Consider the following 114,311-nt stretch of genomic DNA (forward strand, 5'->3'; position numbering starts at 1 on the left):
CAGCCGCCCGGCTGCCGGTTCGCAATATTGAAATCTCAAATAAATCATCCACTTGTCGATTTGTCGGCCGAGTCGTGGCGGAGGGGGTGGGGCGGCCGGTGATCAATTGCTCAGCAACTGTTCCAATGCTGAGCAGATCGTGCACGGGCAACACGGGAGCGTCGGGCCTGATTCAGGCGGAGTGCTGAATTACGCGGGAAAATGGACGTGCCGGGGGCGGCGTGGCGGCGAAAATGCCTTCCGGTCAGCGGTTTGCGTGGCCGACCCAAGGCCGGCGCGGCGCCTTAGCTTACAAAACCGCGTTTGCGCTTCTTGTTATTGGCTGAGGCCGCCACTTCGCTCGGGGCCAGGGCCAGGGCCAGGGCCAGACCCTGGGCATTCATTTCGGCGAGGATTTCCGATTCGCTGCTGCCCGACTCCAGGGCGGCGGCGCGGACTGGCGCAAAGCCATCGGTGTTGGCGTCGAAATGGATCGAACAATCCTTCTGTGCGCCGCACATCACCGACTTGGCCAGCTGCCCGACAAAGTCCATCTCGTAGGGTGTGGTCATCAAGGGAATGCTGATGTGGGTTCCCGCCAGTTGCTCGGGGCTGCCCCAGATCATGCGGACCAGCGTCGGCAGGCGACGGTCGATCCGGCTGGCCACTTCGGTAGCCCGTAGCTCGATGCCCTGAGTCGGGGCATGAATCAGCAAACACTGAACGCTGAGCGTGGTCGGCGCGTACCAGCAGGCCCAGCGCGGGCCATCAGCCAGGGGATTGTCGATATTGGCAAAACTGAAGTTTGAGACAGCGAGTGCTGCGAACAGCAGCAACGAACGAACAACGTGGCGAACGACGCGCATGCGTAACCCCGGCAATCCCGCTGTCGTGGGGTGAAGCCAGGGCTTCTCCCGGTAGACCGGTGACTTTGCGAACCCGCCTTTCGGTCGGGTGTGCCTTTTTCGGATTTGAGCGAGTTCAAGTCGGCGCTTGAACTCATTCTCCCTTATGGTGTTTTGCTATTCCAAAACACTATGGTTACGATTTTTGCAACAAAGTTGATCTGCGTCAATGTTTCATTGGCGATATGTCGATGCTCTGGCTTGACTTTTACTTCGCAAGGCGGTCGAGCTCCGGTTACGTGAGCAGCTGATGCTGAACGAGATAGACACCTGCCCCGGCAAAATAGCCGACCAGGGCCAGTCCGCTGATCTTGCGGACGTACCAGAAGAAATGGATTTTCTCGAGCCCCATGGCGGCGACGCCGGCGGCCGAGCCGATGATCAGGATGGAACCGCCGGTGCCGGCGCAATAGGCCAGGAACTCCCAGAGAAAATGGTCGGGTGGGAAGTCGGTCAGGCTGTACATGCCCATCGAGGCGGCGACCAGGGGCACGTTGTCGACGATGGCGCTGACCATGCCGATGATCAGCACGATGACGTCCTGTCGCCCGACGGTCTGGTCGAGCCACTGGGCGAGTGCGGTCAGGATATGCGTATGTTCCAGCGTCGCCACCGAGAGCAGGATGCCGACGAAGAAGACCAGGGAACTCATGTCTATTTTGCTCAGGGCATGGGCCAGCGTGAGGTGCTGCTTGAACTCGTCTTCCTTGTGGCGATGCACCAGATCGCCGACCAGCCAGAGGATGCCCAGGCCGAACAGGATGCCCATGAAAGGCGGCAGATGGGTGATCGTCTTGAAGGCGGGTACGGCCACCAGGATGCCCAGGCCCATGAAGAACATCAGATTGCGTTCGAATTCGGTGGTGCGCAAACCATGGTCGTCGTCGACTAGTTCCGGCGATTCCACCTGGCGGCCGCGCAAGGCGTAGGCCGTAATGCCCAAGGGTACGATCAGGCTGACCAGGGACGGCAGGATAACGCCCTTGATGATGGCCAGCGCCGTGATCTGGCCGCCAATCCACAGCATCGTCGTCGTCACGTCACCGATCGGCGACCAGGCGCCGCCCGAATTGGCCGCGATGACGATGATGCCTGCGAAGAACAGGCGATCGTCGTGCTTGGCGAGGAGCTTGCGCATCAGCGAGATCATCACGATCGTGGTGGTCAGGTTGTCGAGCAGGGCGCTGAGGAAGAAGGTGACGAAACCAACCAGCCACATCAGCGACGACAGATTCGCCGTCCGGATGCGCTTGGTGATCACTTCGAAGCCGTTGTGAGCATCGACCACCTCGACGATGGTCATCGCCCCCATCAGGAAGAAGACGATCTGGGCCGTGCCCATCAGGGATTCGCCGAGTTGCTCACCGACGAGGTGGTGATCACCCATCGCCAAAGCATAGATGGTCCACAGCAGGCCAGCACCTAAAAGTGCCGATGCCGATTTGTTGATCTTTAGTGGGTGTTCCAGCGCAATCGCGGCGTAGGCGATGACGAAGACGACAACAATCGCAGTGAGCATTTCGACAACCTTTGGCAGGGCGGGTGACAGGGGGCGGACGCGTCGCGAGCGTCGGCAATTGCTGGCCGTGCTCGCGCCGGGCGCATACAGTAGCGCAGTCGGCGAGTAAAATAAATTCGATTTATTTCATTTAATCATGCGTTTTTCTCGATGAATTTGGCGGCCCATGAACCACAAGCATCTGTTCTATTTCTGGAAGGTGGCCAAGGCCGGCAGCGTGGCGCGTGCTGCCGAGGCGATCAATGTCACACCGCAGACCCTGAGCGGCCAGATCGGCTTGCTCGAAGCCAGTCTGGGAACGGAGCTGTTCGCGCGCCAGGGACGCTCCATCGTCCTTACCGAGGCGGGGAAGATGGCCCTCGAATACGCCGACGAACTTTTCGCCCTGAGCGCCGAGCTGGAGGTGATGATCAAGCATCATCCCAAGGGCCGGCCGGCGGAATTCCGGGTCGGCGTTTCGGATGCGGTGCCGAAATCCCTGGCCTGCCGCCTGTTGCAGCCGGCCATCCACGGCGAGCATTCGACCCGCATCGTCTGCCGCGAATGGCAACTCGACCGCCTGCTGGCGCAATTGGCCATCCATCAGCTCGATATGGTGATTTCGGATGGACCCATCCCGCCTTCGTTCAGCGTGCGGGCGTACAACCATCGCCTGCTCGAGTCGGACTTGACCTTTCTCGCCGCCAAGCGCCTGTTGGCCGACAACCCGGCGCCCTTTCCGGCCTGCCTGAATGTGCTGCCGGTGCTGCTGCCGGGCGAGGATTCCGCCCTGCGCGCCGCGCTGCAACCCTGGCTCGAAAGAAAACGTATCCGCGCCCGGGTGGTCGGCGAGTTCGATGATACGGCCCTGATGGCGGCCTTCGGCCAGGCCGGGGTCGGGGTCTTTCCGGTCCCCTCGATCGCGGTCGAGGAATTTCTTGCGGCCGGCGAATTGGCGGTGGTCGGGCGGATCGACGAGGTTCAGGTCAGCTATTTCGCCATCTCCGTCGAGCGTCGGCTAACCCACCCCTGCGTGCTGGCCGTCACGCAGTCGGCCCAGCGCATGGGCTTGTCGGCCGCCGGCTAGTTTCCCCCGGACACCGAGAAGTCATGCACCACGATGCCTTCCGCGCGCGCCACCTTTTCTTTCTCCCACGGTTTTTCGCGCAGGGCGCGAGTCGTGTCGGCAAAGCCGGCGGCCCGGCGTTCGGCTACCCGGCCGGCCTCGAACTCGATGTCTTTGGTGTGATCCTCGCCGGACAGGCGCGGCGCCTGGAGGTAGACCAGATGAAAAACGCTGCCGCAACCCAGGCGGGCCAGCTCGCGGAGCGGCGACTGGGGCTTCAGTTCGGCCAGTTCGTAGCTAAGCAGGTTCACGGCATGACGCAACTGGTGCAGTTCACTCTCGATCGCAATCAGCGAATCGGCCCGGCTCGCATACTGGATCTCCTTGCTGCGTCGCAGGACGTCGCGCAGCGTCTGTGGCGCCTGGTCGTCCTGCTGCCACAGCGTCGCGAACAGGCATAGCGAATGGATACGCGGCTGACGCAGAATCCATTCGAGCGGGGTATTGGAATAGATGCCGCCATCCCAATACAGGCGGCCGTCGATTTCGACCGGCGGAAAGGCCGGGGGCAGGGCGCCGCTGGCCAGGATGTGCTCGGGGCCGAGGCGGCACTGATGGGAATCGAAATAGTGGAGCCGGGCGCTCTCGATATCGACCGCGCCGACCGCGAGGCGCACCGGCGATCCGGCAAGGTAGTCGAAATCGACCAATTCGCACAGCGTCTCGCGCAGCGGGGTGACATCGTAGAAACTGGCTTCGCCGGGGGCGGTGGCCAGCCCGAAGGCGAAGCCGGCGTTGGCGCGTGGCAGAAAAAAGCCGGCCAGGCCGAAGGTCATGGTCTGCAGGCTGCGCAGCGTGCTGCCGAAACCGTCGCCCAACGTCAGGCAGCTTTCGGGTAGCGACCAGGCGGCGGCAAGGCCGGATTCCGGGCGCGACATGCGGTCCCAGAATTCGGCGAGGCGGGCGCGGCGCGTTTGCGGTGGGTTGCCGGCGATCAGCGCGGCGTTGATTGCGCCGATCGAGGTGCCGACAACCCAGTCCGGCTTCCGGCCGCTCTCCTCAAGCGCCTCGAAGACCCCCGCCTGGTAGGCGCCGAGCGCGCCACCGCCCTGAAAAACGAGGATCGTGCGTTGTGGTTCGACGATGCGGGCGGTCTTGTGGGCGGCAGGCATGGCGTTCTCCGGAGCAATGCCGGGTAGACCGGCCTTCGGCCGAGCGGTGCCGTCAATTTTTCGCTAGTGCCGGAATTTGCCATTCTTGCCACCCCGGCAGGGTGGCGGGCGGCGGACGGGAACTTGCATCGGCTGCCAACGGTCTGCACAGAATCGACTCGGCTTCCATCGGGGCGCCGGACCTTCCGGGAGAAGGGCATGAACGAGCGCTTGCAGAAAGCACCAGCCTGCCATGACACGTAGCGCCTTCCTGCGCTTCGCGGCGGGCACGGTTGCGGCACTGGCGCTAGGCGGGGGCGCCGGGCAGGCTGCGGCCGGCGCAATGAAAGCGATGCAGCGGCGGGCGATTCCGGCCAGCGGCGAGTTGCTGCCGGTGATCGGCCTCGGTACCTATCAGGGCTTCGACGCGGCGCCTGGCAGCGAGGAATACGGCCGCCTGCCCGCCGTGCTGCGCACGCTGTTCGCCGCCGGCGGAGCGGTGGTCGACAGCTCGCCGATGTATGGCCTGGCCGAAGCCGTCACCGGCGAACTGATTGCCGCCAATGGCAACCGGCGCAAGGCCTTCGTCGCAACCAAGGTATGGACGCGCGGGCAGAACGAAGGCGTGCGGCAGATGGAGCAGTCGCTGCGCCTCTTGCGCGCCGAGCCGCTCGACCTGATGCAGGTGCACAACCTGGTCGACTGGCGCACCCAGCTCGCCACGCTGCGCGACTGGAAGGCGGCCGGGCGCATCCGCTACCTCGGCGTCACCCACTACCACGCCGGCGCCTACCCCGAACTGGCCGCGGTAATGCGGGCCGAGCGCCTGGATTTTTTGCAGATCAACTATTCCCTCGATGAGCGCGAAGCCGAACGGCTGATCCTGCCGCTCGCCGCCGAGCGCGGCATGGCGGTGCTGATCAATCGCCCGTTCGGCGGCGGCGGGCTGTTGCGTCGCCTGCGCGAGCGGCCGCTACCGGTCTGGGCGGGCGAGATCGAGGCCGCCAGTTGGGCGCAGCTGCTGCTCAAGTTCGTGCTCAGCCAGCCGGCGGTGACCTGCGCCATCCCCGGCACCGGTCGCCCCGAGCACATGGCCGACAACGCCGGCGCCGGCCGCGGCCGCATTCCCGACGCCGCCTTCTGGCGCCACCACCCCGAGTTGTTCGATCTCTGAGGAGCGCCCGATGCCAGTTTCCGCCTTTGCTCCCCGGCGCCGCGCCCTGCTGGTCGCCACGCTGTCGCTCGCCGTGCCCGGCTTTGCCCATGGCCAGAAGGCCGGCCTGAAGATCGGCATCATCGGCACTGGCCGTATCGGCGGCGCGCTGGCCGAACACTGGGCGCGGGCCGGGCATGAACTGACCATCTCCTCGCGCCATCCCGAGGAACTGCGCCCGCTCGCCGAGCGCCTCGGCCCCCACGTGCGCGTCGGCACGCCGGCCGAGGCCGCCGTCTTCGGCGAGGTGCTGCTGATCGCCGTGCCCTACGGCGCCTTGCCGCAGATCGGGCGCGACTACGCGGCGCAGATGCGCGGCAAGGTCGTGCTCGAAACCGGCAATCCCTTCCCCGGGCGCGACGGCGAAATCGCCGAACCGGCGCGCGCCAAGGGCACCGGCCTCGCCTCGGCAGAATACCTGCCCGGTGTGCGCCTGGTCCGCGCCTTCTCGTCGGTGCCGCATACGGCCGTGCAGGGCGAGGCCTACCGGCCCGGCGAACGGGTCGGCATTCCGCTGGCGGCCGACGATCCGAGCGCGCTGGCGGTGGCCGAGCGCCTGGTCCGCGATGCCGGCTTCGAGCCGGTGGTGGTCGGCAGTCTCGCTCGGGCCCGCGACTTCGATGTTGGCAGCGCGGTGTTCGGCCGTGCGCTGACGGCGACCGAACTGCGCCAGGCGCTGGGCCTGGGCCGTTGAGCTAGCCATGAAGCCCCCCTCGTCGTTCCCGCGCCGCCACCTGCTCCAGGCCGGCCTCGCCCTCGGTGCTGGCGCGCTACTGCCGCCGGCACAGGCCGAATCGCCGCTGCTCACCCGACCGGTGCCGTCCACCGGGGTGCGCCTGCCGATCGTCGGTATCGGCACCAACCGCTTCAGTTCCGGCGTTCCGACCTATTTCGCCCGCCTGCGCGACACCCTGACCGCCTTCGCCAAACTGGGCGGCAAGGTCGTCGACACGGCGCCGGCCTACGGGGATTCGGAAAGTGTCATTGGCGCCATCCTCGGCGAGACCGGATTGCGCGAGCAGCTTTTTTTGGCCACCAAGGTCGGCCGGGAAAGCGCCGCCGACGGCCGCGAAAGCCTGGCCCAGTCCTTCGCCGCGCTGCGCAGCCGGCGCCTCGATCTCGTGCAATTGCACAGCCTGCGCGGCGTCGAGTCCGTGCTGCCGGTGCTGCGCGAACAGCAGGCGGCGGGCCACATCGGCCATCTTGGCATCACCACTTCGACCGCCAGCCAGTATGCCGAGATGGAAGCGGTCATGCGCCGCGAGCGGCTCGACTTCATCCAGGTCGATTACGCGGTCGGCAACCGCGGCGCTGCCGAGCGCCTGTTGCCGCTGGCCGCTGAGCGCGGCATGGCGGTGCTGGTCAATCTGCCCTTCGGGCGCGGCGCGCAGTTTCGCGCCGTCGGCTCGCGGCCGCTGCCGGAGTGGGCGGCCGAGATCGACTGCCGTTCGTGGGCGCAGGTCTTTCTCAAATACGTGCTGTCTCATCCGGCGGTTACTTGCGCCATTCCCGGCAGCACCCAGGTCGTCCATGTCGCCGACAACCTCGGTGCGGCGCGCGGCCGGCTGCCCGACGCGGCGTTGCGCCAGACCATTGCGCGCTATTTCGACGCCATCGCGGACGGCTGAACGGTGTTCGCCACGCTGTTCGCGCGGCTGGTTCCGGTGCGCTCCGGCGAGACAGTGCCAATGCTGCTCGCCACAGCCTACGGTTTCGCCATCCTGTTCGCCTATTACCTGTTGCGCCCGGTGCGTGACGAGATCGGCGCCGCCGACCGCGGCAACCTGCAACTGCTGTGGACGGCGGTGTTTCTCGTCATGCTGCTCGCCGTGCCGCTCTATTCGGCGGCCGTCTCCCGGCTCCGGCGCGGCGTCTTCATCCCGCTCGCCAACCGCTTCTTCGCCGCCCACCTGATTCTCTTCTACCTGGCGCTGGTCATGTTGCCGGAATCAGCCCGGCCCTGGATCGACCGCGTCTTCTACGTCTGGGTCAGCGTCTTCGCACTGTTCGTGGTCACCGTGTTCTGGGGGCTGGTGGTCGACCTGTTCCGCGACGAGCAGGGGCGGCGGCTGTTTGGCTTCATCACCGTCGGTTCCTCGCTCGGCGGCATCGTCGGCTCGGCGACCACGGCGCTGCTGGCACAGCAGATGCCGGTCTTCCTGCTCCTGCTGCTCGCCGTCCTGCCGCTCGAGGTGGCAGGACGGCTGGGGCGGGCTCTCGACCAGCAAGCCGCAGCGGCACCGGCCACGCTCAACCGCGAACCCGAGGCGCGCATCGGCGGCAGCGCCTGGAGCGGCATCGGCCCGGTGTTCGCCTCGCCTGTGCTGCGCAATATCGCGCTGTGGATCCTGCTCATGACCTTCGCCTCGACCATCCTCTATTTCGTGCAGTCGCACCTGGTCGGCGAGGCGATCACCGACCGCGCCGCGCGCCGGGCCTTCCTGGCGCGTATCGATCTCGTCGTCAATGTTGTCACCATCGTCACCCAGGCCCTGCTCACCGCCCGCATCCTGGCCTGGATCGGTATCGGGGCGACGCTTGCCGTGCTGCCGGCGGTGGCGGCGCTCGGCTTCATTGCGCTGGGCAGTGCCCCGGCCACGATGGCCTTGAGCGCGCTGCTCGTCGTCCGCGTGCTCTACGACAGCAGCCGCCATGCCCTGGCCAAGCCGGCCCGTGAAGTGCTGTTCACCAGGCTCAGCCGCGAGCAGCGTTACAAGTCCAAGGCCTTCATCGACGCCGCCGTCTATCGCGGCGGCGATCTGCTCAGTGGCTGGCTCTACGCCGGCTTCGCCGCCCTCGGCCTGAGTACTGCGGCTATCGCCCTGGCCGCGGCGCCGGTGGCGGTGCTCTGGGCCTTGCTCGGCTGGCGCCTGGGGCGGGGCGAGGCGGAACGTCGGGAATGATCTGATCGTTTTTGCGGCTGCCCGGTCTACGCATTGAAGACGGTCGCCGGCAAGCTGGATTCGACCGGATATATCGGATATAAATGGCATAGATTTTCTGCATTCCCCGGCAGTTTTCCCGCGCAGTCACTGATTAAGGCCTCCAGAGCGATGTCAGACAGTCCCAGGATCACCATGGATCAACTCCGGATCGGACTGTATGTCTTCCTTGATCTGAGCTGGTTTCAGCATCCGTTCGCGTTCAGCCATTTCAAGATCAAGTCCGAGGAGCAAATCGCCACGATCCGTGGCCTCGGCTTGAAGAGCGTGCGTTACAACCCGGCGATGAGTGACAACGATCCGCCGCCGGCAGAGGCATCGGGGCAAGCGGCGACGCAGCCCGTCGCCGAACCGGCGTCGGATTTCGTCGCGCAGGCCCTGGCCGCCAAGCGCGCGATGATGGAGCGGATCAGGGTCCAGCGCGAGGCGGCGGCGCGGATCGAGAATGCCTTCATCAATACCGCCAAGACGGTCCGCGACGTCGAGAAGAACCTGTTCACCCAGCCGGCCGAAACAGTGCGCCAGGCATCGAAACTGGTCAGCCAGATCGCCGAATCGATCCTCTGCGCGCCGGAACTCGCCATCCATGTCATGGGCGACAAGATGGGCGGCGAGGAACTGTATTTCCATTCCCTGAACGTCACCACGCTGGCGATGATGATGGCCCGCGACATTCAGCTACCGGCCGAGGTCGTCGGCACGCTGGGCATGGGGGCGCTGTTTCACGACATCGGGCGCAAGGAGATTCCGAACCGGATTCTGCTGAAGACCGAGCCGCTAACCCAGGCCGAACGCCATCTCTACGAAATGCATTGCCAGTACGGGGTCGAGATCGGCCAGCGCCTGCAGTTCGCTCCACCGGTCCTGAGCATCATCCGCGAGCACCACGAACTGTTCGACGGCAGCGGTTATCCGCAGAAACTCAAGGGCGAGTCGATCGGCCTGCTGTCGCGCATCGTCGCCCTGACCAACCACTACGACGAGCTGTGCAACCCGCCCAATATCACCGATGCCCTGACCCCGCACGAGGCGTTGTCGCTGATGTTCGCCAGGCTGCGCAACAAGTTCGATCCCAAGCTGTTGCAGGTGTTCATCCGTTGCCTCGGCGTCTACCCGCCGGGCACGATCGTCCAGCTCTCGAACGGGGTGATCGGCATGATTGCCACGGTCAATACCGCCAAGCCAATGAAGCCGATGGTCGTCATCTACGACGCCGAAATCCCCAAGGAGGAGGCGATCCTGGTCGATCTCGAACGCGAAACCGACCTCAACATCGCCAAGGCCATCCGTCCGGCGCAGGTGCCGGGGGAAATCTACAACTATCTCAGCCCGCGCAAACGGGTCAGCTACTATTTCGATGCCGGCCAGCCCGGGCAGGCAAAGGCGACCCCATGAGCAGTCTGGAACGACTGATGCTCGACCACAGCCCGAGCATGATGCTGCTGGTCGAACCGCAGGACTTGCGCATCGTCATGGCCAACCGCGGCGCCTGCCAGACCCTGGGCTACGCCGAAGAAGCGCTGCTGGCGATGACCATCACCGAGATCGAAAGCTCGCTGCAGGATGTTTTCTACTGGGAGGACGTGCGTAACGGCCAGTATCAGGACATCGACAGCCAGGAAGGACTCTATCAGTGCGCCGATGCGTCGCTGCTGACCGTCACCAAGTCGGTCCGCGTCGTCGACCACGACGGGGCGCCGCTGTTGCTGGTGCAGGCGCGCGATACAGCCAACGAGCGCCAGGTCGAGGATGCGCTCGAGCAGACGCTGTCGCAACTGCGGGCGACGCTCGAATCGACCGGCAACGGCATCCTGGTGATCGACTGGCAGGGCAAGATCGCCAGCATGAACCGGCTGTTCAGCACGATGTGGAACATCCCCGAAGACCTGCTGCTCGCCCGCGACGATGCGGCGATCCGCGAGCTGATGATCGCCCAGGTCGAGGAACCCGAGGCCTGCCGGACGCGCCTGCAGGCGATTGTCGTCAGCATCGAGACCGAGGAGTTGTTCCGGCTCAAGGATGGTCGCGTCTTCGAATGCAAATCGCGCCCGCAATACCTCGGCGAGCACATCGTCGGCCGCGTCTTCGGCTACAACGACATCACCGACCGCACTCGGGCCGAGGAGGCGCTGCGCGATTCGCGCGACAAGCTCGAGGAGCGGGTGCGCGAGCGCACCGCCGACCTGGAGGACGCCAACGCTAGCCTGCTCGCCGAAAAACAGCGCCAGGCAGAGCTGATCAGGAAGCTCGAAGAGGCCCAGAACCAGTTGCTGCAGTCGGAAAAAATGGCCTCGATCGGCCAGTTGGCGGCGGGCGTGGCGCACGAGATCAACAATCCGGTCGGTTTCGTGAATTCCAACCTCGGTACCCTGCAGCGCTACGTCAATAACATGCTGATGCTGCTGGCGGCCTACGAACAGCTGGAAGAGTCGATTCTGGACGATCTGCTGATCGACATCCGGCAATTGAAGAAGGATGTCGACGCCTCGTACATGCGCGAAGACGTCGGCGTCCTGCTCACCGAGTCGCTCGACGGCTTGCAGCGCGTGCGGCGCATCGTTCAGGACCTCAAGGATTTCTCCCACGTTGACAATGCCGAGCTTGAGCGGGTCAAGCTGGAAACCGGGCTGGAAAGCACGCTCAATGTCGTGTGGAACGAACTCAAGTACAAGGCCAAGGTCGTCAAGGAATTCGGCGATACCCCGCAGATCGAATGCTTCCCCTCGCAACTCAACCAGGTCTTCATGAACCTGCTGATCAATGCCGCGCATTCCATCGAGGATCACGGCCAGATCACCATCCGCACCGGCCACGACGAGGAGAACGTCTGGGTCGAGGTCGAGGATACCGGCAAGGGCATCGCGCCCGAACACCTCGGCCGGATCTTCGAGCCCTTCTTCACCACCAAGCCGGTCGGCAAGGGCACCGGGCTTGGGCTGTCGCTCTCCTACGGGATCGTCAACAAACATCACGGGCGCATCGAAGTGACGAGCGAGGTCGGCCGGGGTTCGGCGTTCCGGGTGGTGCTGCCGCGCGGCCCGGCCGGCGAATCGCAGGGCGCCGCTTAGTACCACGACGACAAAGGCTGGCACTAGCGGGGGGTGGCCTAGGCGCTCCGATTCGCGACGAGTATCATGTTCGAACGCGCGGCGCCGCCCGCCGTCATCGAACAACCGCCTGGGGTCGCCTTTTTCACATGAACGCAACGAAGCATCTTCTCGACTGGAACGACTATCTCAAGACCGGTATCGACATCGTCGATCAGCAGCACCGGGGGCTGGTCGATCTGGCCAACGAAACGGCCGCCAAACTGAGCTCGGGCGATGGTCTGAGCGTCGACGAGATGCGCACCCTGCTCGGCTTCCTGACCGATTACGCGGCTACCCATTTCAGCACCGAAGAAGCCTTGATGGCGCTCAGCGGCATCGACGAGGAACACGTCGTCCATCATCGCCAGTCGCATGCCAACTTCCTGAACCAGGTCAATACCATGGTCGACGAACTGGGCGGCGGCGAATTGACCGGCGAGCAACTCATGGAGTTTCTCGGCAACTGGCTGATCTACCACATGCTGGGCGAGGATCAACGGCTGTCCCGCCTGCTGCGCAACGAGCCGGCCGGCGCCGCCGAAACGGGGGCGAGGGCGCCGCCAAGCTGCCGCCGCTGCCCGCGCAGGAGGCCGCCAACCGCTCGCTGGCCAAGCTCTATGCCTTCATGGCCGAGCGCAACCAGCAACTGCAGGCTACCGAACAGGCCCAGCGCACGCGCAGCAACCAGATGACCGAACTGGTCGCCGAACAGACCGCCGAACTGGCCGCCAGCGAAGAACGTTTCCGCGCCCTGTTCCACAACGGCATGCTGCCGATCATCATCAGCCGCCTCGAAGCCGACCTCAGGCCCGGTCCGATCATCGACGCCAACCCCGCCGCCTGCCAGTTGCTGGGTTACGAGGCGGCGGAACTGCTCAGCCGTTCGCCGCTCGATCTGGTCGCTCCCGACGAGGTTGCCCGTTTTCCGATGCTGATCAGCGAGTTGCTGGTGACCGGGAAGTTCGAATGCGAAATGACCCACGTCACCAAGGCCGGGCAGCACCTGACCACCCAGATGAGCATGGCGCAGTTCGTCATCCATGGCGAGCCGGTCGCGATGTCGGTCATCCAGAACCTTCCCAGCAACCGGGCCGCCGAACTGGCTCAGGGCGACATCCAGCGCCAGGCCAGACGCCTGGCCGAGATCCGCAGCGGTTTTCTCTCCGGCGCCGGCCCACAAGCCGGTCTGGCGCGTGACGCGGCGACTGGCCAGCCGGCCGGCACGACCGGTGAACCCATGGCGCCGGCCCAGATTGCCGCCTTCATTGCCGGGCACGATCTGTTCAACGAGGTCGCGCCCAGGGACCTGGCGCAACTCGTTGCCGCTACCGGCGCCCGGCGTCTGCAGAAGGGCGAAATTCTCTTCGAGAAAGGCGCCCGGCCGGCCGGCATTTTCCTGGTCGCCAGCGGGCATATCCTGCTCGCCGTGTCGTCGCCGCAAGGCGGCAAGAAGGTGCTCGGCATCTTCGGGGGGGGGCAGAGCATCGGTGAGGCCGAAGTCGTCATGGATAGCCCCTATCCCTATTTCGCCGAGTCGGTCGATGATTCCGAAGTCCTGGAAGTGGGGCAGGGTGCCCTGCTGGCGCTGCTCGACAAGGACAAGAAGTTTGCCCGCCGGCTGATGAACTGCCTCGGGGCGCGCCAGCACGACCTGGTGTACAGCGTCGAATCCTATACGCTGCGCACCGGCGCCGAGCGGGTCATCGGCTACCTGCTCCAGCACGCCAAGATCCAGGCCAGTGGACGCCTGATCGTCGAACTGCCGGCGACCAAACAGCTGATCGCTTCGCTGCTCCACATCACGCCGGAAACCCTGTCGCGCATCTTCCGCGACCTCAGCGAAGCCGGCCTGATCCAGGCCAGAACCCGGCACATCCAGATTCCGGATATCGACCGCCTGATTGCCTACGAGGTCTGATTGGCGATCTCGGAAGGGCGCAAAAACAAAAAGCCGGCTGGAATGCCGGCTTTTTGCTGTGCTGTCATCGGCACCCGTGCCGATTTTCCTGAGTGGATACGGAGAAATCAGTCCAGGTAATAACCGACACCGAGCAGGCTGTTTTCGACGCGCTGGATAAAGGAGCGCTTGCGCTCGACGGCATTGGTGACCGGATTGCGCCAGACGTAGTCGACGACGCCCGTGCCCTTGTTCCTGGCCTGGTCGATCATTTCCTGAATCAGTGCGCGGCCTTCGACATCGTGAAGATTGCGGGCGTCGGTGCCGGTCCAGGCCGGATTGACGCCATGTGCCTCAAATAGTCCGCTGTCGAGATTGACCGCAAAAACGTAGAGGTCGTCATGCACGAAAGCGCCCCTGGTGTCGTTGAAAGCCTTGTTGGCGTTGCTCATGCCGTTCTTGATGGCGAAGGCGACGGCCTCGCCGAGCAGTTTCTGGGCATCCATCGCCGTGGCGTGCGGCGAGTAGTAGCCGACGCCGAGGATGTAGTCACCTTGACGGTGCAGCCAGGCGGTCTTGGGCTCGACATGGTTGGTCTTGCGATTGAGCCAGACGTAGCGGATGCGCGCCTCGGTCTGCTTGTCGGTGACCGCGATCATGTGGCGGAAGAGCGGCGTGCCGGCGGCATCGACGCTGTCGAGGACGTTGAGGCCTACCAGCGAGTCGGGGCGGCGCCGTTGGCGACATAGGTGCCCTTGCGATCGATCACGTAAACATAGAGGTCTTTCCTGACGAAAGGCCCCTTGGTGTTGCTGAAGGCAGCCCAGGACTTCTCGGGGCCGTTGGCTTGCAGATACTTCACGGCCTGGTCGAACAGGACGCGGGCTTCGCGCGGGGTGGCACGGTCACCGGCCAGGGCCGTACCGCAACAGACGGCCAGCAGCAGGCTGGCGAAGTACGCGGCCAGGCGGGCGGCGAGGGAAGGTTTGCTCATACTCGGAAACTCCGGAAGGTTGGGCCGGTCAGCAGCATACGTTGCATGCTTACTTCAGCGACAGGATCCAGGAAACCAGCTGGCGGGTATCGGCCGGGCTGATGGCGACGGCGTTGGGCGGCATGGCGAGGCCGGATACGCGGTTCTTCCAGTGGCTGGAGTAGGGGTTGGAGCCTTCCTGGACGACGCGGGTCAGGAATTCGGTGGCGCCTGGCTTGCCGCGGTACTGATTGGCAACATCGATCCAGGCCGGGCCGATCGGCTTCAAGCCGTCGGGCCCCGGCTTGTCCTTTTCGATGCCGTGGCAGGTCGTGCAGCCGCTGGCGAGGGCCAGCTTCTTCATATCGGCGTCAGTTTTGGCGTCGGCCATGGCCGCGGGGCTGAGAACGAGGCTGGCCAGCAGCGCTGCGGCGAGTTTGTGGTGACGGAACATGACGGTTTTCCTTGTTGGTATTGAATGAAACGGACGTGCTGATGCAGTCGATTCCGTCATCCCCGCCTGCGCGGGGATGACGGAAACTCTAGCTTAGCTGCCCTTGTGCAGCTTGAACACCCACACGGAACCGCCCTGTTCGAGGAAGTTCACGCGCTTGGCGACGTCGCCGCCCCAGAGCGGCACGGCGCCGCCCCAGCCGGTCGTGACGGCGATCATCTGCTCGCCATCCTGCTCCCAGCTGACTGGCGGTGCAACGATGCCAGTACCGGTCTGGAAGGACCACAGTTCCTTGCCGGTCTTGGCATCGACGCCCTTCAGGTAGCCTTCCGGCGTGCCGTAGAAGACGATGCCGCCGGCCGTGGTCAGGACTCCACCCCACAACGGAGCGTAGTTCTTGTTTTCCCAGACGATCTTGCCGGTGGCTGGGTCGACCGCACGCAGCACGCCGATGTGGTCTTCGTTCAGCGCCTTGATCGTGAAGCCGGCGCCGAGGTAAGCCGCCCCCTTCTTGTAGGACACCGGTTCGTTCCAGATATCCATCGACCACTCGTTGGCCGGCACGTAGAAGAGGCCGGTCTGCGGGCTGTAGGCCATTTGCTGCTGGTTCTTGCCGCCGAGGAAGGATGGGGCCGAGAAGACGACCTTGCCCTTCTTGCCATCGGCGCCCTGCGTCGGGTCGCCCGGGCGGCCCTCTTCGATGTAGTTCGGACGGCCGGTTTCCATGTTGTAGCCGGTGGCCCAGGTGATCTTCTTGACGAAGGGGAAGACGTTGAGCAGCTTGCCGTTGGTCCGGTCATTGACGAAGAAGAAGCCGTTGCGGTCGGCCTTGCCACCGGCCTTGATCAGCTTGCCGGACTTCGGATCCTTGTAATCGAAGGAAACGAATTCGTTGACGCCGTCGAAGTCCCAGCCGTCGTGCGGGGTGTTCTGGTAGTGCCAGGCGATCTTGCCGGTATCGGCGTCGATGGCCACGGTGGAGGACGAGAACAGGTTGTCGCCGGGGCGCAGGTGGCTGTTCCACGGCGCCGGGTTGCCGGTGCCGGCGAAGATCAGGTTGGTTTCCGGATCGTAGGTGGCGCCATTCCAGGTCGCTGCACCGCCGGTCTTCCAGAGGTCGCCGGACCAGGTGGCGTTGAGCGTGCCGGAGATGCCGTTTTCGATTTCCTTGCCGTCCTGGTAGGTGTAACCCATGTGGCCTTCGACGGTCGGACGCGTCCAGACCAGCTTGCCGGTCATCGGGTCGCGGGCGTCGATGCGGCCGACGGCGCCGAATTCACCGCCCGAGATGCCGGTGATCAGCTTACCCTTGGCAATGATCGGAGCGGCAGTCGCGGAGTAGCCGGCAGCGTAGTCGCCGAGCTTTTCCTTCCAGACCACCTTGCCGCTGTCCTTGTTGAGCGCGACTAGTTGGGCGTCGAGGGTGGCGAAAATGACCAGGTTGCCGTACAGCGCGGCGCCACGGTTGATCACGTCGCAGCAGGGCATGATGCCGTCGGGCAGGCGATGCTCGTACTTCCACAGTTTCTTGCCGGTCTTGACGTCGATCGCGAACAGGCGGCTGTAGGAGGCGGTGACGAACATCTTGCCGTCGGCAATCACCGGCTGCGATTCCTGGCCGCGCTGCTTCTCGCCGCCGAAGGACATCGACCAGGCGGGCACCAGGTTCTTGATGGTCTTGGTATTGATCTGGGTGGACGGGCTGAAACGCTGGCCCTGGGTACCGAGGCCGAAGCTGACGACGTCGCCGGTGGTCTTGGCGTCATTGAGGATGTCAGCGTCGGTGACATCCCTGGCCAGGGCCGGGCTGCCGGCAAAGGCCGCGGCGACGAGCAGGGCAAGGCCGAGCGCGCGTCGCTGGGGAGGGGTATGACTGTGCATGGATTGTCTCCTTGTGTATGCATGGGCTCCAGGGCCACGACCAGCATGGCGGCTGGCCCGGGCGCAAGGAACGGATCGACCCGGCGGCCACCTTCCATTCCCTGAATCGGCCCCCGGCAATAGAAGCGGTTTGCAAGGGCTGTGCCATGAACGCCGGGAACGGCCAACAGCCGCGATGGGCCTCGCCGCTGGGGCTTTCGCCGGATTTGCCCGAGCTGTGCAGCGTTCACCGGCTGCCTGCTGCAAATGAACACAGTTGCTCCAAAGTTGCACAACCCGGTTGCTGAAATTGCCCGCCGGATTTGTGCAATCCCCGGTTTTTCCCGCCGGGAAGGGCGTTTGCGGCGGCGCCCCGGCTTTGGCACGGCGCTTGCGAACATTCCCTGCAAACAGCTCACACAAGAGCGACTGGAGAGACGAGACATGAAATTCCCGATGACCATCGCTGCGATTGCCCTGGCCGCCCTGATGGCGCCGGCCGACGCGGCAGCGTTACGGGAAAGTGGCGACCCGCTGGCCTCGGCGCGCTGGGGCGAGATGGAAAAAGCTTTCCTGGGCGGGGCGCCGATGCTCTTCGATCCGCGCGTCAAGGTAATCGCCCCGGCCACCGCCGAGAACCCGATGCAGGTCCCGGTCACCGTCGATGCCACGGCCCTGGGCAAGGTGGTCGAGGTGGTCGTTTTCGCCGACTTCAATCCCATTGTTCAGGTGCTGCGTTTCTTCCCCGAGACCGCCCCGGCCTTCCTCGGCTTTCGCGTCAAGCTGCAGCAGTCGACCCCGGTCCGCGCCGCGGTGCGCACGGTCGATGGCGTCTGGCATGTCGGCGGCACCTGGGTGGACACCGTCGGTGGCGGGTGTACGGCGCCGACCGGCAGCGCCGCCGCCAAGGACTGGCAACAGCGGCTCAACGTGGTCAGCGGCCGGCAATGGACGGCCGGCCCTAACGCCGGCCGCGTCCGCCTGCGCATCGAACATCCGATGGATACCGGCCTGGTCGCCGGCACCCCGGCCTTCCACCTCGAAGAGATCGAACTGGCCGACGCCGCCGGTCAGCGCCTGATGCGCGTTCAGACCTACGAGCCGGTCAGCGAGAACCCAGTATTCACCTTGAACCTGGAGAGCGTCGCCGGGCCGCTCGAAGCCAGTGGCCACGACAACAACGGCAACCGTTTCAAGGCCCGGATCGCGCCATGAATTACTTGGTGGTTCTCCTCCTCTGCGGCCTGGCCGGGTCGGTGCTGGCAGCCGACTTCGACTATCGCCTGCAGCCGCAGGCCGTTGCCGAAGACGTCCACGCCTTCATCGGCAAGAGCGAGGACTTCACCACCAGCAACGGTGGCAACATCGTCAACACCGGCTTCATCGTCGCCCCGGGCGGTCTGGTCGTCATCGATAGCGGCCCATCGCTGCGCTACGGCGAGCAGATGCGCCGCGCCATGGCCGCGGTCAGCGAACGGGCGCCGGCCCTGGTCATCAACACCCATCATCACCCCGATCACTTTCTCGGCAACCAGGCCTTCGCCGGCGTCCCGCTCGCTGCCTTGCCGGCCACCATGCAGGGCATCGCCAGCGAAGGCAACGCCTTCGCTGAGAACCTCTATCGCCTGAGCGGCGACTGGATGAAGGGCACCGAAGTGCTCGCCCCGACCCGGGTGCTGGCCGCCGGCACCAGCGAGATCGCCGGCCGCAAGTTGCGCCTGATCGCCCTCGACGGCCACACCGGTGCCGATCTTGCCGTCTACGACGAGGCCAGCGGCGTACTCTTTGCCGGCGACCTCGTCTTCAACGGTCGCGCCCCGACTACGCCGCATGCCGATATCGGGCACTGGCTGGCGGCGCTCGATCAACTCGAAGCGATCACCCGCGAAGCCGGCTTCACGGCGCTGGTCCCCGGACATGGCGCGGTCGCCCGGGACGCCGCCCCGATCCGCCAGACACGGGCCTGGCTGAACTGGCTGACCGGCGCCCTGCGCCAGGCGGCGCGCGACGGCCTCGACATGAACGAGGTGCTGGCCCGTCCGCTGCCGGCCGAATTCGCCCAACTGGCAGTGGCGGCCAGCGAATACCGGCGCTCGGTCGGCCACCTCTTCCCGGCGGCCGAGCAGGAAGCGCTGGGAGTGCCGAAATGACCACGGCCGCGCTGCGCTGGTACTGCGTTCCGCGCGTCATCGACCGGCGTTTCGCCAAGCTGCTTGGCCTGTCGCTGGCCCTGCACGGCACACTGTTCGTCGCCACTGCCTGGCAGCGCCCGGCGGTGCGGCCCGAGTTGCCGCCGATCGTCGCCACGCTGCGCCTGATCGCCAGCCCCGAATCCAGACCGTCTGCCGCCGTCGCCCCGGCGCCCACGGCAGTGGTCCCCGAGAAGGTCCGGCAGCCTGAAGTGCGTCGGGAGAAGCGGTTGTCTCCCCGCGCGCAGGAGGTTGCCGGGCCGGCCAATCCGCCGGCCCCGGCCGTTGCCGATGCGCTGCCGGCCGCAGTGCCGGCGGTCGCTGCGCCAGCGCCGTCCACGCCAGTCGCCGCAGCGGTACAGCAAGCGCCGGCCGCCGATCTGCTCGCCGCTTACCGCCAGCGCCTGACTGAACTGCTCGCCGGCCAGCGCGAATATCCGCGCATCGCCGCCTTGCGCGGCTGGGAAGGCGAAGTCCGGCTGCGTCTGCGGGTGGCACGCAAGGGCAATCTGGTTGGCGTCGTGCTCGACCGTTCGAGTGGCTTCGAGGTCCTCGACCAGCACGCGCTGGCCATGCTGGCCGGCCTCGGCAGCCTGCCGCCGCTGCCCGAAGGCCTCGAGGGCAGCGAAATCCAGATCGTCGTTCCGGTCAGTTACAAACTCAATAAAACAACATGAAGAGACAACAGATGTTCCTCCGCTCGCCGCGCCGCCTGCTCGCCCTGGCCCTGAGCGCCGCCTGCGCCCCGGCCTCCGCCGCCGACAAGGTGATTCAGACCGAGACCATCGAAGTGGTGGGCAACTCGCCGCTGGCCGGCATCGGCATTCCGCGCCAGCAGGTGCCGGCCAACGTCCAGTCGGTCAGCGAACGCCAGCTTGAGGAGCAGGAAAGCCTGAACCTGCCGGAATTCATGGTTCGCCAGCTGCCCAGCGTCAATATCAACGAGGTCCAGGGCAACCCCTTCCAGCAGGACGTCAATTACCGCGGCTTCACCGCCTCGCCGCTGCTCGGCACGGCGCAGGGCCTCTCGGTCTACCTCGACGGCGTACGCATCAACGAACCCTTCGGCGACACCGTGAACTGGGATCTGCTGCCCCATTCGGCGATCGCCGGCATGGAGCTGGTGCCCGGTTCCAACCCGGTCTTCGGCCTGAACACCCTGGGTGGCGCGCTGGCAATCCGGACCAAGAGCGGTTTCAGCCATCCCGGCAGCAAATTCGAGCTGTCCGGCGGCAGTTTCGGGCGCAGCAATGTCGAAGTGGAGCATGGCGGCACGGCCGGCACGCTGGGCTGGTACGTTGCCGCAGACTGGTTCAACGAAGACGGCTGGCGCGATTACTCCAAGTCCGAGGCCAAACAGTTGTTCGGCAAGTTGTCGCACAAGAGCGCCGCCGGCGAGGCCGACCTGACGTTAACTCGCGCCGTGACCAAGATGACCGGCAACGGCCTGCTGCCGCTGTCGATGTTCGCGGCCCGCCGCGAGCAGATCTTCACCCACCCCGACCAGACGCGCAACGACCTGACGCAGTTGGCGCTCAGCGGCCGCCTCTGGCTCAGCGACACGCAAAGCCTCTCCGCCAATGTCTATCACCGGCGCAGCAAGACGCGCACCCTGAACGGCGACGCCAACGACGAGTTCGAGGACGGCCCCTTCGACGGTGTCTCGAACCACGAGTCCGGCGCCAACAATCGCACCCGCACCCGGCAGCAGGGCAGCGGCGCCGCGCTGCAATGGAACCTCAACACCGAACGCCAGCAGCTGACGGTCGGCACCTCGCTCGACTACGCCCGGATGCGCTTCACCCAGACCCAGGAAATCGGCGTCATCGACGCGACACGCGGCGTCTCCGAACTTGGTCCGGTCGAGGAAGAGAACGCCGTGCGTGGCACGACCCGCACGGCCAGTTTCTTCGTCACCGATACCGTGGCCCTGACCCCGAAGCTGCACCTGACCGGCGCCGCCCGCTACAACATGAGCCGGGTCACGACCCACGACGAGCTCAACCCCAACCCGCCCAACCTCGACGGCGACCATAGCTACAAGAAGCTAAACCCGGCCCTCGGCCTGACCTGGCAGCTCGCGCCGGCACTCAACGCCTATGCCGGTTTCAGCCAGGGCAACCGGGTGCCGACGCCGATCGAGCTGGGCTGCGCCGACCCGGCCAATCCCTGCACCCTGCCCAATGCGATGGCCGCCGACCCCTTCCTCAAGCAGGTCGTCGCCCGGACCCTGGAAGCCGGCCTGCGCGGCAAACTGGCCGGCGATATCGGCTGGAATGCCGGGGTCTATCGCACGGAGTCTGCCGACGACATCCTGTTCGTTGGCACTTCGACCAGCGCCGGCTACTTCACCAACTTCGGCAAGACCCAGCGCCAGGGGCTGGAACTCGGCCTCAACGGCCAGCTACGGCGCGTCGACTGGTTCGCCAACTACAGCTACCTGCACGCCACCTTCCAGTCCGCCGCCTGCCTGCTCGCCGAGAACAACAGCTCGCGCGGCACCGCAGCCGAATGCACGGCCAACGGTCAGGACGACGAAATTCTGGTCGGCAAGGGCGATCGCCTGCCCGGCCTGCCAACACATAGCTTGAAGCTCGGCCTTGGCTGGCGGGCGACCGACTGGCTGCGGCTGGGCGGCGACGTCCAGGCCTTCTCCGGCCAGTACGCCCGTGGCAACGAAAACAACCAGCACCAGTCGGGCACCGTGACCGACGCCTTCGGTACTACCCGGACCTTCGACGGCCCGGGCAAGACCGCCGGCTACGCCATCCTGAATCTCAATGCCGAGGCCAAACTGGGCGCCGGCTGGCAGGTCTTTGCCCGGGTCAACAACGTCTTCGATAAGCGCTACGCTACGGCCGCCGCGCTCGCCGAAAACCCGTTCAATGCCGGCGGCAGCTTCCAGAGCGATTCCGGCGACTGGCGGCGCGAAACCTTCGTCGCTCCCGGCGCGCCCCGTGCCGCCTGGATCGGCGTCCGCTACGCCTTCGGCAAATGAACGCCCCAATGAACGCCCGGCTCAGCCTCCATACCCGCATCAGCCTCGTGCTGACCGGCCTCGCCGCCAGCCTGTTGCTGGTCCTCGGCGGCGTCTGGTTGCACGGTGCCCGGCAGGGCATCCACGAGGAAGTCGAGGCGGCGAGCCGGGTGTCCGAGCAGTGGCTCAAGGCCCTGGGCGGCGAGCTGAAAGACGCGCCGGCCGAACGGCTGCTTGCCGTCGTCCGCCCGCTCGGCCGCATTCGCGCCAACGAACTGCAGGTCATCGCAGCCGACGGCGGCCTGCTCTATACATCGCCGCCGCCGACCTACAAGGCCGGGCGTAGCGTGCCGGCCTGGTTCACCGCGTTGCTGCGGCCCGAGTTCGTGCCCCGCACGCTGGTCGTCGGCGAGCTGCAACTGGTGCTCCAGCCCGATCCCTCGCGCGCCCTGATCGACGCCTGGGACGACCTGGTCGCCATGGCCGGCTGGGCGCTGGCCCTGCTCGGAGTGCTCTTCGTGGCCACCCGCCAGGCGCTGGCACTGGCCCTGCGCCCACTCGGCCAGGTCATGCTGGCCCTGGACCGCACCGGCAGCGGCCGTTTCGACACCCGCCTGCCGGCCTTCGCAACGCCGGAACTGGGGCGCCTGTCGCGCGCTTTCAACGGCATGGCGGACCGCTTGCGGGCGGCGGTCGACGATAACGTCCGCCTCGACACCGAGCGCGAAGTCGCCCACCGCATGCAGGCCCGGCTTGAGGACGAGCGCCGGCTGATCGCCCGCGAACTGCATGACGAACTGGCCCAAGGCATTACCGCCGTCCGTGCCCTGGCCGGTGCCATCGTCCAGCGCACGGCCGAACAGCCGGCGCTGTACAGCCCGGCGCAAAGCATCGTCGCCGTCACCGGCGAAATGCAGGAAGGCGTCAAGGCCATCCTGCATCGCCTGCGCCCACTGCCCGGCGCCAGCTTCGGAGCTGCGCTGGAACGCCTGCTCACCGCCTGGCGTCTGCAGCACGAAGAGATTGACCTGCAGGCCACGCTGGCCTTCGGCGCGGCGCCGGTGGCCGACGAACTGGCCCAGGCCGCAATCCGCATCATCCAGGAAGGGCTGACCAACGTCGTCCGCCATGCCGGTGCCAGCCGGGTCGAACTGGCCCTCGGCCGCTGCGCCGATGCCCTGCAAATAACCTTGAGCGACAACGGCCGCGGCCGCGACGGCCGGCCCTCGGCCCAGGCCGGCAGCGGCCTCGGTCTGGCCGGCATGGCCGAGCGCGTCGCCGCGCTGGGCGGCCATCTCGAATTCACCACCCCGGCCGGCGGCGGTTTCTGCCTGTCCGCCCGCCTGCCGGAATCCACCACCATGGAGGAACTCTCATGAACCAAGCACTGCACGGCGTCCGCGTCCTGCTCGCCGACGACCACGCCATCGTCCGCCTCGGTTTTCGCCTGCTGCTCGAAGGTGCGGGGGCGGTCGTCGTCGGCGAGGCCGATACTGGCGAAAGCGCCATCCGCCTCTACGCCGAAACGACGCCCGACCTCGTCGTCATGGATGTCTCGATGCCCGGCATCGGCGGCCTGGCGGCGCTCGAACGCCTGCTCGTCTGGGAAGCCAAGGCCCGGGTGCTGATGCTCTCGGCGCATCACGACGACATCGTGCCGGTGCGCGCCCTGCGCCTCGGGGCCAGCGGCTACCTGTGCAAGCGCGCCGCACCCGAGGAATTCCTGCGCGCCGTCGGGCAGGTCGCCGGTGGCCGCCGCTACCTCGATCCAGAACTGGCGCAGACCGTCGCCCTGGCCCAGCTCTCCGGCTCGGCCCAGCCGGTCGAGACGCTGACCGAGAAGGAACTCGCCGTCTTTCTGAAGCTGGCCGAAGGCCGTTCTGTCAATGACGTGGCGGCCGACTTCTGCCTCAGCCCGAGCACCGTCGGCACCCATCTCTATCACATCAAGCAAAAACTCAATGTCCAGAACGCCGCCGAACTGACCCTGGTCGCCGTGCGCAACGGACTGCTCGAGGTCTGATTGATACCCGATCCGCTTTTCCCTATCCGCCAGCCGCGCTATGCCCGGCAGATGGCGGTCGGCGACGGTCACCTGGTGTATGTCGAGGAATGCGTCGCCGACTACGGCCTGCCCGTGCTCTTCCTGCACGGCGGCCCAGGCAGTGGCTGCTCGCCGGTCCAGCGCCGGCTGTTCGATCCGCAGCGCTTCCACGCGGTGCTCTTCGACCAGCGCGGCTGCGGCCGCAGCAAACCGCTCGGCAGCCTGCGCGCCAATACCACGGCGCATCTGGTGACCGACCTCGAATACCTGCGCGAAGCCCTCGGCATTCCGGCCTGGATCGTTTTCGGCGGCTCCTGGGGCAGCCTGCTGGCGCTGACTTACGCCCAGCTCTACCCGGAGCGCGTGCTCGGCCTGGTGCTGCGCGGCATCTTTCTCGGCTCGGCTGAGGAAATCCGCGCCTACGTGCAGGGCGGCAACGGTGTGCCGCCGGAGGCCTGGCAAGCTTTTGCCGAGGCCATGCCGGCCGGTGAACGCGGCGATCTGCTGGCGGCCTACACCCGCCGTATCCTCGGCGACGACCTGCTGGTCGCAACGGCGGCCGCCCATGCCTGGCTGGATTACGAACGGGCCCAGATGGGCGAAGCGCCGCTCACCGCAGCGCCCGACGCCGTGCAACTGGCCAAGGCGCGGATCCAGCTGCACTACCTGAGCAATCACTGCTTTTTGAACCCCGGTCAGCTGCTGGCCGGCGTCGACCGCCTGCGCCACATCCCCGCCACCATCGTGCAAGGCATGGCCGACCCGGTCTGCCCGCCGCATATCGCCGAAAAACTGCACCGTGCCTGGCCGGAAGCGACCTGGATGCCGGTCGCCGGCGCCGGCCACGGCGGCCTGAGCCCCCCGATCGCCAAGGCCTGCATCAAGGCCCTGGGCTGGGTGGCGGAGTGCGTGGAGGGGTAGGGTTGGCGGGGGGCGAGCTTGCCTCCCGCCCGGCGCAGTGCGGTTGCCGTCGGACGGCAACCGCGTCACGGCTTACTTCAGCTTGACGGCCTGAATGTCGGTCTTGGCCTTGGCGCCGAAGCCGACAGTGCGGACCCACGAGACATGGTGGCCGCGGGTCGTAATGCTGTCGTCGTGCACCGCGAAGCCGACGCTGTAGACGCCGCCTTCCTTGAACGCCTTGTCGTCGTCGTTGGCAAGGTTCAGCGGGCGGGTCAGCAGCACCGTCCAGGTGCCGTCCTTCCACACCCCGACGGCCTTGTTGTCGGCAGCCGAACCGGTTACATCGCCCGGTTGCAGGTAGTAACGCGGCACCATGTCGCCTTCCTTCCAGCCGGCGTTGGGATCGAAGGGCACCGCATTGCCGCCCTTGACCAGGTAATTGGCCTGCCGCCTGAGCTGGTTGGCAGTGACTTCCTTGCTGCCGAACTTGGCGGCGTCGAACATGTATTTGGGCTGCTTGGTCTTGTCGTCCATGTTCGAGGCGAAGGGGTTCTTGCCGGCGTCGAAATTGCGCCAGTGGAGTACCCAGCCGTCGTCCGCCATATTGATCGGATTGCTGCGGTTGGCGCGCCACTGAATCAGGTCGGCAAAGCCGCCCTCGGCCTTGATCTTGGCAAGCTCATCGAGCGACTTACCGGTCTTCCAGTCGGAAGGGTCGTTGCGCGAGGCGGGCAGGTACTTGCGCACGTCGGCCTTGCCGTAGGCTTTCATCGCCTCGTTGGCGGCGACTTCGTCCTTGGTCGCGACCTTGCGCGAATCGCGCTCGCCGTCGTGGCAGGTCAGCCAGCAGCCTTGTTGCGCGAACATCGGCACCTTGCCGTCGTCGATCATCATTGACAGGCGATCCTCGTAGATCGCCGGCTGCTTCCCTTGCTGGATGGGCGCGTCGAGGCGCGGCGCGCCCCAGGCCTTCCATTCCTTGCCGTCGAAACGGTAGTAGGGGTACTCGGTGCCCGGTTCCGGCGCCTGGGTCTTCCACTGGAAGCGAAAGTAGGCGTTCTCGGCATCGTAGGCGGCCTGCACCTGGAGTTCGACAAAACCGTTCTTGGCACGCACCGGCATCGGTTCCAGCGGATTGGCCTTGACCAGCTTGGCGCCGAGGTCCTTCTCGTTATCCTCTTCATCGTGGCAGGTAGTGCAGGCGTCGCCGCGGATGACCTCCTTCGAGGCTCCTTTGTGTTCGGCGCTGCGCAGCCATTCGTAAGTCGACTGGCCGGGATAGAAGAGCGGCACTTTGACGACGGGAACTTTGGGCCAGTTTATCTTGGCCGGATCGGCGGCCAGCGCCGGCATCACGGCGAATGTCGCCGCGCAAAGGATGCTTGTTTTTAGTTTCATGATGGACGTCCCTCCTGATCGGGATTGAAGACTGGAAACTCGACGGGGTAGCACACCTGCATGGTTTGAGCTGTGCGGCATGTATCCCGTTCAGGTAGAAGATACTACGCTCCCGGAATGGATACAGGCTGATCCGCTTCAAGCAAGGCGCAAGAATCGCCGCTGGTTCCCCTGACTGCGCGGAGTTGAGCATAGGCCCGGTACTATGTATGTGCGGTGGGCTGCATAATGCTTGATCCAAGCTTCCACTATCGTTTCCAGTGATCCATCCGCCGACCATCGTCCTCGCCACCCTCAACGCCAAATATATCCATGCCTCGCTCGGCCTGCGCTGCCTGCTGGCCAACATGTGCGAGCTGCGCGGACGGACCGCGCTGCGCGAATTCACCATTGCCCGCCCGGCGCAGGAAGTGGCCGATGAACTGCTGCTGACGCTGGGTGCCCCGACGGCCGGCCCGCAGATCCTCGGCTTCGGCGTCTATATCTGGAATGTGGTGCAGACGACCGCCGTGCTCCGCCTGCTGCGGGCGGAGCGGCCCGAGATCAAGGTAGTGCTGGGCGGCCCGGAAGTCAGCCACGAGGTCGATCAACAGGAAATCATCGGGCTGGCCGACCATGTGATTACCGGCTGGGGCGACCTGAGCTTCGCCAAACTGTGCCGCGCGTTGCTCGCTGGCCCCCGGCCGCTGAGCAAGGTGATTGCCGGCGAGCAGCCGCCGCTTGACCAGCTGGCGCTGCCCTATGACGAATATTCCGACGCCGACCTGGCGCACCGCCTGCTCTATGTCGAGGCTTCGCGCGGCTGCCCGTTCAAGTGCGAGTTCTGCCTCAGTGCTCTCGACAAGACCGCCTGGGCCTTCGACCTGGAGCGCTTCCTGGCCGCGATGGATGGTCTCTACCGGCGCGGGGCGCGTAATTTCAAGTTTGTCGATCGCACCTTCAACCTCAAGATCGACGTCTCACTGCGCATCCTGCAGTTCTTCCTCGACCGCCTGAGCGACGAGCTGTTTCTGCATTTCGAGGTCGTGCCCGACCATCTGCCGGAGCGCCTCAAAGCGATGATCGTGCAGTTCCCGCCCGGCGTGCTGCAGTTCGAGATCGGCATCCAGAGCTTCAATGCCGAGGTCCAGCAACGCATCTCGCGGCGCCAGGACAACCAGAAAGCCGAGGCCAACCTGCGCTGGCTGGTGGAGCACGCCAATGCCCACCTGCACACCGACCTGATCTTCGGCCTGCCTGGCGAAACGCTGGCCAGCTTCGCCGCCGGCTTCGACCGCCTCTATCGTCTGGGGCCACACGAGATCCAGCTCGGTATCCTGAAGCGCCTGCGCGGCACGCCGATCGCCCGCCACAGCCTCGACCACGGCATGGTCTACGACCCGGCGCCGCCCTACACGGTGCGCCAGACCGCCGTCGTCGATGCCGCGACCATGCAATGTTTCGCCCGCTTTGCCCGCTACTGGGACCTGCTGGCCAATTCGGGCCGCTTCCCACAGACGCTGCCGCTGCTGCTCGACGAAGGATCGTCGCCTTTCCAGGCCTTCCTGGCCTTCGCCGACTGGCTGTGGCAGACCACCGCCAGGACCAGCGGCCTGAGCCCGGAAGCGCTGGTCGATGCGCTGTTCGAATATCTGACCCGGCACTGCGCCTTGCCGTATCCGCAGGTCACCGCCGCCTTGCTCGCCGACTACGTGGCGAGCGGCGCACGCGGCAGCCCGGCGGCCCTGCGCGGACGCCTGCCGCCCCGGGAATCGCCCAAACCTTCGCCAAGACAACTGGCGCAACGCCAGGCGCAGCATCGGGCGGCCTGAGATGATGTGCGGGTGAGCCCGTATATCTTGGGGAATAGGAATGGGGTCAGAATCGGCCCTGCCAAGAATTAGACGAAAACCGATCCGTGCCCATCGCGCAACCCGATATGCAGATTCACCATGAAAAGAGCCGGACTTAGCCTGATCGGGCTCACCGATCGTGAGCACGAAGTCATGTTGCTGGCGATCGAGGGGCTGAACAACAAGGGAATCGCCACCCGCCTGGGGATCAGCCATCGTACGGTTGAAACCCACAAGGCGCGCGTCCTGAGCAAAATGGGCGTCGATACCGTCGTCGACCTGATCCGCAGCGTCGATGCCAGTCGCAAGGCCGATGCCGAAGCGCTCTCCGACCTCTACGAAAACGCCCCCTGCGGGTATCACTCGCTGGGTCTGGACGGCACCATCCTGAAAATCAACGATACCGAGCTGCGCTGGCTCGGCTATCAGCGCAGCGAGCTGGTCGGCTGCCGGAAAATGTCCGAGTTGCTGACCCCGGCCAGTGCCGAGATTTTCGCCGTCAATTTTCCGAAGTACATCGAACAGGGCAAGTTGAACGATCAGTACCTGGAGTTCGTGCGCAAGGACGGCTCGGTATTTCCGGTCCTGGTCAATGCCACGGCCGTGACGGATGGCCAGGGGCGCTTCCTGATGAGCCGCTCGATGGTCATCGATCTCACCGAGGCAACCCTTGCCCGGCAGCAGGAAAAGGAACTGAACGAGGTCAAGGAGCTTTACCGCACCGTTGTCGAGGATCAGACCGAAGTCATCTGCCGGCTACGTGCCGACGGCACTTTTGTATTCGTGAACGACGTCTATCTTCGTTTCTTCGGCAAGGACAGAAGCGAACTGATCGGCAAGAAGTGGCACCCGATGGCACATCACGACGATATTGCCCACATCGAGACCCAGTTGCGCCTGCTGACGCCCGAAAATCCCGTCGTGACCATCGAGAACCGCGTCTATTCTGGCAGCGGTGAACTGCGCTGGATGCAGTTCGTCAACCGGGCCTTCTACGACGATGGCGCCCTGCGCGAAATCCAGTGTGTCGGCCGCGATATTACCGAGCGCAAGGCCGCCGAGCTGGAACTGGAACGCTACAAGACCGGTCTCGAGAAACTGGTCGAAGCCCGGACGGCGGCCCTGGCCTTCGCCAAGGAGGCGGCCGAGGTGGCCAACCGGACGAAGGGCGTTTTCCTGTCCAACATCAGTCACGAACTGCGCACACCGATGGCCGGCATCATTGGCATGACCGGGCTGGCGATACGACGGGCCACCGACCCCAAGCAGATCGACCACCTCAACAAGGTGATGTTTTCGGCGCAGGAATTGCTGGCGATGATCGACAACATCCTCGAGATTTCGCGCAGCGAATCCGAACAGCTCGCGCTCGACAACAGCCGTTTCACGCTCGACGATTTCCTGTGTCACGCCGCTTGTGCCGCGAGCCGGAATGCGCAGCAGAAGGGCCTGGTGCTGCACTTCGACATCCCGCCCGAGCTCGCCAGAATGAAACTGCTCGGCGACCGCCAGCGCATCGAGCTGATCCTCGGCGCCCTGGTCGACAATGCCATCAGGTTCACCAGCCAGGGTTCGGTGACGGTCAGCGTCGCGATCGCCGAAAGAATGAGCGAAGGCCTGCTGCTGCGTTTTGAGGTCAAGGATACCGGCATCGGCATTTCCGCCGCCGATCAGAAACGCCTGTTTACCGCTTTCGAGCAGGTCGACGATTCGGCCACCCGCAGCAATCGCGGGGTGGGCCTGGGTCTGGCGCTCAGCAAGCGCTTCGCCCGGGCGATGGGTGGCGATCTGGGGGTGGCCAGCGAGGCCGGCGCCGGCAGCGCCTTCTGGTTTACCGCAAGGCTCGGCGTGATTGCCTGAGGCGGGCGGGCAGTCGGCGGCAAGGCCGCCTATGCCGCGGCGCGCCATCCGGTGATGACCAGGGTGATACCGCCCAGCACGGCGAGCGAGGCCAGCACCAGGCGCAGCATCGGGCCTGACGGCCTCGCCCACCAACGGCGGTGAGCCGGCCTTTGCAGCCGCCATCGTTTTTTGTGGCGGGAAGGCCGGCGATAGGGATTTATACCTATCGCCATGCACCTTTCTTCCAATTTCGCTCCGGTCGCGCGCCGCCTAAGCTGAGTCCGTCATCAAACAACGGAGCTTGGCATGAACGCTCATCCTGATCTTTCCCGGCGTGCTTTCTTCGGCGTCCTGCCCGCAGTCACCGCCGGCCTGGCGATGCCGGCCCGGGCCGCCGACGAGGACGGGCCGCATTGGTCGATGCTGGTCGATACCCGCCGCTGCATCGCCTGCCAGGCCTGCATCATGGCCTGCGCCATGGAAAACGTCTCGCCCGAGGGGCAGTTCCGCACCGTGGTCGCGACCTATGCGGTGACCGGCGCCGAGGGCAAGACCGGCCTCGCCGTGCTGCCCCGCCTGTGCAATCACTGCGAACAGCCGCCGTGCATTCCCGTCTGCCCGGTCGGTGCCACCTTCAAGCGCGCCGACGGCATCGTGCTGGTCGATGGCGAGCGCTGCGTCGGCTGCGCCTATTGCGTCCAGGCCTGTCCCTACGATGCGCGGTTCATCAATCACCACACTGGCAAGGCCGACAAGTGCACCTTCTGCAGCCACCGTCTCGAAGCCGGGCTGCTGCCCGCCTGCGTCGAGACCTGTGTCGGCGGCGCCCGCATTTTTGGCGACATCAACGATCCGGGCAGCGAGATCAGCCGCCGCCTGAAGGCCGCCGAAGGCCAGACCCAAGTCCTCAAGCCGGAAGCCGGTACGACCCCCCGCGTTTTCTACATCGGCCTCGACGCGCAGCTGAACGGCCGGGTCGATGGCGCAGCCGCCGCCGACATGATGTGGCGTCCGGACCTTCAAGGAGGATGAACATGTACACGAGCGTTGAAGTCCTGGGCTTTGCCCGGGAAGCGTCCTGGTTGCCCTGGGCCGTCCAGTACTTTTTCCTGATCGGCATTTCGGTTGCCGCCTTTTCCCTTTCCCTGCCCGGTCTCGTCTGGCGGCTGCCCGAGTGGCGCGGCGTCTCCCGGCGGGCCTTGCTCGCCGCCCTGGTCTGCGGCCTGGCGGCGCCGGTGGCTTTGCTCGCCGACCTGCATCAGCCGGGGCGTTTCCTCAATTTCTACCTGCATCCCAATCTCGGCTCCTGGATGGCCTGGGGCTCGTTCTTCATTCCGCTCTATCTGCTCGGCCTGGGTCTCTACGCCTGGCTCTGCCTGCGGCCGCAACTGGCTGTGCTGGCCGGGCGCGGCGACAAGCTTGCCGCCGCCTATCGCGTGCTGGCCTACGGCGGCCACGACAACCCCGGGGCGATCCGCGCGGCGGCCGTGCTCGCCGGCATCGGTGGCGTTCTGGTCATGCTTTATACCGGCATGGAAGTGATGGTGGTACAGGCCCGTCCGCTCTGGCACAGCCCGTTGCTGCCCTTGCTCTTCCTGATGACGGCGCTGACCGGCGGCATCGGCCTGACCAGCTTGTTCGAGGCGCTGACCGGCCAGCGGGCGGCGGCGCCCCTGCTCAATCGCTGGCTCGAGCGGGGCCAGTGGGCGACCTTGCTGCTCCTTGCCGCCTGGCTGGGGCTGGGCGTTAGCGGCCTGTCGGCGAGCGCGGCCGACGCCCTGGCGGCGATGCAGGCTTCGTTCGGCTGGCTGGTGACCGGGGCCTGGCTGTTCGCCAGCAGCCTGCTCACCCTGTGGCTGGCCCGTAGCCGGCGCGATTCCCTGCTCCTGCCGGCGCTGTTCGCCCTGCATGGCGCCTGGCTGGTGCGCTGGGTCGTCTTCATCGGCGGCCAGAACCTGCCCAAGATGGGCAGCGCCAGCCACGCCTACTTCCTGACCCTGACTCCGGACAGCCTGCTCGGCATCATCGGCATGGCCGGCCTGTGTCTCACCATCTATATCGCCCTGACCAGCGTCATCCCCTGGGATGAGCCGGCCGAAGCCTGAGGAATACGATCATGAAAATCAGCAAACGTCGTCAAGTTCTCGCCCTCGGCGGCCTGACCGCCTTCGCCGTCGGTTATTCCGAAACGGCCGGCCGCATGGTCGGCAAGCTCTTCGGCAAGGATGCCCCCAGGCACCAGACCGCCGGCGACGCCCCGGCCCCGGAATTCCGCATCGACCGCCAAGGGCGGCTCGAGGTCAATCAGGCCCAGCAGGTCAGCTATACGACCTGCCTCGGCTGCACCACGATGTGCGGCGTCCGCGTCCGCATCGACCGGGCTTCCGGCAAGGTGCTGCGGGTGGCGGGCAATCCTTACAGCCCGCTGTCCACCGACCCGCATCTGCCGATGAAGGCCAGCGTCCGCGAGAGTTTCGTCGCCATCTCGGCCCATAACGGCAAGGGGCTGGATGGCCGCTCCACGGCCTGCGGCCGCGGCAACGCCGTCGCCCAGCAGATCGACTCGCCATATCGCGTACTGACCCCGCTCAAGCGCGTCGGTCCGCGCAACGGCGGGCAATGGGCGCCGATCTCCTTCGAGCAGCTGGTCAAGGAAGTGGTGGCGGGCGGCAACCTGTTCGGCGAAGGCAACGTCGAAGGCTTGGGCAGCCTGCGCGACCTGAAGACGCCGATCGACAGCGCGCAGCCGGCGCTCGGGCCGCGGGTCAACCAGGTGGCGGTGCTCTCCAGCGTCAATGACGGGCGCGAGAACTTCGCCCGCCGCTTCTTCCAGAAAGCCTACGGTACGCTGAACTTCATCGGCCACGGTTCCTACTGCGGCGGCTCCTACCGCTCCGGTTCCGGCGCCATGTTCGGTGACATGAAGGCGATGCCGCACTGCAAGCCGGATTTCGCCAATGCCGAGTTCGTCCTTTTCGTCGGCACTGCCCCGGGCCAGGCCGGCAATCCCTTCAAGCGCCAGGGCACGCTGGTCGCCAAGGCGCGCACACAAGGCAAACTATCCTACGTCGTGGTCGACCCAGTGCTGACCCATGCCGACAACCGGGCCAGCGGCGACCGTGGCCGCTGGTTGCCGATCCGTCCCGGCACCGACGGGGCGCTGGCCATGGCGATCATCCGCTGGCTGTTCGAGAACGAGCGTTTCGATGCGCATTTCCTGGGCTTTCCCAATGCGGAACTGGCCAAACAGAACGGCGAACCGTCGTTCTCCAATGCCAGCCACCTGGTCGTCGTCGAGCCGCAACACCCGCGCGAACGGCGCTTCCTGCGCGCCTCCGATCTTGGCGCCGAGCTGTCCGAAGAGCAGCGTTACAAGGAAGGCGACGCCTTCGTTTGTCTTGATGATTCAGGCAAGCCGGTATTGAGCAGCCTGGCAACGGGCCCGGCCCAATTGCTGGTCGACACCGTGCTCGCCGTCGGCGGCAAGGAGGTGCGGGTCAAATCGTCGCTGCAACTGCTGCGCGACGAGGCCATGCGCCTCGACCTGCCCGCCTATGCCGCAGCCTGTGGCATCCCAGCTGAGACCCTGGCCGCCCTGGCCAAGGAGCTGGCGTCGCACGGCAAGCGCGCCTCGGTCATCGCCCACGGCGGCATGATGAGCGGCAGCGGCTTCTACAACGCCTACGCGCTGATGAGCATCAACGCCCTGCTCGGCAATATCAACTGGAAGGGCGGCTTCGTCGCCAACGGCGGCGGCTTCAAGGACAACGGCGAGGGGCCGCGCTACAACCTCGACGCCTTCCCCGGCATGGTCAAGCCTTCCGGCACGCCGCTCGGGCGCAATGTGCCCTACGAGAAAACCGCCGAATTCGCCGCCAAGAAAGCCGAAGGCAAGCCCTATCCGGCAGCGGCACCGTGGTTCCCGAATGCCCCGGGGCTGACCACCGAACTGCTGCCCGGCGGCATCAACGGCTATCCCTACGCCTTGAAGGCGCTGATCCTCTGGTCGTCCAACCCGCTCTACGGGGTAACCGGCCTGCGCCAAAAGATCGCCAAGGATCTGGCCGATCCGCAGAAACTGCCCTTGATCATTTCGGTCGATCCCTTCATCAACGAGAGCAATGCCTACGCCGACTACATCGTTCCCGATTCCCTGATGTACGAAAGCTGGGGCTGGGTGGCGGCCTGGAACGGCGTGCCGACCAAGGCGATGAGCGCCCGCTGGCCGGTCATCGAGCCCAAGGCCGAGAAAGGGCCGGACGGGCGCGCGATCGGCATGGAAACCTTCTTCATCGCCCTGGCCAAGGCCATGCAGCTGCCAGGCTTCGGCGCCGGGGCGATCAGCGACCCGGAAGGCAACAGCTACGCCCTGGATGCCCCCGAGGACTGGTATCTGCGCGGTGGCGCCAATATCGCCTGGCTGGGCAAGGAGCCGGTGGCCGATGCCAGCGAGGAGGACATCATTCTCTCCGGCGTCGAACGCATCCGCCCGCTGCTCGAAAAGACGCTGAAGCCGGAAGAGGTGGCCAAGGTGGCTTTCCTGCTCAGTCGCGGCGGCCGCTACCAGCCGGGCAAGGATGCCTACGACGAGGACAATCCGGAGTGGATGCGCAACCCGATGAAGGCCATGGCGCACCTCTGGAACGAAAATGTCGGGACCGCCAAAAACAGTCTGAGCGGCAAGCGCTTCAGCGGCTGCGCGAGCTGGGTCGAGCCGTCGTTCGCCGACGGGACGCCGGTGCGCCAGCACTATCCGGCCGAGCAGTGGCCGATGCAACTGGTCAGCTACAAGTCGGCACTGCAGAACCCATACTCGATCGGAGCGACCCGCCTGCTCGCCCTGCATCCGGAAAACCCCGTATTGATCCACCCCGACGATGCCCAGCGCCTGCATCTGGCCATGGGCGACCTGACCGAGATCACGACGCCGGCCGGCAGCCTCAAGGCCAGGGTCATGGTCCATCCCGGGATCACGCCGGGTGTGGCGGCCTTTGAGCATGGCTTCGGCCATCGCGAACTGGGCGCCCGCTCCCATCGCATCGGCGACCAACGGCAGCCGGAGAACGAGCGTCTGGCCGCCGGCGTCAATCTCAACGACATCGGCCTGCTCGACCCGACCCGACCGGACCGGGCGCCCTGGGTCGATGCCGTCTCCGGTGCCGCCGTGCGCAATGGCTTGCCGGCGAAGATCCGCCGGGCTTGAGCCGCTAGTCCAGTGCCGCCGGATCGGCCCGCAGCATCAGGCGGGCCAGTTCGGCGGCCGAGGAGATGCCGGCTTTTTCCATGATGTGCTGACGGTGGATGTGTACCGTCTTCTCGCTGATGCCGAGCGCCGCCGCGATCAGCTTGTTGGGCTGGCCGAGCGCGATCAGCCGGGCGGCTTCCTTTTCCCTGGGTGACAGCGCGGTGAGCAGGGCGAGGGCGGCATCGCGCCGCTGCGTTTCTTCGAGCGCCTCGGCGCTGCGCCGGATGGCCGCAGACACGGCGTCAAGCAGCATCTGATCCTTAAATGGCTTTTCGATAAAGTCGCTGGCTCCGGATTTCATTGCCTGGACCGCCATCGAGACATCGGCGTGGCCGGTCATGAACAGGATCGGCATGAGTACGCCGCGTTCGCGCAGCACCTGCTGCAATTCCAGGCCGCTCATCGCCGGCATGCGGATGTCGAGCAGCAGGCAAGAAGGCCGGGTCGGCACCGCGGCGACCTCGAGGAATTCCTCGGCCGAGGCGTAGAGCTGGACCTTCCAGCCGACCGAGTCGAGCAGGAAGCGCAGCGAGCGGCGCAGGGCAGCATCGTCGTCAACGACATGGACCAGGCATTCTTCAGGTGGATGGTTCATGGCAGGGGAGGGAGAAAGAAAAGCGCATGCCCGGGCCGTCGCGGTTGGGCTCTGCCCAGAGCCGGCCGCCGTGGGCTTCGATGATGGTCTTGCAGATCGGCAGGCCGAGGCCCAGGCCGTCGGGCTTGGTGGTGAAGAAGGGTTCGAACAGATGCGTCAGTTGGGTAGCGTCGAGGCCGCTGCCGCGGTCGATGACGTGAAGGTGAACCCGGTTTTCGGCCGCCTCGACGACGATCCTGATGCTTTGGCGCTCGGGAGGCAGGTTGCGGCCGGCATCGATGGCATTCTTGATCAGGTTGAGCAGGACCTGCTGGATCTGCGGGCATCGGCCAGTACCGCGCAGTGGGCGGACAGCCGGTTGTCGATAAGCACCTCCGGCGGGTGGGCCAGCATGCCAACGATCAGATGCCGGGCCTCTTCGGCAATCGCCGGCAGATCGACCGGATTGCGCACGGCAGCACGCTTCTTGACGAAATGGCGGATGCGCTGGACGATTCCGCCGGCCCGTTCGGCCTCGCTGACGATCTCGCTGCAGGCTTCGCTGATCGCCTCCGGGGTCAGTCGGTCGCTGTCCTGGCGACGCAGCACGCTACGCGCGTAGTTGCCGATCGTGGTCAGTGGCTGATTCAGTTCGTGGGCCAGGTTGCCCGACAACTCGCCGAGTACCGACAGCCGCGACAGGTGTTCCATCTGTTCCTGGCTCTGGCGTATTCTCGACTCGGCCTGCTCGCGGGCATCCAGGGACTCGCGCAACTCCGCGGTCCGCCGCTGCACCAGATGCTCGACGCGCACGGTATGGATGATCCAGGCGATCAGTACCGCCAGCATGCCGAGCAGCCAGGGCCAGAAGCGTCGCGCCAGCCCTTCCGGCGTGATGTCGCGCAGGTAGGCATAGGGCCCGATGCGCAATTCCCGATAAAGATCGTGCACCGGCTGATAGTCGGCCGGCACCGTCCAGTTCAGGCTGTCGTCGGCGTCGGTCATCGCGAGCAGGGCGCGGGCGACCTGCTTGGCGAGCACCGGGTCGGTCTGCCGGGTAACGGCGATCGGCCAGTTCGGATAGAGCGGGGTGGACAGGGCGCAGGGCAGGGCTTTGTCCGGGAGTGCCGAAAGGACGCGGAAATCGCTCAGCCGGAGTTCGCCCCGGGCCGCCATCTGTTCGGCCAGGCAGGCGCGGACGATGCCGGCATCGACTTCCCCTTTTTGCACTGCTTCGACGATGCGCGTCATCGGCAGGCCGATGAAACGGAGTTCCTCGAGATCGGCTTCCGGTTCGACCCCGCGACGCAGCATCTCCCGTGCCGCCAGCAGGTAGCCACCGAAGGCCTCCGGGGCGACCGCGGCCACCCGTTTGCCGGCGAGGTCTGAGAGTTCGTTGAGGTCGCTGCGGTCGGCGCGGGCCAGGACCACCGAACCCAGCGCCTTGAGCGCCGGCGTGCCCGGCGACTCCAGGGTGGCGATTCGACTGAGACCGAACTCCGCCTCCATGGCGATGTAATAGCCCGGGTTGGTGATCACCAGATCGATGCGATGGCCGGCGATGGCTTTGCGCAGGCCTTCGGCGTCGTGGTTCTCGAGGCGGAAATGGTGTTCGGGCAGCGCCTTGTTAAGGTAGCGGACCAGCGGTGTCCAGTCGGAAATTGCGGCGCGCTCGCCCTGGTAGGCAAAGACGCCGATCGCCACGTCGTTCGCCATGGCATCCCCGGCCCACGGGACAAACAGCGGGGCCAGGCCGACAAGCAGTCTGAGGGGCAGGCGTCTGCGAACGGCGACGTAATTCATCCGCAGAGTATACCGATGCACCCCCCGCTTCATTCACCTGGTTTGGCGTGCTAATGCCCGGCGGAGGCGGCGCGGGCCGCCATCCGCCGGATAGGTTACCCGGGCTTGCGGGCGATCAGGCCGATCAGGGCGGAACGCCCCTGGTGGGCGTTGCCCTCGGCAATATCTTCTTCGTAGGTGACGAGTTCCTCGATCTGCCAGTCGGTAAACTCGGTGCGGAGAATTTCCTCGGTGTACAGATTCTCTACCGCGGACGGGCCACCGGTGCCGTAGTCGAGCTGTTTCGGCGTGTAGCCCTGAAGCAGGATGCGTCCGCCCGGGGCGGTGACTTTCTTCATCACTTCGAACTGCCGCGAGCGCCATTCCGGGGCCACGAACTGGATGAAGATGCCGAATACCCAGTCGAAGGCGTCGTGCAGTTCGGGTGCGGGCCAGCCCGGCGCCAGCATGTCGGCCTGGATGAAGTTGACCTCGACCTTGCGTCCGGTAGCCAGGCGGCGGGCCTTTTCCAGGGCGATGGCGGAGATTTCGATTGCCGTTACTTCCAGGCCTTGTTCGGCCAGCCAGACCGAGTTTCTGCCCTCGCCGTCGGCAACGGAAAGGGCTGTTCGTCCGGTCTGCAGAAGTTCCTGGCGATGTGCGAGAAACCGGTTCGGTTCCGTTCCAAACAGATAGCCGTCACCCGCATCCCGGTAACGATTGCTCCAGAAAGTTTCCTGATTCATTGGGTTTTCTTCCTCTTTTGAGGGTGTTGTTGAGCGTTCGGATGGCATGGCATTGGCTCCACGATGCTATCCACCAAATAGACATGGATACATAAGCTGCGTTCAAAAACCCGGTTTTGCGCCTGGCGCTGGGAATCGATTTGATCATCGTGAGGGCAGGCATCAATGACGCACTGCCTCCATCAACATAGTAGACCAATTGAAAAATCGCGAAGAAAGCTTGGCGTTGTGGAGCGTGGCACAGGCTGGCGTTTTCGCGAGAATCGCCGGCCATGAACGCTCGGCGCCGACGGCGACCGGCCAGGCATGGGGTACTGGCCGGCGGCCTTGTCGTTTAAACTAAGGCCATGATTTCCACCCCCCTATGGTTTTTGCTGGTCGGCGGACTGCTATTGTTCATGGCGCTGACCAACTCCCGTCTCAAGTCCTTGCCGGTCACCTCGGCCATCATCTATCTCGCCGTCGGCCTCGTGGTCGGGCCGACCGTACTCAACGTCTTCCACTTCAACCCGCTCAAGCAGTCGGCCCTGCTCGAAGTGCTGACCGAGGTCGCGGTGCTGATCTCGCTGTTCTCGGCCGGCGTCAAGATGCCCGCCCCGATCGTTTTCAAGCGCTGGCGCACGCCGGTTCTGCTCGCCACGGTGTCGATGGCGGCCAGCGTCGGATTGGTCGCCGCCTTCGCCTACTACCTGCTCGAGATGCCGCTCGGCGCCTGCGTTCTGCTCGGCGCCATCGTCGCGCCGACCGACCCGGTGCTCGCCACCGACGTCCAGATCCGCCATCCCGGCGATCAGGACGAACTGCGTTTCGCGCTGACCTGCGAAGCCGGCATGAACGACGGCAGCGCCTTTCCCTTCGTGATGCTCGGCATGGGCCTGCTCGGCCTGCATGAAATCGGCGAAACCGGTGTCCGTTGGGTCCTGGTTGATGTCCTATGGGCGACGCTGGCCGGCATTGCCGTGGGCGTGGTCAGTGGCACCCTGCTGGCGCGGCTGACCTGGAAAATCCGCGGCGAACAGAAAGGCCGCGAACTGATGGACGACTTCCTCGGCCTCGGGCTGATTGGCGTTGTCTACGGCATCTGCGTATTGATCGATGCCTGGGGTTTCCTGGCGGTCTTCTTTGCCGCCGTCGCGCTCCACCAGACGGAACTCAAGCTGGCTGGCCTGGTCAGGAAAGTCCCGGAGGCAGCGCCGGTGGTGACCCGGCCGGAAGTCCTGGCCGAGCCGCCAGCCCTGGTCAGCGAAGGCTCGCTGGTCTTCAAGGAGCACCTGGAACGCCTCTCGGAAGTGCTGCTCATCCTGCTTGTCGGCGGCATGCTGTTCGTCGACTCGTGGAGCTGGCGCGCCGTTGGCTTCGCCGCCTTCCTCTTCGTGGTCGTGCGCCCGCTTAGCGTCCTGCTCGGCATGGTCGGCAGCGGCGCCTCCTGGCGCATGCGCGGCCTGATCGGCTGGTTCGGCGTGCGCGGCATCGGCTCGCTGTACTACCTGATGTACGTCATCCAGCACGGCCTGCCCGAAGCCCTGTCGCTGCAACTGATCCAGCTGACGTTAGTGGTCGTCACGCTATCGATCCTGGCCCACGGCGCCAGCGTCAAACCGATGATGAACGTCTTCTGGCGGCGCAAGCACCGGGACTAGCCGGGCGAGCCGGGATTTACTGGCTGTTGCTGGAAGCCGCGGGCTGGGCCGAGCGGATGGTCTTCAGCATTGTCGACAGCCACTCGCTGCTGGCGACGGGATCGGCGTTGGTGCATTTGACCAGATAGGGCTTGCCGCTGAAGCTGCTGCTCGTTGCCCCCCGTTCGATGAACTGTTCGGTGCTGGCGACCGCGTTCTTTCGTTCCAGATACTCAAGCTTGCTCAGCAGGTGCGCCTTGGCTTCGCGCGCGCTGTGCCACGCACCGTTACGATTGAACTCGCAGGCGGATTTCTCGAGGATCGAGAGCAGGGCATCGATTTCGGTACGAACCGACGGTGTAACAGGGGCTGCGCTGGCCAGCGAAATGAACAGCAGCGATTGAACAGCGATCAGGAATGTGGAAATGATCAGTCGCATGGAAGGACTATCCATCGGTTTTGACGAAGAGGGGGCGGCGCCATGACGGGGGAAGCTCAGTGCTCTCGCCATGAACTGAACGGATAGGATGGCTATCACTGCCTAGTCGCCGCCCCCACCACCATCACCGCCTCCGCCGCCGCAGTCACCACCCGCGCTGCCATCACCGGTAGCGCAGTCACCGGCGGAATAGCTACCCAGCCCGGCGCCGATGCTGCAGTCGGCTGAATAGTCACCCGCGCGCCGACCCTGCCGGGACTCTCTGGAAAACTGGATGGCCAGTATCGCGCCGAGGAATGGAAGCAGCCAGATCAGGAACAGTTGCGGCCACTTCTGGCGGGCGTCATACAACGGGCTGCGATAGAGTGACAGCGTCGCATGGGCGTTCAGGGCAAACACGAGGACGAGGGCGACGAGAAGGAAAGTGCTCATGGATAAACTGGGGTAGTTATCATTTTGCAGCTTGGCTAGCCAAATCGGTCTTTGTGGCGGTGTTTTGATTGACACTCGCCTTCAGGTGACCGATTCTGAACCGAAATTGCCGGTGCTGCTCTAATCTTTGTCGTCGAAAAAACAATAGCAGCGGGCAAGGAAAGCCGAATGGGCGGACAAGACGGCTAGTCTGTGGAGACAAGGATGGGATCAAGCAAGCAAATTCGCACGGCGCAGTCATGTGCCGGCGAACCGCGTCAGGCGGTTAGTGAACTGCATGCCGGAATAGCGCAGGACGACATGGCAGTGGTGGTCTTCTTCTGTTCAAGCAGCTATGACCGCGATAGCTTGGCGGAGGAAATGAATCGTCAATTCCCTGGCGTCCAGGTCGTCGGGTGCACTACTGCCGGAGAAATCGGACCGCTCGGCTACCGCGAGCAGGGGCTGGTTGGCGCCAGTTTTCCGGCCGCGACGTGCTCCGCGGTCAGCGGCTACATCGACCATCTGCAACAGTTCGAGATCAAACGGGGCATGCTCCTCGCCCACGCGCTGCTCGGGCAGCTGGAGAGCACGGCGCCGGCGGCCTGTCCCGACAACACGTTTGCCTTCCTGTTGATCGATGGCTTGTCCCAACGCGAAGAGCCGGTGGCCCACGCCTTGCAGAATGCGCTGGGCGACATCAGCCTGTTCGGCGGCTCGGCCGGCGACGATCTTCGCCTGGAAAGCACCTGGGTGTTCCATGACGGAGCTTTTCATAGCGACAGCGCGGTATTGCTGCTGATCAGCACCGAACTGCCATTCCGGATCTTCAAGACCCAGCATTTCGTCAGTGAAAGCGAACGCCTGGTGGTGACGGCCGCCGATGCCAGCCGGCGCCTGGTCAAGGAAATAAATTGCCTGCCGGCCGCCGACGAGTACGCGCGGATTGTCGGGACGACGGCGGGCTTGCTCGACCCGACGCGCTTTGCCGCCCGGCCGGTTGTGGTGGCGATCGATGGCACCGATTACGTGCGCTCGATCCAGAAAGCCAATGCCGACGGCAGCCTGACCTTCTACTGCGCCATCGAGGAGGGACTGGTCCTGCGGGTGGTGCGCGGCGTCGACCTGCTCGGGAATCTGGAGGAGACCTTTGCCACGTTGCGCGCCGAGATCGGCCCGCTGCAATTCGTCTTCGCCTGCGATTGCATCCTGCGCAATCTGGAAGTCACGCAGGCCGGCGTCAAGCAGGCGGTGGGGCGAATCTTTCGCGACAACAATGCCATCGGTTTCAGCACCTATGGCGAGCAGTTCCACGGCGTACATGTCAATCAGACTCTGAGCGGCATCGCCATCGCCCATGTCGAGACCAGCGATGCCTGAGGAAACCTGCCTATCGCCGGCTCCCGCCGAGGTTGAGGCGCTGCAGGCAGAAGTCGCTCGCCACAAGAAAATCATCGAGATATTGATGGACCATGCCGAGCAGCGCAGGAGCACGCGCAGCTCGGATTTCGGCCTGTTCCAGACCGCGGTGATGCTGGAAGACCAGATCCGCGAACGGACCAGGGAACTGGAAGCCGCGCTGCACGAGAACGAGAAGATCAACCGCAAGCTGCAGCACACCCAGGCCCAGATGGCGGGCGAGATCGAACAGCGCAAGCTGGCGCATGAAGCACTTGAACGCGAGAAGGAAGAACAGAAAGTACTGATCGCCAAACTGGAGCAGGCCACCAATCAGCTCGTCCAGTCGGAAAAGCTGGCCTCGCTGGGCAGCCTGGTGGCGGGCGTGGCGCACGAGCTGAACACGCCGCTCGGCAATTCCCTGATGGTGGCCTCGGCCATGGCTGGCCGGATCGACGAGTTCGCCCAACTGCTGGCCGAGGGGACGCTACGCAAGCAGGCGCTGCTCGATTTCGTCGAGTACTGTCGTAACGCCGCCACCCTGCTGCAAAGAAATTCGCAGCGGGCAGCCGGTCTGATCGGCAACTTCAAGGCGGTTGCCGTCGATCAGACCAGCATGCGCCGCCGCCGTTTCGATCTGCGCCAGGCCATCGACGAGGTGTTATCCACCCTGCAACCGAAACTCAAGTACACCGGACATCGCCTGGAAATCGATGTGCCAGCCGGTATCGTCCTTGACAGCTATCCGGGGCCGATCGAGCAGATCATCACCAACCTGCTCGCCAATTCCTTGCAGCACGGATTTGAAGGCATCGCCGCCGGCACCATCCGGATCGGAGCGGAAGCGGTCGCCGACGGGCAGGTCACCCTGCGCTATGCCGACGATGGCATCGGGATCGGTGCCGCCGACGCCAGGAAGGTCTTCGACCCATTTTTCACCACCAAGCTGGGCAGCGGCGGCAGTGGACTGGGGCTGTATATCGTCTATAACCTGACCACCGCCGTGCTGGGCGGCAGCATCACGCTGTCGACTGCGCCGGGCCAGGGCGTTCTGTTCGAGTTGTTGCTGCCACTGGTCGCGCCGGACAACCCGCTGGCCGAAGAGGAAAGCTATGCTGCTTGACGACGAGATCATCGACTTCGTAACCGACGAAGCGCCGCCCGCCGAACCGCCTGAAAACGACGAGGTGTGGAAACTGCTGATCGTCGATGACGACGAGGAAGTCCATGAGGCGACGCTCTTTGCCCTGCAAGGCATCCGCCTGTGCGGCCGCCGGCTGCAACTGATCCATGCGCACAGCGCCGCTGAGGCCGCCGCCATCATGGGGCACGAGGCGGAAATTGCCGTGCTCTTGCTCGATGTCGTGATGGAAAGCCCCGATGCCGGCCTGCGGCTGATCAAGCGTATCCGCCAGGACCTGCAGCGCACCGAGGTGCGCATCGTGCTGCGTACCGGCCAGCCGGGACAAGCGCCGGAACTCGAAGTGATCCGCGACTACGACATCAACGATTACAAGACCAAGGCCGAACTGACCCATACCCGGCTGATCACCACCCTGATCGCCGCCATCCGTTCCTATGAGCAATTGCAAGCCCTCAACGACAACCAGCGGGGGCTGGAAATAATCGTCAGCGGTGCCGCCGACCTGATGCAGGCGGCAACGCTGGGCGCTTTCGCCAAACAGGCCCTGGCCCAGATCACCACCTTGCTCCGCCTGCCCGGCGACGGACTGCTCTGCGCCGAGAAAGGCGGCCCGCTGGCGGCCGCCGCCTCGGAGGAGGTCTATATCGTCGCCGCCACCGGCAACCTGGCCACCTACAGCGGACGGCGACTCGATCAGTTGGGCGAACCGGAGATCGCCGCCACCCTCAAGGAATGCATCAATCGCCAACGTCATTCCTTCGGCCATCACCATATCGCGCTCTACCTGCGCGAACGCAACCAGGAGGCCATCCTCTTCGTGCGCAGCAACAAGGTACTGACGACGGTCGAGCGCCAACTGGCCGAGGTTTTTGCCGCCAATGTCGCCACCTGCTTCGGCAACGTTAGGTTGGTCGAACGTCTCAACTTCATCGCCTACCACGATCCCCTGACCGGCCTGGCCAACCGCGCCCGCTTTCTCTCCGATCTCGGCACCGCCGGGGTGCTGGCCAAGCCCGGCCAGGTGGTCTGCCTGCTCGACGTCATCCATTTCACCGACATCAACAATGCCCTCGGCCAAGAAGTTGGCGACCGGCTGTTGATCGCTATCGCCCGCCGCCTGAGCTACGCCTGCCGCGACTGCCGCTTGGCCCATATCGGTGCCGACCGCTTCGGCCTGCTCGGCGACGAGGCACAACTGGCACCGGAACGCATGCTGGCCTTGATGGCCGAACCCTTCGCGGCCGGCGAACATCAGCTCCAGGTCGACGTCAATCTCGGCTATTGCCGGATCACCGGCGGCGAGGCCGGCGGCACCCTGTTCAAGCACGCCGACATGGCACTGACCCAGGCCCGCCTCAGCCCGAATGTGCGACATATTCATTTCGCCCCGGACATGGAAGCCCAGACGCACTGGCGCCTCGATGTGATCCGCCGCCTGCGCCACGACTTCCAGGCCGGCCAACTGGAGGTCTGGTACCAGCCGCAAGTCTCGCTGGCCGATGGGAGCCTGGTCGGCCTCGAGGCGCTGGCTCGCTGGCCGGGCGATGGAGCCTTCGTTCACCCGCCCGCGGTCTTCATCAAGCTCGCCGAGGATGCCGGGCTGATCGTCGATATCGGTGCCTGGGTCCTCGAGCGCAGTTGCGACACCTATCGTAGTTTGCTCGATGCCGGCCATGCGCCGCACCATATTGCCGTCAACGTCAGCATGCCGCAGTTTCGCCAGCCCGACTTTCCGGCACGGGTGATGGCTACCCTGGCTGCGCACGGCATGCTGGCCACGGCCCTGGAACTGGAAATTACCGAAAGCCTGCTGCTCGACGAGCCCGCTGTCGTCCTCCTCAATCTGGAAACGTTGCGCCAGGCCGGCGTGCTGATCAGCATCGACGACTTCGGTACGGGTTACTCCTCGCTCAGCTATCTGCGCCAACTGCCGATCGACTGCCTGAAGATCGACCGCTCCTTCGTTGTTGAAATCGATAACGGCAAGGGGGATCTGTTCGCCCAAACCATCGTTGAACTGGCCCAAAAACTGGGCATCGAGACAGTTGCCGAAGGCGTCGAAACGCAGGCCCAAGTCGATCGGCTACGCGAACTCGGCTGTGACACCGTGCAGGGCTTCCTCTATGCCTATCCGATGCCGGCCGGCGAACTGGCGCAATGGTGTGCCGGCCGAGGCGTTCCCGGCAGCATGCTCAATTGAGAAAACGGCACTCGCCAGATCGGTAACTGGCAGGGGCAGAACGATGGCGCTGCCGCTACGGAAACCTCAGGGTTTGTCTCTTATTGTCTTGTCCTTGCAACGGCCAAACCTATCACCCGTCGATCAGGACAAACCGCATTCTTGGTTTCCGCTATTGCTCCACAAACATCAACTGATCGCGTCGACGATCCGGATTCACCCGGCGATCGGCATTAAGTCTTCGTTCCGCCTGCCCGATGCGCGGGCCGCTATTCACATCTCGCCGATCGATTCGGCGGCGACCGTGGTAATTGCGTTGCTCCGGGTAATGATCAGGGAAAAGTTGCGTTTCGGATACACATTCGGAGGCCTTGGCATTCCTTATGGCTTTCCCAAACTGGTCCAACGCGTATTCGGCGATGGCGGCGGCTCTCCCTTCCCCACCTTTCAGATATGAGATCGTGGTCAGTGCCTCGAGCAAAATCCTTAGACCTTTGTTGTCGGGGGGCGCTGGTTCGGTCATTTTTTTCCTCGCTTCCCACTCACTGGAGTCATCGGCATCAAATCCGCGTGTGCCTGCAACAAAGAGGTTCATGCAAACCGTCGTCGCCGGCATGACTACGAACCGGGTTCGCTTGATCGCATTTTTCTCCGCAATAACCGACAGCTTGCGATGCCCTCAATTGCCGATCAAGTTGCGCCCGAAGCCGGTTCTAAACATAGAGCAAACAGGATGCCCGCGCCCGCAAAGCCACTTGGATCAAGAATCGGCGGTTCTGGCAAATCCATCTATGTAAATGTTTTCGACATCTTTTTGGGGCAGATGCGAGCGGGTCTGACAGAGCTGGTCCCGTTAGAAACCGTGGACCGACCATGCTTTCCCGTCATTCTATTCACCCAGCAACACGCCAGACTCCAGCTCCTACCCGGTACGTCTGTGTCAATCACCGCCCCAAACTCCGTCGCGAAGCGTTTGTCACCCAGCACAAAATTGCCATTGTTGGTCCGATGGGCGCTGAGACGAGAAACGTACTCATGCAGGCGCCTGATCTGAATTTTGGTGATTTAAGCGACCACAGGCTTGCCGGTCCATGTGCTGAGTTTGGCAGCAACGATTGAGGCATTGATCTGGCTGTTTGTATGGCCCACGTGGATGGATTTCATTATGCCAAGCGACAAAACAACCGAATACCGCCCCATGCCCGCATCATCCGTTGAGTTCAATTGCTGGTGAATCAGGATGTGGCGGACCTGGTCATAAGGCGCAATTTTCGAATGAAGGCCGGAGATAGTACGATGTCCACGATCCAGAATTAACACCCTGTCGCTTCCGCGAACTGTGAGTTCATTTTCGGACTCGTGGATGATTTCAATTTCGTCCACTCCGGAATCAGGCTCTGAGTGATTGCCGACTAGCGATGTGAGTCCTTCGAGCCCGTGGCGCCCAAAACGGAAAAATCCATACGCAAGCAGCAAGCATATGATTGAACTGATTTTTGAATAAATGCCAATGACGATCGCAAGCGCAATCAAGAATCCGGTAGCCAAGTAACTGAGCGCTCTGGGCATCTAAGCTTATTTGCTCACAGGCACGAACAATCCGCCAAGCTCTTCTGCCGCCGTTGGACTTACCCACTGAATGGTGTTCCACATGAGCGGATTACGGTCCCGGTCGCGGTTATAGAGTAGGTTTCCATGTGCCAGCCGCCATCCGACAAGGCGAATGCCGTCGAGGGGAAGGTCCTGCCCTCCCGTCGGCGCACCATGATCCTTGATCAGTTGCCTTGCCATCTGACCATGAGACCACCAGGGAACGTCGATTTTTATGTTTGAGAGATGCCCGTCGAGAAAAAAGAAAGCGACCCGCAGCGCCCGAACCCCGGCGTAAGAACCAATGTTTGAGTAACAAACATGATTGCCCAATGAAAGCGCAGAGGAATTGTCTTCGCATGACAAAGGGACATCCGGCAGGCGGCGAATAACTTCCGCCTTCGTCATTTTTTCCGAGAAATCTTCCAAACGAACCACCATATCTGGGCCGCGTCGGTAGAGAAGCGGATTGATGTTGTCTTCGAAGAGAGTCCAGTTAAATGCGAGAAAAACTGAGATGCCGAGTAATGCGGCAAGGGCGACGGTTTTTAGTATTTTCATAATTGGATGCTGGATCAAATTACGGGAAATTGAGATTGGCTACGATTATTTCCATTGTCATTCTTGGCTTCTTAAAAAACTGTGGTTTGTCCCCTATTATTTTCGGGTTTTCATGTCCAACGGGCTAGGTGCTGCTGTCATCTTGCGAGCGCTATCAAGCCCGCAGCTATTGCTGCAACAGCTCCACTTCCCAATATTGGGACGATTACATACCGAAACCACCATTTTGCGCCGGTGTTATCGTCGGCTCGGATAGGTTTGCTCTCTTTCGATAGTGGTTGTTTGTAGATGTCCTCCAAACACTTCCTATAGGTAGCGAGTATTTGACTTACGGCCTTTCTATACGTAGATAGGTAGTCCGTGTCCGGAACGACTGAAATCGAGCAAGTGACGAATAGACCAGGCTCGGATTGGTCGATGTTGGATTGAGTCGCGCCGTCGACAAGATGAAGCAAGGCATCGCGGTAGCGTTCGGCAAAATTGTGGAGATTGATTGGAAGGTGCCAATCGACATAGTCGAAGCAAAGAACAATGATGAGTTCTGATTGGTCATTGGCCTTCTTTATTTCGGCAAAGTTAACATGACGAAACTCTGACTTTGGATATTGGATGTTTATTGAGATGCCGTTTGGCAGATCAGAAGGGCAAATATTCCTGAAGTCGTGAACGAACAGGTGCTGTGTAATGTGATCTCGTTCATTTGATGTTCCATCGGCGTGATAGCGATATTTCCCATCAAATGGCGGGTCTGAGAAGTGGCAAGACACAATCCTTTCCCCAACCCGAAACGTTGTGTTGTCTATGAGCTCGAAAACTGGATTGGACATGGCAGAGCAGTACCTAGAAGTTGACAGAATTTACGCTGCCAGGATGCCGTATAACTTGGCAAACGCACGTCCCAAAACGCTTTTCCCGTTACTGGCACGCGGCTATATCGATCCACAAATCCTGTCAGCGTTGCGGTTGCCCTCAGAATGGCTCGGCAGAGCATACGTACCGAGCCAGAATATGTCGAGTAGGTGAGTCTTGGGGGGCTGTCCACCGCGACAACGCCGTGCAGCCTTAGTCCCTCCTGAAAATCGCTAGCCCCCTTTCCCGATTTCCCCGGCGCGGCATTTCCCGCCTCGGCCAACAATGCTTCATCGCATCGTTGCCGGTGAAAGGAATGCCATGTCCCACGAACAAAATACGCCCAGCCTGTCCGGGCAGGGCAAGCCGCTGTGGGTGTCGGCGGAGCTGACTTACCGTTGCCCGCTGAAGTGTTCGTGGTGCAGCAACCCGCTGGATTTCGACGATTACGCGGCGCGCGAGTTGTCGACCGAGGAGTGGAAGCAGGCGCTCAAGGAGGCGCGTGATCTGGGGGCGCTGCAACTCGGTTTCACCGGCGGCGAGCCGCTGCTGCGCGACGATCTCGAAGAGTTGGTCGCTTACGCCGACAGCATCGGCTTCTACACCAACCTGATCACCTCGGCCATCGGCTTGACCGAGGAACGGTTGATTGCCTTGAAGGCCGCCGGCCTGAAGCAGGTGCAGTTGTCCATGCAGGCCATGCAGCCGGCCTTGACCGATACGCTGGTCGGTGCCAGGGCGCATGCCGTCAAGCTGGACGCGGCGCGGATGATCAAGGCGCATGGTTTCCCGATGGTGCTTAACGTGCCGCTGTTCCGCCAGAACCTCGGCGAGATCGATGCGCTGCTGGCCTGGGCCGACGAGCTGGGCATCGAGTATGTCGAGCTGGCCAACATCCAGTATTACAACTGGGCGCTGATGAATCGCGACGAGTTGATGCCGACCCTGACCGAGCTGCGCGCCGCCGAGGCGGTGGTCCAGCGCTGGCGCGAGAAGCAGGGCGACAAGATGCGCATCTATTTCGTCATTCCCGATTACTACGAGGGGCGCCCCAAGGCATGCATGAATGGTTGGGGGGCTATCCACCTGACGCTGGCGCCGGACGGCGTGGCGCTGCCCTGCCTGGAGGCGCGGGTGATTCCGGGTCTCGATTTCATCTCGGTACGCGACCAGCCACTGGCCTGGATCTGGGAGGAGTCGCCACTGTTCCGCAAGTATCGCGGTCTCGAGTGGCTGCCCGAGCCGTGCAATTCCTGCGGCGACAAGGACAAGGATTTCGGCGGCTGCCGCTGCCAGGCCTTGCTGCTGACCGGCGACGCCGGGGCGACCGATCCGGCGTGCAGCCGTTCGCCGCACCATCATCTGGTCCAGGAAGCGGTGGCTCATGCCGGCAAGCCACTGCGTTTCCATAAACCGCTGGTCAAGCGCTGGGCGGGGGCGGTGTCCACTGCCTTCATGGGCTGAGGAGGGCGCCATGCAGATACTTGTCCTCGGATCTGCCGCCGGCGGCGGCTTCCCGCAATGGAACTGCAATTGCCGTAACTGTGCCGGCATGCGCGATGGCAGCGTGCGGACCATTCCCCGCACGCAGTCTTCCATTGCGGTCAGTGCCAACGGCGTCGACTGGGTGCTGTTCAACGCCTCGCCCGACATCCTGACGCAGATTCGCGCCAACCCGGCTCTGCAGCCGGGGCGCGGGCTGCGCGATACGGGCATCGTCGGCGTCGTGCTGATCGATGCCCAGATTGACCACACCACCGGCCTCTTCATGCTGCGCGAGGGCAAGCCGCTCGACATCTGGTGCACGCCGCAGGTCCATGAAGACCTGACCACCGGCAACCCGGTTTTCAATGTGTTGTCCCACTTCTGCACCGTGCAATGGCAGCCGGTGCAGGCATCGTCCCCGTCGCCCTTCTCCATTCCCGGGGCGGCGGGGCTCAGGTTCACGCCGGTGCCGCTCTCCAGCAAGGCACCGCCGTATTCGCCGCACCGCCACGACCCGCACCCCGGCGACAACATCGGCGTCCTGATCGAAGACATCGCGAGCGGCCGCCAGGTCTTCTACGCGCCCGGTTTCGGCGCCATGGAGCCGCATCTAGACGAGTATCTGGGCTGCGCTGACTGCGTGTTGCTCGACGGCACGTTCTGGACCGACGACGAGATGATCCGCCTCGGCCTTTCGCAAAAGACCGCCCGCGACATTGGCCACCTGCCGCAGTCGGGGACGGACGGCATGATCGCCTTGCTCGGCCGCTACAAGAAGCCGCGCAAGGTGCTGATCCACATCAATAACACCAACCCCATCCTCGACGAGGACTCGCCGGAACGTGCCGAACTGACGCGCGCCGGCATCGAACTGGCCTATGACGGGATGCTGATCGACACCGGAGACAACACATGAAAATGGACGAACTGAAGGCGTGGACGCCTGAAGAATTCGAAGCGAAGCTGCGCGCCAAGAGCGTCAGCTACCACATCCATCATCCCTTCCAGGTCATGATGCACGAGGGCAAATGTAGCCGCGAGCAACTGCAGGCCTGGGTGGCCAACCGCTATTACTACCAGGTCAGCATCCCGGTCAAGGACGCGGCGATCATGTCCAATTGCCCGGACCGTGAGGTGCGCCGCCACTGGGTGCAGCGCATTCTTGACCACGACGGCTACGGTGGCGAGGCCGGCGGCATCGAGGCCTGGATTCGTCTTGGCGAGGCGGTCGGCCTGACCCGCGAGCAGATCGTTTCGCAAGAACTGGTGTTGCCCGGCGTGCGTTTCGCCGTCGACGCTTACGTCAATTTCGCCCGCCGCAGCCCGTGGCAGGAAGCGGCGGCCTCGTCGCTGACCGAGTTGTTCGCGCCGACCATCCACAAATCGCGCCTCGAGCACTGGCCGAACCACTACCCGTGGATCGAGCCGGAAGGCTACGACTATTTCCAGCGCCGCCTGACCGAGGCGCCGCGCGATGTGATCAACGGCCTGCGCGTCACGCTCGGCCACTTCACGACCCGCGAGCAGCAGGAGCGGGTACTGGAAATCCTCCAGTTCAAGCTCGACCTCTTGTGGTCTATGCTGGATTCGATGTTGCTCGCCTACTGCCCGGTACACATTGAAGGCTGGGGCGCCTATACGCCGATGGCTCGGGTCTCATGATTTTCATGAGGCCTATTTGGCGAAAGGCCGGGCGCCTGAACTAAGCGGCTTGCCAATAATCAGTCACAGGAGCGGCAAGGTGTCGCTCCACCATAAAGGAGACACCCGATGAACTGGCAAACCCCGGCTTACTGCGAAATTCGCCTCGGCTTCGAAGTCACCGCCTACGTCTACGTGCGTTGAGCGGCCAGCGGGCGGCGGCTTCGGCTGCCGCCCCTTCCCGAGAACCCGCCATGAACCGCCCGCAACTTAACCCGCACTATGTCTTCCGCTGGGAAGCCAGCCAGGATGCGCACATCCTGCTCTACCCGGAAGGCCTGATCAAACTCAACCCGGCAGCTGCCGAAATCCTCAAGCGCTGCGACGGCCAGCGTAGCGCCGACGACATCGTCGCCGATCTCGACGCTGCCTTTCCCGGCCAGCGCGAGGCCATCGCCCGCGACGCCGAGGCCTTCCTCGACATGGCCCGCGACAAGGGCTGGCTGAGCCCGGCCTGATGCCACACTCACTTTTCGGAAAATCATGAAACACCATCCCAAGCGCCTCGTCGTCCTCCTGGCTGCCGCCTTTCCCTGCTTCGTCGTCGCCCAGACCGCGCTGACGCTCGATTCCGTGGTCGTCACCGGCAGCCGTACCGAACACAGCTCCTTCGATCTGCCGGCGGCAGTCGACGTCGTCGATGCCGCCCGCATCGGCGCCGACCAGGCCAAGGTCAATGCCTCGGAGGCGCTGGCCGCTGTGCCGGGGATCTCGGTGCAGAACCGTCAGAATTACGCTCAGGACCTGCAGATTTCCTCGCGCGGCTTCGGCGCCCGTTCGGCCTTCGGGGTGCGCGGCATTCGTCTGATCAGCGACGGCATTCCGGCCTCGATGCCGGATGGTCAGGGTCAGGTCGCCACTTTCAATCTCGACCGTGCCGAGCGCATCGAGGTCATGCGCGGCCCGATGTCTTCGGTCTATGGCAACCATGCCGGGGGCGTCATTCAAATGTTTACGGCCGATGGCAAAGGCCGGCCGACGGTCGAAGGCAATTTCCTGGCCGGCAGCTATGGCATGTGGAAAGCCGGCGCCATGGCCCAGGGTGCGGTTGGTGGTCTCGGCTACGTGGTCGATGCCTCGCGGTTTTCCAGCGACGGCTATCGCGAGCACAGCCAGGTCGAGCGCGACCAGACCTTCGCCAAGCTGACCTGGGCGCCCGATGCCGACAGCCGCCTGATGTTCGTCGCCAACGGTTTCTCGCAGAAGGCCGACGATCCGCTGGGCCTGAGCTGGGATCGCTTCCGCAACGACCCGCGCAGCGTCGACCCGGTTGCCGAGCAGTTCAATACCCGCAAGACCATCGACCACACCCAGGGCGGTGTCAGTTACGAGCGCCGTTTCGGCGAGCACAGCGTGCAGTTGTCGGCTTACACCGGACAGCGTTCGGTGATCCAGTACCAGTCGATTCCCCGTTTCGTGCAGTTGGTCACACCGGCGACTCCGGCTAACGATCCAAAGCGCAAACATTCGGGTGGCGTCATCGATTTCGATCGCGCCTTCTCTGGCATTTCCGGGCGCTGGATCGGCCGCTACGCGCTGGCTGGCGGCAAGCTGACCACCACCCTCGGGATGGACTATGAGCAATCCACAGATGAGCGGCGCGGCTACGAAAACTATACCAGTGCGACAACGCTGGGCGTTAAGGGCGCGTTGCGCCGCAACGAGGAAGATAAGGTCGCCAGCTTCGACCAGTACGCCCAGGCCGAATGGCAGGGCGAGCGCTGGGGCTTCACCGGCGGCCTGCGCCATAGCCGGGTCGCCTTCAAGGTCGACGACAACTACATTGCGACCGGCAACGGCGACGACAGCGGCAATGTCAGTTACGAAAAGACGACCCCGATGCTGGCCGCCACCTACCGCCTGACGCCGGCGGTTAATCTCTATGCCAGCGCGGCGCGCGGCTTCGAGACGCCGACCCTGAACGAACTGTTCTATTCCGGCCCGGGCGGCACCTTCAGCTTCGATTTGAAACCGGCGACCAGCACGCATCTGGAAACCGGGCTCAAGGCCTTCATTGGCAAGGACAGCCGTCTCGACGTGGCGATCTTCCAGGTGAAGACTGATGACGAACTGGTGGTCAGTTCCGCCAGCGGCGGCCGCACCAGCTACCGCAACGCCGGGCAGACGACGCGGCGTGGCCTGGAGGTGGCGGTGGACAGCCGCTGGCCGGCTAATCTCACCAGCCGGGTCGCCTACACCGGGCTTGATGCGCGCTATGACGAGGCGTTCGCCAGCGGGGCGACGACGGTCGATGCCGGCAAGCGCCTGCCCGGCATCGCCGCACATACGCTGTTCGGCGAGCTGGCCTGGCGGCACCCGGCGACCGGCTTCCATGCTGCGGTCGAGACCATCGCCCGCAGCAACGTCCAGGTCGAGGATACCAACACCCAGCGGGCGGCACCGTTCTACGCCATTGCCAATTTACGCACCGGCATCGAACGCAGTTTCGGAGCACTGACGCTGCGCGGCTTCGCCCGTCTCGACAATGTCTTCGACCGCCAGTATGTCGGTTCGGTGATCGTCGGCGACGGCAACGGCCGCTTCTACGAATCGGCCCCGGGACGCAACTGGCTGGCCGGGATCAGCGCGAAGTACGCCTTCTGAGACCTTCCTTTCGTACTATCCGAAAGCCCGGTTCGCCGGGCTTTTTTTCGTCGACTGTTCGTTTTTTGCTGTTGTGTTTTGGCTCAGCGGCGCAGCAATTGTCCAGAAAATGAACGACTTGGCGAGCAATGGCGGCTCGTACGGGGGCTTGGTCAATCTCCCGGAAAGCCCGGCCGCTATTGGGTTTTCAAGCAAATTTCCGAAATTGGCAGGTGGCTGGCACGCGCTTCGCAAACCATAGGCATCCATGTCGCCCCAGCGGTGACAGCGGGGGAAGCCGGCCGGGGTGCTACCTGGCTGGCAGGGGTTACTCACAAAATATCTGGAGACATTTCATGCAGAATTTCTCGTCCGTCCGTCCTTTGGTTCTCGCTTTGCTCGCTCTGGGCAGCACCGCCAGCCATGCCGTCAGTTTTACCCAGAACGATGTTACGCTCGACATCAACGGCACCATCAACGGCTTCTACGTCAATCGTGAATCCAAGAGCACCAATCGGGCGACCGGCGCCTCGACGACCACCAACAACAGTGCGCTGACCAATGGTCTGCTGCCGGGCTGGATCAATTTCGTCGCCACCACCCAGGCCAATGGCCAGGACATCAAGGCGCACTTCAGCTTCGCGCCGGGCATCAACAGCAATTCCGAAGTCATTGGTCTGTCGAACAACGCCGCCGCCGGCGGCACCGGCCAGGGTAGCCCGTTCAGCCAGATCGATACGCGCAACGTCTACTTCCAGTTCGGCAACAACAGCTGGGGTACCCTGAAGTTCGGCCGCGACATCGGTCTGTTCGGCCGCGATGTCATCCTCTCCGACATGACCCTGATCGGCGTCGGTGGCACCAGCAACGCCGGCATCCCGTACAACACCACTTTCGGCATGATCGGCCACGGCTACATGTACACCGGCTTCCAGCCGCAGATCACCTACTCGACCCCGACCCTGGGCGGCTTCCAGGCATCGGTCGGCATCTTCCAGCCGAGCCGCTTTGCCGGTGACGAAACCAAGGCTCCGGGCTTCCAGGGTGTTGCCACCTACGACTGGAAGGGGCAGTCCACCAATGTGAAGGTTTGGACCGGCGCTGTCAGCCAGAGCACGAGTTGCTCGGTCAGCCCCTGTGCTACCCAGTCCTACACTGCCAACGGCTTCGAACTTGGCGCCAAGGCCGGCTTCGGCAACTTCGAGGCGGTGGCCTACGCTTTCACCGGTAGCGGCCTCGGTTTGTCCACAGTTGGTGCCCAATTCTTCGGTGGCAGCAACGGGGCCGGCAACAAGACCGATTCCGATGGTTATTTTCTGCAAGGCACCTATAAGTTCGGCGCCACCAAGGTCGGTCTGAACTTCGGCGAAAACAAGGACAAGAACGGTTTTGCACTGACCGGTGCCAGCCCGCTGAACAGTATCAAGAACCAGGCTTACACGCTGGGGGTCTATCATTCGCTGAACAAATACATCACGCTGGTCGGCGAATTCAATGATGAGAAGATCACCAATGCGGCTGATACCAATGTCGATTTCAAGAACCGGACGATTTCCGCTGGCGGCATCATCTTCTTCTGATTCATTCTGTATTTCCAAGCGTCAGATGTTTTCCTCGCATCTGTTCAGGGGGCTCCTCGGAGCCCCTTTTTTCTTGAACTGCTGCGCTGGCTGCTTGCGGCGCTGGCCTTCTGTCTGATTCCCGGCGTCTTTGCCGCCGAGGATGTGGTCAGTCAGGTGGTGGTCGGCAGTGATTACCAGTCGACCCGCGAGGCGCTCGTCGAGGCCATCGAGGCCGAGGGGCTGGTGGTCAGCGCGGTCATTCCCTTCAATGGCATGCTGGCCCGCACGGCCGGCGATCTGGCGCGGGCGGCGAGCCCTTTTGCCAATGCCGAAATCGTCCAGTTTTGCAGCGCGGCGTTGGCCTGGCAGTTGCTGGAAGAGGAGGCGGCGCAGATTGCCCTGTGCCCGCTGGCGATCAGCGTCTTTACGACGGTAGCCGAGCCGGGCCGGGTGGTGCTGGCCTATCGCACGCCGGGGCAGGGCACGGCGGGGCGAATCAAGGCGGAAAATCTGCTGCGGCGGCTGGTTGCGCGCAGCGCCGAACTGGCGCGCCTGCGCTGGTAAGGAATCGACCGCTCAGGCGCGGTGATTCATCAGGGCTTTAAGCCCATTCACATTCAGGATCCGGATGTGCTTTTGCTGGACGGCGATGTAGCCTTCTTCCTGGAATTTCGAGAAGGCGCGCGACACGGTTTCCAGCTTGAGGCCGAGATAACTGCCAATTTCCTCGCGCGTCATGCGCAGGTAGAACTCGGCATGCGAAAAGCCGCGCGCCGTGAAGCGCTGCGACAAATTCAGCAGGAAGGCAGCGAGCCGCTCCTCGGCGCGCATCGTGCCGAGCAGCATCATCACGCCGTGGTCACGAACGATCTCGCGGCTCATCACCTTGTGGAAATGATGCTGCAGATTGTGGATCTCGCGCGACAGACTTTCCAGACGGGAGAAGGGAATCGAGCAGATTTCGCTGTCTTCGAGGGCGATCGCGTTACAAGTGTGGTGCTCGGTGCTGATGCCGTCGAGGCCAAGCAGTTCGCCGGCCATCTGGAATCCGGTTACCTGATCGCGGCCGTCTTCGAGCAGCACGTCGGTCTTGAAGAAACCGCTGCGAATCGCGTAGATGGCATCGAACGGCTCGCCGGCCCGGTACAGGTGATCGCCGCGCTTTATGCGGCGACGGGTGGAAACCAGATCGTCGAGACGCTCCAGTTCTTCCAGTGTCAGCCCGAAGGGCAAGCAGAGTTCGCGCAGGTTACAATTTGAACAGGCTGTCTTGATTACGGACAGCGTGATATCTTGATTCAGCGGGGTTATTTGAGGCATTGGCAACCTGAGTTCGCTTGATCCATGTCAACCACAAAATCGCGCCTACCGAACATAATCCATCCACCTTCTGGCGGCATGTCCAATGAATTTCGCAACTGAAAACCTCGTCTTCGATCCACAGATCATTCGCCGCTTCGATGTGAACGGCCCACGCTACACGTCATATCCGACGGCTGACCGCTTTGTCGAAGCTTTCGACTCGGACGCTGCCAAGCTCTGGCTGGGCAAACGCAATATCGGCGGCATCAGTCGACCTCTGTCATTATACTTCCACATCCCCTTCTGTAACACCATCTGCTATTACTGTGCCTGTAACAAGATCATCACCAAGGATCACGGACGCAGCGCCAAGTACTTGAAATACCTGGCAAAAGAGCTCGATTTGCAGAGCGCCAGCCTCGAAGGCAGGGATGGCGAACATGAGGTGATTCAGCTGCATTGGGGCGGCGGCACGCCGACCTTCCTGTCGCACGACGAGATGCGCTTGTTGATGGGCGAGACGAGGAAGCACTTCAAATTGCTCGACGGCGGCGAGTACTCGATCGAAGTTGATCCGCGCAAGGTTGATTACGAAACGGTCGCCCTGCTCGGCGAACTCGGCTTCAACCGGATGAGCATCGGGGTCCAGGATTTCGACGAGCGCGTCCAGGTTGCGGTCAACCGCGTGCAGAGCGAGGAAGAAACCTACAACGTGGTCAAGGCGGCGCGGGCCAACGGGTTCAAGTCGATTTCGGTCGATCTGATCTACGGCCTGCCGCACCAGTCGGTGATGGGCTTCAACCGCACGCTGGAACGCGTGCTGGCGATGGACCCGGAACGCCTGTCGATCTACAACTACGCGCATATGCCCAGCTTGTTCAAGCCGCAGCGCCGGATCGCCGAACCCGATCTGCCGTCGGCCGATACCAAGTTGCAGATTCTGGCGCTGGCCATCAAGAAACTGACCGAAGCCGGTTACGTCTTCATCGGCATGGATCACTTTGCCAAGCCCGATGACGAACTGGCCGTTGCCCAGCGTCAGGGCCGCCTGCACCGCAATTTCCAGGGCTATTCGACCTACGCCGACTGCGACATGCTGTCCTTCGGCATTTCGTCGATCAGCAAGGTCGGGCCGACTTACAGCCAGAACGTCAAGACGCTAGACGAATACTACGACCGGCTGGACGCCCAGATGCTGCCGGTCTTCCGCGGCATCGAGCTGACTGCCGACGACATCCTGCGGCGTTCGATCATCCAGGCCCTGATGTGCCATTTCGAGCTTTCCATCGAAAGTATCGAGAGTTCCCATCTGATTGATTTCCATCAATATTTTGCGGCCGAGTTGGAAGACATGAAGGAAATGGAGCGTGCCGGCCTGCTCAAGATCGAGCCGGAATGGATCACGGTCCTGCCACCGGGACGCATGCTGGTGCGTATCATCTCCATGGTTTTCGACCGCTATCTGCGGGCCGATCGTCAGCGCACGCGTTACTCGAAGGTAATTTGACGGGGAGGGTGGGTGAGAGGCTGGGGTTAAAATCCCGCCCTCCCTGCCGCCCTTTCTTTCCCCCCTGTGCCTGACTCCGGCTTTCTCGCCCTCTTTCTCGTTGGTTTGCTTGGTGGCACCCACTGCGTCGGCATGTGCGGCGGCATCGTCGGTGCCTTGTCGCTCGGCGCGCCGGCACGCTGGTCCATGCTGCTCTCCTACAACAGCGGCCGCATCCTTTCCTACGGCGTAGCCGGGGCGATTGCCGGAGCACTCGGCGCGGCCAGCATGGGCCTCGAAGGCCAGGTTCCGGTCCGCCTGATCCTCTTTTTTCTCGCCAACCTGATGCTCGTCGCGCTTGGGCTTTACCTGCTCGGCATGACGCGTACGCTGGCCTTTACCGAGCGAGCCGGGCAGCATCTGTGGCGCGTGATCCAGCCGCTGACCAAACGCTTCCTGCCGGTGCGGACGGTGGTTCAGGCATTTCCGCTCGGCCTGCTGTGGGGTTGGCTGCCCTGCGGGCTGGTATACAGTGCGCTGGCCAGTTCGCTGACCGCCGGATCCTCCGGCGCGGTGCGCTGATGATGCTGGCCTTTGGTTTGGGCACCTTGCCAAATCTTTTGTTGGCGGGCATCTTGTTTGCCAGGTTGAACGAATTCGTGCGCCGTCCCGCGGTGCGCATGTTTTCCGGCCTGCTGGTGCTCGGTTTCGGTCTTTATGGCCTGTTCGGATTGATGCGCCTGCTCGGCTGGATTTAGGACGGGAGAGACGATGAAGATTTTATTGCCGGTCGATGGTTCAGACTGCGCCCTGCGCGCCGTCGATCATCTGATTGCCCATAGCGCCTGGTTTCGCGAGGTGCCGGAGATTCACCTGCTGCACGTTCATGCGCCGATCCCGATCGGCCGCGTGCAAGCACACATCGGCAAGGAAACGCTGCAGGCGTACTACCTTGAAGAAGGCCAGGAGCAGTTGAGCGCGGCGCAAGCCCGGCTCGATGCCTCCGGCCACTTTCACACAACGCACATCCATGTCGGTCAGCCGGCCGAGGTCATTGCCAAGATCGCCGGCGAACTCAAGTGCGACCTGATCGTCATGGGTAGCCATGGGCGGAGCGGGGTGGCCGGGCTGGTCATGGGCTCGGTGGCCAGTCGCGTGCTCCATCTCGCCAGCTGCCCGGTGCTGCTGGTCAAGTGAGCGAAGCCGAAGCCAGCCGGGTCGTCGAGTTTGCAATCGGCGGCATGACCTGCGCGGCCTGCTCGGCGCGCCTGGAAAAGGTGCTCAACCGGCAGCCGGGCATGCAGGCCAACGTCAATCTGGCGGCTGAACGCGCCCGGATCCGCCTGGTCGGTACGGCAGATGAGGCGGCGGTGATCGCGGCGGTAGCCAAGGCCGGCTTTTCGGCGGAACGGGTCGATAGTGGGACGCGCGAACGCGAAAAAGCCGAGAAGCTGATTGCCTACCGCCAGGAGTCGCGCCGTTTCTGGATTGCCGTGGCGCTCAGCCTGCCGCTGGTTGGCCAGATGCTGTTCATGTTCGGCGAGCATGGCCAGCACAACGAACTGCCGCGCTGGCTGCAGTTGGCCTTGGCGACACCGGTCCAGTTCTGGATCGGCTGGCGCTTCTACGATGGCGCCTTCAAGGCGCTGCGCGGCGGCGGTGCCAACATGGACGTGCTGGTGGCGCTGGGTACTAGCATGGCCTGGGGCTTTTCGACCGTGGTCACGGTGTTCGGCCTCGACCAGTATGTCTATTTCGAGGGCGGGGCGGCGGTCATCACCCTGGTACTGCTCGGCAAGCTGCTCGAAGCACGGGCCAAGGCGCGGACTTCAGAAGCGATCGAATCGCTGATCCGCCTGCAGCCCAAAACTGCGCGCGTCGAGCGCGACGGGCAATGGATCGAAATGCCGGTCGAGGCGCTGATGCCGGGCGACATCTTCCTGGTCCGGCCGGGCGAGAGCGTGCCGGTCGATGGCGAAGTCATCGACGGCGCTTCGAACATCAACGAGGCGATGTTGACCGGCGAAAGCATGCCAGTTGGCAAGGCAGCCGGCGACCCGGTCTTCGCCGCCACCACCAACGGCCAGGGAGCGTTGCGCTGTACGGCGACCGGGGTCGGCGAACATACGCTGCTTGCCGGCATCATCCGGCTGGTCGGCGAGGCCCAGGGCTCCAAGGCACCGGTGCAGCGGCTGGCCGACCGGATTTCGGCGATTTTCGTGCCGGTGGTTTGCGCCATTGCCCTCGTCACTTTTGCCGGCTGGTGGTGGTATTCCGGCCTATTTGCCGAAGCGCTGGTCAATGCCGTGGCCGTGCTGGTCATCGCTTGTCCGTGCGCGCTCGGGCTGGCGACGCCGACGGCGATCATGGTCGGTACCGGGCAGGGGGCGCGGGCCGGCATCCTGGTGCGCAATGCCGAGGCGCTCGAACGGGCCGAACGGATCACCGTCCTGGCCCTGGACAAGACCGGGACGCTGACCTGCGGCAAGCCGCAAGTGACCGATCTGGTGCCGCTTGCCGCCAGCCGCGACGATGCCTTGCGCCTGGCAGCCGCGCTCGAACAGAATTCGGAACACCCGCTGGCACGGGCCATTCTGGCCGAGGCGGCAGCTCTTGAACTGCCCACCGTGCAGAACTTCCGGGCGCAGCCCGGGCACGGCGTCGAGGGCGAGATCGAAGGGCGAGCGCTGCGGCTCGGCTCGCCGGCCTGGCTCGGCCTGGCTGACGACCCGACGGTGCGCGGCCTGCAGCAGGCCGGCAAGACGGTGATCGGGCTGGCCGAGGCGGATCGGGTGCTGGCCCTGATCGCCATCGCCGATGCCCTGCGCCCGACCTCGCAGGCCGCGGTGGCGCGCCTGCGCGAGATGGGCATCCGGGTCGTCATGCTGACCGGCGACAATGCCGCTACGGCGGCGGCGATCGCGGCGGAGGCCGGGATCGACGAATTCCGGGCCGACATCCTGCCCGGCGACAAGGCGGCGGTGATTGCCGAACTGAAGAACGGGGGCGGGCTGGTCGCCATGGTCGGTGACGGCATCAACGATGCGCCGGCGCTGGCCGCGGCCGATGTCAGCTTCGCAATCGGCGCCGGTTCCGATGTCGCGATCGAGGCGGCCGACCTCACGTTGATCCGCAGCGACCTGCTCGGGGTGGCCGATGCCATCGACCTCTCGGCCAGAACCTTGGGCAAGATCCGGCAAAATCTTTTCTTTGCCTTCATTTACAATGTGATCGGAATCCCGCTCGCCGCCTTGGGTTTGCTCAATCCGGTGGTGGCTGGGGCAGCGATGGCGATGAGTTCGGTTTCGGTGGTCTCCAACTCCTTGTTGCTGAAACGTTGGCGCCCCGTGGTGCCGGCGGTCTGAGATAAGGGCATGAGGGCAGGATGACCGCAGGGCTTGGAGGGGCATGTTTGGAACAGGCAGATTCCGGTGGTTCGGCGTCCACGGGTGCGGCGGCGTTGTCGGAAAACGAAGCGCAGTTCCGGGCGACGATGGATGCCGCGCAGGTCGGCATTTTTGTCCTGCAGGGCCACCTGTTCAAGTATGTGAACCCCTGCCTGCTCGGTTTGCTGGGTTATCGGGCGGATGAGTTGGTCAACCACAAGGGGCCGCTCGATCTGTTTCCCGCTGAGCAGCACGGCTTCCTGTTGCAACAGATGGATGCACGCACCGCAGGTATCGGCGGCACCTCCTATGAAATGACGGTCGTCCGCAAGGATGGCGGGCTGCTGCCGGTCAGGATACTCGGCGCTCCTTCGGTTTTCGCCGGCCGGCCGGCTTCGGTGGGTACGGTGGTCGATCTGTCGGCGCAGAAACTCGCCGAGTTGAAAATCCGCGAACTCGCCGATTTCGATGCGCTGACCGGGTTGCCCAACCGCCGCCTGCTGCACGACCGCTTGACGCAATTACTGGCCGTTGCCGAACGCGATCAATCAGCATTCGCCCTGATGTTTCTCGATCTCGACCATTTCAAGCGGATCAACGATTCGCTCGGCCACAGTCTCGGCGACGAGTTGCTTTGCGCCGTCTCCCGGCGCCTGTCGGGCGCTGTCCGCAAAGTTGATACGCTGGCCCGCCTCGGTGGCGACGAATTCATCCTCGCCATGCCCGGCATCAATGCCGCGGCGGCTGCCGATGTCGCCCGCCGGTTGCTTGAAGAGTGCAACGCGCCCTTCCTGGTCGCCGGGCACGAACTGACCGTAACACCCTCGGTCGGGATCAGTGTCTGCCCGCAGGATGGCAGGGATATCGATTCGCTGCTCAAGAATGCCGATGCCGCGATGTACAAGGCCAAGGAACTGGGGCGCAACACCTTCCAGTTCTACGCCGCGGAAATGAATACGGCGACGCTCGAACGCCTGATGATGGAGAGCAACCTGCGGCGGGCGCTGAAGAATCAGGAGTTCGTGCTCCACTACCAGCCGCTGGTCAGCCTGCAAAGCGGCCTGATTGTCGGCGTCGAGGCTCTGATCCGCTGGCAGCATCCGGATCTCGGCATGATCATGCCGGACCGTTTCATCCATGTCGCCGAAGATACCGGCCTGATCAATCCACTCGGCGACTGGGTGCTCGGCGAGGCCTGCCGGCAAGCCCAGGCCTGGAACGACGCCGGCCTGCCGCCGACCTGCATGGCGGTCAATGTTGCACCGGTGCAATTCAGGCAGGCCGGTTTCATCGAGGCGGTGGCCGGGGCGCTCGCCGCCTCACGCCTCGACGCCGGCCTTCTCGAACTGGAACTGACCGAACGCACTGTGATGCACGATGCCGACATTAGTATCGGCACGCTGGCTGCATTGCACCGCATGGGGGTGGAACTGTCGCTCGACGATTTTGGCACGGGTTATTCCTCGCTGGCCTATCTGAAACGTTTCCCGGTCGGTAAACTGAAGATCGATCGCTCCTTTGTACGCGATCTGGTGCTTGACGCCGACGACCAGGCGATTGCCTCGACCATCGTCAGCATGGGACGCAACCTGCGCCTGACCGTTCTCGCCGAAGGGGTCGAAACAGCCGAGCAACTGCTCCTGCTACGCAACATGGATTGCGACATGGCACAGGGTTTTCTTTTCAGCCGGGCCGTACCGCCCGATCAGATGGCGGAACTGCTGCGCACGCAGCCGTTCATGACCAAGGAGTAAATCATGGAAAACACGGTAATCAAGGTCGGTGGCATGAGTTGCCAGGGCTGCGTCAAGAATATCACCGGCGTCCTGACCAGCATGGCCGGCGTCGCCTCGGCCGAAGTGTCGCTCGAGGCGGGCGAGGCGAAAGTGGCGTTCGATGCCCAGGCGGTGAGCCGCGAGGCGCTGCTCGGCGCGATCGAGGATGCCGGCTTCGACGCCGAATAAGATCAACAATAAATCAACAAAGAGAACAGTCGTGGCCGAAGAAAAAATCAGATTGACCCAGCTTTCCCATGGTGGCGGATGCGGTTGCAAGATTGCGCCGGCCGTCCTCCAGAAAATCCTGGCCGGCTCGACGCCAGGCATCATCCCGCCGCAACTGCTGGTCGGCATCGAGACCAGCGACGATGCCGCGGTCTATCAGATCAATGCCCAGCAGGCGATCGTCGCGACGACGGATTTCTTCATGCCGATCGTCGACGACCCCTTCGATTTCGGGCGGATTGCGGCCACCAACGCCATTTCCGACGTCTATGCCATGGGCGGCACGCCGCTCTTTGCGCTGGCTCTGGTCGGCATGCCGGTCAATGTGCTGCCCCTGGAAACCATCGGCAAGATTCTTTCCGGCGGCGAGGCCGTCTGCCGGGCGGCCGGGATACCGATCGCCGGCGGCCACACCATCGATTCGGTGGAACCGATCTACGGTCTGGTCGCCATCGGCCTGGTCAATCCGGCGCACCTCAAGCGCAACTCGGGGGCCCGGCCCGGCGACAAGCTGATCCTTGGCAAGCAGCTCGGGGTCGGCGTGTACAGCGCCGCCCTGAAAAAGGACAAGCTGCACGACAGCGATTACGAGGCGATGATCGCCAGCACCACCCAACTCAATACGCCGGGGCCGGTCCTCGCCTGTCTCGACGGCGTACATGCGATAACCGACGTCACCGGCTTTGGTCTGCTCGGCCATCTGCTGGAGGTCTGCAAGGGCAGCCAGGTCAGGGCCAGCGTGCGCTTTGGCGATGTTCCGCTGCTCGCCCGGGCCCGGGAATTCACCGAAGCTGCCTACGTCACCGGCGCCTCGGCGCGGAACTGGGAGAGCTACGGCGAGAGCGTCAATCTGGCGCTCGAGTCTGCCGACATGGCGAAAACCCTGCTCACCGACCCGCAAACCTCGGGCGGCCTGCTCGTTTCCTGCGCCCCGGATAGCGTGACCGAAGTGCTCTCGGTCTTCCTGCAGCAAGGCTTCTCGCATGTTTCGGTTATCGGCGAGATCGGCGAGGGCGAACCGGGTATCGACGTCGTCTGATTCTTTGACGGCGATCCGGTCGGACCGGATCGCCGATTCTTGACCCAGGTCAATTTTAAAGTTGTTTCCGTTTTGTAAATGCGATATATTCGCATTTAGATTTACGGACTAGCCAGCCAAGAATTTGCCGCCAGCCACGTCCTCAAGATAAGCGTTTGAGGCAGCCTGTGGTGATTTTCCGGCAGGTTCTTCGGTCGCCGCTTCGGCGCCCGACAGCTGCCCGAACGCCATGTTCGGCAAGCCAGCCTTTATGCCAGCCAGCCACCCCAACTGACTCGCTAAAGGAACGCTTGTGAAAAAGAGCAAAAAACCGGAGTTGAACGCCCAGTCGCCTTCAACTTCGTTGATCTCGGAGGCTGTTGCGCCGCGGCGCAGCCCATTGTTGCCGCTGGGGGCGGCGGTAGTCGTTGGCTTGCTCGGCGCAAGCGACGGCGTCTTCGCCGAAGAGCAGACCTTGCCGGCCGTCACCGTCAAGGCCAATGCCGAACAGCAAGACGGCGTGCGCGCCACCAAGACCCGCGTCGGCAAGGTCGTGCAGGATCCGCACGACGTGCCGCAGGCGATCACCACGATCACCCGTTCGCTGATGGAAGAGCAGGAAGCCAACTCGCTGCGCGAAGCGCTGCGCAATGTCTCCGGCCTCTCGTTCAATGCCGCCGAGGGCGGCCGTTCCGGCGACAACATGATGCTGCGCGGTTTCTATACCTTCGGCGACATGTACCTCGACGGCATCCGCGATACCGCCCAGTACAACCGCGAAGTCTTCAATCTGGAGCAGGTCGATGTCCTGCGCGGCTCGGCCGCCATGCTTTTCGGGCGCGGCCAGGCCGGCGGCGTGATCAACCAGGTCAGCAAGACGCCGATGCTCTACGGCATCAACAAGATTTCAGCCGGCGTTGGCAGCGACGGTTTTGTCGAGACCAAGGCCGACCTCAATCAGCGGATCGGCGAAACCACGGCCATCCGGCTCAACCTGATGAACCGCGACGAGGACAGTTCGCGTTCCAATCCGGTCAGCGGCACGACGCCGGAAATTCACCGCCATGGGGTTGCACCGAGCATCGCCTTCGGCCTCGGCACCAATCACGAAATCACGCTGAGCCATCTGTGGCTGCAAACCAATGACCGGCCGGATTACGGTGTGCCCTTCAATGCCACGGCCAAAAAGCCGGAGAGTCGTTTTGGCGAGTCGGGCGCTTACTGGGGTGTCAGCGGCAACTTCGATGAAAGCGAGACCAATGTCACGACCCTGAGCTATCTGTTCAAGATCGCCCCGGATACCCAGTGGCGTACGGTGGTCCGCGCCGCCAATTACCGGCGTTCCTATTGGGCCGTCGCCCCTCAGGGCGGCACCGGCTCGCCGACCGCCAACAGCCTGGCCAGCCAGGCCAAGACCCGCGAATTCGATACCGACAACTTCGTCGTGCAGAGCGATTTCAATACGGCATTCACGTTGTTGGGCATGAAAAACGAACTGGTCACCGGCGTCGAGTACCTGAAGGAAGGCTCCAAGCGCTGGGCCTTGCAGAATCTCGGTACGGCAAACAATCCGCTCTACAAATCCGGGCATTACACGGCGGCGGCACCGAATACCTATAGCGGCGACACCTACAGCGCCTACGCTCAGGATACGGTGGAATTCATTCCCGACTGGAAACTGACGCTCGGCTTGCGCCGTGACGAAATGCGCTCCGAGTACCAGGCGCCGGCCGGGGCGGGTGCCACCTCCTTTCGTGGCGATTTCGGCGAAAACAGCTTCCGCACCGGCCTCTCCTGGCAGCCGACGGCGGCCCAGCACTACTACGTGGGCTGGAGCGATTCCTTCAGCCCGACGGCCGATCTCTACCAGCTCTCGGGCAGCCAGTTCCCGGCCGAGCGCTCCAAGGTCAGCGAAGTCGGTGCCAAGTGGTTGCTGCTCGACGGCAACCTGGCCTTGCGCACGGCGCTCTACCACGCGGTCAAGGACTGGGAGCGCAACAACGACCTGGAATCGACTTCCTCGATCCTGACCAAAAAACGCGAGTCGAACGGTATCGAGTTCGAACTGGCTGGTCGGGTGACCGATAACTGGGAGGTCTTCAGCGGCCTGTCGCTGATCGACGCCGAGATCAACGAGGTCGCGCCGGGTAACGGCAATCCCAACTTCGTCGGCAAGATGCCGCGCAACACGCCGAAGCAGACCTTCAACCTGTGGACCACCTACCAGTTGCCGCTCGGCTTCAAGGTCGGTGGCGGCATGGAGTACAAGAGCAAGCGCTACGGCGGGGCACCGACCGGCACGGCGGCGTTCAACCCGAACTGGGTGCCGTCCTACACGCGCTGGGATGCCATGGTCGCCTACGAGCAACCGAAATACACGGTCAAGATCAACGTCCAGAACCTGTTCGACAAGCTGTACTACGACGCGATCTACGACAACGGCGGCTTCACCTATGTCGGCCAGCCGCGCCGCTTCATCGTGAGCACGGAATTCAAGTTCTAGGCTCGTTACCCGATCCCCTCGGTTCGCTGACCGAGGGGGTTTCCGCTTGAGGAAGCCATGCTGATTACCATCGACGATGTACTGACTCCAAGCGAGCTCGCTACGGCGCGCGAGCTGCTGTCCCGCTCGAACTGGTCCAGTGGGCAGATTACGGCCGGCCGGCAGGCGGCCCAGGCCAAGAACAACGAGCAACTGGCCGAGAACGCCGAGCATCTGCCGGCTTTGCGCCGCCTGGTGCTGACCGCGCTGAACCGCAATGCCACCTTCTTCACGGCGGCGCTGCCCCTGAAAATCCTGCCGCCTTTCTTCAACCGCTACGTCGGCGACAGCAATTACTATGGCTTTCACACCGACAACGCCATGCGCCAGATGCCGGACGGCAGCAGCTATGTACGGGCCGATGTATCGGCGACGCTGTTCTTCTCCGACCCGGACGAATACGAAGGCGGCCTGCTGACCATCGAGGACACCTTTGGCAAGCATGGGGTCAAGCTCAAGGCCGGCAGCATGGTGGTCTATCCCTCGACCTCGATCCACGAAGTGGCGCCGGTGACCAGCGGCGAGCGCATCGCCTGCTTCATGTTCATGCAGAGCATGGTGCGCGACCCCGGCCAGCGCAGGCTGCTCTACGACATGGACATGGCGCTGCTCGACCTGCGCGAGACGCAGGGCGACACCGATCCCGTGGTGCGCCTGACCGGCTGCTACCACAACCTGCTGCGCCGCTGGGCCGACAGCTGATGTTCCAGGCGCCGCTGCTCGACGGCATTCCGCGCGACATCGCGGCGGTGGCCGATTACGCGGCCTACGCCCGCCGCCGGCTCGACGACAACGCCTGGGCCTACCTCGACGGCGCCGCCGCCGACGAGCTGACGCGCGGCTGGAACCGCCGGGCTTTCGACAGTCTCGCGCTGCTGCCGCGGGTCATGGCCGACGTCGCCGGCGGCCATTGCCGGACGACGCTGTTCGGCCGCGAACTGCCCTGTCCGATCCTGTTGGCGCCGGTCGCCTGGCAGAAGCTTTTCCATCCCGACGGCGAACTGGCCACCGCCTACGTCGCCGCGGCGCTCGGCGTCGGCATGGTGCTCAGCACGCTGGCCAGCTGCAGCATCGAGGAAGTCGCCGCGGCGGCCGGGCAGGGCGGCGACGGGCCGCGCTGGTTCCAGCTCTATCTGCAGCCCGAACGCAGCCTCAACGAGGAACTGATCCGGCGCGCCGAAGCGGCCGGCTACGAGGCTATCGTGTTCACCGTCGACGCCTCGCTCAACGGTATCCGCAACCGCGAGCAGCGGGTCGGCTTCCAGTTGCCGCCGGGCATCGAGGCGGTCAATCTGCGCCGCCCGCAGGACCCGGACGACGCCGAAGGGTTCGCCCGGCGTGAACGCTCGCTGGCCGAGAAGCGCCAGCGGCGCGGGCCGAGCAATGTCTTCGACGACCTCATGCACTGCGCGCCGACCTGGGCCGACCTCGACTGGTTGCTCGCCAAGACGCGCCTGCCGGTCATCGTCAAGGGCGTGCTGCATCCGGACGACGCGGCGCGCGCCGTCGACCAGGGGGCGGCCGGCATCGTCGTCTCCAACCACGGCGGCCGTACGCTCGATACGCTGCCGGCCAGTCTCGACGCCTTGCCGGCGATCGCCCAGCGCCTGGGCGGCCGGGTGCCGACTCTGCTCGACGGCGGCATCCAGCGTGGCACCGACATCTTCAAGGCGATCGCGCTCGGCGCTTCGGCGGTGCTGATCGGCCGCCCCTACCTGCATGCCCTGGCCGCGGCCGGCCCCTTCGGCATCGCCCACGTGCTGCGCCTGCTGCAGGACGAACTGGAGGCGACCATGGCCCTGTGCGGCGTCGATCGCCTCGACCGCATTTCCACCGATTATTTAAAAGACCCTTCGTTCAGGAGAACCGACGCATGAACCTCAAACTTTCGCTGATCGCCCTGCTGCTGGCGACTGCCGGCGTGGCCGCCGAAGCCCAGGAAAAGGTGCTCAACCTGTACTCGGCCCGCCACTACCAGACCGACGAAAAGCTCTACGACAACTTCACCAAGCAGACCGGGATCAAGATCAACCGCATCGAAGGCAAGGAAGAGGAGCTCATGGAGCGCATCCGCAACGAGGGCGCCAACAGCCCGGCCGATGTCTTCATCACCGTCGATGCCGCCCGCCTGGCCACGGCCGATGCGCTCGGCCTGTTCGCCCCGGTCAAATCCAAGGTGCTGGAGTCGCGCATTCCAGCCCACCTGCGCACCGACACCTGGTTCTCGTTTTCGACCCGGGCCCGCGTCATTATCTACAACCGCAGCGCGCTCAAGGCCGAGGATGTGGCGAGCTACGAATCGCTGGCTGATCCCAAGCTCAAGGGCAAGCTGTGCAGCCGCTCCGGCGCCCACCCCTACAACCTGTCGCTGGTCTCATCCTTGATCGCCCACGACGGCGAGGCGAAGACCGAGGAATGGGCCAGGGGCGTCGTCGCCAATTTTGCCCGCGCCCCGAAGGGCGGTGATACCGACCAGATCAAGTCGGTGGCGGCCGGCGAGTGCGGCGTCGCGGTTTCCAACATCTATTACCTGGCGCGCATGATCCGTTCCGACAAGCTCGACGAGCGGCGGATGATGGAGCGCGTCGGTATCGTCTGGCCCAACCAGGCCGGCCGTGGCACCCATATCAACATCTCGGGCGGTGGCCTGGTCAAGACCTCGAAGAACCCGGAAGCCGCGGTCAAGTTCCTCGAATACCTGGCCAGTGATGAGGCCCAGCGCTATTTCGCCGACGGCAACAACGAATGGCCGGTGGTCGCCGGCCTCGCCACCAACAACCCGGCACTCGAGGCGATGGGCAAGTTCAAGGCCGACAACCTGCCGATCGGTGCGCTGGCCAAGAACATCGTCGCAGCGCAGAAGCTGCTCGACCGCGCCGGCTACCGCTGAACCGGTGAGGAAGGGAAATCCATGAATCGTCGTCAATTACTGCTCTCGCTGGCCGCGCTGGGTACCTTGCCGAAACTGAGCCTGGGCCAGGCGCTGGCTGCCTCCACCGGGCAACAGGCGCGGATTGGTGCCGCCTGGCGCGGGCCGAACAAGACCGACCCTTACTTCGCCGGCGCACTGGCCGCCGACTGGGAAACGCGCAAGATCGATATCCGCTACGCCGTGCCCTTGCCGACCCGGCCGCACGGCCTGCTCGCCGAAGCCGACGGCGGCCTGCTGGTGGCCGGCGTGCGCCCTGGCAACTGGCTGCTGCGCTGCAATGGCCAGGGTGAAATCACGCAACAGGTCAGGCTCGACGACGAGAACTCGACGGCACGCCTGAACGGCCACGCCATCGTCGCCGCCAAGGGGGATGTGATCTATACCACGGAGACCGACCAGAAGTCGGGGCGCGGCAAGATCGGCGTCCGTGACCGCCAGAGCCTGCGCAAGCTCGACGAGTGGGAGAGCCATGGCCTCGAACCGCACCAGCTGCTGCTCGACGCTGCCGGCCAGCTGATCGTCGCCAATGGCGGCATTCCGCGCACGGCGGCCGACAAGAAATACGATTTGCAGCGCATGGATTCCTCGCTGGTCCGCCTCGACGCCGCCAGCGGCCGTCTGTTGAGTCAGTGGCGCCTCGACGACCCGCGCCTCAGCCTGCGCCACCTGGCCTGGAGCCGGACGCCGGTGGATGGCGAGGCCTACCTCGGCATCGCCATCCAGGCTGAACACGACGCGGCTGCCCAACGCGCGGCGGCGCCCGTCCTCGCCGTGCTCGATGAAGAAACGCTGCTCGTCCCGACCCGGGCCAACGACGGCCTCGGCTACGCCGGCGACATCGCCGCGGCCTTCAATGGCGGTTTCGTGCTCTCCAGCAACCAGTCCAACGTCGCCCAGCTCTGGCATCCCGGTGCCCAGGACAAGCTGACGCCGATCGTCGAAATGGAAGAAGCCTATGCCCTGGCCAGTTGGCCCGGACCGGGCAAGGGCGGCGGCGTGCTGGTCGCCACTGCACTCGGCCTGGTCCGTTGGCATCCGACGGCGAAGGGGGCCATTCTGGCTTGGCCCAAGCCGATGGCGCTGGATAATCACTGGGTGCTGCTCGGCGAGTCCTGAGCGCGGCTGGCAAAAGAAAACCCCGGCCAGGCGGGGGTTCAGTCAAGTAGTGGATTCGGTGATGGCCGGTAGCGGCGGGGTGAATCCTAGGAAATGAAAACGGGGCTTTCGCCCCGGCTTGTTCAGTTCGCCTGCACGGAAACCTTGCCCGATTTGCCGTGGCAGCCGCCATGTGCCTCCTGCAGGCATTCATGGGCACACGAGGCGCAACGGCCGCAATCGCGGGTAACGCCCAGATCGCGCCGCAGGTCTTTCAGCGTGCGCGCTCCGCCTTGGGCAGCTTCGCGAATCTGGCGGTCGGTTACCGCCTGGCAGACACAGACATACATGAACAGGCTCCTCGGATGAGGGAAGGTTGTAATGCGAACAGTTCTCATCTTATACAAATGAGAATGACTGTCAACCGCATTGACGGTTTTCATCAAAAGAATTTCCGGGGGGCGCGAGTGCCTGCCTTTGCCTGCGTGGTACTAGTGCCAGTTTTTGCCTTTGTGGTACTAGAATTCGCCCCTGTCAAAATATGCAAACCCGCAAACCCAGGAGAACACGCTCATGTCCGGTCATGGATTTCACGTACACGGCCCGCACGATCACGAAGTCGAACACGTCGCCCAGCACGGCGGCGACAGCTTTACCTCGCGCCTGGCGGTGCTGACAGCCATCCTGTCCACGGTCGGCGCGATCTTCGGTTATCTGGGGGGACATGCGCAGAACGCGGCGCTGCTCTACAAGAACGAAGCGGCAATCCAGAAGACCTCGGCCTCGAACCAGTGGAACTACTACCAGGCCAAGAGCAACAAGCAGAATCTGGCCGAACTGTCGGTGACCCTGACCAGCGGCGAAGCTCAAGAGAAGTTCAAGGCGGCCGTTGAGCGCTACAAGGCGGAAAAGGAAGAGATCAAGGCCGACGCCGACCGGCTCGAAGCCGCCGCCAAAGAGGCCGATCACAAGAGCGAAGCTGAAATGCACGTCCATGAGCGCTGGGCGCTGGCCACTACGCTGTTGCAGATCGCCATCGCGCTCGCCGCGATCACGCTGCTCACCCGCAAGCGCTGGCTGCTGGCCGGCGTCTATGGCTCGACTGGTCTTGGCCTGGTGGCCGGGATCATGGGCTATCTGCACCTCTAGTGCCAGCCGTTGCCTTTATGGTACTAGTGCCAGCCTTTGAATTCATGGTACTAGGGATGCGCGCCGCCTCTTCCTTGCGCCTTGTGCTGGCCGGGCTGTTCGCCCTGCTGGCGACGGCGGCCGGTGCCGACGAATCCTGCCGGATCGCCTTCGACATGGGCTCTTCCGGCATCCGGGCCGGCGCTTCCGCCAGTGTCACGACGACGCAGGCCGATATCGATTTCCTGGGTCCGCTTTGGGCCGGGCGCGGCCTGGAGGAAACGGTGGCGCCGACCATCGACGCGTTGCGCGAGTTGCCGAATAAGGCTGGTTTTTCAGATATCTGTGCCCGCATTGGTGGCGGCTTTTCTGCCTGGCGGCTGGCGGCGGAGCAGGACCCCGAGGCCCTGGCGGCGATCCTCGACCGCATCCAGGCCGCCAGCGGCACGGCGGTATTGGTCATTCCGCAATTGCAGGAAGGCGCCTACGGCTATTTCGGCGCCCGGCAACTGCTCGGCGAGCGGCTGACGACCAGCCATGTCCTCGATATCGGCGGTGGCAGCCTGCAAGTGGCAGGCGCCCAGACTTCCTACGGCGAGGCGCTCGGTCAGAAAATCTGGCACCGCCACCTGTGCCAGGAAATCCGCAATTCGGAATCGGTGCCCTGTGCCTTGCAACCGCTGACCGGCGACGAACTGGCCATCGCTCGCACGCTGGTCGCCGAAAAACTGGGCGGCGTCGCTGCCACTTTGCCGGGCCCGGTGACGATGACGGCGATCAGCCGTCCGGTCAGCCGCGGCGTGCTGCCGGCGGTGGCGCGCCTGGTGCCGGCCGGGGCCACCGCGGACAGTGTGCAGCGTTCGGCCGTCGCCACCGCCATCAACCAGCTGGCCGGCGCGACCTTATCGGAAACGATGCAGTTGCTCGGCAACACCTCTCGCCATGTCGCCTTCCTGCTCAGCGACCTGCTGCTGGTCGAGGGCTTGCTGCAGGCGACCGACGCCGAGACCCTGCAGGTCACCGAACTCGACCTGACCAATCTGCCCGGCCTGCTCGCCGACGACCGCGCCTACGACTGGAGGCGGCGCTATGGCTGCTATCTCGACCGCCTGCGCAGCCTGGGCAGCGCCGCCTACGCCAGCGACCCGGCCAGTTGTCCCTAGCGAAGTACAGGCCGTTACAGCTTCTCGATTGCACGTTTCAGAAGGAATGACTCATGATGGAAATTCACCGTTCAGGCACTACTCGCCGCTGGTCTGATACCGTATCCTGGCAGGGTCTGCTTTTCCTTTGTGAAGTGCCTTCACAGCTCGATGCCGATATCAATGGCCAGGCGACCGAAGTCCTGGCTGCGTTGGCGCAGCGCCTGGAAGAGGCCGGCAGCGACCAGCGGCGCATCCTCAACGCCACGATCTACATTCCCGACCCGGCCGACCTCGCCGCCTTCAACGCCCTCTGGGACACCTGGGTGCCGGCCGGTTGCGCGCCGGTGCGCGCCTGTATCCACGCGCCGCTGACCGATCCGCGGCTACGCGTCGAAATCCAGATGATGGCGGCGCTCGCCTGAGTGTCTCGGCCGGCGCGCCTCAGGCGCGCATGGCGGCCAGCTTGACGTAGAGCGTGCTGCGCGAAATGCCCAGGTTGCGCGCTGCCAGCGACAGATTGCCGTTGGCGTTGGCGACCGCGGTATTGATCGCTGCCCGCTCCATCTCGGCCAGGCGGCCGGCCGCCATGGCCGGCGTCACTTCGCCGCGGGCGAGTACGGCATCGACCGCGGCGGCGGCGATGTGCGGCGGCAGCAGGCTGCCGTCGATGCGATTGCCGTCGCTCAGCGCGAACATCGCCTCGAAGACATTCTGCAATTCGCGGATATTGCCCGGCCAGCGATAACGCAGCAGGTGGCCCAACACCTCGGGATCGAGGCTCTTTGGCGGGCAGCCATATTTCTGGGCGAAACGCTGGTTGAGATGGCCGATGATCGCCTCGATGTCATCCGGACGTTCGCGCAGGGGCGGCAGGTTCAGGCTGACGACGCAGAGGCGGTGGAAAAGGTCTTCGCGGAAGCGGCCGGCGCCGGCATCGGTCTGCAGGTCGCGGTTGGTGGCGGCGATGATGCGTACCGATACTTTGCGTTCCTTGGTGTCACCGAGGCGGACGACCACGCCATCCTGGAGCACGCGCAGCAGGTGGGGCTGCATGTCGAGCGGCATCTCGCCGATTTCGTCGAGGAACAGGGTGCCGCCGTCGGCCTGTTCGAACTTGCCGGGCAGGCCGCCGCGGCGGGCGCCGGTAAAGGCGCCCTCGCTATAGCCGAACAGTTCGCTGGCCAGCAGTTCGCGGGTCAGGGCGCCGCAATTGACCGCGATGAAGGGACCCTCGGGTTTGCTGCTCGCCTGGTGGATGGCGCGCGCGAAGATTTCCTTGCCGGCGCCGGTTTCGCCGAGCAGCAGCACCGGCAGGTCGAGCGGCGCGATGCGCCGGGCACGGGCTTTTGCGGTGGCAATCGCGGCGCTGGTGCCGATGATCTCGGCGAAGACATCGGTTTCCGTTTTGGCCGGGCTGGGCTGGGCCGGCATGCAAACGACTTGGCGCTGCGGCGGGCCGATCGGGATGGCGAGCAGGGTGCCGAGATCGCCGTCACGCGAGCGGATCGGGTGCAGCCATTCCGGGCGCAGCCAGCCCGGCGTCTGGCGGCGGCGCTCGTCGGGCGCCAGGGCGAGATTCAGGGCGGCCACCTGGCTGCCGATTTCGAAGGGCAGGCGCACGCCATGCATCTCGCGGGCCTGTTGCATGCTGCCGCCGGTCCGCACAATGCGGCCGCGGTTGTCGAAGAGCACGACGCAATCGTTGCCGTAGCGGCTGAAGTCGTCCATCGCCTGTTGCAGCAGGCGGCCGTGCAGCTCGGCGTCGCGCCGCGCCAGCACGCCTTCGATCTGCTTGGCGGCGGAGATGACCAGGCCCAGCGTATGGCCGTGGAAGGTTTCCTTGACGCCGGAGACATCGACCACGCCGAGCAGGGTCTTGCCCAGCGGGTCGAGGATCGGGGCGGCGGCGCAGGTCCAGTGCTTGACGTCGATGCAGTAGTGCTCGCTGGCGTAGATCTGCACCGGCTGATGGGTGGCAATCGTGGTGCCGATGGCGTTGGTGCCGATCAGTTCCTCGCTCCAGCAGCCGCCGGGCGCCAGGTTGATCTGCTCGCCGGCGTCGCGGGCCCGCGATTCGCCGTTGAGGTCGAGAATGGTGCCGCTCGGGTCGCTGAGCATGATCAGGGTGCCCGACTCGCGCAGGATCTCGCGCAGCGTTTCGAGTACCGGCCGGGCCGCCTCGTAGAGATCGCGCGCACTCTCGCGCAACAGGCGAATCCGCTCGCCGCCGGCGACCGGCGCACTGGCGCAGCCCGGGTCGACCGCCTCGGAACGGCTGCGCCGCCAGGAATCGAGCACGACATTGCGCACGCCGCTGCCGGATAGCGGGCGGTCCTGGAGGAAGCGTTCCCATGAACTGGCGACGGTCGATTCGTCGCCGATCCGCGGAATCAGAAGATGGCTGTTGGGGGTCACCGTGGGCTCGTGCCGGGCTCCGTAATTATCGCTGCAGAACAATCAATTAACTTAATCATAACCGTAGCGACCGCCGCCCGAAAAGTCAATGAAAGTCGTTGTGGATCAATGGTCTGTGCGGTGCAACATAGTTCATTGGGAAGTGTCCGGTTTCCGGACAGTCGGCAATTGGCGTCGTGATTCAGGACGTTTATTCGCCTTTCACCGGACAGCTGTCGGTTTCCGAGTATTTTCGCCAAGTCATTGATTGATCGATTGAATTCTGCGAGCCGGCGGTTTTTTCGCGGCCTGGCCCAGGCCTTGCCATTAAGTCGGCGTGGGATCACTGACCACAAACACCAATGACAGGAGACAAACATGGAAACTCAGCAGTCAAACGTACAGGTAATGGGAATCGATGCCGGCGGCACGATGACCGATACCTTCTTTGTCCGGGCCGACGGTCGTTTCGTCGTCGGCAAGGCGCAAAGCAATCCGGGCGACGAATCGCTCGCCATCTACAACTCTTCGGTCGATGCGCTCGAGCACTGGGGCCGCAACGTCGACGACGTCTATCCGGAACTGGCGACCTGCGTCTACTCCGGAACGGCGATGCTCAACCGCATCCTGATGCGCAAGGGCCTCGACGTCGGCCTGATCTGCAACAAGGGCTTCGAGCAGATCCATTCGATGGGTCGTGCCTTGCAGAGCTATCTCGGCTACGCGCTGGAAGATCGCATCCACCTCAACACCCACCGCTACGACGAGCCGCTGGTCCCGGTTTCCCGCACCCGCGGCGTCACCGAACGCACCGACGTGCAGGGCAAGATCGTTATTCCGCTGCGCGAAGAAGAAGTGCGCCAGGCCACCCGCGAGCTGGTCGAGGCCGGTTCCCAGGCCGTCGTCATCTGCCTGCTGCAATCGCACAAGAACGAACTTAGCGAACAGCGGGCGCGCGATCTGGTGCGTGACGAACTGAAAAAACTCAAGTCCGACATCCCGGTCTTCGCCTCGGTGGATTACTACCCATCGCGCAAGGAAAGCCACCGGATGAACACCACCATTCTCGAAGCCTACGGCGCCGAACCGTCGCGCCAGACGCTCAAGAAGGTCAGCGACCGCTTCAAGAAGCATGGCGCCAAGTTCGACCTGCGCGTCATGGCGACGCACGGCGGCACGATCAGCTGGAAAGCCAAGGAACTGGCCCGCACCATCGTCTCCGGCCCGATCGGCGGGGTCATCGGCTCCAAGCTGCTCGGCGAGTACCTCGGTGACGAGAACATCGCCTGTTCCGACATCGGCGGCACCTCGTTCGACGTGGCGCTGATCACCAAGGGCAACTTCGCCATCAAGTCCGACCCGGACATGGCCCGCCTGGTGCTCTCCTTGCCGCTGGTGGCGATGGACTCGGTCGGCGCCGGCGCCGGCAGCTTCGTCCGCCTCGACCCGTACAGCAAGTCGATCAAGCTCGGCCCGGACAGTGCCGGCTATCGCGTCGGTACCTGCTGGCCGGAAAGCGGGCTGGATACGGTCTCCGTTTCCGACTGCCACGTCGTGCTCGGCTACCTGAACCCCGAGAACTTCCTCGGCGGTGCCATCAAGCTCGACGTGCAACGGGCCCGCGACCACATCAAGGCGCAGATCGCCGATCCGCTCGGCCTGTCGGTCGAAGATGCGGCGGCCGGTGTCATCGAACTGCTCGACCTGACGCTGTCCGAATACCTGCGCGCCAACATCAGCGCCAAGGGCTACAACCCGGCCGAATTCACCTGCTTCTCCTATGGCGGCGCCGGCCCGGTGCATACCTATGGCTATACCGAAGGCGTCGGCTTCAAGGACGTCGTGGTACCGGCCTGGGCGGCCGGTTTCTCGGCTTTCGGCTGCGCCTGTGCCGACTTCGAGTACCGCTATGACAAGTCGGTCGATCTGGGGGTGGCCCAGTTTGCCAGCGACGAACAGAAAGCGGCGGCCTGCAAGACCTTGCAGGAAGCCTGGGAGGAACTGGCGACCAAGGTCATCGACGAGTTCGTGATCAATGGCTACAAGCCGGAAGACGTGCTGCTGATCCCCGGCTACAAGATGCAGTACATGGGCCAGCTCAACGACCTCGAAATCGTCTCGCCGGTCACCAGCGCGGCCACTGCCGCTGACTGGCAGCAAATCATCGAGTCCTTCGAGAACACCTATGGCCGCGTCTATGCCAATTCGGCGCGCTCGCCGGAATTGGGCTTCTCGGTCACCGGCGCCATCCTGCGCGGCATGGTCGTGACCCAGAAGCCGGTATTGCCGGAAGACGCGGATTGCGGCCCGACAGCGCCCAAGGAGGCCTATCTCGGCACCCGTCCGTTCTACCGCCACAAAAAGTGGGTCGAAGCGGCGCTGTGGAAGATGGAGTCGCTGAAGGCCGGCAACCACATCGTCGGCCCCGCCATCATCGAATCCGACGCGACGACCTTCGTCGTGCCCGATGGCTTCGAAACCACGATCGACAAGCATCGCCTGTTCCATCTCAAAGAAGTCAAGTGAGGAGATAAATCATGAATATGATGAGCACCAAAGAAATCGGCCTCGGCAACCTGCTCGAGAGCGGCCTGACCCTGAAGCAGCATCGCGACGCGATCCTCGAGCGCACCCAGGCGACGGGTTACTACAACGGCCTGGAGAAGCTGGAATTCCGCGACAGCGACCCGATCGGCTACGAGAAGCTGTTCTCTAAACTCCGCGGCGGCCTGGTCCATGCCCGGGAAACGGCGAAAAAGATCGCCGCCAGCCCCATCGTCGAGCAGGAAGGCGAGCTCTGCTTCACGCTCTACAACGCCGCCGGCGACTGCATCCTGACGTCGACAGGGATCATCATCCACGTTGGCACCATGGGCGCGGCGATCAAGTACATGATCGAGAACAACTGGGAAGCCAACCCGACGATCAACCCCGGCGACATGTTCACGACCAATGACTGCGCCATCGGCAATGTGCACCCCTGCGACATCGCCACCATCGTGCCGATTTTCTGGGCCGGCAAGCTCATCGGCTGGGTCGGCGGCGTCACCCACGTCATCGACACCGGTGCCGTGACGCCGGGCTCGATGTCCACTGGCCAGACCCAGCGTTTCGGCGACGGCTACATGATCACCTGCCGCAAGACCGGGATCAACGACGAACCGCTGCGCGACTGGCTGCACGAGTCGCAGCGCTCGGTGCGGACGCCGAAATACTGGATCCTCGATGAAAAGACCCGCATCGCCGGTTGCCACATGATTCGCGAGCTGGTCGAAGAAGTGATCCGTGCCGATGGCCTGGAAGCTTACGAGAAGTTCTCCGGCGAAGTCATCGAAGAGGGCCGGCGCGGCCTGATGAGCCGGATCAAGGCGATGACCCTACCCGGCAAATATCGCAAGGTTTCCTTCGTCGATGTGCCGTTCAAGCACGAAGACATCCAGGTTTCCAACGCCTTCGCCAAACTCGACTCGATCATGCACTCGCCGGTCGAGATGACCATCAAGCCGGACGGCAAGTGGCGTCTCGACTTCGAAGGCGCCAGCCGCTGGGGCTGGCATACCTTCAATGCCCACCAGGTGGCCTTCACCTCGGGCATCTGGGTGATGATGTCGCAGACCCTGGTACCGACCCAGCGTATCAACGACGGCGCCTACTTCGCCACCGAGTTCCACCTGCCCAAGGGCACCTGGTGCAACCCGGACGACCGCCGCACCGGTCACGCCTATGCCTGGCACTTCCTGGTCTCCGGCTGGGCGGCGCTGTGGCGCGGCCTTAGCCAGTCCTACTTCAGCCGCGGTTATCTGGAAGAGGTCAATGCCGGCAACGCCAATACCTCCAACTGGTTGCAGGGCGGCGGTATCAACCAGGACGGCGAGATCCACGCGGTCAACAGCTTCGAGGCTTCGTCGTGCGGTACCGGTGCCTGCGCCGTCAAGGACGGCCTGAACCACGCCGCCGCCATCTGGAATCCGGAAGGCGACATGGGCGACATCGAAATCTGGGAAATGGCCGAGCCGCTGCTGTATCTGGGGCGCAACGTCAAATCCAACTCCGGCGGCTACGGCAAATACCGCGGCGGCTGTGGTTTCGAGACCCTGCGCATGGTCTGGAACGCCCAGGACTGGACGATGTTCTTCATGGGCAACGGCTACATGAACAGCGACTGGGGCATGATGGGCGGCTACCCGTCGGCCACCGGCTACCGTTTCGAAGCGCACAACACCGGCCTCAAGGAGCGCATCGCCATCGGCGACTCGCTGCCGCTGGGCGGCGACCTCGATCCGGGCGCGCCCGACTATGAGCGCCACCTCGACGCGACGGCCGTGGTCAAGCGCGACAAGCAGTGCATGACGACCGAGGACTGCTATGACAACCATGACCTCTACCTGAACTACCTGCGTGGCGGCCCGGGCTTCGGCGATCCGATCGATCGTGAAATCAGTGCCATCGAGAACGACCTTAACCAGAAGTTCCTGCTGCCGGAATTCGCACAGAAGGTTTATGGCGCGGTGTTCACCCAGGATGCCAAGGGCGTGTTTGCCATCGATGCCACCAAGACCCAGGCCCGCCGCGCCGCAATGCGCAAGGAGCGTCTGGCCCGTGCCCTGCCGACCCGCGAATGGATGAAGGAAGAGCGCGAACGGATCATCAACAAGCATGCCGCGGTGCAGGTCCAGCACATGTTCGCCACCAGCTTCGGACTGTCCGAGAAATTCACCAAGGAGTTCAAGGATTTCTGGAACCTGCCGGCCGACTGGCAACTGCTCGAAGACGAACTGGGCGTGCCGACCTACGGCTCCAAGCACCGCATGGATCTCTCGCTGATGCCCGACGTGAAGACCGTCGTTCAGGTCGAAGAGTAAGCAGTGCAATCGATTATCTGAATCTAGGAGACAAAAATGTCATATACCAATGAACAGGTTTCACATCTGGTCGAAGGCACGCTGGACTGGGAAACGACCTTCCGCATGCTGTCTATGCCCAAGGACAACAGCCGTTTCGAGCAGTACCTCGCGGCGCTGCAGGCCAAGGTCAGCTTCAAGGATCGCATCGTCCTGCCGCTGGCGCCGCACATGTACATCGTGCAGTCGGCGAAGACCAAGCAGTGGCTGATCAAATGCGACTGCGGCCACGAGTTCTGCGACTACAAGGAAAACTGGAAGCTGCATGCCTCGATCTACGTGCGCGACACCGAAGAGGCAATGACCGAGGTGTACCCGAAGCTGATGGCGCCGGATACCCAGTGGCAGGTCTATCGCGAGTACTACTGCCCGACCTGCGGCACGCTGCACGACGTCGAGGCGCCGACCCCGTGGTACCCGGTGATCCACGACTTCGAGCCGGACATCGAGGCCTTCTACAAGGAATGGGTGCATCTGCCGGTTCCGGAACGGGTTGATTAAACCCTGAGCCGGGCGGGGGGCGGTTTGCCGCTCCCCGCTTGCCCCAAAGACAAGAAGAGGGAACAGCACAACATGAACAAGGTGTATGCAACGAGCCAGGCCGCACTCGACGGCCTGCTTTTCGACGGCATGACCGTCGCCGCCGGCGGCTTCGGCCTCTGCGGCATTCCGGAAAACCTGATCGCCGGCCTGCTGCAGGCTGGCACCAGTGATCTGACCATTGTCGGCAACAACGCCGGCGTCGACGATTTCGGGATGGGGCCGCTTTTGAAAACGCGGCAGGTCAGGAAGGTCGTCGCCTCCTATGTCGGCGAAAACAAGGAATTCGAGCGCCAGGTGCTGGCCGGCGAACTGGAGCTCGAACTGGTGCCCCAGGGCACCCTGGCCGAACGTTTGAGGGCTGGAGGGGCGGGCATCCCGGGCTTCTACACGCGGACCGCATTCGGCACCCGCCTGGCCGAAGGCAAGGAAACCCGCCAGTTCGAGGGCCAGGACTATGTGCTGGAACCGGCCATCCGCGCCGACGTCGCCATCGTCAAGGCCTGGAAGGGCGATCGCACGGGCAACCTGGTCTTCCGCAAGACGGCGCGCAATTTCAACCCGATGATCGCCACCTGCGGCCGGGTTACCGTCGCCGAGGTCGAGGAACTGGTCGAGCCGGGCCAACTTGATCCGGACCAGATCCACACGCCGGGCATCTATGTGGACCGCATCATCCAGGGCGCCGGCTACGAGAAGCGCATCGAGTTCCGGACCACGGCCGGCGGTGCCACGCCGGGCAAGTCGGACCCCGTGCGCGAACGGATGGCGCGGCGGGCGGCGCAGGAATTGCGCAACGGCTATTACGTCAATCTCGGCATCGGCATCCCGACGCTGGTCGCCAATTACATTCCCGAGGACATGCACGTCACGCTGCAGTCGGAGAACGGCCTGCTCGGCATCGGCCCTTTTCCCGACAGCGACGATGTCGATGCCGACCTGATCAATGCCGGCAAGCAGACCATCACCAGCCTGCCGGGCAGCAGCTTCTTTTCCAGCGCCGACTCCTTCGCGATGATTCGCGGCGGCCATGTCGACCTCTCCATCCTCGGCGGTCTGGAGGTTTCGGAAAATGGCGACCTCGCCAACTGGATGGTGCCCGGCAAGATGGTCAAGGGGCCGGGCGGGGCGATGGACCTGGTCTCCGGCGTCGGGCGGGTGATCGTGCTGATGGAGCACACGGCCCGCGACGGCTCGCCAAAAATCCTGCCGGCGTGCCAGCTGCCGCTGACCGGCCGCGGCGTGGTGGACATGATCATCACCGAGCTCTGCGTGTTTTCGGTCAATCAAGGCGGGGGCTTGACCCTGATTGAGCTGCAGCCCGGTGTTTCGGTGGACGAGATCGCGGCCAAAACCGGCTGCCCGTTTGCCGTGCGCCTCGGCCTTCCGGTGCGGGATGCGGAGCTCGCCGTCAGTTCATGAACGCCGCCACCGCAACTGCCGGCCGTGCTTCGCCGCTGCGCGAAGCCATCGATCTGGTCAGCAATCTGTGGGATATTGAGTGTCGGCACCAGCTCGGGAAGCTCTCCCGGGCCGAGTACCGGCAGGCCGTGGCGGCCTTGCGCGGCGACTCGGGAAGTCGGTGCCCGACGCTAACGACAAGGAAAAACAAGAATGAGTGATGCCTACAGCGATGGCTTGAAAGTGCGCCGCCAGGTCATGGGCGACGATTTTGTCGACCAGGCCTTTGCCAATGCCAGCGAATTCACCCGGCCCTTGCAGGATTTCATTACCGGCAACGCCTGGGGCTCGGTGTGGTGCCGCACCGACCTCGACCTCAAGATGCGGAGCCTGATCACGGTCGCGATGCTCACCGCGCTGGGCCGCCAGGGCGAGTTGCGTGGCCATATTCGCGGCGCGCTGAATAACGGGGCGACGGCAGACGAAATCCGGGAAGTCCTGCTCCATGCCGCGGTGTATTGCGGCGTGCCGGTATCGGCCGAAGCCTTCCGCACAGCGGAACCGGTGATTGCCACCTACGTCCCGGCTGGCGACAGCGAAAGTGAAGGCTGAGGATATGGCCGTGGCGAAAATGCCTGGCCGGTGGCGGCTCGGCATCGTCATCCTGCTGACTGTTCTGGCCGGTTGTGCCCTGATTTCCCGCTGGCATTGGGAAAAACGTGGCGCCAGCGAGGGCGACTATGAAGTCGACGAAAAGGCCTGCAAGCTGCAGAGCTACTCGGGCACCGAGGGCATGGTCACCAACGAGAGCGTGCGCCGGATGCACCGCTGCATGGAGTCCCGGGGCTGGCGCAAGGTGGAGAACTGAGGGCGGGGACCTTCAATACGCCACACCCACGGCGGCGCAGAGGAAGGCCACCAATGGTGCGCCGGCCGAAAAACGGGTGGTGGCGAGTTTGGTCAGTTCCGGACCGATTATCTCGGCCGGGGAGAGCGACGCCAGGGCGATGAAGTCCTTGCGTTTCAGATCCTCGATCGCCGGGTGATCGGCGGCGTAACCGCGCGGTGGGCGGGTCAGGCTGTCGCCGGTCAGTGCCCACAGCGAGCTAAACTTCTTGTTGTCCCGAACCGCGAACCAGCGCTCGGGGTCCTCGGCGATACGGTCGCGAATCTTGCCCAGGGCATCGGCTTCCGGGTGCCAGCTGCCGACACCGAGGAAGCACCCGTCGCCGGCGATATGCAGGTAGAAGCCCGGGGCATGGACATCCTTGCCGAGTGCATGGCGGAACTGGATGCCAATATTGTTCTTGTACGGCGTCTTGTCGCGGGAAAAGCGCGTATCGCGGAAGACCCGCATCAAGGAGCCACCCATCTTGCGCGGGTCGGCACGAAAGTGCGGCGCGAAATCGGCAAGCGCCGGTGCCATCGCCGCAATGAAGGCGAGGGACGGTTCGCGGACCAGGGATTCATAGCGCGCCTTGTTGGCCTCGAACCACTCGCGATTATTGTTGGCAGCGAGTTCATCGAGGAAGGTAAAGGTGTTTCCGGAAAACATGAACGCCTCCTGTGAATGCTTTCACATCGTGAAATATGTCGCCAAGTTAATGATTACAAATAATAAATTTCCTGGCAACGAGCAGCTTTGGGCAACCGCTGAACTCGGACGCAAGGCTCTTTTCATCGATTTGCTACTGAATTCGCGCGACCTAAATATAATGGCACGGTGACTCAAGACAATAATATCGAAGCATCCCCAACACCTGCCGAGACCATACCCAGCCGCAAGCGTCTGCACCTGATTGCAGTCCTCGCGCTGGTCGTGGTCGGGGCTGGCTTATTGCTGGTTGAAGAGGTCGAAACCTCGCAACTGCAGGCCCTGCACATCGCCAACTATGCCGCCAAGCTCGATTATCGAGTGCTCGAAGAGGCCAGCACGGCCGTTCGTTTTCCGACGCATGGGCCGTTCGACGAACGCATGGGCTACAGCGCACTGCCGCGGATCAGCCAGAACCTCAGTGCGTCGGGTTACCGGCTGACCCACCAGGCGCATTTTTCGGATGCGCTGATGAATTACGCCGGGCGAGGCTATTTTCCGCCCTATCGCGAAAAGGCCGTGGCCGGGTTGACGGTGGCCGATTGCCACGGCGATACCCTGTACCGTTTCCGCTATCCCTATCGCGCTTACGACGATTTCGCAGCCGTGCCGCCGCGGGTGGCCGAGACCCTGATGTTCATCGAAAATCGCGATCTGCTCGACGAATCCCGGCCGACGATGAATCCGGCCGTCGAGTGGGTGCGCTTCGCCCGTGCCGTAATTGGCCGTGTCGGGCGGCTGGTCAGCGACGATTTCGATGCTCCGGGCGGCAGCACGCTGGCCACCCAGATCGAAAAATATCGTCATTCGCCGGACGGCGTGACCCACGACGGTGGCGAGAAGTTGCGCCAGATGGTCTCCGGCAGCGTGCGTGCCTATCAGGACGGCCAGCAGACGCTGCCTGCCCGCCGCCGCATCCTGCTCGACTATCTGAATACCGTGCCGCTGTCCGCGGCGCCCGGGCACGGCGAGGTCAATGGCCTGGGCGACGGCCTGTGGGTGTGGTTTGCCGCCGATTTCGCCGAGGTCAATGCACTGCTCGCGGCGCCGGAAGCGAGCGGCCCGCGGCTCGCGGCGCAGGGCCGCGCCCTGCATCAGGTGGTGGCCCTGATGATCGCCCACCGTCGGCCTTCGTTCTATCTGTCGCCCAAGGGGCGTGACAGTCTGGCCCACCTCTCCGAAAGCTATGTCCGCCTGCTTGCCGACAATGGCGTGATCAGCCCGGCGCTGCGCGACGCCGCGCTGGCCGAACCGCTGAAATTCCGCGATATGGTGAAGAATCCCGCGCTGCTGCCGGCCGATGCCGGCAAGGGAGCGGCGACCATCCGCAACCGGCTGGCCGGCATGCTCGATATCTCGCTGTACGAACTCGATCGCTACGATGCCGAAGTCGCCACGACGCTGGACGGTGCGTTGCAGAAACAGGTCAGTACTTACCTGGGGCAGCTCAGAGATCCGGAATTCGCCCGCAAGCAGAGCCTGGTCGGCGACCGCATGCTCAGTCCGACGACGCTGGGGGCCGTGCGCTACAGTTTCAACCTCGTCGAGCAGACCTCGGCCGGCAACCGCGTGCGCGTGCAGACCGACACCACCGACCAGCCGCTCGACATCAACGAAGGCAGCAAGCTCGAGCTCGGCTCGACGGCCAAGCTGCGCGTACTGACCACGTATCTGGAAATCATCGCCGAACTGCATCAACGCTTTGCCGAACTGACGCCGGAAGAGCTGCGCAAATTGCAGGTCGAGCAGCGCGATCGCCTGACCCAGTGGGCGGTCGGCTACCTCGCTACGGCCAAGGACAAGGAGCTGCCGGCGATGCTGCAGGCCGCCCTGGAGCGCAGTTACTCGGCGAGCCCGGGCGAGAGTTTCTTTACCGGTGGCGGGGTACATAGCTTCAACAACTTCCGCAAGGAAGACGACAGCCGTGTGCCGACCGTGCGCGAAGCACTGCAGGCTTCGATCAACCTGCCGTTCGTCCGCCTGATGCGCGACGTGGTGCGCTACGCGATGTACCAGGTGCCGGGCAGCAGCGCGCAACTGCTGGAGCGCGCCGGCGACCCGCGGCGCCATGACTATCTGGCCCGTTTCGCCGATCAGGAAGGGCAGGTCTTCCTGCGCCGCTTCTGGAACAAATACCGGGGCAAGAAGGGCGACGAGATCCGCGACGATTTCCTCGACGGCCTGCGCCCGGGAGCCGGCCGCCTGGCTGCGGTCTTCCGCTACCTGTCGCCAAAGGCGACGGTCGAGGAGCTCGGGGTTTTCCTGAAGCAGCGGCTCGACGACGACAAGCTGAGCGACGAGCACATCGCCCGGCTCTACGAACGCAACGCGCCCGAGGTCTACGATCTGCCGGATCGCGGCTTTGTGGCGCGCGTCCATCCGCTGGAACTGTGGCTGGTCGCCTATCTGTCGAACAATCCCGAGGCGACCTGGAGCGAGGCCGTCAAGGCGAGCGCCGAGGAACGGCAGACGGTCTATCGCTGGCTGTTCAATACCCGCTTCAAGGGAGCACAGGATTCGCGGATTTACACCATGCTCGAGGTCGAGGCCTTCCTCGACATCCATCGGCGCTGGGCAAAAGTCGGTTATCCCTTCGGTCATCTGGTTCCCTCCCTGGCCACCGCGCTCGGCAGCTCGGGCGACCGCCCGGCGGCGCTGGCCGACTTGATTGGCATCATCGAGAACGACGGCGTCCGCTTGCCGACCCGGCGCATCGACCGCCTGGCCTTTGCCGCCGGTACGCCTTACGAAACACGTTTCGCCGGCGCCAACGGGCAGGGCGAGCGCGTCATGGCGCCGGAAGTGGCGAAGGCGCTGCGCAACGCCTTGTCCGAAGTCGTCGAGGGCGGTACCGCCCGCCGTCTTTCCGGATCGTTCACGTTGGCCGACGGCACGCCGCTTACCGTCGGCGGCAAGACCGGTACCGGCGACAACCGCATCGTCCTCGGTCGTGGCGCGGCGCGCGGCGTCGCCATGAACCGGACCGCCACCTTCGTCTTCTATCTCGGACCGCGTCACTTCGGCACGCTCACTGCCTACGTAATCGGGCCCGGGGCGGCGAGCTACCGCTTCACCTCGGCGCTGCCGGTACAGATCCTCAAGTCGATGGCACCCTTGCTGCTGCCGGCACTCGAACCGCAGGCGACGACGCAATGTACCCTGTGAGGAATCCCACTACGGCTTGATCGGCTCGAAATAGGGCAGCAGTGCTTTGGCCGCCTTGATTCTCTGGCCGGCACTGGCCGATGGGTCGTTCATCACGGCGAGCAGAAAGCTTTTCGGGTCGCTGTAATGGCTGCCTACATTCAGCGTCGAATGTGGGCGGCCCGCCTCGCCCGGCTGATCGGTGGTTTGCTCGCTGGCGACCGGAGCGGCTTTGGTATCCGGCTCGGCCGGCGTCTCGAGCTGTTTGAGCGCTCGCTGAAATTCGGCCGCTTCGATGCTTTTTGCGCCTGCCAGAATTTCGGCCTGCCGATCCATATTGGGCGCCATTTCCAGTCCCGGCTCATCGATAAACATGGCGCCGAGGCTGGGGTCGATGAAGGCCGACCATTTTCCGGTCGCCGTGTGCAGGGCGGGCAGCAGCTCGCTGGCTGCTGGTGAGACCGACGACGGCCGCCCGGATGCGGGAAGCAACTCAAGTTTTTCGCCGGGAATCCCGGTCAGATAGGTGCGACGGAGCGCCTCGAGAAAGCGTAGTACCAGCGCGACCGGCGCCGGCTCGGCGAGCGACAGCCAGAGTCGATAGCCTTGGTGAGCTGAAATCGCGAGTGTCGGTGCGGGCAAATCCAGTTCGTCCTGAACCGCCTGATAGAGCTTTGCCACCTGTTCCCAATCGCCGGGCCGTTCGAACTTGACGACCATGGTCCGTGCCAAGCCGTCAGGGCTGACCAGCATCAGGTCGTCGTTTGTCGGTTCGGAAATCTCTTCGGCCGAAGAGGCGGGGGCGGTGCCGCCATCCAACTGTCGAGCAGGCGAAGGCTGGTCGGGCAGGAAATAGAGTCGCTGCAGTTGGGTCATCAGTTTGTTCATGCATCACCAATCAGGAAGGTTCGGTCATTCCGCGCGCCATTGCCTAGCAAACGCCAATCCCGTGAGCTTAACCGCAGGCATCGCCGGAAGGCGTTTCGGGGTGCCACAAAAAATACTAGACGACCGGTCTAATTGGTGGCAACATTTCCCGCCATGAACATCCGTTACGACAATACGCGCCAGCACATCCTCGAAACCGGCCACCGGATTTTCGCCGGCAAGGGCTTTTCGAGCGTTGGCCTGAATGAGCTGCTGAAGGCCGCCGGCGTGCCCAAGGGCTCGTTTTATCATTACTTCGAGTCCAAGGAGCAATATGGTCAGGCCCTGCTCGCCGACTATTTCGAGCACTACCTCGCCGATATCGGCGCCTTGCTCGATGCCGGTGAGGCCTCGGGTCACGAGCGGCTGATGCGTTACTGGGAGCGCTGGCTGAATTCCCAATGCGCCGACTGTGCCGATCAGAAATGCCTGGTCGTCAAGCTGAGCGCCGAAGTTGCCGACCTCTCGGATGCCATGCGCCTGACCCTGCGTGACGGGACCGAGCGCATCATCGCCCGGATTGCCCAGACCATCGAAACCGGCGTCGCCGACGGCTCGCTGCCGGCGCTGGACGCCGAGGCGACCGCCCGCACGCTGTACCAGTTGTGGATTGGCGCCAGCGTACTGGGCAAGCTGCACCGCAACCGCAGGGCGCTGGATAGCGCGATGAGCTTCACCCGGCAATTGTTGTCGCGCTGAGCCACAAACTATCGACGGGCCGCGCCTTGGTGCGGCCCATTTTTAACACTGAAACATAGACGACCGGTCTAATTTAGCAACGAAACCCCGCCCACAAGGAGAATCACCATGAGTTCCCTGTTCGATCCTGCACAAATCGGCGATATCGCCGTCGCCAACCGTATCGTCATGGCGCCGCTGACGCGCAATCGCGCCATCGCCGGCAATGTCGCCGGTCCGCTGACCGTCGAGTATTACCGCCAGCGCGCCAGCGCCGGCCTGATCATCGCCGAGGCGAGCCAGATCAGCCCGCTGGCCCAGGGCTATCTCGACACCCCGGGCATCCATACCCCGGAGCAGGTGGCCGGCTGGCGCCAGGTGACCGATGCCGTGCATGCCGAAGGCGGCAAGATCGTGCTCCAGCTCTGGCACGTCGGCCGCATTTCGCATTCCTCGCTGCTGCCTGACGGCGCCGCGCCGGTTTCCTCGAGCAGCCGCCGCTCCGAGGCCAAGACCTTCACTCGCGACGGCTTCCTCCCGGTTTCCGCACCGCGCGCCCTGCGCGACGATGAGTTGCCCGGCCTGATCGACGACTACCGCCGCGCCGCGCGCAATGCGATCGCCGCCGGCTTCGATGGCGTCGAAGTGCATGCCGCCAACACGTACCTGCTCGAACAGTTCCTGCGCGACAGCGTCAACGACCGCAGTGGCCCCTACGGTGGCAGCATCGCCAATCGCGCCCGCCTGCTGCTCGAAGTCATGCAGGCGATTGTTGCGGAAATCGGCGGCGGCCGGACCGGCATTCGCCTCAGCCCGCTGACGACCTTTGGCGGCACGACGCCGCTCGACAGCGATCCGCAGGCGCTCTACGGCTATGTCGTCGAACAGCTGGCGCCGCTCGGTCTGGCCTTCCTGCACGTCATCGAAGGCGAAACCGGCGGCACGCGGAATCCGCCCGCTGCCAAGCCCTTCGATTACGAGGCCCTGCACCGTAGTTTCCCGGGGGCCTGGATGGTCAACAATGGTTATTCGCGTGCCCTGGCCATGGAAACCGTTGCCGAGGGCAAGGCCGACCTGGTGGCCTTTGGCCGCCCGTTCATCAGCACGCCGGATCTGGTCTACCGCCTGAGTCACGATGCGCCGTTGAACGAATTGCGCGCCGACAAGCTCTATGGCGGAGGCGCCGAGGGTTACACCGACTATCCGACCCTGGCTGCCTGATCGCCACTTCACCCCGGCCGTGACGGAATCATCCGCCACGGCCATCACCACCGAATTTTCCATGTCTGCATACCGCCGCTGGCTGCCAGCGCTCGCCTTGCTCGTCCTCTCGCTGACCTGGGGCTACACCTGGGTGCTGGCCAAGCACGGCCTGGTTTACGCGCCACCCTTCGCCTTCGCCGCCGAACGCTGCGTCGGCGCCGCGTTGTCCCTGATCCTCGTGCTCAAGCTCATGGGGCGTCCGCTCAAGCTGGTCGCGCCGGGACCGACCCTGGCCATCGGCCTGGCCCAGGTAGCAGGCTTCATGGTCTTCCAGACCTGGGCGCTGGTCGAAGGCGGCCCCGGCAAGACGGCAGTGTTAATTTTCACGATGCCGATCTGGACCCTGCTGATGTCCTGGCCGCTGCTCGGCGAACGCATACGCGGCAAGCAGTGGCTGGCTGCGGCCAGCACGCTGACCGGCCTGCTGCTGATCATCGAGCCCTGGGACATGCAGTCCAGCCTGTTCAGCAAATTCCTCGGCCTGATGGCGGCGCTGTGCTGGGCGATCGGCACCATCCTGATCAAGCGCCTGCGCTCGACGACGCCGGTCGACCTGCTGACGCTGACCACCTGGCAGATGATCCTCGGTGCCGTGCCGCTGGTCCTGCTCAGCCTCGTGGTGCCGGAACGGCCGACCGAATGGACGGTTTCCTATATCGGCATCCTGGCCTTCATGTCGGTGCTCAGCACCGCCATGTGCTGGTGCCTGTGGATCTATATTCTCGACCGCGTGCCGGCCTGGGAGGCCAGCCTCTCCGTGCTCGGCACCCCGGTCGTCGCCATCCTCTCCTCGCGCCTGACCTTCGGCGAGGAATTCAAGACCGGCGAAATCGCCGGCATCCTGCTCATCGGCACCGGCCTGGCCCTGCTCTCACTGTTCAGCTGGGCGGCCAGCCGGCGCAATCCGGTGGTGCCGACCATTAAAGAAGAAGCCTGGGAACGAACATGAATCCGTTGCAAGACACGAAGCTCTCGATGCTCGACCTGGTCGCCGTGCGCGAAGGCGGCACCGTCGCCGAAGCGCTGGCCATCGCCCGCGACACCGCCCGTTACGTCGAGCAGCTCGGCTTCACCCGCTACTGGGTCGCCGAGCACCACAACATGCCGGGCATCGCCAGTTCGGCGACGGCAGTGCTGGTCGGGCACATGGCCGGCGTCACCAGCCGCATCCGCGTCGGTTCCGGCGGCATCATGCTGCCCAACCACGCGCCGCTGGTCGTCGCCGAAGCCTTCGGCACCCTGGCCGAACTCTATCCAGGCCGCATCGACCTCGGCCTGGGCCGCGCGCCGGGCACCGACCATCTCACCATGCGCGCCCTGCGCCGCGACCGGATCGAGACGGAAGCCGATTTCCCGCGCGAAGTCGCCGAATTGCAGCAACTGCTTGGCCCCCGCCAGCCTGATCAGAAAGTCGTTGCCGTACCGGGCAGTGGCACCGAGGTGCCGATCTGGCTGCTCGGCTCCAGCCTGTTCTCGGCCCGCCTGGCCGCCGAGCGTGGCCTGCCTTACGCCTTCGCCTCGCACTTCGCGCCGGCCATGCTGATCCAGGCCATCACCATCTATCGCCAGAATTTCCGTCCCTCGGCCACGCTGGCCAAGCCTTACGTGATGATCGGCGTACCGTTGATCGCCGCGCCCAGCGACGACGAGGCGGAGTTCCTGGCGAGCAGCACCTATCAGCGAGTGCTTGGCATCCTGCGCGGTGACCGCCGCGGCCTGCCGCCGCCCGTGGCCGGCTACCTCGATGGCCTGGCGCCGCAGGAACGTTCGGCGATCGGCGACTTCCTCGGCGCCGCTGTGATCGGCAGTCCGCAGACGGTGCGTGAAGGCCTGCTCGGTCTGCAGAAGGTCACCGCGGCCGATGAAATGATCCTGGTCTGCGATATTTTCGACCCGGCACTGCGCCGGCGCTCGCTGGAAATTGCCACCGCGGCATTGGCTGGCTGAACACGGCAGCAGATTCCGCCGACCGCCTCCGGCTATTCCCTATTGCGTGGATGAACCGGGCGGAATTGCAGGATGCGCGCACTGCGCTCGGGCAGGCCGTGACCGCCTTCCGGCAAACAGCCCCCGGGCAACGGATTTTCCGGGGTCACGAATTCCTGCCAGTGGTAATTCAGCGTCACGAAACTTTTCCACATCAGGTCGTAGATTCTGATCGTCGATCCGAGAGCCGATCGTGACAAACGACGCAAACAGTCGACCCTGAACTGAAGTCCCTGCAGGCGAGGTTTCAGTTTGTCCGGTGCGTTATCGATAAAGTCTTCGATTATTTCCCGGCGCAAGGCCTCATAGGCCTGGGGATCATCCCGGGCGAGCTTTGAAAGCTCTTCGTGGCTGGGCAGCGTTAACCGCAAATGCTCACTCATATAACCCCCGTCATCCATGTCGTCACGAGCGGTGGTGCATTATTTGGACACGAAGCGAGCCGGGAGGTTCGGCGTTTCCGCCGTGACGGGGGGGCGCGGATTAGCGGCCGGATCGACGAAAACGATTCAATGCCACTAATTCGATCAGTCCCCAGAGTGCCGCGCTACCGAGGGCGAGGGCAGGGTGGGCCAGTGTTTTGCGAATGATCGTGCGCATCGGCGGGGTCCTTTCGGGAGTTTTCGGGGAGCGAACAGGTGCCCCGGTCAGGTGGAATCCAGTCGCCGGCGCTTTGTCATGAAAATTTCATCTTCGAGCGCAAGGGTTGGCTACTAACATAACAAGCCAATGTTAAGCGCTCGTTTCAGCTGCCTTACCGAGGGGCTTGGCTACTCTAGTCCAACCGTTCCGACCCTTTCAAGGCGATCCGCAATTGCCCGGCGTGGCTCACTCAGAACTCCCCGAATTGCTCGAACTGGAAGCCATCATTCGCGATGGCGGGAGTCAGCTCGAGACGCAGGTGGCCAGCGAGGTCTTCGTCGGCGAGCGCCGCTTTCCGGTGCATGTTGTTGCCCTGGGCAACCCCGATCCGGAGGTGCCGGTCGTCGGCTTTTTCGGGGGCTTCCACGGCCTCGAAAGGATCGGTAGCGCCGTCGTGCTGGCCTACCTGCGCAGCCTGGTCCGGCGCCTGCCCTGGGACAGCCTGCTCCATCGCCAGCTAGAAACGGTCCGCCTGGTCTTCATGCCCCTTGTTAATCCAGGCGGCATGTGGCGCGGCACACGGGCGAATCCCAACGGCGTGGACCTGATGCGCAATGCGCCGCTGGAGGCGCGGGAAAAAGTACCCTTCCTGGTTGGCGGGCAGCGGATCAGCGCCCGCCTGCCCTGGTATCGGGGGCCGCTGGCCGGGCCGATGGAAGTCGAGAACCAGGCTGTGTGTGCGGTGGTCGACCGGGAATTTTCCGGCCGCAGCTTCGGCATCGCGCTCGATTGCCATTCCGGCTTCGGCATTAACGACCGGATCTGGTTTCCCTATGCTCATACCGCGCAGCCGATCGCCCATCTGCCCGAGATGCATGCGCTCAAGGGCATCTACGACGCGACGCATCCCAATCATCGCTATGTCTTCGAGCCGCAGAGCCGGCAATACCTGACGCACGGCGACCTGTGGGATTACCTCTATCAGCGTGCCTGTGCGGAGCCGGGACGGATTTTCCTGCCGCTGACCCTGGAAATGGGCTCCTGGCTATGGGTAAAGAAAAACCCGCGGCAGCTCTTTTCCCGCCACGGCATGTTCAACCCGCTGATCGAGCACCGCCAGCAGCGGGTTCTGCGCCGCCATGTCTTCTGGCTCGATTTCCTGACCCGGGCCGCCTGCGGGCACCGGCTGTGGATTCCGAGCCCTGCCGATCGCGAAAGCTATCGCCAGCAGGCCCTCGAACACTGGTACCGGAAGGCCGCGTTGTGAGCGCCTGGATTTTGCTGCGCGGGCTGACCCGGGAGAGCCGTCACTGGGGGGATTTTCCCGAACGCTTGCAGTCCGCGTGCGGCGCGGCCCGGGTGCAGGCCATCGACCTGCCGGGCAACGGCCGCCTGCACGGGCAGGAAAGTCCGCTGCTGGTGGCCGACATGGCGCGGAGTTGTCGGCGCCAACTGCGCGAACTCGGGATCGCGCCACCGTATTTCGTCTTGGCGATGTCGCTTGGTGCCATGGTGGCGGTGGACTGGGCGACGCGTCAGCCGATGGAAATCGCCGGCTGCGTCCTGATCAACACCAGCCTGCGCCCGTTCAGCCCGTTTTATCACCGTCTGCAGCCGAGCAGCTACTGGTCGCTGCTCGATCTGCTGCTGCGCGGCGGGGATGCCGAGTCCCGCGAGCGCACCATTCTGCAGCTCACCAGCAGCCATCCGCCAGCGCCGGAAATCTTCGCGGCATGGGCCGGCTATGCGCGCCAATGCCCGGTTTCGACGCGCAATGCGCTGCGCCAGTTGTTGGCGGCCGCCCGCTACACAGCGCCTGCCACCCGACCGGCGCCGCCCATGCTGGTTCTCAGCGGCGCGCATGACCGCCTGGTCGATCCCCGTTGTTCGCGCCGGCTGGCGGCGCAGTGGGCGACGGCTTTTGCCGAGCATCCGACGGCCGGCCACGATCTGCCGCTTGACGACGGAACTTGGGTTGCTCGGCAGGTCGGACACTGGCGGCAGATGTTGGCGGCCCGTGATTAGATATCTCCGGCCTTGCCGGGGGATATTTACTCCCGGTTTTGCATAGACGTCCGGGCTGCGTGACTTAAAGATGCTACCCGTCAGGTGGGCCTTCGGTGACTCTTGCCCGGTGCGGATCAGGTCGCCTGGGCTGACGATTCTTCTTTAAGGCGTGTCTTCGCAACCCATTTGAACAGCATGGCATAAAGCTGTTCCGGGCTGGCGGGCTTGCTGATGAAGTCGTTCATGCCGGCGTTGAGGCATCGTGTCTTGTCTTCGGCAAAGGCGTTCGCCGTCATCGCCAGAATCGGGGTGGTGGTGCACTGGGGGAGCTGGCGGATGCGCTGCGTCGCTTCCAGGCCATCCATGTTGGGCATCTGCATATCCATCAGGATCAGGTCGTAAGCGTTTTCCCCGGCCAGTTTCAAGGCCACCGCGCCGTCTTCGGCGCAATCGACGCGCCACTCGATATCGCCCAGGATTTCCTGGGTGATCTCCCGATTGACCGGCTCATCCTCGGCGAGTAGCACGCGCGTGCCGTGATATTCCTGCTTCAAGTGCAATTCCAGATTGTCCGGGGCGACGATCTCGGTAACGCCGGCTTCGGCTTCGCCCTTGGCGAGCCGTGCGCTGAACCAGAAGGTGCTACCGACCCCGGGCGTGCTTTCGGCGCCGGCCAGTCCGCCCATCTGCATGGCCAGCCGTCGGGTGATGGCGAGGCCGAGTCCGGTGCCGCCGTATTTGCGCGTAATGCTGTTGTCGGCCTGTTCGAAGGCCGAGAACAATCGGCTCAGGGTCTCCGGGGCGACGCCGATTCCGGTGTCGGCAACCTCGAAGCGCAACAGGGCACTGCCTGCGTCTTCCTCGATCAACTTGACCCGCAAGGAGACTCTGCCTGACTCGGTGAACTTGACGGCGTTGAAGGCGTAGTTGAGCAGGGCCTGCTGCAATCGTGTCGCGTCGCCCAGCAGGTTCGGCGGCAGCGGATCGATTTCAGTGGTCAGGCGAAGGTGCTTGCGCTGCGCATGGTCGTGGATCATCGACGCGACATTGCCAAGGATGGCCTTGAGCCTGACTGGGGTTTCCTCGATCTCGACCTTGCCGGCCTCGATTTTGGAAATTTCGAGAATGGCATTGATGATATTCAGCAGGTGGGTGGTGGCCGCTTCGAGTTTTTCCAGGCGCCCGGTCTGTTCCGGGGTCAGGCCGCCGCGCCGGATCATGTGGGCCATGCCGGTGATGGCATTGAGCGGGGTCCGGATTTCATGCGACATGTTGGCGAGGAAGGTGCTCTTGGCAACATTCGCCGCCTCGGCCGCTTCCTTGGCCTGCGACAGTTCGGCCGTGCGCGCCGCGACCAGTTGTTCGAGATGGGCGCGATAGCGTTCGAGTTCCTCGGCCGCGCGCTTGTGCTCGGTGATGTCCTCGGAAATGCCGAGCAGGAATTCGGGCTCGCCGCGGCTGTTGCGCAAGGCCAGCTTCTTGGTGTGCAGGATGCGCTGGCTGCCGTGGCTGGTGGTGACAATCTCTTCCGGGATGTCGATCGCCGTCGCGGAGTCGAGGACCTGGCGATCCTTGCCGGTGAAAAAGTCGGCTTCCTCCTGGCAAAAGAGGTCATGGACGTTCTTGCCCAGAAGATTCTGACGATCGAGGCCGAGCAGCTGTTCTCCGGCCTTGTTGAAGAGTACGAAGCGCAAGTCGGCGGCGCGCTTCAGGAAAATCATGTTGGGAATGTTCTCGACGATCGAGTCGAGCAGCCGGCTGGTGGCGCGGATTTCCTCCTCGTTGTGGCGATGCTGATTGAGCAGCTCGCCGACTTTCTCGGTCATCGAGTTGATGCCGTGCTGCAACTGCCCCAGTTCGTCATTGGCGGAAACCGGAATCCGGGCGTCGAGGGCGCCGCCTTCAACCTGCTTCAGGATGGCGAGCGAGCTGCGGACGCGACGTGTGATCAGGCGCTGGGCAAAGAAAATGATCGCCAGCGAACTGAGCAGGATGAACAGGCCGGAGCCGAGCAGCCCGCCTTGCAGGATATTGCGTTTCTGAGCATCGATCGCGGCGGTGCTGATCGTGAATGCGGTGGTGTAAAGGCGGGCGCCACTCAGGCGATTGCGAATCTGCATCACGCCGGTCAGGGTGTTGCCCTTGGTGATGAATTGTTGATCCGGTGCGCTATCGGCGAGCCAGCGCGGATCGAAATCCGGTACGCCGCCGGCCCGCAGTCCGAGATAGGCTGGATCGCTCGAGACGATGACCCGGCCATTGCCGCCGACCGCCAGGCTACGCAGAGCGGGGGCAGCGAGCAGTTCGCTCATCAGCGCGGTCCGCGAAATGGCGGTTACCGCCAGTTCGTCGTCGCCGATCATGCGCCCGATCAATTGCAGACGTGATCGGAGATGTTCATCGGCTGCCGTGCTGTAGCGGTCGATGTAGAACCAGCCGAGGGCACCGAAAGCCGCGACCTCAACAGCGATGACCAGCAGCGCAATACGGGCGATGAGGCCGAAGCGGGCCGTCTTCATGGCATGTAGCGCGGCGTCTCGCTCAGCGGCTCGAGGCGCGTTGTCTTTTCACGTTCGAAACGGGACTGCTCGGGCGGAATGTGACCGAGAATCTCGATGCCGAGTTCGGGGCGGATTGCCCGCGGGTTCCAGCGGGCGATATAGATGCTTTGCTGAACGTGGTGGCTGACCGGGTCCATGAAAGCGTCGGCGTTCTGCATGCCCTCGCTGGCCGTGCGCCGGTATTTCTCCAGTTGCGCGATGACGGCATGGTTGTCGGTCGTTCCTGCCCGCACGATGGCCGAGAGCAGGGCCTTGGTGGCGAGATAGGCGGCATGGGTGACATCGCCGGGATAGTCGAGCCGGGTGTGGCCGTAGCGTTTGCGGTAACGGGCGACGAACTCGGCTGTGCCCGGCGTGCCGAGGTTCCAGGACCAGGTGGTGGCGAACAGCGGACGGGGGGTGCCCGGTGCGGGATAGAGCTCCTCCCAATCCACTTCGCCGACGATCCAGGACTGCCGTTCCAGCGTTTGCGGGGCGATCTGGGCAAACAGCTTGATCTGGTTGTCGCCGCTGATGCTGGTCACCACCACGTCGGCCGGAATGGCGGCGACCCGACGCAGGACGTCGAGCGGGTCGGGCAGCGATTCGGGAGCCAGGATTTCGCCGACCACCGTGCCACCGTATTCCGCAATGTACTGACGGGTCGCGGCGGCATTGCCCTTGCCCCAGGCATTGTCTTCGGTGAGCAGCAGAACCCGCTTCGATTTGCGATGGGTCAGCGCATATTTGATCAGGGCGCGATAGAAATTGGCGCCATGGGCGTCAAAGGTGAATTTGCTGCGGTGGGCGTTTTCGACCGACTCGGTGGGGCCGGACGAGTTGGTGTTGATGAACAAGGTGCCGTATTTCTGGCAAACCGCCGACATGCTGGCGGCGACCCCGGAACTTATCGCGCCGACCATGAAACCGGCCTTGGTCCGGGTGATCAGTTCTTCGGCAACCAGTGCCGCCTGTTTTTCATCAAGGCTGGGGTTGCGGGAAATCAGGACGATTTCGCGGCCCAGCGCACCGCCGGCGGTATTGAATTCGTCGATCGCCATTTCGGCGCCGCGGCGGTCGGCCTCGGCATGCAGGGCAAAGCGGCCGGTGGTCGGCGCGACGTGGGCGATGACGATTGGCTCGCCCGCTTCGGCAGCCTGCGCCGAACCGATACCCGCCAGCCGCGAGGCCTGGTCACCGGGCGAGAGCAGAGCCGAAACCAAGGCCGCCAGCACCGCCCCAACCACGATGTGCAAAGATGTTTTCATATCAGGAGGTTAACCCATTTTGCCAGTAGGGGCTCAAATGGGCTTAACCGACATTAAACACCTATCGGCCGATAATTTCTCGAAAATACGTCAAATTTGCCAATTGACGCGGCCTAATCGCGGTTTATGGCAAATTTTCCGAGATTCGATTCCCGGCTGCATCGATCATGAGGTGCCCCCGGGAGGTCAGCCCGGCGTGCCGTCCAGGGTACTGCGCACCATGCGCGCCAGTTCTTCGATGCGATAGGGCTTGCTGATCAGGTGGACGTCGGTCGCCAGGGCGTCCAGTTGCTGGATGGCGTTGCCGGTATAGCCTGAGGTATAGAGCACCTTGATGTCGCGTCCGAGATCGCCCGCCGCGCTGGCCAGCTGCGGTCCGTTCAGGCCGCCGGGCAGCACGACATCGGTAAACAGCAGGTCGATCGCCGCTTCCTGCTTGAGCAGCGCCAGCGCGGCGCGGCCATCGGCCGCCTGATGGACCCGGTAGCCCAGGCCGGAGAGCAGGCGGCAGACCAGGGCGCGGACATCCTCTTCATCCTCGACGACGAGGATGGATTCATGGCCGGTCGGTTGCGGCAGGCGCACGGCGGCAGCCTGCGCGGCCAGGGATTCGCCAGCGCCGTCGCAGGTCGGCAGGTAGATCTTGACCGTGGTGCCGTGGCCGACCTCGCTGTAGATCTTGAGATGGCCACCTGACTGCTTGACGAAGCCATAGACCATGGCGAGGCCCAGACCGCTGCCCTTGCCGGTCTCCTTGGTGGTGAAGAAAGGTTCGAAGGCACGGAGCCGGACTTCCGGAGTCATGCCGCTGCCGGTATCCGAAACCGCGATCAGCACGTAGGGGCCGGGCCGGACGTCGGCCTCGAGCGAGGCGTAGTGCTCGTCGAGATAGGCGGCGGCGGTTTCGATGGTCAGCGTGCCCCATTGCCCCATGGCATCGCGGGCATTGACGGCGAGATTGAGCAATGCCGTCTCGAGCTGGGCGGGATCGGCCAGCGCTGCCGGCAGATCGTTGGGGGAGGTGGCATTGATCTGGATATGCTCGCCCAGCGTCCGCTTCAGCATGCCGGCCATGCCCTTGATCAGGTCGGTCACGGCGATCGGTGCCGCGGCCAGGCGCTGGCGGCGCGAGAAGGCGAGCAGCGTGCGGTTGAGGTCGGCGCCGCGCCGCGCCGCCTTGGTCGCCGCCTCGATCAGTTCGGGGGCGACCGGGTGGTCGTGCAGTTCGCTGGCGAGTATCTGCAGATTGCCGAGGACGACCGTCAGCAGGTTGTTGAAATCATGGGCGACGCCGCCGGTCAACTGGCCGACGGCTTCCATTTTCTGGGCCTGGTGCAGGGCCTGTTCGGCCTGCCGCTGTTCGGTGACGTCGGTCAGCATGGCGATGCAGCCGTCGATACGGCCCGCGGTGTCGCGGTGCGGCGAATAGCGCACGCTCCAGCGTCGCAGTTCGCCACTGGAGGTTCGGTGCTCATGCTCGTGGCGCGTTGCCTGGCCTTTCAGGGCGCCCTCGATCTTGTCGCGGATTTCGCCATAGATCGCGCGGCCGAAGATTTCCAGTACGCTGTGGCCGTCGATCTGCTCCGGCGGCAGGCCGACCCAGTCGGCAAAGGTCTGGTTGTGATAGAGGTAGATCTGGCGTGCGTCGATGTAGGCCATGCCGGCCGGCATGTTGTCGGTGATCAGGCGGAGCTTGGCTTCGCTGGCGCGTAGGGCGTTTTCCGCCTGCTGGCGCTCATGGATTTCGGCTTGCAAGGCCTGATTGGCCTGCTCCAGCTCGGCCGTCCGCTCCTGAACGCGCAATTCGAGTTCGTCGCGGGCGGCGCGCAAGGCCTGTTGGGTGAGGTGGCGCTCGGAAATGTCGCGGATCGAGGCTGAGACTAGCACGCCGGCCGCGCTGCGTAACGGGCTGAGGCTGATCTCGACGGGGATCTCGCTGCCGTCCTTGCGGCGCCCTGTGAGGTCCATGCCGCTGCCCATCGGGCGGACGCCTGGAGTGTCCAGATAGCCGTTACGGTGCGCCAGGTGCCGCTCGCGCAGGTTTCCGGGGAGCAGGATTTCGACGGCCTGTCCGAGCAGTTCGGCCCGGTCGTAGCCGAAGAGCTGTTCGGTCTGTTTGTTGACCAGCACGATGCAACCGCTCTGGTCCACGACGACGACGGCATCGGGCGCCGTTTCGACCAGACCCCGGAACTTTTGTTCTCCTGCGCGGGCTTCCGCCAGTTCTTCGCGCAATTGGTCGAGGCGGGCGGTCTGGCTGAAGGCGAGGACACTGCTCATGATTTACCCAGCTCCCTTTCAAAGGCTTCCACGACGTCCTGGAATTGCGCGCGATTGGTGTCATTCATTTCGCTGAGCAGCCGGTGGGCATCGAGTACCGTCTGCGCCACTTCCTTCTCCGACGGATTGCCGGCTGCTAGCACGCTATCGGCGGCGAGATCGGGACGCTGCGCGCAGTGGATGAAAGCCGTATCCAGGCAGATGCTGCTCAGCACGGCATTGATATCCGGCTGCGACGAGAAGAGCAGGGGCCGGCTGCCGTCACGCCGGCGCAGGAAATTGGCGATCCGGGCGAGCAGGCCAAGGCCCGTGCTGTCGATCGATTCGGCGTCGCTCAGGTCGACGATGATGGTTTTCAGATCCTGGCGGGCGAACAGCGCGTCGAGGAAGCGATCAAGGGCGGGGGCGATGGTGTAGCGGATATCGCCCAGGAAGCGGATGACGACGGTGCCATCCCGTTCCGCATGGTGGACATTGCCTTCGGCCATCAATGCACCAGCCTTCTTAAGGAAAGGACGCTGATGTCGTCGGGCGGCGGCATGCCCTGATCCAGCTTGAGCGTTCTGGCCAGCGTGCTGGCATCCTGTTCGCTGCCACAGGCGAGGGCGTGCAGATAGTCCTGTTTTGCCGAGAGGCCGCTCTGGGGCAGGGTCTCCAGAATGCCGTCGGAGAACACCGAGATGCCGAATACATCAGGGATGTCCAGCGACTGCGTGCGGTACTCGGCGCTCTCGAACATGCCCACCGGCGGACTCTTGCCGCCGATGGCGCGGGTCGTCTCGCCGTCGTAGAGGATGGGGAAGGGGAACTGGCCGCCGTTGGCGAAATCGAGTCGCGCCTGGCGCGGGTTCAGTACGCCGTAGAACATGGTCAGGTACTTGCCGTGGCCGCCGTCCAGGATGTCCCGATTCAGGCCGGCGAGCACCGCCGCCGGGTCGAGGATGGTGCGGTCGCCGTGTTGGCGATTGCGTTCGACGTAGCGCCCCATGTAGCTCTTGAGGAGCACCGTGATGAAGGCCGAGGAAACGCCATGGCCCGAGACGTCGGCCATGTAGAAGCCGAAATGCTCGTCGTCGATGTCGAAGTAGTCGACAAAGTCGCCGCTCAGAATGGCCGAGGTCTGCAGGTGGCGACTGCATTCGTAGCCGTCGCGGCCGCCGAATACGACATGCTCGTCGGGGAGCAGCCGGAACTGGATGTTGCGTCCGGCCGTCTCGTCTTCCTGCAATTTGCGCAGGCTGCGTTCGAGTTGGCCATTGACCAGTTCAAGATGCTCGCGGTAGCGCCGGTTTTCCGCCCGCAGCCGGGCGCGCTCAAGGGCCTTGCCGACGGCGTGTTCGAGGATGGCGAAATCCTCGATCGGCTTGGTCACGTAATCCCAGGCGCCCAGCTTGAGAGCCTGGATCGCATCGGCGAAGCCGCCCATGCCGGAAACCACGATGACTGGCGTTTCGGGAAAGTCCTGGGTCAGTACCGCCAGAACCTCCAGACCGTCCATCCCCGGCATCCGCAGGTCGCAGAGCACGAGAGCCGGATCGATATCGCGGCAGAGGTCAAGGCCGCTGCGACCATCCGCTGCGGTGAATACCGTGTAACCGAGCCGCTTGAGGTAAAACGCGAATAAGTCCCGAACCGCCGCTTCGTCGTCGATGATCAGGATGTTTTCCGCCATTTTTTCCCCTTTTTTCGTATTCGGCGTTCGGCATGTTGCGACATTGGCGCTCGCACGCGCCGGTTCTACCGGCGCTGCCTGATTCGTTTTTTCGCGAATACGGAGCTTCGACAGAGCGACACTCAAAAAGTTGCGAAGTCCGCGCGTGCCGCGTCGGCGAAGCATGCCCGGCCTGGTTGAGGGATAATCCGGCCTCGGGCCGGCGCATTGCTTTGGTGGGGGTTTTACTGCCTGGCGTAAAATAGCGCCGTGACACGATCTGAGTTCATCGCCCGCGACGGACTGGCCGGAGCCTGAAGCCCGGGAATCATCGCGGGCACTGCGCTGGCGGGCAATTTACCAGCGGCGCGGAAAATCGTTCCGGCTGACGGCGGCCACACCATCCGGGACCACTGATAAAGGCACCATGAAAGACTATTACGGATTGCTGGGCGTAGCGCCCGATGCGACCACGGAAATCATCAAGACCGCCTACCGCAAGAAGGCAGCCCAGTTTCACCCTGACCGCAATCCCGAGCCGGATGCGGCAGCCAAATTCAGGGCGGTGCAGGAGGCCTACGAAGTACTGGCCGACAGCGAGCGCCGCAAGGTTTACGACGATACCCGACGCACGAGTCTGATCGACGACCCGCTGGTCGTTGCCCGAGAAATCTGGTCGAGCTATTTGGGGAATATCCAGAAATGAAAAAGTCATACTATTTTGCCGAACTGGCGTCGTCCTACGATGCCGAGATACAGGATCTGCTTACCGACTCGGAAGGCAATCCGGCGCTCAAGGCCCGCCTGAAGGAGAAGCGCCAGGAACTGAAGGCGCTGTTGCCGATGATCGAGTTCTGCCCGGAGATGGTGGTGCCGGTGTTCTACGACGGCTTTTCCTTCACCAGCCCGAAGGCGGTGGCCGCCGCCGTGATGTGCGAGCCGGATGATGGCGATTTTCCAGGCTGGAATGAGTTCTCCGCGTTCGTCACGGTCGAGCCTTGGGCCGCCTCGTATCTGACGGCCGTGCTGGCCGAAAGCGCCGGCGAGGAATTCATGGTGACCGCGGCCTGCCTCGAGTTCATCCGCAAATTCGACAGTGCCGGCACCGCGCCGGCCGCCGAGGATAGTGAATCCCGGGGCGAGAAAAATGAGGACGATGACAATGATGGCGACGACGAGGACCGCGACCTGGCCGAGGCCGGCGACGACTGGCTGGGCGAGCAGGGCTTCGACTCGGTCAAGTCCTGAGCACCCCGAACCCGCCGCTCGCGGCAAGCAGAATTCGAAACATTCAATAAGGCATTAGATGAAACATCCCGTCGTACTCAAGACGTCTCAACTCATCCTGGCGGGTGATCTCAAGGGCGCAGAAATGGCTTTGGCCAACATTGCGGATACCGAGGGCGACGATGCCCTGGTCGAAGTTCTCGACCAGGTTGCGCCGAAAGACCTGCTGGCCGTGATGCGTGGCTTCGATGGCTCGCGGCAGTCGGTGGTCAACATGGTCGTCACCCCGGACCAGTTTGCCCGGGCGGTGGTTCTCGAAGCCCGCTATCGCGACCATACGCATGCCGCCCTACGCGGGATGATGAATGCCATCATCTATCGCGACGAAGACATGGCGGCTGAGTATCTCGAAGCGATCGGCGAGATCGAAGGCGGCTACGAGGTGCTGGTCAATTATTTCGGCGAACGCGACGACGAATTGCTGGCCTTCGCGATGTCCGGCGAGTTCTTCGAGGACTTCAACGCCGAGCGCGGTCTCGAATCGCGCTCGATCTCCTGGCTCAACGAAAAAATCGACGAGATCGATGAGGCGCTCCACGAAGGGAATTCGATCGCCAACTCGCGCCCGCGGGTGGCGCGTTCGGATGTCTCCGACCGCGACTGGATGGAAACGGCCTGGGTCCTGCGCTACGAGCTTTCGGACATTTTCGAACAGGTCGTGATCACCTTGCGTGATCGCCTGATGCACCGGGTCGAAGCGCTCGAGGAGGGCGAAGCGCAAGACGCCAAGCCCGCCCCGGCCGCTTCGTCCGAGGACGAAGAATCAGCGCTCTGAGGGAGGCATCCAGTGAACAGTTCAGTTGCTGTCGTCGATGATCGCCCATTTTTCGAAAAAGCCGTCCGCTATGGCCTTGAGCACGGGCTCCTGACCCGGGACAGCATCGCCAAAATGGAGGCCGACGCGCCGAAAGGAATCGTCCAGATTGCCGATCATTTCGGTACCGCCTATCTGCGGACCGATCTGGAAAGCGCGACGGTTCGCCTGACCAACCTGATCAGTCTTTATCTCGAAGACTTTGCCAACGGCGACCTGCGCAGTGCCGCCACCTCGCTGAGCGACAACAGCCTGCTCTCCCATTCGCGGGGCGGCTCCGAGATGCTCAAGCGGCTGCACGCGATGCCGGCCGATACCAGCCTGCATCAGCGCAAGGCCGATCCGCTGGCGCAGAAAATTTTCGTCAATGAGCGCAGCTTCGCTTTCCCGCTGACCGTTGCCCGCTACCGGGCGCAGGTCGGGCAGTGCCAGGCCAACCAGATGCGGATCGACTTTGCGCGCTGGCTGGCGCGGCGCCTGAATGCGACGCCCGAGGAGTGCGAGGATTTCAGCGCCGAGGAAGTCATCCGCTCGGCCATGCTGCTGCTCTTCGTCGGCGCCAAAACACTGGAAATGCCGTCGAAGACCCAGTTCGTCACCCTCGTCGAGACGCTCCGCAAGAAATCCTTCAAACCCAGCCCGGCCGCGCTCGACGCCTTTCTGCGCGAGGCACCGGAGACCTTCGCCGAGATGAGCAGGCAGGCGATGCAGGAATTCATCGCCAGCACCCTGCCGCGCCTCAAGTCGCCGGCCAAGTCGGCGGACGAGATTCTGCATGCCGAATCACAGGGCGCCTTCTTCGTGCGCGAAGCGAGCGAAGAAGATGTCGTTGCCTACGACAAACTCGTCGCCCGCGAATGGGTGCGCATCACCAAGGGCGATGCCGACGACCCGGCCGTACTGGCGACCCTGTTCCTGAACGTGGCGACGGGCCATCCGCCGAAAGCCGCCGCCTTGCTGAAGGACGCCAAGAGCATCATTGCCGCCTTCCGCAACCAGGGCTTCGACTCGAAAGCGGTGCTCGCCTTCGTCGACGAGCATGCCCCGTTCGAGCAGCGCGAAGACCTCAAGGCGATGTGGCTGCAGGATCTGCGCCCCGATGCCGAAATCCACCTCGCCGACAACGACCCGCAGATGCCAGATGCCTACATGGAACGGGCCTTGAAATACTTCAAGCAGAATTGCGTAGCCAACTGGAAGGGCAGCAGCCGCTAATCGCCCCTCGATTCTTATTAGCTTGAGCGCCTGATTTCGTCGGTTATGACCGGCCGAAATTACCTTCTTGAGCAGCCCCGTTTAATTGGCGTTTGAGTGCCGGTTGGGGGCGTCCGGTTTGCTGTTTGCATATGTCCGAAATCCGGGGCGAAACAATCTTCAAATATTCTGAAACCGGATTTATTTTTTCCACTTCGCCCATGGGTCTGAATCCGGATTAACAGAGGTCCTTCGATTATCCGATACTCTTTTATCCGGGTTGGAACGACGGCCGGCATCCGCGTCCCACATAGCCACTTTCTTGGCCCGCTTTTCGCGTAACCTTTCAGCGTCGTCGAGACTCAATTCAGCTGGCTCACCCGGCGTTTGATCCTGTGGAATAACGCGATCCCTGGGCGGAAATTCAAATTGCTCGGCAGATGCTCGAGGTAAATTTTTAAATTGATATAAATAAAATGCTTCGACTTTCTCGCGCGCCCAATCTGTTTTTTTAAGAAACTTTACGCTGGAATCAATGCTTGGATTGTTATTGAAACAATTGATATTCAAATAGGCGAATAGAATCTCAAAACCGTAGTGGTTGACTATTTCAGTTAACAAGTTTTTTAAACTAACGCCGTGCAGAGGGTTGTTTTTGTAATCTATCTCAACATTCATGGCAAGGCTCGGATAAGTAGTGGATCGGCCATTATACCTGTCGCAGCATAGAGAAAAGCAGCGTCATATATGACGCCATTGTTATTGAATTAAACTGATATATCACCTGCTTCATTGATTGGCTACCTGACCAATCTATACGCTGTGAAGCTCGGCATCGAACAATGCGAACTGGCTATCACTTGCTCATATTGCCAACATCTCCTTTCAGCGCTGCCTAAAGCTCCTCGACGAATCGGTTACCATGGGTTTGGCGCAATTGTCCCAACGAGGAAACTAGATGGACTTACAAAACCGATTCAATGATGAAGAACTTGAAAGAATCGTCGAGGAGGCTGCAATTTACATGTGTGCTTGCCCTGGGCAGGTGGCCGACCAAATTAGGCAATTGCGGCAAGTAATTCGCTACCAACGCGACTGTTTGACTGAAGGAAAGACGCCAAGTTTAGTACATCACACCATTGAGGTTAGGTCACGAGAAGCGCATGCAGTTATGGAAGACTGCCTTGACCAGGTGCTTGAAATTGAGGGGTGGGATAGGGCGACGCTGAAAATGCCAGAGGGGCTCCGAAAAATTCGTGGCGAGCTTATCGAGAACGGTAACTAAGCTCTGCAAGCTGTATGCCCTTCGTTTTGTGAATTGCTAATTCGGCCAGTTAAAAAGGTCCAGCCATGTCTAACTTTGCGGTCGATGTAGGCAGCACTACGACAGGTAGGGCTTGGTCGCCAGCCTGCCGCCTTCAGCGAACTGGCTCATGCCGGCGGTGTTGGGCGTAAGCGTGTTCCAGCGACTGGCCGATAGCGTGTGCCAGTCAGCACATTTTTGTCTCACCGGTGCAGAACCGTGACGGCAGCGGCCGCTGGTGATCGACCCAGATCAGCTTGTCGGTGGCAAAGCCAAGCGCGCGCGCCTGACTGAGCAGTTGCTCGCGGATCTCGGCCGGCAGCGTCTTGTCACGGGCGAGAATCCACAAATAATCACGGTCTGGCCCGGCGACGAGCGACCAGCGATAGTTCTGCTGATCGAGCGCAATCACGTGATAGCCGCCGTAGAACGGCCCGAAGAACGACACCTTCAGCGACGCGGTATGGCTGTCACCGATGAACAGGGCGCGGCCGATCGCCTCCTTCCACGCCTGACGCTGCGTGTCGTAACCTCGGTTGATGACCTTGACGCTGCCGTCGTCCTGGAGCAGGTAAGTGGCATTGACGTCGCTCATGCCGCGTTCGAAAGAATGGTCGAGCCGGGCGATTTCATACCACTGCCCGAGGTAGCGACTGATGTCGAACGATGTCACCGGCTGGAGACCGTCGGGAGGCGCGGTCGTGCAAGCAGCGAGGCTCAGGGCAAAGAACAGAGTGACGATGACAGAGCGGATGGACGACATGGACAGGCTTTCGGGAGGTATTTCGGGGAAGCTACCAGAATGGACTGCTTATCGGCGAGTTGCGTAAACCCGCCAGCGTGTTCCGTAGCGGCTCTTCTTGGCCGGATCTCCCTGATGGCAACTGTATTGCCAATGTGCAGAGTGCTCAGCTCAAGTTATATTCCGCAGTCCGCCAACCGCCGTCGCGAACGCTCAGGCTCTCCCGGGTAGGCCGGTGTCGTTCATCTGGCTGGCAAGTCTACGGGCCAAATCGAGCAGTTCGGCGCTGTTTTCGAGGCCATCCAGGAAACGCTGCGGAATCCCCTTGAGGCCGCTCTGGGCGCCGGCCAGGGCGCCGGTGAGAATGGCGCGCGCCTGGTTCTGGCCGCCGCCATTGACGGCGTGCAGCACGGCGGATTCGAAATCGCCGGTGAAGCGGGCTGCCAGGTAGTAGGCGGCGGGGAACTGGTGATAGACCGCGCAGGGCATGCCATAGACCAGCGAAACCTTCCATGCTGGCTCGATGCGGATATCGGGGTCGCGTGCTGCCTGGGCGATGAAGGACGGGCCGAGCAGCGCGTCCGGTGACGGGAAACGGCCGATACTCGGCGCTTCCGGAGCGCCGGGTCGGGGCGCCTGCAGGTTGTCGCTGGTCACCGCATGGAAGGGCAGTTCGCCGGATCTGACCCGCGCCATCAGCTTGCCCGCCAGCTTGCCGTCGAGCGCTTCACCTTCGATCAGCAGGCCGAGAATGGCAGCGTAGGCGACGGTCATCGCGACTACCGTGCCGTCGGTCTGGGTCAGTAGGGTGTTGCTGTTGACCGCCGCTGCCAGTTTTGCCGGCTGCAGCGCGTAGCGGACAGCGATGGCGAGAATGCGTTCGGCGGCCTCGGTGGTGTCGGCATTGCCGCCGACCTCGCCCCAGGGCAGGCCGAGTTTGATCCGCTTGCGCCAGGTTTCGCGGATCGACTGGCTGGTATAGCCGCCGGGGCCGTTCAGTGGTGTACCGTCGATCTGCGGGAAAAAGTCCGTATCCATCCGCCGGCAGAAGTCGGCCTCGTCGTAAGCGCCGCGTGTGACCAGGGATTCCAGCGTCAGGCGCAGCAGGACGCCGGCCTGGGAGGATTGCCCGGCCTTCATTCCGGCATGGTAGCGCCCCGGCTTGGGCGCGGTGTAGTTGTCGATCCAGGTCCCGTAGTCGGCATGCAACTGCGTCAGGTCATAGTACCAGTGCGGGCCAAGTGCCAGCGCGTCGCCGATGAAGGCGCCGAGCAGTGCGCCCACGGCACGGTCTTCGAGCGCTGGTTTGCTCATGGTCATTTTCCTTTCGGGTGCATGCAATGCCGGACGAAGACCCGCTACGGGTCAGCGAGTTTTCCGGGGCGGCTTGTATTGCTTGAAAACCGCCCGCGCATCCAGCTCGGCGCGCTCCTGGGTGCAGATAGCCGGATCGTCGTCATGGCCGCTGAAATAGTCATCGGCCTGGGCGCGCATGACGATGGCGATGGCCGCATCGTCGCTCAGGGTGTAGATCTCGGTGAGCAGGGTGGCTACTTCGTCGAGATGTTCTTCGTAGGTCATGTGTTTATTCATAGGGGCGAGCGCTTGCCGGCAACAACGATCGGTGCATTCTAACAAGCCCCGCCATGCGCGGATTCGCCTTTGTCGCCTGCCCTATATTCCGGCCGAATTGCCAATAACCGATCGCAGAAACGACAAACCCCGCCGGAGCGGGGTTGTCGTTCCCCCTGTGTTGATTACTGCCTGCGGTGCCTCGACCAGCCAAGGCCGGCCAGCGCCAAAGTGAGAAGACCCAGCGTTGCGGGTTCCGGTATCCGCGAAGAGTCGTCTTCCGTAACGATCCAGTCGGCGGCGAAGCTATATTGGTCACTGTCGCCGGACGCCTGGAAGCCCAAGAAGGCCTGAAGACTCGTACAACCCAGGGCGCCACAGTCGTAGCTGCCGGTATAGGTGATCGGGCCAAAGCTGGAAAAGATGGTGCCCAGCGGATCGGCGAAGACTTCGGTAGAGTCTATCGAGAATCTGAAAATGGAAGTCGCCGGGGATACTGGCGCCGCTGAAACCGGAGGGCCGGAGACGTTGGTGAGCGTCCCAGAAATTGTTGCTTGAAATGAAACCGGGCCGAACAGCGGCGTCATCGGCGTGGCGAAGGAAAACAGGAAAGCGGTGGGTGCATTGAAATCAGTAACCCCCACGGTATAGCTCAGGGAGCCGGCACTGGCGGGGGCCATCCAACCCAAGCTGACCAACAGCGCGAACAGCGAAATCAATCGTTTCATTTTTATCACTTGGGTACCCCCGTGATCAGCTGATGGATCGAATTGGTAGCAGCAACGATAAAGCGCAATAGTCGTGCCGGAGGAATTTCATGCCATCGAATCAGCAGCTTGGTCGGGCTACGTGATTGCGCTTCGGAGACGTTGTAAAGAATTTCGACACGCGCGGCGGTTGCTACCGACACGCGCGCCGCCCGCTCAGTGGGTCGGCATGACAAAACTGGCGGCACTCGCTACATCATCCGGCCAGCGCGCGGTCACCGTCTTGAGCCGGGTATAGAAGTGCACGCCCTCGGGGCCATGGATCGCATGGTCGCCGAACAGGGAGCGCTTCCAGCCGCCGAAGCTGTGGAAGGCCATGGGGACGGGAATCGGTACATTGATGCCGACCATGCCGACCTCGATGCGCCGTACGAACTCGCGGGCAGTGTTGCCGCTGCGCGTGAATACCGCGACACCGTTGCCGTATTCGTGGGCATTGATCAGCTCGACGGCCGATGCGAAATCGGCCACCCGCACGACGCAGAGCACCGGGCCGAAGATTTCCTCGCGGTAGATGCTCATGGCCGGGCTGACCCGGTCGAACAGGCATGCGCCGAGAAAGTGCCCGTCTTCATGGCCGGCGACCCGCAGCTGGCGGCCGTCGACGACCAGTTCCGCGCCTTCCGCGACGCCCTGGTCCACATAGCCGCGTACTTTGGCGAGATGCTGGCGCGTCACCAGCGGCCCCATTTCGACGTCCGGGGCGTCGCCCGGGCCGATCTTGAGCGCCGCGCTGCGCCGGGCCAGGGCGGCGACCAGAGCGTCGCCGACATCGCCGACCGCCACCGCCACCGAGATCGCCATGCAGCGTTCGCCGGCCGAACCGTAGGCGGCGCCGATCAGCGCCTCGACCGCCTGGTCGAGGTCGGCATCGGGCATCACCACCATGTGGTTCTTGGCGCCGCCGAGCGCCTGCACCCGTTTGCCGTGCGCGCAGCCCGTCGCATAGATGTGCTCGGCGATCGGCGTCGAGCCGACGAAGCTGACGGCGGCGACGCGGGGATCAGTAAGCAGGGTGTCGACCGCCTCCTTGTCGCCATGGATGACGTTGAACACGCCCGGCGGCAGATCCGCCCGGGCCAGCAGGTCGGCGATGAACAGGCTGGCCGAGGGATCGCGTTCGGACGGCTTGAGCACGAAGGTATTGCCGCAGGCGAGGGCGACCGGAAACATCCACATCGGCACCATCACCGGGAAATTGAAGGGCGTGATGCCGGCGCAAACGCCCACCGGCAGGCGTAGCGACCAACTGTCGACGGCGCTGCCGATCTGGTCGGAGTACTCGCCTTTCAGCAGCTGCGGAATGCCGCAGGCGAACTCGACGACCTCCATGCCGCGGATCACCTCGCCCTTGGCGTCGGCCAGCACCTTGCCGTGTTCGGCGGTGATGATGGCGGCCAGATCGTCGATATGGCGTTCGAGCAGTTCGCGGAACTTGAACAGGATGCGCGCCCGGCGCAGGGGCGGGGTATCTGCCCAGGCCGGCCAGGCGGCGGCTGCGGCGGCAATCGCTTTCCGGGTTTCGTCGGCGCTGGCCAGCGGCACCCGCGCCTCGACCTGGCCACTGGCCGGATTGAAGACTTCGGCCCAGCGCGCCCCGCTGGCCGGGACGGTATGACCGTCGATGAAATGCTCGAGCTGCCGGGGTGTATTCATATATATGAACCTCGTCCTTGATTATGAACAGGCTTGATCTATCATAGATTTACGTTTTCCGGGGTGTCAATTTCTTTGATTCAACCCAAGCGAGGTAATCGTGACAGAGCAAACAGCGTTGCGAGATTTGCCCAAGGCGATCGTGCCGTCGGTACTCAAGGCCGCCCGTCTGCTCGACCAAGTTGCGACTTCGCGAGATGCGCTGGCACTCGGCGAACTCTCCGCCCGCCTCGGACTGCCGAAGAGTTCGACCCTGGCCCTGTGCACCAGCCTGACCGTATCCGGGCTGTTGAAGCGTTACGACGACGGTACTTACCATCTGGGTACCCGCGTTGTTGACCTCGCCCATGCCTATCTGGTTCGCACCGATGTCGCCAAGGAGTTCGCCCAGGCGCTCGACGCCCTCAAGGTATTCGACGAGGAAGGTGCCGTCCTCGCCGTGCGCGACGGCACCGATGTCGTCTACATGGCCTGCCGCAACGGCAACCAGCCGGTCGGTGTCAGCTACCGCATCGGGATGCGGCTGCCAGCGAGCTGCACGGCCACCGGCAAGGCACTGATCAGTACGCTGAGCGACAGCGAAGTCAAAGCGCTATACCGCGGCAAGCGCTTGCCGCAGCTTACGACCAACAGCTGCACTACCGTCGGCGCCTTGCTCGATGACCTGCGTGCGGTGCGCGAGCGCGGTTTTGCCACGGACAACGAGGAAACCCGCGACGGCATGTGCTGCATCGGCGTGCCGATCGGCGAGCCGCTGGATGGCCCGGCGATCGCCGCCGTCGCGGTCAGCATGCTCAAGGGCACCGATACGCCGGCCAAGCGGGAGAAGGCCGTCGAGACATTGAAGGAGCTGGCGCAAATGCTGCTGCATCGCCTGAAGATGCTGCGCTGATACCCCATCTCTGAAATCAGGATCAAGCGGCTCGGGGTTGGTACGAACAGGGTCGATTGAAGTAGCAACCACAAAACGGCAGCACCACATAACGGAGACATCATCATGAAAACCAAAGTCAAAGCGGCCCCGGCCGAAGCAACGAAGCAATCGTCCCGTCGGAAGTTCCTTGCAGCGGCTACGACCGGTGCTGCCGGAGTCGTCGCCGGCGGCTTCCCGATGATCGCGGCGGCCCAGTCGCCGGTCAGCATGCGCTGGCAGTCGACCTGGCCGGCCAAGGACATCTTCCACGAGTACGCCCTGGACTACGCCAAGAAGGTCAATGACATGTCCGGCGGCGAACTCAAGATCGAGGTCCTGCCGGCCGGCGCCGTCGTGCCCGCCTTCGGCCTGCTGGAGGCGGTCAGCAAGGGCACCCTCGACGGCGGCCACGGCGTGCTCGGCTATCACTACGGCAAGCAGAACGCCCTGGCCATCTGGAACACCGGGCCGGCCTTCGGCATGGATGCCAACATGGTCCTCGCCTGGCACAAGTACGGCGGCGGCAAGGAACTGCTGGCCAAGCTCTACAACTCGATCGGCGCCAGCGTCGAGTCCTTCATCTACGGCCCGATGCCGACCCAGCCCCTGGGCTGGTTTAAGAAGCCGATCACCAAAGCCGAGGATTTCAAGGGCCTCAAGTTCCGCACCAACGGCCTGGCCATCGACATGTTCACCGCCATGGGCGCAGCCGTGAATGCGCTGCCCGGCGGCGAGATCGTCCCCGCCCTGGACCGCGGCCTGCTCGACGGAGCCGAGTTCAACAACGCCA

At 63.6% G+C, this 114,311-nt stretch carries 105 protein-coding genes, 2 pseudogenes and 1 riboswitch (1 of these 108 running past the window's edge); of the genes and pseudogenes, 70 read left to right on the forward strand and 37 right to left on the reverse strand.

Features of this window, described 5'->3' with window-relative positions:
* Window positions 1-284: 284 nt before the first annotated feature.
* Window positions 285-845, reverse strand: coding sequence for a hypothetical protein (locus NQE15_RS09100; RefSeq protein WP_265948780.1), 561 nt, complete (start codon window positions 843-845; stop codon window positions 285-287).
* A gap of 7 nt (window positions 846-852) precedes the next feature.
* Window positions 853-950: riboswitch (cyclic di-GMP riboswitch) on the reverse strand.
* Window positions 951-1,119: 169 nt separating this feature from the next.
* Entirely contained in the window at window positions 1,120-2,403 is a 1,284-nt protein-coding gene (gene nhaD / locus NQE15_RS09105) for a sodium:proton antiporter NhaD (RefSeq protein WP_265948788.1), read from the reverse strand.
* Between the two features lie 166 nt (window positions 2,404-2,569).
* Here nhaD and nhaR point away from each other — a divergent pair, with 166 nt between their 5' ends.
* Window positions 2,570-3,469: a transcriptional activator NhaR gene (nhaR, locus tag NQE15_RS09110; protein WP_265948795.1), complete on the forward strand. Its 900-nt coding sequence runs from the start codon at window positions 2,570-2,572 to the stop codon at window positions 3,467-3,469.
* On the opposite strand, the gene NQE15_RS09115 is transcribed toward nhaR, so the two are convergent.
* On the reverse strand, window positions 3,466-4,620 hold the full coding sequence (locus NQE15_RS09115) for a patatin-like phospholipase family protein (RefSeq protein ID WP_265948797.1): 1,155 nt from the start codon (window positions 4,618-4,620) through the stop codon (window positions 3,466-3,468). The two genes, nhaR and NQE15_RS09115, sit on opposite strands and share 4 nt — an antisense overlap.
* 232 nt (window positions 4,621-4,852) lie before the next feature.
* On the opposite strand from NQE15_RS09115, the gene NQE15_RS09120 reads away from it, so the two are divergent.
* The 8 genes from NQE15_RS09120 to NQE15_RS09155 all read left to right on the forward strand — a co-directional run bounded on the left by NQE15_RS09120 (window position 4,853) and on the right by NQE15_RS09155 (window position 13,761).
* Window positions 4,853-5,773, forward strand: coding sequence for an aldo/keto reductase (locus NQE15_RS09120; protein ID WP_265948800.1), 921 nt, complete (start codon window positions 4,853-4,855; stop codon window positions 5,771-5,773).
* Window positions 5,774-5,783: 10 nt separating this feature from the next.
* A complete protein-coding gene (locus NQE15_RS09125) occupies window positions 5,784-6,506 on the forward strand; it encodes an NADPH-dependent F420 reductase (protein ID WP_265948803.1) in 723 nt (240 codons plus the stop codon).
* Between the two features lie 7 nt (window positions 6,507-6,513).
* Entirely contained in the window at window positions 6,514-7,440 is a 927-nt protein-coding gene (locus NQE15_RS09130) for an aldo/keto reductase (protein WP_265948806.1), read from the forward strand.
* A 3-nt stretch (window positions 7,441-7,443) separates the two neighbouring features.
* Entirely contained in the window at window positions 7,444-8,715 is a 1,272-nt protein-coding gene (locus NQE15_RS09135) for an NTP/NDP exchange transporter (protein WP_265948809.1), read from the forward strand.
* Window positions 8,716-8,889: 174 nt separating this feature from the next.
* Complete coding sequence (locus NQE15_RS09140; protein WP_265948816.1) at window positions 8,890-10,149, forward strand: HD-GYP domain-containing protein; 1,260 nt, start codon at window positions 8,890-8,892, stop codon at window positions 10,147-10,149.
* Window positions 10,146-11,822 (forward strand): ATP-binding protein, encoded by a 1,677-nt coding sequence (locus tag NQE15_RS09145; RefSeq protein WP_265948823.1) that lies wholly within the window; start codon window positions 10,146-10,148, stop codon window positions 11,820-11,822. The genes NQE15_RS09140 and NQE15_RS09145 overlap by 4 nt, the downstream gene beginning before the upstream one ends.
* Before the next feature lie 128 nt (window positions 11,823-11,950).
* Complete coding sequence (locus NQE15_RS09150) at window positions 11,951-12,535, forward strand: bacteriohemerythrin (RefSeq protein ID WP_265948825.1); 585 nt, start codon at window positions 11,951-11,953, stop codon at window positions 12,533-12,535.
* Complete coding sequence (locus tag NQE15_RS09155) at window positions 12,469-13,761, forward strand: helix-turn-helix domain-containing protein (RefSeq protein WP_265948828.1); 1,293 nt, start codon at window positions 12,469-12,471, stop codon at window positions 13,759-13,761. The genes NQE15_RS09150 and NQE15_RS09155 overlap by 67 nt, the downstream gene beginning before the upstream one ends.
* A 107-nt stretch (window positions 13,762-13,868) precedes the next feature.
* Here the strand turns inward: NQE15_RS09155 and NQE15_RS09160 are convergent, their stop codons facing one another.
* The 4 genes from NQE15_RS09160 to NQE15_RS09175 form a co-directional block, all read right to left on the reverse strand.
* Entirely contained in the window at window positions 13,869-14,399 is a 531-nt protein-coding gene (locus NQE15_RS09160) for a cache domain-containing protein (RefSeq protein ID WP_265948831.1), read from the reverse strand.
* A gap of 53 nt (window positions 14,400-14,452) precedes the next feature.
* Window positions 14,453-14,734 (reverse strand): hypothetical protein, encoded by a 282-nt coding sequence (locus NQE15_RS09165; RefSeq protein WP_265948833.1) that lies wholly within the window; start codon window positions 14,732-14,734, stop codon window positions 14,453-14,455.
* A gap of 49 nt (window positions 14,735-14,783) precedes the next feature.
* Entirely contained in the window at window positions 14,784-15,167 is a 384-nt protein-coding gene (locus NQE15_RS09170; RefSeq protein WP_265948836.1) for a c-type cytochrome, read from the reverse strand.
* A 93-nt stretch (window positions 15,168-15,260) separates the two neighbouring features.
* Window positions 15,261-17,048, reverse strand: a complete 1,788-nt coding sequence (locus tag NQE15_RS09175) for a PQQ-dependent methanol/ethanol family dehydrogenase (protein ID WP_265948839.1) — start codon at window positions 17,046-17,048, stop codon at window positions 15,261-15,263.
* 423 nt (window positions 17,049-17,471) lie between these two features.
* Here NQE15_RS09175 and NQE15_RS09180 point away from each other — a divergent pair, with 423 nt between their 5' ends.
* Genes NQE15_RS09180 through pip form a run of 7 tightly spaced genes read left to right on the forward strand, consistent with a single transcriptional unit; the run spans window position 17,472 to window position 25,158 of the window.
* Window positions 17,472-18,242: a quinoprotein dehydrogenase-associated SoxYZ-like carrier gene (locus tag NQE15_RS09180; protein WP_265948846.1), complete on the forward strand. Its 771-nt coding sequence runs from the start codon at window positions 17,472-17,474 to the stop codon at window positions 18,240-18,242.
* The gene (locus NQE15_RS09185) at window positions 18,239-19,177 is read left to right on the forward strand and encodes a quinoprotein relay system zinc metallohydrolase 1 (RefSeq protein ID WP_265948855.1); all 939 of its coding nucleotides are present in this window, start codon (window positions 18,239-18,241) and stop codon (window positions 19,175-19,177) included. Before NQE15_RS09180 ends, NQE15_RS09185 begins: the two co-directional genes overlap by 4 nt.
* Window positions 19,174-19,893, forward strand: coding sequence for an energy transducer TonB (locus NQE15_RS09190; protein WP_265948859.1), 720 nt, complete (start codon window positions 19,174-19,176; stop codon window positions 19,891-19,893). Before NQE15_RS09185 ends, NQE15_RS09190 begins: the two co-directional genes overlap by 4 nt.
* A complete protein-coding gene (locus NQE15_RS09195) occupies window positions 19,890-22,214 on the forward strand; it encodes a TonB-dependent receptor (RefSeq protein WP_265948861.1) in 2,325 nt (774 codons plus the stop codon). The genes NQE15_RS09190 and NQE15_RS09195 overlap by 4 nt, the downstream gene beginning before the upstream one ends.
* A gap of 8 nt (window positions 22,215-22,222) precedes the next feature.
* The gene (locus tag NQE15_RS09200; protein ID WP_265948863.1) at window positions 22,223-23,572 is read left to right on the forward strand and encodes an ATP-binding protein; all 1,350 of its coding nucleotides are present in this window, start codon (window positions 22,223-22,225) and stop codon (window positions 23,570-23,572) included.
* On the forward strand, window positions 23,569-24,216 hold the full coding sequence (locus NQE15_RS09205) for a response regulator (protein ID WP_265948865.1): 648 nt from the start codon (window positions 23,569-23,571) through the stop codon (window positions 24,214-24,216). Before NQE15_RS09200 ends, NQE15_RS09205 begins: the two co-directional genes overlap by 4 nt.
* Entirely contained in the window at window positions 24,217-25,158 is a 942-nt protein-coding gene (gene pip, locus NQE15_RS09210) for a prolyl aminopeptidase (RefSeq protein WP_265948868.1), read from the forward strand.
* A gap of 72 nt (window positions 25,159-25,230) precedes the next feature.
* Here pip and NQE15_RS09215 read toward each other — a convergent pair whose 3' ends face one another.
* Complete coding sequence (locus tag NQE15_RS09215) at window positions 25,231-26,538, reverse strand: ethylbenzene dehydrogenase-related protein (RefSeq protein WP_265948871.1); 1,308 nt, start codon at window positions 26,536-26,538, stop codon at window positions 25,231-25,233.
* Between the two features lie 260 nt (window positions 26,539-26,798).
* Here NQE15_RS09215 and NQE15_RS09220 point away from each other — a divergent pair, with 260 nt between their 5' ends.
* From NQE15_RS09220 to NQE15_RS09240, 5 genes are all read left to right on the forward strand, one after another.
* Window positions 26,799-28,349, forward strand: coding sequence for a B12-binding domain-containing radical SAM protein (locus NQE15_RS09220; RefSeq protein WP_265948874.1), 1,551 nt, complete (start codon window positions 26,799-26,801; stop codon window positions 28,347-28,349).
* A 120-nt stretch (window positions 28,350-28,469) separates the two neighbouring features.
* Entirely contained in the window at window positions 28,470-30,230 is a 1,761-nt protein-coding gene (locus NQE15_RS09225; RefSeq protein ID WP_265948883.1) for a PAS domain S-box protein, read from the forward strand.
* Between the two features lie 288 nt (window positions 30,231-30,518).
* Window positions 30,519-31,244, forward strand: coding sequence for a sulfate reduction electron transfer complex DsrMKJOP subunit DsrO (gene dsrO / locus NQE15_RS09230; RefSeq protein ID WP_265948891.1), 726 nt, complete (start codon window positions 30,519-30,521; stop codon window positions 31,242-31,244).
* A gap of 2 nt (window positions 31,245-31,246) precedes the next feature.
* Window positions 31,247-32,317: an NrfD/PsrC family molybdoenzyme membrane anchor subunit gene (gene nrfD / locus NQE15_RS09235; protein ID WP_265948895.1), complete on the forward strand. Its 1,071-nt coding sequence runs from the start codon at window positions 31,247-31,249 to the stop codon at window positions 32,315-32,317.
* 11 nt (window positions 32,318-32,328) lie between these two features.
* Window positions 32,329-35,415, forward strand: coding sequence for a molybdopterin dinucleotide binding domain-containing protein (locus tag NQE15_RS09240; RefSeq protein ID WP_265948897.1), 3,087 nt, complete (start codon window positions 32,329-32,331; stop codon window positions 35,413-35,415).
* Between the two features lie 4 nt (window positions 35,416-35,419).
* Here NQE15_RS09240 and NQE15_RS09245 read toward each other — a convergent pair whose 3' ends face one another.
* The 5 genes from NQE15_RS09245 to NQE15_RS09265 all read right to left on the reverse strand — a co-directional run bounded on the left by NQE15_RS09245 (window position 35,420) and on the right by NQE15_RS09265 (window position 38,833).
* On the reverse strand, window positions 35,420-36,052 hold the full coding sequence (locus NQE15_RS09245) for a response regulator transcription factor (protein WP_265948900.1): 633 nt from the start codon (window positions 36,050-36,052) through the stop codon (window positions 35,420-35,422).
* A complete protein-coding gene (locus NQE15_RS09250; RefSeq protein ID WP_323054987.1) occupies window positions 36,036-36,395 on the reverse strand; it encodes a sensor histidine kinase in 360 nt (119 codons plus the stop codon). The genes NQE15_RS09245 and NQE15_RS09250 overlap by 17 nt, the downstream gene beginning before the upstream one ends.
* On the reverse strand, window positions 36,344-37,747 hold the full coding sequence (locus tag NQE15_RS09255) for a sensor histidine kinase (RefSeq protein WP_265948902.1): 1,404 nt from the start codon (window positions 37,745-37,747) through the stop codon (window positions 36,344-36,346). The genes NQE15_RS09250 and NQE15_RS09255 overlap by 52 nt, the downstream gene beginning before the upstream one ends.
* A gap of 182 nt (window positions 37,748-37,929) precedes the next feature.
* A complete protein-coding gene (locus NQE15_RS09260; RefSeq protein WP_265948905.1) occupies window positions 37,930-38,559 on the reverse strand; it encodes an SAM-dependent methyltransferase in 630 nt (209 codons plus the stop codon).
* A complete protein-coding gene (locus tag NQE15_RS09265; protein ID WP_265948908.1) occupies window positions 38,513-38,833 on the reverse strand; it encodes a hypothetical protein in 321 nt (106 codons plus the stop codon). The genes NQE15_RS09260 and NQE15_RS09265 overlap by 47 nt, the downstream gene beginning before the upstream one ends.
* A gap of 73 nt (window positions 38,834-38,906) precedes the next feature.
* On the opposite strand from NQE15_RS09265, the gene NQE15_RS09270 reads away from it, so the two are divergent.
* Complete coding sequence (locus tag NQE15_RS09270; RefSeq protein ID WP_265948916.1) at window positions 38,907-40,199, forward strand: cation:proton antiporter; 1,293 nt, start codon at window positions 38,907-38,909, stop codon at window positions 40,197-40,199.
* 16 nt (window positions 40,200-40,215) lie between these two features.
* Here NQE15_RS09270 and NQE15_RS09275 read toward each other — a convergent pair whose 3' ends face one another.
* Both NQE15_RS09275 and NQE15_RS09280 read right to left on the reverse strand, forming a co-directional pair.
* The gene (locus NQE15_RS09275) at window positions 40,216-40,617 is read right to left on the reverse strand and encodes a DUF5329 domain-containing protein (RefSeq protein WP_265948925.1); all 402 of its coding nucleotides are present in this window, start codon (window positions 40,615-40,617) and stop codon (window positions 40,216-40,218) included.
* 102 nt (window positions 40,618-40,719) lie between these two features.
* Entirely contained in the window at window positions 40,720-41,049 is a 330-nt protein-coding gene (locus tag NQE15_RS09280; protein WP_265948930.1) for a hypothetical protein, read from the reverse strand.
* Between the two features lie 204 nt (window positions 41,050-41,253).
* On the opposite strand from NQE15_RS09280, the gene nosP reads away from it, so the two are divergent.
* From nosP to NQE15_RS09295, 3 genes are read left to right on the forward strand one after another with little or no spacing between them, the layout of a single operon-like run.
* Window positions 41,254-42,408, forward strand: a complete 1,155-nt coding sequence (gene nosP, locus NQE15_RS09285; protein ID WP_265948932.1) for a nitric oxide-sensing protein NosP — start codon at window positions 41,254-41,256, stop codon at window positions 42,406-42,408.
* Window positions 42,401-43,549 (forward strand): sensor histidine kinase, encoded by a 1,149-nt coding sequence (locus NQE15_RS09290; RefSeq protein ID WP_265948935.1) that lies wholly within the window; start codon window positions 42,401-42,403, stop codon window positions 43,547-43,549. The genes nosP and NQE15_RS09290 overlap by 8 nt, the downstream gene beginning before the upstream one ends.
* Window positions 43,539-45,770: a putative bifunctional diguanylate cyclase/phosphodiesterase gene (locus tag NQE15_RS09295; protein ID WP_265948938.1), complete on the forward strand. Its 2,232-nt coding sequence runs from the start codon at window positions 43,539-43,541 to the stop codon at window positions 45,768-45,770. The genes NQE15_RS09290 and NQE15_RS09295 overlap by 11 nt, the downstream gene beginning before the upstream one ends.
* A 151-nt stretch (window positions 45,771-45,921) precedes the next feature.
* Here the strand turns inward: NQE15_RS09295 and NQE15_RS09300 are convergent, their stop codons facing one another.
* From NQE15_RS09300 to NQE15_RS09315, 4 genes are all read right to left on the reverse strand, one after another.
* Window positions 45,922-46,344, reverse strand: a complete 423-nt coding sequence (locus NQE15_RS09300) for a hypothetical protein (RefSeq protein WP_265948943.1) — start codon at window positions 46,342-46,344, stop codon at window positions 45,922-45,924.
* A 470-nt stretch (window positions 46,345-46,814) separates the two neighbouring features.
* A complete protein-coding gene (locus NQE15_RS09305) occupies window positions 46,815-47,318 on the reverse strand; it encodes a hypothetical protein (RefSeq protein ID WP_265948949.1) in 504 nt (167 codons plus the stop codon).
* A 6-nt stretch (window positions 47,319-47,324) separates the two neighbouring features.
* Window positions 47,325-47,900 (reverse strand): hypothetical protein, encoded by a 576-nt coding sequence (locus NQE15_RS09310; RefSeq protein ID WP_265948956.1) that lies wholly within the window; start codon window positions 47,898-47,900, stop codon window positions 47,325-47,327.
* Window positions 47,901-48,037: 137 nt separating this feature from the next.
* Window positions 48,038-48,727 carry a hypothetical protein gene (locus tag NQE15_RS09315; RefSeq protein WP_265948962.1) on the reverse strand — a complete coding sequence of 230 codons (690 nt, stop codon included), beginning with the start codon at window positions 48,725-48,727 and terminating at the stop codon, window positions 48,038-48,040.
* 343 nt (window positions 48,728-49,070) lie between these two features.
* On the opposite strand from NQE15_RS09315, the gene pqqE reads away from it, so the two are divergent.
* The 8 genes from pqqE (at window position 49,071) to NQE15_RS09350 (ending at window position 56,644) form a co-directional block, all read left to right on the forward strand.
* Window positions 49,071-50,213: a pyrroloquinoline quinone biosynthesis protein PqqE gene (gene pqqE / locus NQE15_RS09320; protein ID WP_265948967.1), complete on the forward strand. Its 1,143-nt coding sequence runs from the start codon at window positions 49,071-49,073 to the stop codon at window positions 50,211-50,213.
* Between the two features lie 10 nt (window positions 50,214-50,223).
* Window positions 50,224-51,150, forward strand: a complete 927-nt coding sequence (gene pqqB / locus NQE15_RS09325) for a pyrroloquinoline quinone biosynthesis protein PqqB (RefSeq protein WP_265948969.1) — start codon at window positions 50,224-50,226, stop codon at window positions 51,148-51,150.
* A gap of 2 nt (window positions 51,151-51,152) precedes the next feature.
* Window positions 51,153-51,896 (forward strand): pyrroloquinoline-quinone synthase PqqC, encoded by a 744-nt coding sequence (gene pqqC / locus NQE15_RS09330; RefSeq protein WP_416336535.1) that lies wholly within the window; start codon window positions 51,153-51,155, stop codon window positions 51,894-51,896.
* Between the two features lie 108 nt (window positions 51,897-52,004).
* Window positions 52,005-52,079 (forward strand): pyrroloquinoline quinone precursor peptide PqqA, encoded by a 75-nt coding sequence (gene pqqA, locus NQE15_RS24035; RefSeq protein WP_084019755.1) that lies wholly within the window; start codon window positions 52,005-52,007, stop codon window positions 52,077-52,079.
* 50 nt (window positions 52,080-52,129) lie between these two features.
* A complete protein-coding gene (gene pqqD, locus NQE15_RS09335; RefSeq protein ID WP_265948978.1) occupies window positions 52,130-52,393 on the forward strand; it encodes a pyrroloquinoline quinone biosynthesis peptide chaperone PqqD in 264 nt (87 codons plus the stop codon).
* A 25-nt stretch (window positions 52,394-52,418) separates the two neighbouring features.
* Window positions 52,419-54,539: a TonB-dependent receptor family protein gene (locus tag NQE15_RS09340; RefSeq protein WP_265948984.1), complete on the forward strand. Its 2,121-nt coding sequence runs from the start codon at window positions 52,419-52,421 to the stop codon at window positions 54,537-54,539.
* Between the two features lie 335 nt (window positions 54,540-54,874).
* Window positions 54,875-56,098, forward strand: a complete 1,224-nt coding sequence (locus NQE15_RS09345) for a porin (protein ID WP_265948988.1) — start codon at window positions 54,875-54,877, stop codon at window positions 56,096-56,098.
* A 144-nt stretch (window positions 56,099-56,242) separates the two neighbouring features.
* The gene (locus NQE15_RS09350; protein WP_265948992.1) at window positions 56,243-56,644 is read left to right on the forward strand and encodes a DUF302 domain-containing protein; all 402 of its coding nucleotides are present in this window, start codon (window positions 56,243-56,245) and stop codon (window positions 56,642-56,644) included.
* A 12-nt stretch (window positions 56,645-56,656) separates the two neighbouring features.
* Here the strand turns inward: NQE15_RS09350 and fnr are convergent, their stop codons facing one another.
* Entirely contained in the window at window positions 56,657-57,400 is a 744-nt protein-coding gene (gene fnr / locus NQE15_RS09355) for a fumarate/nitrate reduction transcriptional regulator Fnr (RefSeq protein ID WP_265948996.1), read from the reverse strand.
* Window positions 57,401-57,485: 85 nt separating this feature from the next.
* On the opposite strand from fnr, the gene hemN reads away from it, so the two are divergent.
* The 7 genes and pseudogenes from hemN (at window position 57,486) to selD (ending at window position 65,296) form a co-directional block, all read left to right on the forward strand.
* Window positions 57,486-58,889, forward strand: coding sequence for an oxygen-independent coproporphyrinogen III oxidase (gene hemN, locus NQE15_RS09360; RefSeq protein WP_265949000.1), 1,404 nt, complete (start codon window positions 57,486-57,488; stop codon window positions 58,887-58,889).
* Between the two features lie 66 nt (window positions 58,890-58,955).
* A pseudogene (locus tag NQE15_RS09365) lies at window positions 58,956-59,626 on the forward strand (sulfite exporter TauE/SafE family protein).
* A 13-nt stretch (window positions 59,627-59,639) separates the two neighbouring features.
* On the forward strand, window positions 59,640-60,065 hold the full coding sequence (locus tag NQE15_RS09370) for a universal stress protein (protein WP_265949004.1): 426 nt from the start codon (window positions 59,640-59,642) through the stop codon (window positions 60,063-60,065).
* A 44-nt stretch (window positions 60,066-60,109) separates the two neighbouring features.
* Window positions 60,110-62,233: a heavy metal translocating P-type ATPase gene (locus tag NQE15_RS09375; protein ID WP_416336536.1), complete on the forward strand. Its 2,124-nt coding sequence runs from the start codon at window positions 60,110-60,112 to the stop codon at window positions 62,231-62,233.
* Window positions 62,234-62,280: 47 nt separating this feature from the next.
* Window positions 62,281-64,008, forward strand: coding sequence for a putative bifunctional diguanylate cyclase/phosphodiesterase (locus tag NQE15_RS09380; protein WP_265949010.1), 1,728 nt, complete (start codon window positions 62,281-62,283; stop codon window positions 64,006-64,008).
* A gap of 3 nt (window positions 64,009-64,011) precedes the next feature.
* Window positions 64,012-64,218 carry a heavy-metal-associated domain-containing protein gene (locus NQE15_RS09385; RefSeq protein ID WP_265949012.1) on the forward strand — a complete coding sequence of 69 codons (207 nt, stop codon included), beginning with the start codon at window positions 64,012-64,014 and terminating at the stop codon, window positions 64,216-64,218.
* A 31-nt stretch (window positions 64,219-64,249) separates the two neighbouring features.
* Window positions 64,250-65,296, forward strand: coding sequence for a selenide, water dikinase SelD (selD, locus tag NQE15_RS09390; RefSeq protein WP_265949014.1), 1,047 nt, complete (start codon window positions 64,250-64,252; stop codon window positions 65,294-65,296).
* A 108-nt stretch (window positions 65,297-65,404) separates the two neighbouring features.
* On the opposite strand, the gene NQE15_RS09395 is transcribed toward selD, so the two are convergent.
* On the reverse strand, window positions 65,405-65,770 hold the full coding sequence (locus NQE15_RS09395; RefSeq protein ID WP_265949016.1) for a hypothetical protein: 366 nt from the start codon (window positions 65,768-65,770) through the stop codon (window positions 65,405-65,407).
* On the opposite strand from NQE15_RS09395, the gene NQE15_RS09400 reads away from it, so the two are divergent.
* The 5 genes from NQE15_RS09400 to NQE15_RS09420 are packed head-to-tail and all read left to right on the forward strand — an operon-like array spanning window position 65,751 to window position 71,865.
* Entirely contained in the window at window positions 65,751-67,778 is a 2,028-nt protein-coding gene (locus NQE15_RS09400; RefSeq protein WP_265949019.1) for a TonB-dependent receptor, read from the forward strand. The two genes, NQE15_RS09395 and NQE15_RS09400, sit on opposite strands and share 20 nt — an antisense overlap.
* Window positions 67,779-67,835: 57 nt before the next feature.
* Window positions 67,836-68,519, forward strand: a complete 684-nt coding sequence (locus NQE15_RS09405) for a Fe2+-dependent dioxygenase (RefSeq protein WP_265949021.1) — start codon at window positions 67,836-67,838, stop codon at window positions 68,517-68,519.
* Window positions 68,519-69,694 (forward strand): alpha-hydroxy acid oxidase, encoded by a 1,176-nt coding sequence (locus NQE15_RS09410; protein WP_265949026.1) that lies wholly within the window; start codon window positions 68,519-68,521, stop codon window positions 69,692-69,694. Before NQE15_RS09405 ends, NQE15_RS09410 begins: the two co-directional genes overlap by 1 nt.
* The gene (locus NQE15_RS09415) at window positions 69,691-70,707 is read left to right on the forward strand and encodes a Fe(3+) ABC transporter substrate-binding protein (protein WP_265949029.1); all 1,017 of its coding nucleotides are present in this window, start codon (window positions 69,691-69,693) and stop codon (window positions 70,705-70,707) included. The genes NQE15_RS09410 and NQE15_RS09415 overlap by 4 nt, the downstream gene beginning before the upstream one ends.
* 21 nt (window positions 70,708-70,728) lie before the next feature.
* Window positions 70,729-71,865 (forward strand): DUF1513 domain-containing protein, encoded by a 1,137-nt coding sequence (locus NQE15_RS09420; protein WP_265949031.1) that lies wholly within the window; start codon window positions 70,729-70,731, stop codon window positions 71,863-71,865.
* 122 nt (window positions 71,866-71,987) lie between these two features.
* Here the strand turns inward: NQE15_RS09420 and NQE15_RS09425 are convergent, their stop codons facing one another.
* Complete coding sequence (locus tag NQE15_RS09425) at window positions 71,988-72,194, reverse strand: (2Fe-2S)-binding protein (RefSeq protein WP_265949034.1); 207 nt, start codon at window positions 72,192-72,194, stop codon at window positions 71,988-71,990.
* 223 nt (window positions 72,195-72,417) lie between these two features.
* Here NQE15_RS09425 and NQE15_RS09430 point away from each other — a divergent pair, with 223 nt between their 5' ends.
* From NQE15_RS09430 to NQE15_RS09440, 3 genes are read left to right on the forward strand one after another with little or no spacing between them, the layout of a single operon-like run.
* A complete protein-coding gene (locus NQE15_RS09430) occupies window positions 72,418-72,993 on the forward strand; it encodes a DUF4337 domain-containing protein (RefSeq protein ID WP_265949038.1) in 576 nt (191 codons plus the stop codon).
* A 56-nt stretch (window positions 72,994-73,049) separates the two neighbouring features.
* Window positions 73,050-74,135 (forward strand): hypothetical protein, encoded by a 1,086-nt coding sequence (locus NQE15_RS09435; RefSeq protein ID WP_265949041.1) that lies wholly within the window; start codon window positions 73,050-73,052, stop codon window positions 74,133-74,135.
* A gap of 53 nt (window positions 74,136-74,188) precedes the next feature.
* Window positions 74,189-74,539 carry a RidA family protein gene (locus NQE15_RS09440; protein ID WP_265949046.1) on the forward strand — a complete coding sequence of 117 codons (351 nt, stop codon included), beginning with the start codon at window positions 74,189-74,191 and terminating at the stop codon, window positions 74,537-74,539.
* 19 nt (window positions 74,540-74,558) lie between these two features.
* Here NQE15_RS09440 and NQE15_RS09445 read toward each other — a convergent pair whose 3' ends face one another.
* Complete coding sequence (locus NQE15_RS09445) at window positions 74,559-76,532, reverse strand: sigma-54-dependent Fis family transcriptional regulator (protein WP_265949049.1); 1,974 nt, start codon at window positions 76,530-76,532, stop codon at window positions 74,559-74,561.
* 357 nt (window positions 76,533-76,889) lie between these two features.
* Between NQE15_RS09445 and NQE15_RS09450 the strand changes: the two genes are divergently transcribed.
* From NQE15_RS09450 to NQE15_RS09485, 8 genes and pseudogenes are all read left to right on the forward strand, one after another.
* Window positions 76,890-79,037, forward strand: coding sequence for a hydantoinase/oxoprolinase family protein (locus NQE15_RS09450; protein WP_265949052.1), 2,148 nt, complete (start codon window positions 76,890-76,892; stop codon window positions 79,035-79,037).
* 11 nt (window positions 79,038-79,048) lie between these two features.
* The gene (locus NQE15_RS09455; RefSeq protein ID WP_265949056.1) at window positions 79,049-81,373 is read left to right on the forward strand and encodes a hydantoinase B/oxoprolinase family protein; all 2,325 of its coding nucleotides are present in this window, start codon (window positions 79,049-79,051) and stop codon (window positions 81,371-81,373) included.
* A gap of 36 nt (window positions 81,374-81,409) precedes the next feature.
* A complete protein-coding gene (locus NQE15_RS09460; RefSeq protein ID WP_265949060.1) occupies window positions 81,410-81,913 on the forward strand; it encodes an acetone carboxylase subunit gamma in 504 nt (167 codons plus the stop codon).
* Between the two features lie 72 nt (window positions 81,914-81,985).
* A pseudogene (locus NQE15_RS09465) lies at window positions 81,986-82,669 on the forward strand (CoA transferase subunit A); the annotation flags it as partial.
* Between the two features lie 48 nt (window positions 82,670-82,717).
* On the forward strand, window positions 82,718-83,374 hold the full coding sequence (locus tag NQE15_RS09470; RefSeq protein ID WP_265950212.1) for a 3-oxoacid CoA-transferase subunit B: 657 nt from the start codon (window positions 82,718-82,720) through the stop codon (window positions 83,372-83,374).
* Window positions 83,371-83,574, forward strand: coding sequence for a hypothetical protein (locus NQE15_RS09475; protein ID WP_265949065.1), 204 nt, complete (start codon window positions 83,371-83,373; stop codon window positions 83,572-83,574). The genes NQE15_RS09470 and NQE15_RS09475 overlap by 4 nt, the downstream gene beginning before the upstream one ends.
* The gene (locus tag NQE15_RS09480; protein ID WP_265949067.1) at window positions 83,567-83,965 is read left to right on the forward strand and encodes a carboxymuconolactone decarboxylase family protein; all 399 of its coding nucleotides are present in this window, start codon (window positions 83,567-83,569) and stop codon (window positions 83,963-83,965) included. The genes NQE15_RS09475 and NQE15_RS09480 overlap by 8 nt, the downstream gene beginning before the upstream one ends.
* Before the next feature lie 10 nt (window positions 83,966-83,975).
* On the forward strand, window positions 83,976-84,221 hold the full coding sequence (locus NQE15_RS09485) for a hypothetical protein (protein ID WP_265949070.1): 246 nt from the start codon (window positions 83,976-83,978) through the stop codon (window positions 84,219-84,221).
* 12 nt (window positions 84,222-84,233) lie between these two features.
* On the opposite strand, the gene NQE15_RS09490 is transcribed toward NQE15_RS09485, so the two are convergent.
* On the reverse strand, window positions 84,234-84,908 hold the full coding sequence (locus NQE15_RS09490; RefSeq protein ID WP_265949072.1) for a DUF2461 domain-containing protein: 675 nt from the start codon (window positions 84,906-84,908) through the stop codon (window positions 84,234-84,236).
* Between the two features lie 186 nt (window positions 84,909-85,094).
* Here NQE15_RS09490 and NQE15_RS09495 point away from each other — a divergent pair, with 186 nt between their 5' ends.
* Complete coding sequence (locus NQE15_RS09495; RefSeq protein WP_416336537.1) at window positions 85,095-88,112, forward strand: transglycosylase domain-containing protein; 3,018 nt, start codon at window positions 85,095-85,097, stop codon at window positions 88,110-88,112.
* 9 nt (window positions 88,113-88,121) lie between these two features.
* Here NQE15_RS09495 and NQE15_RS09500 read toward each other — a convergent pair whose 3' ends face one another.
* A complete protein-coding gene (locus NQE15_RS09500; protein WP_265949074.1) occupies window positions 88,122-88,979 on the reverse strand; it encodes a hypothetical protein in 858 nt (285 codons plus the stop codon).
* 153 nt (window positions 88,980-89,132) lie between these two features.
* Here NQE15_RS09500 and NQE15_RS09505 point away from each other — a divergent pair, with 153 nt between their 5' ends.
* The 4 genes from NQE15_RS09505 (at window position 89,133) to NQE15_RS09520 (ending at window position 92,906) form a co-directional block, all read left to right on the forward strand.
* Window positions 89,133-89,717, forward strand: a complete 585-nt coding sequence (locus tag NQE15_RS09505; RefSeq protein ID WP_265949076.1) for a TetR/AcrR family transcriptional regulator — start codon at window positions 89,133-89,135, stop codon at window positions 89,715-89,717.
* Between the two features lie 108 nt (window positions 89,718-89,825).
* Window positions 89,826-90,917, forward strand: a complete 1,092-nt coding sequence (locus NQE15_RS09510; protein ID WP_323054962.1) for an alkene reductase — start codon at window positions 89,826-89,828, stop codon at window positions 90,915-90,917.
* 61 nt (window positions 90,918-90,978) lie between these two features.
* Complete coding sequence (locus NQE15_RS09515; RefSeq protein WP_265949077.1) at window positions 90,979-91,908, forward strand: DMT family transporter; 930 nt, start codon at window positions 90,979-90,981, stop codon at window positions 91,906-91,908.
* Entirely contained in the window at window positions 91,905-92,906 is a 1,002-nt protein-coding gene (locus NQE15_RS09520) for an LLM class flavin-dependent oxidoreductase (protein ID WP_265949079.1), read from the forward strand. Before NQE15_RS09515 ends, NQE15_RS09520 begins: the two co-directional genes overlap by 4 nt.
* 32 nt (window positions 92,907-92,938) lie before the next feature.
* On the opposite strand, the gene NQE15_RS09525 is transcribed toward NQE15_RS09520, so the two are convergent.
* The gene (locus NQE15_RS09525; protein ID WP_265949082.1) at window positions 92,939-93,328 is read right to left on the reverse strand and encodes a DUF3135 domain-containing protein; all 390 of its coding nucleotides are present in this window, start codon (window positions 93,326-93,328) and stop codon (window positions 92,939-92,941) included.
* Between the two features lie 440 nt (window positions 93,329-93,768).
* On the opposite strand from NQE15_RS09525, the gene NQE15_RS09530 reads away from it, so the two are divergent.
* Both NQE15_RS09530 and NQE15_RS09535 read left to right on the forward strand, forming a co-directional pair.
* Complete coding sequence (locus NQE15_RS09530) at window positions 93,769-94,794, forward strand: M14 family zinc carboxypeptidase (RefSeq protein ID WP_265949084.1); 1,026 nt, start codon at window positions 93,769-93,771, stop codon at window positions 94,792-94,794.
* On the forward strand, window positions 94,791-95,552 hold the full coding sequence (locus tag NQE15_RS09535) for an alpha/beta fold hydrolase (protein WP_265949087.1): 762 nt from the start codon (window positions 94,791-94,793) through the stop codon (window positions 95,550-95,552). Before NQE15_RS09530 ends, NQE15_RS09535 begins: the two co-directional genes overlap by 4 nt.
* A gap of 116 nt (window positions 95,553-95,668) precedes the next feature.
* Here NQE15_RS09535 and NQE15_RS09540 read toward each other — a convergent pair whose 3' ends face one another.
* The 5 genes from NQE15_RS09540 to NQE15_RS09560 form a co-directional block, all read right to left on the reverse strand.
* Complete coding sequence (locus NQE15_RS09540) at window positions 95,669-98,053, reverse strand: response regulator (protein ID WP_265949089.1); 2,385 nt, start codon at window positions 98,051-98,053, stop codon at window positions 95,669-95,671.
* Window positions 98,050-99,342: an ABC transporter substrate-binding protein gene (locus NQE15_RS09545; RefSeq protein WP_265949091.1), complete on the reverse strand. Its 1,293-nt coding sequence runs from the start codon at window positions 99,340-99,342 to the stop codon at window positions 98,050-98,052. The genes NQE15_RS09540 and NQE15_RS09545 overlap by 4 nt, the downstream gene beginning before the upstream one ends.
* 186 nt (window positions 99,343-99,528) lie before the next feature.
* Window positions 99,529-101,622, reverse strand: a complete 2,094-nt coding sequence (locus NQE15_RS09550; protein WP_265949094.1) for a hybrid sensor histidine kinase/response regulator — start codon at window positions 101,620-101,622, stop codon at window positions 99,529-99,531.
* Window positions 101,619-102,110: an STAS domain-containing protein gene (locus NQE15_RS09555; protein ID WP_265949096.1), complete on the reverse strand. Its 492-nt coding sequence runs from the start codon at window positions 102,108-102,110 to the stop codon at window positions 101,619-101,621. The genes NQE15_RS09550 and NQE15_RS09555 overlap by 4 nt, the downstream gene beginning before the upstream one ends.
* Entirely contained in the window at window positions 102,110-103,294 is a 1,185-nt protein-coding gene (locus NQE15_RS09560) for a SpoIIE family protein phosphatase (RefSeq protein ID WP_265949099.1), read from the reverse strand. The genes NQE15_RS09555 and NQE15_RS09560 overlap by 1 nt, the downstream gene beginning before the upstream one ends.
* Before the next feature lie 406 nt (window positions 103,295-103,700).
* Here NQE15_RS09560 and NQE15_RS09565 point away from each other — a divergent pair, with 406 nt between their 5' ends.
* The 4 genes from NQE15_RS09565 to NQE15_RS09580 are packed head-to-tail and all read left to right on the forward strand — an operon-like array spanning window position 103,701 to window position 106,589.
* On the forward strand, window positions 103,701-103,979 hold the full coding sequence (locus tag NQE15_RS09565) for a DnaJ domain-containing protein (RefSeq protein WP_265949101.1): 279 nt from the start codon (window positions 103,701-103,703) through the stop codon (window positions 103,977-103,979).
* Entirely contained in the window at window positions 103,976-104,521 is a 546-nt protein-coding gene (locus tag NQE15_RS09570; RefSeq protein WP_265949103.1) for a hypothetical protein, read from the forward strand. The genes NQE15_RS09565 and NQE15_RS09570 overlap by 4 nt, the downstream gene beginning before the upstream one ends.
* A 58-nt stretch (window positions 104,522-104,579) precedes the next feature.
* Window positions 104,580-105,335: a hypothetical protein gene (locus tag NQE15_RS09575; RefSeq protein WP_265949105.1), complete on the forward strand. Its 756-nt coding sequence runs from the start codon at window positions 104,580-104,582 to the stop codon at window positions 105,333-105,335.
* Window positions 105,336-105,347: 12 nt separating this feature from the next.
* On the forward strand, window positions 105,348-106,589 hold the full coding sequence (locus tag NQE15_RS09580; RefSeq protein WP_265949107.1) for a hypothetical protein: 1,242 nt from the start codon (window positions 105,348-105,350) through the stop codon (window positions 106,587-106,589).
* A gap of 180 nt (window positions 106,590-106,769) precedes the next feature.
* Here NQE15_RS09580 and NQE15_RS23840 read toward each other — a convergent pair whose 3' ends face one another.
* Window positions 106,770-107,246 (reverse strand): VF530 family DNA-binding protein, encoded by a 477-nt coding sequence (locus NQE15_RS23840; protein ID WP_323054963.1) that lies wholly within the window; start codon window positions 107,244-107,246, stop codon window positions 106,770-106,772.
* Window positions 107,247-107,526: 280 nt separating this feature from the next.
* On the opposite strand from NQE15_RS23840, the gene NQE15_RS09590 reads away from it, so the two are divergent.
* Window positions 107,527-107,853: a hypothetical protein gene (locus tag NQE15_RS09590; protein ID WP_265949108.1), complete on the forward strand. Its 327-nt coding sequence runs from the start codon at window positions 107,527-107,529 to the stop codon at window positions 107,851-107,853.
* A gap of 205 nt (window positions 107,854-108,058) precedes the next feature.
* Here the strand turns inward: NQE15_RS09590 and NQE15_RS09595 are convergent, their stop codons facing one another.
* The 5 genes from NQE15_RS09595 to NQE15_RS09615 form a co-directional block, all read right to left on the reverse strand.
* Window positions 108,059-108,634, reverse strand: coding sequence for a lipocalin family protein (locus NQE15_RS09595; protein ID WP_265949110.1), 576 nt, complete (start codon window positions 108,632-108,634; stop codon window positions 108,059-108,061).
* Between the two features lie 192 nt (window positions 108,635-108,826).
* Window positions 108,827-109,927 (reverse strand): ADP-ribosylglycohydrolase family protein, encoded by a 1,101-nt coding sequence (locus tag NQE15_RS09600; RefSeq protein WP_265949112.1) that lies wholly within the window; start codon window positions 109,925-109,927, stop codon window positions 108,827-108,829.
* 51 nt (window positions 109,928-109,978) lie between these two features.
* Window positions 109,979-110,194 carry a hypothetical protein gene (locus tag NQE15_RS09605; protein ID WP_265949113.1) on the reverse strand — a complete coding sequence of 72 codons (216 nt, stop codon included), beginning with the start codon at window positions 110,192-110,194 and terminating at the stop codon, window positions 109,979-109,981.
* 176 nt (window positions 110,195-110,370) lie between these two features.
* Window positions 110,371-110,913, reverse strand: a complete 543-nt coding sequence (locus NQE15_RS09610; protein ID WP_265949115.1) for a PEP-CTERM sorting domain-containing protein — start codon at window positions 110,911-110,913, stop codon at window positions 110,371-110,373.
* Window positions 110,914-111,108: 195 nt separating this feature from the next.
* Window positions 111,109-112,608 carry a CoA-acylating methylmalonate-semialdehyde dehydrogenase gene (locus tag NQE15_RS09615; RefSeq protein WP_265949118.1) on the reverse strand — a complete coding sequence of 500 codons (1,500 nt, stop codon included), beginning with the start codon at window positions 112,606-112,608 and terminating at the stop codon, window positions 111,109-111,111.
* A 100-nt stretch (window positions 112,609-112,708) separates the two neighbouring features.
* Here NQE15_RS09615 and NQE15_RS09620 point away from each other — a divergent pair, with 100 nt between their 5' ends.
* Window positions 112,709-113,500 carry an IclR family transcriptional regulator gene (locus tag NQE15_RS09620; protein WP_265949121.1) on the forward strand — a complete coding sequence of 264 codons (792 nt, stop codon included), beginning with the start codon at window positions 112,709-112,711 and terminating at the stop codon, window positions 113,498-113,500.
* Window positions 113,501-113,605: 105 nt separating this feature from the next.
* Window positions 113,606-114,311, forward strand: partial view of a TRAP transporter substrate-binding protein gene (locus NQE15_RS09625; RefSeq protein ID WP_265949124.1) — the 5' portion only. Its footprint extends 446 nt past the window's final position; the window shows 706 of its 1,152 coding nt (coding positions 1-706); its start codon is at window positions 113,606-113,608; its stop codon lies beyond the right edge, outside the window.

Origin of the sequence: Dechloromonas sp. A34 (assembly GCF_026261605.1) — a bacterium.
Classification (GTDB): domain Bacteria; phylum Pseudomonadota; class Gammaproteobacteria; order Burkholderiales; family Rhodocyclaceae; genus Azonexus.

Coding starts and splice junctions, on each gene's coding strand:
- NQE15_RS09100 (WP_265948780.1), bottom strand. CDS start 845: ATGCGCGTCGTTCGCCACGTTGTTCGTTCGTTGCTGCTGTTCGCAGCA.
- nhaD (WP_265948788.1), bottom strand. CDS start 2,403: ATGCTCACTGCGATTGTTGTCGTCTTCGTCATCGCCTACGCCGCGATT.
- nhaR (WP_265948795.1), top strand. CDS start 2,570: ATGAACCACAAGCATCTGTTCTATTTCTGGAAGGTGGCCAAGGCCGGC.
- NQE15_RS09115 (WP_265948797.1), bottom strand. CDS start 4,620: ATGCCTGCCGCCCACAAGACCGCCCGCATCGTCGAACCACAACGCACG.
- NQE15_RS09120 (WP_265948800.1), top strand. CDS start 4,853: ATGACACGTAGCGCCTTCCTGCGCTTCGCGGCGGGCACGGTTGCGGCA.
- NQE15_RS09125 (WP_265948803.1), top strand. CDS start 5,784: ATGCCAGTTTCCGCCTTTGCTCCCCGGCGCCGCGCCCTGCTGGTCGCC.
- NQE15_RS09130 (WP_265948806.1), top strand. CDS start 6,514: ATGAAGCCCCCCTCGTCGTTCCCGCGCCGCCACCTGCTCCAGGCCGGC.
- NQE15_RS09140 (WP_265948816.1), top strand. CDS start 8,890: ATGGATCAACTCCGGATCGGACTGTATGTCTTCCTTGATCTGAGCTGG.
- NQE15_RS09145 (WP_265948823.1), top strand. CDS start 10,146: ATGAGCAGTCTGGAACGACTGATGCTCGACCACAGCCCGAGCATGATG.
- NQE15_RS09150 (WP_265948825.1), top strand. CDS start 11,951: ATGAACGCAACGAAGCATCTTCTCGACTGGAACGACTATCTCAAGACC.
- NQE15_RS09155 (WP_265948828.1), top strand. CDS start 12,469: ATGGCCGAGCGCAACCAGCAACTGCAGGCTACCGAACAGGCCCAGCGC.
- NQE15_RS09160 (WP_265948831.1), bottom strand. CDS start 14,399: ATGATCGCGGTCACCGACAAGCAGACCGAGGCGCGCATCCGCTACGTC.
- NQE15_RS09165 (WP_265948833.1), bottom strand. CDS start 14,734: ATGAGCAAACCTTCCCTCGCCGCCCGCCTGGCCGCGTACTTCGCCAGC.
- NQE15_RS09170 (WP_265948836.1), bottom strand. CDS start 15,167: ATGTTCCGTCACCACAAACTCGCCGCAGCGCTGCTGGCCAGCCTCGTT.
- NQE15_RS09175 (WP_265948839.1), bottom strand. CDS start 17,048: ATGCACAGTCATACCCCTCCCCAGCGACGCGCGCTCGGCCTTGCCCTG.
- NQE15_RS09180 (WP_265948846.1), top strand. CDS start 17,472: ATGAAATTCCCGATGACCATCGCTGCGATTGCCCTGGCCGCCCTGATG.
- NQE15_RS09185 (WP_265948855.1), top strand. CDS start 18,239: ATGAATTACTTGGTGGTTCTCCTCCTCTGCGGCCTGGCCGGGTCGGTG.
- NQE15_RS09190 (WP_265948859.1), top strand. CDS start 19,174: ATGACCACGGCCGCGCTGCGCTGGTACTGCGTTCCGCGCGTCATCGAC.
- NQE15_RS09195 (WP_265948861.1), top strand. CDS start 19,890: ATGAAGAGACAACAGATGTTCCTCCGCTCGCCGCGCCGCCTGCTCGCC.
- NQE15_RS09200 (WP_265948863.1), top strand. CDS start 22,223: ATGAACGCCCGGCTCAGCCTCCATACCCGCATCAGCCTCGTGCTGACC.
- NQE15_RS09205 (WP_265948865.1), top strand. CDS start 23,569: ATGAACCAAGCACTGCACGGCGTCCGCGTCCTGCTCGCCGACGACCAC.
- NQE15_RS09215 (WP_265948871.1), bottom strand. CDS start 26,538: ATGAAACTAAAAACAAGCATCCTTTGCGCGGCGACATTCGCCGTGATG.
- NQE15_RS09225 (WP_265948883.1), top strand. CDS start 28,470: ATGAAAAGAGCCGGACTTAGCCTGATCGGGCTCACCGATCGTGAGCAC.
- dsrO (WP_265948891.1), top strand. CDS start 30,519: ATGAACGCTCATCCTGATCTTTCCCGGCGTGCTTTCTTCGGCGTCCTG.
- nrfD (WP_265948895.1), top strand. CDS start 31,247: ATGTACACGAGCGTTGAAGTCCTGGGCTTTGCCCGGGAAGCGTCCTGG.
- NQE15_RS09240 (WP_265948897.1), top strand. CDS start 32,329: ATGAAAATCAGCAAACGTCGTCAAGTTCTCGCCCTCGGCGGCCTGACC.
- NQE15_RS09245 (WP_265948900.1), bottom strand. CDS start 36,052: ATGAACCATCCACCTGAAGAATGCCTGGTCCATGTCGTTGACGACGAT.
- NQE15_RS09255 (WP_265948902.1), bottom strand. CDS start 37,747: ATGGCGAACGACGTGGCGATCGGCGTCTTTGCCTACCAGGGCGAGCGC.
- NQE15_RS09260 (WP_265948905.1), bottom strand. CDS start 38,559: ATGAATCAGGAAACTTTCTGGAGCAATCGTTACCGGGATGCGGGTGAC.
- NQE15_RS09265 (WP_265948908.1), bottom strand. CDS start 38,833: ATGGCCGGCGATTCTCGCGAAAACGCCAGCCTGTGCCACGCTCCACAA.
- NQE15_RS09270 (WP_265948916.1), top strand. CDS start 38,907: ATGATTTCCACCCCCCTATGGTTTTTGCTGGTCGGCGGACTGCTATTG.
- NQE15_RS09275 (WP_265948925.1), bottom strand. CDS start 40,617: ATGCGACTGATCATTTCCACATTCCTGATCGCTGTTCAATCGCTGCTG.
- NQE15_RS09280 (WP_265948930.1), bottom strand. CDS start 41,049: ATGAGCACTTTCCTTCTCGTCGCCCTCGTCCTCGTGTTTGCCCTGAAC.
- nosP (WP_265948932.1), top strand. CDS start 41,254: ATGGGATCAAGCAAGCAAATTCGCACGGCGCAGTCATGTGCCGGCGAA.
- NQE15_RS09290 (WP_265948935.1), top strand. CDS start 42,401: ATGCCTGAGGAAACCTGCCTATCGCCGGCTCCCGCCGAGGTTGAGGCG.
- NQE15_RS09295 (WP_265948938.1), top strand. CDS start 43,539: ATGCTGCTTGACGACGAGATCATCGACTTCGTAACCGACGAAGCGCCG.
- NQE15_RS09300 (WP_265948943.1), bottom strand. CDS start 46,344: ATGAACCTCTTTGTTGCAGGCACACGCGGATTTGATGCCGATGACTCC.
- NQE15_RS09305 (WP_265948949.1), bottom strand. CDS start 47,318: ATGCCCAGAGCGCTCAGTTACTTGGCTACCGGATTCTTGATTGCGCTT.
- NQE15_RS09310 (WP_265948956.1), bottom strand. CDS start 47,900: ATGAAAATACTAAAAACCGTCGCCCTTGCCGCATTACTCGGCATCTCA.
- NQE15_RS09315 (WP_265948962.1), bottom strand. CDS start 48,727: ATGTCCAATCCAGTTTTCGAGCTCATAGACAACACAACGTTTCGGGTT.
- pqqE (WP_265948967.1), top strand. CDS start 49,071: ATGTCCCACGAACAAAATACGCCCAGCCTGTCCGGGCAGGGCAAGCCG.
- pqqB (WP_265948969.1), top strand. CDS start 50,224: ATGCAGATACTTGTCCTCGGATCTGCCGCCGGCGGCGGCTTCCCGCAA.
- pqqC (WP_416336535.1), top strand. CDS start 51,153: ATGGACGAACTGAAGGCGTGGACGCCTGAAGAATTCGAAGCGAAGCTG.
- pqqD (WP_265948978.1), top strand. CDS start 52,130: ATGAACCGCCCGCAACTTAACCCGCACTATGTCTTCCGCTGGGAAGCC.
- NQE15_RS09340 (WP_265948984.1), top strand. CDS start 52,419: ATGAAACACCATCCCAAGCGCCTCGTCGTCCTCCTGGCTGCCGCCTTT.
- NQE15_RS09345 (WP_265948988.1), top strand. CDS start 54,875: ATGCAGAATTTCTCGTCCGTCCGTCCTTTGGTTCTCGCTTTGCTCGCT.
- fnr (WP_265948996.1), bottom strand. CDS start 57,400: ATGCCTCAAATAACCCCGCTGAATCAAGATATCACGCTGTCCGTAATC.
- hemN (WP_265949000.1), top strand. CDS start 57,486: ATGAATTTCGCAACTGAAAACCTCGTCTTCGATCCACAGATCATTCGC.
- NQE15_RS09370 (WP_265949004.1), top strand. CDS start 59,640: ATGAAGATTTTATTGCCGGTCGATGGTTCAGACTGCGCCCTGCGCGCC.
- NQE15_RS09375 (WP_416336536.1), top strand. CDS start 60,110: ATGACCTGCGCGGCCTGCTCGGCGCGCCTGGAAAAGGTGCTCAACCGG.
- NQE15_RS09385 (WP_265949012.1), top strand. CDS start 64,012: ATGGAAAACACGGTAATCAAGGTCGGTGGCATGAGTTGCCAGGGCTGC.
- NQE15_RS09405 (WP_265949021.1), top strand. CDS start 67,836: ATGCTGATTACCATCGACGATGTACTGACTCCAAGCGAGCTCGCTACG.
- NQE15_RS09410 (WP_265949026.1), top strand. CDS start 68,519: ATGTTCCAGGCGCCGCTGCTCGACGGCATTCCGCGCGACATCGCGGCG.
- NQE15_RS09415 (WP_265949029.1), top strand. CDS start 69,691: ATGAACCTCAAACTTTCGCTGATCGCCCTGCTGCTGGCGACTGCCGGC.
- NQE15_RS09420 (WP_265949031.1), top strand. CDS start 70,729: ATGAATCGTCGTCAATTACTGCTCTCGCTGGCCGCGCTGGGTACCTTG.
- NQE15_RS09425 (WP_265949034.1), bottom strand. CDS start 72,194: ATGTATGTCTGTGTCTGCCAGGCGGTAACCGACCGCCAGATTCGCGAA.
- NQE15_RS09430 (WP_265949038.1), top strand. CDS start 72,418: ATGTCCGGTCATGGATTTCACGTACACGGCCCGCACGATCACGAAGTC.
- NQE15_RS09435 (WP_265949041.1), top strand. CDS start 73,050: ATGCGCGCCGCCTCTTCCTTGCGCCTTGTGCTGGCCGGGCTGTTCGCC.
- NQE15_RS09440 (WP_265949046.1), top strand. CDS start 74,189: ATGATGGAAATTCACCGTTCAGGCACTACTCGCCGCTGGTCTGATACC.
- NQE15_RS09450 (WP_265949052.1), top strand. CDS start 76,890: ATGGAAACTCAGCAGTCAAACGTACAGGTAATGGGAATCGATGCCGGC.
- NQE15_RS09455 (WP_265949056.1), top strand. CDS start 79,049: ATGAATATGATGAGCACCAAAGAAATCGGCCTCGGCAACCTGCTCGAG.
- NQE15_RS09460 (WP_265949060.1), top strand. CDS start 81,410: ATGTCATATACCAATGAACAGGTTTCACATCTGGTCGAAGGCACGCTG.
- NQE15_RS09470 (WP_265950212.1), top strand. CDS start 82,718: ATGGCGCGGCGGGCGGCGCAGGAATTGCGCAACGGCTATTACGTCAAT.
- NQE15_RS09475 (WP_265949065.1), top strand. CDS start 83,371: ATGAACGCCGCCACCGCAACTGCCGGCCGTGCTTCGCCGCTGCGCGAA.
- NQE15_RS09480 (WP_265949067.1), top strand. CDS start 83,567: ATGAGTGATGCCTACAGCGATGGCTTGAAAGTGCGCCGCCAGGTCATG.
- NQE15_RS09490 (WP_265949072.1), bottom strand. CDS start 84,908: ATGTTTTCCGGAAACACCTTTACCTTCCTCGATGAACTCGCTGCCAAC.
- NQE15_RS09500 (WP_265949074.1), bottom strand. CDS start 88,979: ATGAACAAACTGATGACCCAACTGCAGCGACTCTATTTCCTGCCCGAC.
- NQE15_RS09505 (WP_265949076.1), top strand. CDS start 89,133: ATGAACATCCGTTACGACAATACGCGCCAGCACATCCTCGAAACCGGC.
- NQE15_RS09510 (WP_323054962.1), top strand. CDS start 89,826: ATGAGTTCCCTGTTCGATCCTGCACAAATCGGCGATATCGCCGTCGCC.
- NQE15_RS09515 (WP_265949077.1), top strand. CDS start 90,979: ATGTCTGCATACCGCCGCTGGCTGCCAGCGCTCGCCTTGCTCGTCCTC.
- NQE15_RS09520 (WP_265949079.1), top strand. CDS start 91,905: ATGAATCCGTTGCAAGACACGAAGCTCTCGATGCTCGACCTGGTCGCC.
- NQE15_RS09525 (WP_265949082.1), bottom strand. CDS start 93,328: ATGAGTGAGCATTTGCGGTTAACGCTGCCCAGCCACGAAGAGCTTTCA.
- NQE15_RS09540 (WP_265949089.1), bottom strand. CDS start 98,053: ATGAAGACGGCCCGCTTCGGCCTCATCGCCCGTATTGCGCTGCTGGTC.
- NQE15_RS09545 (WP_265949091.1), bottom strand. CDS start 99,342: ATGAAAACATCTTTGCACATCGTGGTTGGGGCGGTGCTGGCGGCCTTG.
- NQE15_RS09550 (WP_265949094.1), bottom strand. CDS start 101,622: ATGAGCAGTGTCCTCGCCTTCAGCCAGACCGCCCGCCTCGACCAATTG.
- NQE15_RS09555 (WP_265949096.1), bottom strand. CDS start 102,110: ATGGCCGAAGGCAATGTCCACCATGCGGAACGGGATGGCACCGTCGTC.
- NQE15_RS09560 (WP_265949099.1), bottom strand. CDS start 103,294: ATGGCGGAAAACATCCTGATCATCGACGACGAAGCGGCGGTTCGGGAC.
- NQE15_RS09565 (WP_265949101.1), top strand. CDS start 103,701: ATGAAAGACTATTACGGATTGCTGGGCGTAGCGCCCGATGCGACCACG.
- NQE15_RS09570 (WP_265949103.1), top strand. CDS start 103,976: ATGAAAAAGTCATACTATTTTGCCGAACTGGCGTCGTCCTACGATGCC.
- NQE15_RS09575 (WP_265949105.1), top strand. CDS start 104,580: ATGAAACATCCCGTCGTACTCAAGACGTCTCAACTCATCCTGGCGGGT.
- NQE15_RS23840 (WP_323054963.1), bottom strand. CDS start 107,246: ATGAATGTTGAGATAGATTACAAAAACAACCCTCTGCACGGCGTTAGT.
- NQE15_RS09590 (WP_265949108.1), top strand. CDS start 107,527: ATGGACTTACAAAACCGATTCAATGATGAAGAACTTGAAAGAATCGTC.
- NQE15_RS09595 (WP_265949110.1), bottom strand. CDS start 108,634: ATGTCGTCCATCCGCTCTGTCATCGTCACTCTGTTCTTTGCCCTGAGC.
- NQE15_RS09600 (WP_265949112.1), bottom strand. CDS start 109,927: ATGAGCAAACCAGCGCTCGAAGACCGTGCCGTGGGCGCACTGCTCGGC.
- NQE15_RS09605 (WP_265949113.1), bottom strand. CDS start 110,194: ATGACCTACGAAGAACATCTCGACGAAGTAGCCACCCTGCTCACCGAG.
- NQE15_RS09610 (WP_265949115.1), bottom strand. CDS start 110,913: ATGAAACGATTGATTTCGCTGTTCGCGCTGTTGGTCAGCTTGGGTTGG.
- NQE15_RS09615 (WP_265949118.1), bottom strand. CDS start 112,608: ATGAATACACCCCGGCAGCTCGAGCATTTCATCGACGGTCATACCGTC.